Raw genomic sequence first — 115,343 nt, forward strand, 5'->3', positions numbered from 1 at the left:
TATCCAGTAACGTCTCCCGGGTCAATGCCTGATATCTTATCAAACTCATACAAAAACTTTTTAGGTTCCAATGATAGTAAATAACTGATTGTATTTTTTTGAAAATGTAATATTTCGTTGTCCAAAATTTTTATATTATTCATCCTAACTGGTTGTATCATTTCCCGCTCCCTCTAATTCATGTATAAAATATTTAATTGGTAAATAAAAGCGCCCCCAAATTTTTAGTTATCGCAGGGCAATTGTGACAACACTTTTATTGGGTACATTAATGACAAGGTCACCATTTAATAACTTGTACTCAGTTATTTTATCTTCATGAATTTGGTCTGGGTTATCAAAAGTATTATGAGCATCCATTGCATCGGCCATTAGGAGCTTTGCAGATAAAACGGTATTAAATTGATTTTCAAACGAAAATGTCAATTCTTCTGAATCTTCCAAATTGTAATTAACAATGGAAATTGTTAGCTTACCATCCTTCTTTGATGCCGTGTATGACACGTTTGCTGGCATCTTACCAAATCCTTCAACAAACTCAGCATCCATATGATTTTGATACATATCGAACACGTAGTAAGTGGGTGTCTTAATCATCTGATCACCATCAGTTAACAACATTGCTTGTAAGACATTTACTGTTTGTGCAATATTTGCCATATAAAGTCGCTTGGCATGTTTATGAAAAATATTTAAGTTAATCGCTGCCACCATAGCATCACGAATCGTATTTTGTTGGTACAAGAAACCAGGATTGGTACCTTTTTCAACGTCATACCAAGTTCCCCACTCATCTATGACCAAATTTTTTTCTTGTTCTGGATCATACTTATCCATGATTGCTGAATGTTTCGTAATAATTTCATCTATCTTCTTAGTACGGTCAATCGTCCGCCACCACAAATCTTCACTGAATCCAGTTGCAGATGTTTTACTAGATTGCCAATCTTCGCCAGCAGGTAACGTATAGTAATGCAAACTTAATCCGTCCAAAAATGGTCCGGCAATCTGCATCACCTTATCAGTCCATTCATAATCATCTTCACTTGGTCCGCAAGCAACCTTATACATGGGTTCATCCTCATACTGGGGAACAAAGCTTTGGTATCGTCGATATAGGTCCGAGTAAAACTCTGGCCGCATTTGGCCACCACCTCCCCAAGCTTCATTACCAATACCCAGAAAACGCAGTTTCCAAGGTTCTTGGCGGCCATTTTTTCTACGTAAATCAGCCATTGGTGATTGACCAGGCATCGTCACATACTCTACCCATTCAGCCATCTCACGAATACTACCGCTTCCCATATTGACGGCAATATAAGGCTCCGCTCCTATCTGGTCTAATAATTCAAAATACTCATGTGTACCAAAAGAATTATCTTCTGTGACATTTCCCCAATTAGTATTAACAATCTTTTTTCTTTGATCTTTTGGCCCGATACCATCGCGCCAGTTATACGTATCAGCAAATAATCCGCCGGGCCAACGTAAGACAGGCACATGAATGTCTTTTAGTGCATTAACAACATCGGTTCTCATCCCATTGACATTCGGTATATCCGAATTTTCACCAACATAGATACCTTCATAGATACCTCTCCCCAAGTGCTCAGAAAATTGGCCATACAAGTACTTACTAATTTTGGCTCCCTCTTTATTAACTAAAAGGTTAATCGTCATTTAAATCCCTCCCTTGTTTTTGTAACCGTTTACAACTGCTAGTATAACGCTACCCTTCTTTATAAAAAACAAGTAAGCTGCAACTAGACAGGAGTTAACTTGCCACCACATGCAACAATCCAGTTATTATATTATAATAGTCGTTAAATAATTAAACTTGATTGAACAGACACCACCACGAAATATTATCCCGAGGACATCATGACACAAGCAAAATACCGTAACATCGCCAATAAAATCCTGACCCGTATCCAAGACGGGACCTATCCTTTACATAGTTTTATTCCAAAAGAGATGGATTTAGTCGAACAATTCCAAGTCAGTCGGCCAACCATCCGCCAAGCTATTCAAGTATTAGTCAACGAGGGTTATTTAGCACGTCGCAAAAAACTTGGTACTTGGGTTAAAGCAACTAAAATTGAACAAGGTTTCACCCACGTGATTAAAAGTTATTCTGATGAAATGGGTGAGAAGGGCGTTATTCCTAAAACCAAGGTCATTAGTTTAACCAAAATGGCCGCCACGCCAGAAATTCAATCTGAATTACATCTCGCTGATAAGGACACTGTTTTTGCATTAACTCGCCTGCGTTATGCCGATGATAAACCCATTTTATTGACGACATCGTATATTCCCACGAAATATATTCCTGATTTTGATCAACACAATTTTGAAAAAGAATCGGTGTTACATATATTCGAAGCACATAATCTCTATATGACACATGCATCTCGGGAACTTGAATTACTACGAGCAGATGAAACAACGGCGGCATTATTAGGCATTTCGCTTAATGACCCTCTGTTTTACTTTCATACCATCACATATACTAACCAAGACGTACCAGTGGAATATGCCTTGTCTAAATATCGAGGTGATATTAGTTCCTTCAAAATAGAAATTAACCAATAAAAAGCCATGCTGAACTAAGTCTAAAAAATTAAAACATAGTTTTAGCAACCTCATTAAAAATTTAATAAAGCCCCGTAAATTTTAGAAATTACTCTAACTTACGGGGCTTTATTTATTTTTTAACTGGTGAACTTGATACCTATAATACCAATTAACAACAATAAAACGAAAAACCATGTTGCAATTGATAATTGATCCTTAAAAATTATCACGCCAATTATAATTGACCCCACTGCACCAATTCCTGTCCATACAGGATACGCAATACTTAAATTTAAATGTTTGGTTGCCTGCGATAAGAAGAAGAAGCTCAATACCATACCGAGAATGGTCAAAATAGAAAAACCAAGTTTACTAAAACCATTACTCATTTTCATAGTAGCAGCCCAAAAAACTTCAAAAAAGCCTGCAATAACCAAGTTAGTCCAACTCATTAAAAGAATTCCTTTCAAAAAAAAGAAGCAATTAACAACTCTCACATTGGCCTAAGAGAGTTGTTAATTGCTTGTTATGTCCGGCGACATTATTTAATTTACGTTCCTATTACTAGTATCTAATCATTTCCTACTACGAAATGCAAGATTTTACTTTTGAAAATAACGGTAACTTACGACATGCCATTCAGCGAACAAGGACTGAATATTTTTCTATTAAGCTTTAAATACTTCATCAATAGCGTTATATTCATCTTCCGTTATGTGAACATCAATTGACTTTGCTAAGTCAGTTGCTTGTTCACCATTACGTGCACCTGGAATAACTAGTCCGATATTTGGATTAGCCATGTACCATGCCAAAACTGTATGTGTCAAAGTTGCATCATGTGCATCAGCAACTTGCTTTAGAACATCAAGTCCTTTAATAATTTGATCAAACTTGGCATCATCTAAACGATCAAACTTATCACGATCATCAGCACCATAACGACCCGTTAGTAATCCTGATTCTAGTGGGAAGTAAGGGATAAAGCCAATACCGTTTTCACGCAAGTAATCAAAACGTTCTTGCTCCTGATCACGATGAGCTAAACTATAGTAATCCTCATCAAAGTCGACCTTACCAGTAGCATTGGCTTCCTTTAATTGATCAAAACTAAAGTTTGATACCCCAATAGCACGAATCTTACCCTCTTGCTTCAACTTATCAAGGGCTTCGACCGCTGCTAATTTGTCAGATGTGTCATCTGGGAAGTGAATATAGAAGATATCAATATAGTCTGTCTTCAAACGCTTCAAAGATTCCTCAACTGTTTTAACCAAAAACTCTGGGCTGTTATCTGGTTCATAATCCTTATCTGGATTTTGAGCACCCTTCGTTGCAATGATAATCTTGCTACGATCATAATCTTGGATAACATCCCCAATAATTTCTTCGGAACGTCCCAAACCATAAACAAAAGCTGTATCCAACACATTAATGCCTGCATCTAGTGCAGCACGTACTAAGTCATAACCATCTTGTTCATCTAGATTATCGAATAAGTTGTGACCACCGACTTTATTAGTCCCCAAGCCTAACTTGTGTGCAAATTCTAATGTCATTATTTGTACTCCCTCTATTATTTTTATTGTGTGATGAAGCAAGCGCTTCATTTCACTTATATGTTAACATACTTTTCTTAAGTTAGTAAAAGCAGAGTGTGACAAGAAATGCTTTGAGCCCGATTGTCATTTCTAACTAAAACGTTGCCTGCTCTAAATTCAACAAAGCTTTCTTGCGCGCAAGCCCCCCTGCATAACCGGTCAATGAACCATTACTACCAACAACACGATGGCAAGGAATAAAAATCATAAAGGGATTGGCACCAACAGCGTGACCAACCGCACGTGACAAATTTTTTGCCCGCTGTTCATCATCCGTTAGTAAATGACAAATCTGCTTGTAAGTGACCGTCTGACCATACGGTAATTGCTGTAACGCTTGTAACACCTGTTGCTGAAATGGACTGACCTTGAGCTTAAGGGGAATGGTCGCAACGTCTGGTGCTTTCCCAGCAAAATAATCAGTTAACCATTGTTGCGCTTTTTGTAACACCAACGTATTCGTCTCTTCCGCTTCAGTTAAATCATATTTACCACCGAAATGTTTTTGGTTTTCAAACCAACACCCTAACAATGCCTGACCATCACTTAACAAGGTCAACTTGCCTAAAGGCGTTTGCATGACTTGAAAATACTCCATTACTGTTACCTCCCTACCCTCTACTTATTTTCTTCAATCCGTTTCATTAAATAGGCGATAACACCCCGAATCATCTTTTTAGTTATCACATCCAATGAACATCTTAATAAACTTTCCAATTTAAGAATAACGATCCATTCTATCAAACGTAATCGATCAACATGTTGCGTCACTTGCTTTGGCCATCTCACACATGATAATAGCATTTTATCAAACCGGTCACCATGACCAAAAGTATATTGAGTCATCCATAAACTGACTACCTTGGTTGCTACCAACTGCTTAATGAACTTATCCTTGTGTTTGCCAATTTGGACCACTGATCCATCACGCAGTAGCACACTTGTCCGCATGCCTCGTGTCTGCACATCAACAATGTGGCGCGCATTAATCCAAGTTGTCGGGCCACTTTTATAACTTGTAACTGGTATGAAAGCATGATTTTGCATCACCCAACTACGCATCTGACCACGTAATTCTGTTGGCAATAAACAATAATAGGCTTCTACCTGATCACGCCGTTGGTACCCCGTCGCATTTTCCAATTGTTCCATTAATCGATTAGTAGACTGTAATGTATCCACAATCGTACCATCTGCATAATATACCCGTGACACCGACCGTTGATAACGATCATGGGCAGCGACAATTAGCATCGTTTCATGAGGACAAATATCACTTGTTTCTGTTAATTGCCCCAAAATTTCCTTTGAGTAACCCTTTTCTGAAATTATGATTGCATGTGTCATAATTATTCGTTCCTTTATTGGTATTTTATGCAATATGATTTTTATCAATCATTTGCTGTACTAATTTTAATTGTCGGTAATATGTCATTCGCTTAATTCCTAAGCGAATACACCTTTTTGTAACCAAATCGTCCGGATATTTCAACAAATCATATAATAGTTGCTGAACGATTGGCGTACGTGGTTGTTTATTTAAGAGACGTTCAATAGTTACTAGCAAGTCAACTTGTTCAAATGCATACTCAATCTGAATAACTTCAGGTGTTGTTAGCACAAAATCATGGCGCTCCTCATACTTTTGGTTACTGCGTTGAATATCACGTAGACGCCATAATAGCCAACGAAACAATTGAGAATTATTTGTCGGTGCTAACTGTTCTCCCGCCAACAAACGTTTCAAAATTAACAGGCGTAATTCTTGCCGATAATCATCAAAGTACATATTTCGCCAATCAATGTGCCCCGTCATTAATACACCACTAATGATTGGTTCGTATTGTTCCCAATGATGGATGAGTTCCTCAGACATATTAAACTCCCTTGGTTGTATTTTTTGTTACCATACCACCCCAACTATCGTAATATGACCAGAGGAATCCTTTAATTAGCCATAGTTCAGAATTATCCCTTGTATTAATAACCTTTATAACAGATCAGTCACCATACTTTTGGCCACTTTTTCTATCAAAAAGGGGTAGACAAATCAAAAGTTGCCAAATTTGATTAAAAAAATATGACGGATACACATTAAATGCCATCCGTCATATCATTTTTTATTTTTGCTTTAAACTAATTCTAAGACCGCTTCTATGCTGTAATTATCACTACCACTCAATAACTGCGACACACAACAACGGTTTTCAACCTCTGATACCAATACTCGTGTTTGCGATAGCGTCTGGCCTGGTACGGCAACTTGCGCATGAACTAAGAACTCATTCCGTCCCTTACCTTTAACATACGCAATCTTTGCATGCGCTTTTGGTTGCGCGTCAATCTTATGCTCTTTTAGAATAACTTCCATCGTACCAACTAAACAAGTACATAACGACATCCCCAACAATTGTTCCGGATTCGTACCGGGATTATCATTTAACGGACTACTAGTTTGTACCTCAATCCCCTCTTTGGCATAAGCATGGCCAGCCAAGCCTTCTTCATTATATGTATCAGTCGTATACAACGCCTTATCCCACCGCACATCATTTTTCATCTTATTCCCCCCTAACAATGTATATTACTATTGTAAGCGTTTTGTTCTCAGAAAACATCTTTCATCATATAAAAAGACAACCCCAAAACGGCGTTGCCTACTACTCATTTTATTTTATAGCTGAATTACTTCTTAGTTACATCACCATCGGCATTCTTAGTTACTTGCATATCATTCACTGGTATATAACCCAGTTTCTTAACCGTACTTTTCATGTCCTTTGATTTAACAAATTTGATGAATTTAGTCGTATTTTTATCAGGTTTCTTAGTTGTATACATGTGCTCGTATGCCCAAATTGACCACTTATTATTCTTAACATTCTTTTCAGTTGGCCTAACTTTGTCAATTGCAATTGGCTTTAGATCTTTTGCCTGATCGCCAGCTGTATATGAAAAGGCTAAGTATGAAATAGCCCCAGGTGTCTTAGAGACAATCTTTTGTACCGCGCCATTATCATCTTGTTCTTGTGATGTTTTTGTTTCCTGACCATCCATCACTTCTTTTTCAAAGGTGAAACGTGTTCCAGAACCTTGTGCACGGTTAATCAGCGAAATTTTTTTATTCTGGCCACCAACTTCTTGCCAATTAGTAATTTTACCAGCAAAAATATCACGTAGTTGATCCATGGTCAACGATGATACTTTAATATCAGCATTAACCACTGGTGTAATACCAACCACTGCAACTTTGTGATCCTTTAGTTTGTTAGATTCGATACCATCTTTTTGTTCAGCGAAAATATCTGAATTTCCAATAGTAACATTACCTTTACCGACCTGGCTTAGCCCGGCACCTGAGCCCCCTCCCTGTACGTTCACCGTTACACCGGGATGATTATTTCCAAATTCATCAGCGGCTTGTGCTGCCAAAGGTTGTAATGCAGTTGATCCAACAGCAGTTAACTGCTCTGATGAATCAGCATATATGTTACCGCCCGATAAGCCACCAGCAAAAGCCAGTCCTGCTACACTCATCAAAAATAGTCTTTTTTTCATCACAAACTCCTTCTACCGTGGTTGATGTCTGTCATAGTCGCAAAGAGCAGATTTTACTCACAATTGGCTGTTGGTCATAGCATTGGGATATTGCTCCTTACGACACCTATATTGTATAAAATGAATGTATCGATTTTACCGAGGCTTCGTAGTTATTCCATGTGTATTCCGTAAATAATAATGTTACAAACTCTTTTTTACGTAAAGATATTGTGGTTAAAAATCTCTAAATTTAATTTTTCAATCCCCATTTCTTAAGCACACATGGCATAATAGAATAGTTAATGAATAAATAAAATTTTGGGAGTATTAAATATGTTAAGTATGGACGAATTGATTCAACAATTAGAAGACATCCGCGATGCCGCCTCAGATGTTAAAAAAGTACCTGGTGCACGTACCATCTATTTGGGAGCCGGCTGGTTTTCAGATCGTCAAATAGAAACATTGCTTGCAGCATACAAAGCATTGAACAATAATCCAACCATTAGTTATGTCCACGTACCATTGTTAAACCAATTTGGTGGTCAAGCATTCGATGAAAATGGTGACTTCAATCCTGATTACACTTGGGCAGTAGCCACTTATAATGCTGATATCACCGCTATTCAAAATACAGATGTCACTTTAGGCGTTATTACTGCTGGTAACGAAGATAGTGGTACTGCATTTGAACTTGGCTACGCTGCTGCATTAGGTCGCCCATCAGTTGCTTTCTTTGACGGTGATTGGGAAGCTAAGCCAATCAATTTAATGCCTGCAATCGGACCAGCTTCATACGTTCGTTCAACTGATGAACTAGCAACCTTTAACTTTATGAGTATCGCAACTCGTATTTATGAAGGTAAGATTATTTAATTAAATACTAAATAAAATGGTTGGGACAAAACAATGTGCCAGCCATTTTTTATACTAAGATATCGTATCCAGACAAATTAAAACAGCCCCACGCAGATAGAATGACGTGGGGCTGTTTTTAGGAGAAGTATGTTTTATGTCTGTTTTACATTACTATGCGATCAATCACCTTCTTATTAGTGAACTATTGTTTACCATTGATAATTTGTTTGGTCTTGCCGACCTTTACCAGTTGCTTTATCCAGTAGTACTCGTTGTTCAAAATGAGCCACATTACGTTTCGTTGTTTTGACCATATCTGGGTTAACAGATACATAATCAATCCCTTGTTGAATTAAGAATTCAGTGAACTCTGGATATTGCGATGGTGCTTGGCCACAAATTGAAACAGTTTTACCATCTTTATGTGCGGCTGCAATCAAATGTGCAATGGCACGTTTAACGGTTAGATTGCGCTCGTCAAATAATGATGAAACCGTGTCATTGTTACGGTCTAATCCAAGTAACAACATTGTTAGATCATTTGATCCAATTGAATAACCATCAACAAATTGATTAAATTGATCCGCCAAAATAATATTAGCTGGAATTTCAGCCATCATATAGACCTTAAAGTCTGCTGAACGTACCAGACCAGCTGCGGCCATAATATCGGTTACTTTTTGCGCTTCCGTCACCGTTCTCACGAATGGCAACATCACGTTCAAGTTAGTTAAGCCAAATTCTTCACGGACCTTTTTCACTGCAGCTAATTCAAGTTTGAACGCTTCAATAAAATTAGGGTCATAATAACGTGATGCACCACGCCAACCTAATAGATCAGCTGGTTCGTGTGGCTCAAACTCTTCACCACCCTTTAGATTACGGTACTCACTAGACTTGAAATCTGATAAGCGGAGGACAACCGGGCGTGGGCTCATCGCACGCGCAACTTTGCTGATACCTTCAGCTAACATCTCAATAACCTTTTCAGACTTACCTTGCTTAATCAAATATAAAGGATGCTCATGAATGTAACTTGTCCAAATGAATTCTTCACGCATCAAACCAACCCCGTCAGCAGGCAAGTTGGCGTACTTTTCTGCCAATTCAGGATCACCTAAATTCATCATGACTTGGGTTGCTGTTGGTGCAAAGTATTCAGCTTGTTGAACCATCTCACCAGCAGCAGGAGCCTGTTTAGCTGGTGCTAAGATTGATTGCATCTCGCCATCATATACAACCCCATTTTTAGCATCAACCGTGATGACATCACCAGTTTTGAGTACGTCCAAAGCGGCAACGCCACGACTGATTGTACCTACCAAACAAGGAATTTGCATCTCACGTGACACAATTGCTGCGTGACAAGTCCGACCACCATTATTTGTAATAATAGCCTTGGCCTTCTTCATCACCGGAACCCAGTCAGGGGAGGTCATCGCCGTAACTAAGATTTCGCCAGCTTCGAATTGGTCGATATCTTCTGGATTTTCAATCACATGAACTTTACCAGCAGCAACACCAGGACTGGCTGGTAAACCTTTAACAAGCACTGTTTGATTTTCATTCGAAGTCATTGGCTGCTCCTCTTTCTCTGTTGATTGTTTTTTATTTTTTTGTGACCAAACTGTCTCTGGTCGTGCCTGCACTAACCACAACTTGTTTGTCTTTTCATCCAAGGCAAATTCCATATCCATGTAGCAACCGTAGTGTTTTTCAATGGCTTTCGCATACCCGGCCAATTCTTGTACTTGTTCGTCCGTCAATGAAGGTTTATTTGCTTGTTCTGCAGACAATTTTTGCTCTTCAACACCACCACCGGGTAATCGTTTCAAGGCAATGTTCTTAGTTGTTACATCTTTAGAAACAATTTTTAGGGTCTCTTTATCAACAATGAAGTCATCTGGTGTGACGGTTCCTTGGACAAGGTACTCACCTAGTCCCCAAACACTATCAACGATGATTTTCGTATCATCACCATTACCAACGTTAATTGAGAACATGACCCCTGCTGCCTTAGAAAAGACCATCATTTGAACTGTTGCTGATAACGCCACTTGATCATGTGGGAAGTTTTGCTTATGGCGGTAATAAGTTGCTCGTTCCGTAAATAGTGAGGCATAACATTCTTTAATTTTTTGGACAACATCATCGGCACCTCGAACATTAAGGTACGACTCTTGTTGACCAGCAAATGAGGCATCGGGCAGATCCTCAGCAGTTGCACTCGACCGAATTGCTACGAATGGCAACTTTTCACCAACTTTATCTGCCAAATTAGCATAAGAATACTTGATTTCAGCAACTAGGTCAGAAGGCATATCACTATCAGTAATAACCCGTCGAATTTTTACACAGGTCTCATGTAATTCTTTAGAATCTTCATAATCATCAATACTATCTAGGAGAGCTTCAATTTTGTCGTTTGCTCCAGTTCTAGTCATAAAATCTCGGTACGCATGGGTGGTCGTTGCAAAACCATAAGGTACCGGAATATCTGTTGCAGAAGTCAACTCACCTAGTGAAGAAGACTTGCCACCAACTAAATCAACATCAGAACGATGTAGCTGATCAAACCATAAAATATTAGCAGTTTTTCTGTTTTCCATGAAAATATCTCCTTAATAAATCGTGCTGAGTTGTTTGAGAAATTTACAAGCACCACCATGAATGATGGCTAAACGGCAGGTTTATTTTCTACATTAAATCTGCAAGCGCTTACTCGAAGTTGTAAATTAAAAGGCCGTTTTACCGACCGCATGTATGTACCTGATTGCAGTAGTTAATCAAGGCACCCGTTTAGGTACGTGACTGATAAGCGTTTTCAAAGTCGCTATCACTCATGAACAAATTTATTGTAGCTAAGCTTTGCACGAATGTAAACACCCATTTTGAACTTTTGTTCATTTGACTAAGAAAACCCGTCAAATTGTGATATAATTTACATAAATTCTACAGGGAGCGCCTAATCAATATGGTCAATATAGCAACTACCAACAAAACTCAGACAGCATTAGAAATTTGCCATTTGTACTATGAGGATGGCCTAAGCCAAAATGAAATTGCTGAAAAATTAAAAATTTCTCGTCCAACAATTTCCCGCCTATTAACCTTTGCAAAGGAAAATGGACTGGTCCAAATAAAGGTCATGGACCCCAAACAAGATTTGAGTTTGTTACAAATACAACTTAAAAAAAAATATCAGCTAAAAGACGTCTTGGTAGCCGAAAACTTCATCGATGACACCCAAATCATCAATGACAAGTTAGGAAAACTAACTGCCGAATATCTCAATCACATCGTAGAAGATAATCATATTATCGGTATCAGTTGGGGACGTACTTTAAACGCCGTTGCCGCCCATCTCATTCCAAACGAACATAACCACGTTAAAGTTGTGCAACTAAAAGGTGGGATGTCAGAGTCCGATTTGAGTGATTATGCCAATGATATTAACCGTAAATTTGCCCAAGCCTTTCATACAAACACGATCAACCTACCATTACCAACTTTCCTCGATAATGCCATTACCAAGGACATCGTCATTAAAGACAAGTTTATTCATGAAATTTATGAAACTGGGAAGCAAAGTAACATCGCCATTTATACAACGGGAACGATTCAAGACCACGAACAGCTATTTGGTCTTGGCTATCTAAACCCCGACGAAGTTGATGCCATTCATGAACGTGCCGTTGGTGATATTGTGTCACGTTTTATTGATGAAAATGGACACATCGTTAATCAAGATTTGGACAACCGCACTATCGGTATTGACCTGGACAACCTTCGTCAAAAGGATTATTCCATTTTAGTTGCTGGTGCCAAAAAGAAATTGATTTCGATTCATGGTGCTTTAACTGGTGGCTATGCGAATGTTCTGATTACGGACAAACAAACAGCGATTGATTTGTTGGAAAAATATTAAATACATTATGATAATTAACAAAAAGCGGTTGAGACATTGTTTCGTCTCAACCGTTTTTTATGAAAAAATATATTAAGTATCTAATCCAAATCCGCCACGTTATAGGTTACGTATCCTTCATAATAATATGACTGATCAATTCCCTTCAAGAAAACTTGACGGGCATTAATGTCATCTGTTAATGCATGACTAATTAAGTATTTTAGTTCTGTATCTTTAATTGGGCTTCGTGACATAGCGAGTAAATAATCTTCTTTTTCAATTTTTGACCAATCAATAACTTTTGCCAGCGTATGCCGTAATATCATGTCTAACCAGATTCGCATACTACGCCCATTACCTTCTCTAAATGGATGTGCGACATTCATTTCAACATACTTTTCAATAATTTCATGAAATGTACTTTGTGGTAATTGATCAATATATGCTAATGATGGCTGTAGATACATGACTGGTGCAAATGTAAAACTGCCTTTGGCCAAATTTACTTGACGAACTTCGCCAGCGAATTCATAAACATCTTGGAATAAGTATTTATGAATAGCCGCCAATCCTGCGAAAGTTCCAATCTCAATCTTATCTATGTCGCCGGTGTCATAAAGTTGCTTAGCTGCCTTTTTAGTCAACTTTTCCTCAACTCTGGCCAATTCAGCAGAAGTTGTAATACCTAACTTATTTTTCACTACCATAAAATTTTCCTGTCATTTTGGCATGCGCGCTACCTGTTCAATAAACCATTGATTAAACTTCTCGGCATCAATATCAACACCGACCTTCGCATTATGCGTACCCGGTTGATGCCATCTATTTTGGATATCAGCCACGGTCGCACCAATTGCTGGACCATCAGTTACCACATCAATATTCATTTCCTTGGTAACGACTAAAGCTGGCTCCAGTGCATACAGAATCGTATTCACATCATGCATGGGTTTACCGCCCGCATGAATATCCTCATATGCCGCAATAATTTTATACAGCATATCGCCTGACTTCCCCATGTCCTTGATTGTATTGAGGGTCGCAGGCGTGATCAAGGCTTTGAGCGTCACGTCCAAACCAATCATCGTCTTTTCAATTGGTGCTTCGAACACAATTTTCGCTGCATCCGGATCAGTAAAGACATTAAACTCAGCAACTGAACTACAATTGCCACCGGAAATACTACCACCCATTAAAATCAACTGTTCCACCTGATCTAAATCATTGGGATATTGTTGGATAAACTCAGCAATATTAGTGTACGAACCAGTTGCAATCAATGTTATTTTTTCGTCCGTTTGTGCAATCACTTGGTGAATAGCTTCAACTGCTGATAAATCAATAGGTTCCTTTTGGGGTTCAGGAAAATCATAACCCGGCATACCAGAACTACCATGGATGGCAGATGCATCCACAAATTCCTTTTTCAAGGGTGCCTTAGCGCCCATCGCTACCGGAATATTCTTATTAAAAAATGACAATAACTTCAACGTATTTTTAGTTGTCTTATCTACCGAAACATTGCCAGCAACCGTCGTAATTAACTTAACATCTAAATCCGGATGATTAACCGCCACCGCAATAGCGGCTGCATCATCAATACCAGGATCCATATCTAATATTACAGATGGCATGACATTCCTCCTTTAAATCGTTAACGACCCTAACTAATGTTTACCAAACGAACAGTCCAGCTGTTGCAGCTGAAAGCAATGAAACAAGGACACCAGATAATAGCATGTAACCGACACGTGAGCTGATATATTCATTTTTTTCCTTGTTGACCAAACCTTTAAAGGCACCAAGAATCATACCAATCGTTCCAAAGTTAGCAAAACTTGTTAGGAATACAGTCATGACAATTCGAGCGTGTTCACTAGAAAATAGTCCCTTGCTTGCCATAATTGACTTTGAGATATCTCCCATCACCACGAACTCATTGGTAACTAACTTGGTACCCATGTATTGGGCCATTTGAAAGGCATCCTGTACATTGAAACCCATCAACCAGGCAAATGGGAACATGATAACACCGAAGATGTTTTCAAGCGTCAACCAGTTGAAGCCAGTCAAACTGAATAGACGGTCAATTAATGCGGCCAAAGCAACGAAAGAAATAACCGTTGCGGTAATGATTAAGATCAATTTACCAGCACCAAGAATTGAATCACCTAAGAATGAGAAAAATGGTTCTTTCTTACCGTTTTGTGAATCAACCTTAACAATCACATCATCTTCAGGTTCAACCTTGGTTGGATTCAAAATTGCCGTAATGACGATCGCTCCCAAGATGTTCAGCGGTACGGCTGTCAAAACGTATTCTCCTGGCACCATTTGGGTATATGAACCGATAATAGCTGACGTCACACAACTCATCGACATCATTGCTAGGGTAAAATTACGTCTCGCTGACATCCGCTCTAACTGATTCTTAGAAACCGCCAATACCTCTGTGTTACCCAAGAACATCATTTCAATTGAAAAAAATGCCTCAAACTTAGGTTGTCCAGTAATGAAAGTCAATGCTTTCCCAATCCACTTAATAATCCATGGTAGAATACCAAAATAAGTTAAAATATCGAATAATGGCACAACTAGCAAAATTGGTAGCAAAGCCGAAGTTACGAAATTAGGTCCACCATTGTTGGCCGTTAACCAATCTGGTAAGGCAAATGCGATACCTTCTGATGCCACATCAACCAGCCAATTAAAGCCGTCAGCGGCTCCTTGCACAGCAATTTGACCGGCTTTGAACTGTGTAAAAAACCAAGCCAAAAATACCTCTAGTACCAGAACGATACCAACAGATTTCCATTGTACGTTCTTTTTATCATTCGAAAATAGATAAGCCACCCCGATAAATACCAGGATGCTTAATACATTAATAGCAATTAACATGTTGTCCCCTCTCACGAAATACCTTTTTTATACAAATACTGCTACTATTGTCGCACGGTTCGAATATTCACAACAAGCGCTTTTTCTTTTTTCTTACCTGTGCAAATTATAACATTTGCACCTTTGCAACTGGTTACATATGTCTCTTGAATTAAGAGACAATAAAAAGAGTTGGAACTGAAGAAATTGTTCCAACTCTTTGTCATTTATTTATTTTTCTAAAGGCGAACTCTTTGAAGTTTCAAGCATTCGGACATAAACTAACAAACTGACTAAAATCGCAAAGGAAACATAGAAGAAGAAAATATTTTCATGACCAATACTCTTAGTCCAAAGGGCGACATATTCAACCGTTCCACCAAAGAGTGCGACTGTTAAGCCGTATGGTAAGCCAACTCCTAAAGCTCTAATTTCAGTTGGAAACATTTCTGCCTTCACAATGGCATTAATAGATGTGTAACCACTGACAATCAATAATCCACCCAACATTAATAGAAAAGCCATCATGGGACTTGAGAAGTACTTCAAGCCGACAAATATTGGCACCGTTAGCAGCGTCCCCATAATACCAAACCAATACAACAACGGTTTACGTCCAATTCTATCGGAAACCGCACCAAACAATGGTTGGAAGACCATAAAAATAAATAGCGCCAAGAAATTAATCGCTGTGACAGTGCGATTAGGTAGCCCAAGCGTATTGATCATGTATTTTTGCATGTATGTCGTATACGTATAAAAGGCAATCGTTCCTCCAAAGGTCAAGCCAATCACTGTCAGTACTTGACCCGGATATTGCATCAGTGCCCGTAATGAGCCACGAGAAGATTTATCTTTTTGATTGGCAGTCGATTCAAACTGTTGCGTCTCATCCATTGATAAACGCAGATAAAGAACTAAAACAGCTCCCAACGCCCCGATGACAAATGGAATTCGCCATCCCCATGCGCGTAGTTCTGGTTCACTTAAGAAGAATTGCAAAATTCCCTGAATTGCTAAGGCAGCAAGTTGCCCACTAATCAACGTTACATATTGGAAGGATGCATAATAACCCCGACGATTAGGTGAAGCCATTTCTGATAGATAGGTCGCTGAGATACCATATTCACCACCTAGTGATAGTCCTTGAATCATTCGCACGAGAACTAAGATAGTTGGGGCAAAAATACCAATCGTTTGATAATTTGGTACCAACGCAATAATCATTGAACAAGTTGCCATAATCGTCACTGATAATGTCAAAGCAGCCCGTCGACCATGTATATCAGCAAATTTTCCCATAATCAGGCTACCCAAAGGTCGCATCAAAAAGCCAACCGCAAATACACCTGCCGCACTCAGTAGCTTCGTGGTCTGATCTGTGCTTGGAAAAAAAGAGGGTGCGAAATAAATCGTAAATGACGCATAAATGTACCAATCAAACCATTCAATCATATTTCCCAAAGAACCTTTGACAATGTTGGCAGTGATTTGCCGTTGACTAAAGCTTTGCATATCAGGACGCCCCCCCGTTTCTCATTGGATTATCTTATTTTTAATGATAGTCACATGAAACTGCTGCGTCAATTAATTTGTAAGCATTCATGACATTGCATTCTTTTAGTTGGGTACAAAAAACGCCATATAATATACGCTTTTTAAAGCCTATTATTATATGGCGTGTCGATTTATTCTATTTTAAGAACTCGCGTGCAATTTGTTGATACGTTTCAATCAATGACAAGTAACTACTAATCGTCGTGTATTCATTCAATTGGTGCGATGTGTTATCCCCATCTGCGCCTAGAATAACTGTTGGTAGTCCGGGATTATTCTTAACAAAGACGCTGGCATCTGTTGCACCATTCATTGTTGATAAGACAGCATCACGATCAGTAAATGTATCCTGAGCGGCCTGTTTAACGATTTGAATAAACTCATGGTCACTTGGTGTCTCAACTGGCTCAAAATTATGGATGATTTCTAATGTTAATTTAGCATCATATTGTTTGTTCAGCTGAGCCAAAGTCTCTTCAATCCGCGAAATGACATGTTGGTTATCAAATACTTCCGTTGGTCGAATATTCCCAAGTAATTCTGCTGTTGCTGGGATAGTATTGACCTGCTCACCACCGCGAATCACAGTCACACTATGTTGGACATTGCCTAAGTAAGGATCTTCAGGCGCATCAGCAAACAAATCCTTTTCCAAGTTAATGTAATTAACTAATCCTTGAATGGCGTTAATTCCTTGGGCTGGTCGTGAACTATGAGCGGCTTGTCCTTGACTGGTAATGCGGTAATTAAAGCTACCTGAGTGGGCATAAATAATTTTACCGTCAGTCGGCTCACCAATCACCAAGGCATCTGCATCATCAATAGCATGTTGCTCGTTTAACCGATAAGCACCTTGAGCACCTAATTCTTCGCCCGCCGTAGCAATCAAACGTAACGTCCCATTTAACGTCACCTCAGGATTTTCAGATAGCTCGATCAGGGCAATAATTTCAGCAGCTAACCCACTTTTCATATCTGCTGCGCCACGACCATAGAGCTTATCACCAACAATTTGCGCACCAAATGGTGGTTGTTGCCAAGCTGATTCATCATCAATTGACACCGTGTCTTGATGACCTGAGAAGACTAACACTTTGTGATCAGCATTGTCATTTCCAATAGTCGCTTGTAGATTAGCACGACCATCCCCAAACTCATCAATCGTCGCAGTAATGTTATGCTCGGCCAATACTTGTTGTATGTACGTTGCAATTGGCAACTCGTTACCATTAACGGTATTAATGGCAATTAAATCTTGTAAAATTTGAATTTTCTCTGCTTTTTCCATGATACTTCCCCCAATTGGTTTAACTATTTTAATGACTAAAACTTTGGCAAATAAAAAAGCCTTCGCCCCTTATCCAAGGACGAAAGCTTCGCGTTACCACCTTAATTTGTACCTTTTTTACAAAAAGTACCTCAATCACTTACTAATTTGTAAGCGAAACGTTAACGGGTCTAACCGTAATAAGTGCTTGCACAATTATTATTGCTCCGAGTTCATCTTCGTTTCTGTTCGCTTGTGGTCTTCTCAGCTTACGACCTTCTCTGGGCAAACTAATTAGAAATTACTCTTCTCTTCATCACATTTTCTCTAATAATTATCTAATAAAGAAGTTACACGCTTTGGCAAATGTTTGCAAGTGGTTTTTTAGAAATTTTTCCAAATTGATGCTCTACACAATCTCTAACGATAATCCGCCAAAATTTTCTGTAACTCAGCTTGGGCAGCTTGATCTTCTGACACCTTAAAACTATATGATGGGGTGTAATCACCGCGTTGTCCTTCATCTGTATATTCACCGAATCCAGAGGTTAAACTGGTATCACCTTTATCTAGTCTCAATTCATAAACTTTTCCATTATCACCAAGCATATATTTTGTAATGGGTTTATCCATATCGGCTTTATCCCCATATCCACCAGCAATGGACTCCACAACATCATCTTGTTGTCCGGTAGAACCATCTTTCATTGTTAAGAAGACACACCCACCGATTGCATGTACCAGAAATGCGGATGGTCCCGGGTTATTCTGGTCCTGAACTTGGACTTCACCATCAGCTGTATTTGCATACCAATCTCCACGACCAGCCGCACCATGATCAAAATACCAATCGGTTACTGCCATGTTACCAACCTCAGCTCGGTCTGATGCCCAACTCAGAAAAGCTTTATTAACGGCTTGTTTTTGTGCTGTTGTTAAATTAACTGGTTCATTGGGATTTGTTTCCTCAGAACTTGATGACGACGGTTCACTTACACTCGATGATGATTGTTGCGAACTCGACTTTTTCTCACTAGTCTCTTTCTGTTTATCTGAACTAGCTATTTTTTCGGATAATGAACTATTCTTAGCCTGTTCTTCTTTTAATTCTCTATCTTGCGATTGATGGTTAACGTATAGTACACCACCTGCCCCCAAACCAACGACTAATAACACAACAATGGTGCTGATCCATGCTCCCTTACTCATTTGAAATCCCCCCTTGATGTCAAAATTAGTATGTAAAAATTATAGCATTATTTATGCTAGCCTTTCGTTTGTACCACTTACAGTCGTTACTCTGTTTTCTTAGCAATGAAAAAGCTACCGAATTCATTGAAAAATTCAGTAGCTTCAGCTTTATTTTTTAATTCAACCGAAGCTATTCTGTCTCAGCTCGCTTACTATTTTGCACCTTTTACTTGTAAGGCTGTACTAGATTTACGATTTAAAATTAAATTCAAAACAATTGCAGTGATTGCCGCAACAGCAATCGGTGATCCAATCAAGTACTGTAGCATTTGTGGGGCAGCTTCTTTAAACTTATCAGGCAGCAAAGCCAAAGCCATTGTGACTGAAATTGGGATACCAATAATGTAGCTTTGATTACCAGCTGTTTTTAAATCACCAATAGTATTTAATCCGTTTAGCATAATAATAACTAGGACAACAGCTCCGATACCACCAATTACCGGAGACGGAATAGCAGCTAACAACGCAGCTAACTTACTAAACAATCCTAAAATCATGAACCAAAAGCCAGCAGCAACGAATACCTTACGACTAGCGACACCAGTAATTGAAACAATACCAGCATTGGTTGAGTAACCAGTCATAGGTACACTACCAATTAAGACGGAAACCAAACAACTAATCCCTTCACCAATCATACCGTGATTCCATTGTTTTCCCTTAATTTCCTTACCTGTGACCGCACTCATAGCGAACCAAGTACCCGTAGTTTCAGCCGTTAGAACCATATAAATGATAACAAATGTAATCGTAGCTGATAAATTAAAGTTAAACCCGTAGTGGAACATTGTAAACTTTGGAAAACTAAACCAAGCAGCTGAAGACAAGCTATTCCAGTCCATAAGTCCCATCATCATCGAAACAATAATACCAACTACCATAGTAATAATAATAGAGGATACTTTTAAGAAACGGTGTAATTTAGTAATATAAGTACCAATCGTGACAACAGCTAATAATGTTCCTACAGTGATACCAGCTAAAGCAATATTTTCAAAGTCATTTCCCGAAGCGTGGAAAATATTACTGTTCATCATATTGGGCAGATTTCCTAAACCAACGCAAGTTATAATCGTACCCCCAACAACAGGTGGCAACAAATGATTAATAATCTTTTCATACCAACCAGACAATCCCAATAGTATTAAGAATAGAGCACCAATTAAACATGAAGTTAGAACAACGGACATTCCCCCATTGCTACCACCATTGGCAAAGTAAATTCCAACGATGGCACTTGCCGGAACAAACGATGGTCCCTGTGAAAGTGGCATTTTCATGAAGATTGCTGTTTGAATAATTGTTCCAAAACCACAGGCTAGAAAAGCAGCTTGTAAAAATGACGAGGTTTGTGTTGCGCTTAACGCTAACATACTAGCAATTAATAACGGACCAACATAAGCATCCATCGCCAGCACGTGTTGAAGGCCTAAAACAGTCGCTTCGGAGGTTGGTAAAGTGTCATCGGGTCCTAAAATTAAATCATTTGACTTTTTGTTTTCAGCCATTACTTAAGTTCCCCTTTAGCCACAAGCCCTTGTGTTAAGACAACATCAATTTCATTAGGTGTTGTTTCATACATTAGTTTTTCAAAACGTGTATAAGGTGTTTGTTCAATAAATTCAGGATACTTTGAGTGAACGATTTGTAAATCGGCAAACGCACCCTCTTCAATAACCCCCGTATTAAGTTGCAAAGTTTTAGCACCACCAGCAGTTGCTAAGTAAAACGCAGTATCTGCTGTGATACGGGCATCACCAACACCACGCTTATCAGCCGCAATGCTGTTATCGACACCATCACTAAGCATTGCTGAAGCCATAGCTGCCTGACGTAATGTTTGATAAATACTTGGCTCATAACCACCACAAATATCAGTACCTAGGCCAACATTAATGTCCTTTTCAAGGGCTTTTTTAACAGGCAAAACGGCTGTTCCGTGGAAACCATTTGAAACTGGACAGTGTGCAATTGACGTACCACGTTCTTGGAAAAGATCTAAATCAAAATCGTTTAGCAGCGTACCATGTGCCATGATAGATTTATCTGTTAGCAAACCCGTTTCATCAAGCATTTCTGAATCGCGTTTGTTGTAATTATCCAAAGCGTAAGCATCTTCTGTATTATTTTCACTACAATGTGATTGAATCAATAGATCATATTTCTTAGCTAATTTTCCAAGGCCACGCATACCTTCTAATGTACATGATGTTAGATAACGTGGTGTTATAACGGCCTGCATTTTAATGAATTGACCTGCATTCATTTTATCAACGGTTTGGATAAATGATTCTGTATCAGTCAAGGCACTTTCAGTTGATTCATCATGATAATAATCAGGGCACTCAGCAGGATTATCCATAACAACCTTACCAATTAGACCACGTTGATGGAACTTTTGACATGACTTAACCAATTCAACATTCCCAGCATTATCAAGCGATCCGAAATACAAAACGGTTGTCGTACCATGATCAATTAACGTTTGAACAAGGTTATCGTATACCTTATGAGCAAATGCCGCATCTGAGAACTTAGCCTCTAATGGGAATGTGTAATTAAAGAACCAATCTTCTTCCAAACTATTCAAAGCTTGACTAATGTTTGGCCATTGTGGTGCATGTACGTGAGTATCAATAAAGCCTGGTAACAGGTACTGATTGTCTGCTAATGTCCATAAAACATTTTCTTTCTTAGCCTGATCTAAAACAAATTGATATGATGATTCTTCCTGTTGAACAATTTTTCCAATTTGGCCTTCATCATTTAAACACACTAAGCTGTTTTCATGGAAAGCAACTTTTTTTGAAGATACTGCCGAATAGTAATTACCTTGAATAACCTTTGTAAAATGCATGACTTATCACCTCATATTTATATTTCACCAATAACCTAACATTATAAAACATCTAAGTAAATAAAGTTCGATTTTTAACAATTGTACATTTTAATTATTTTTATTTTTTATTATATGAAGTATAAATAAATTAGTTCCTTTTTAAACATATAAAAAAGATTAAAATAAGCATTGTTGATAACTTTATCACATTTAATAAATGAATTATTTTTATGCATTATTATTTTAATGTTCGTTTTTAAAGAGAATCCAAATAAAAAAATAAACCATTAAAATTATTTAGATTAAATAAATTCTAATTAAAAACCTACATTTATAACTTTTCTTATTCGTTAAAAATTAAAAAATCTTACTTCTTATTTGGCGGATTACTCCAAAAAATTCTAATCTGTAGATTCCTAATACATCAAGATAAGCATATTAAAAAATCACTTCTTTTAATCAATATTTTTAGTTAGGCAATTCTCACTTATAAAATGCAATTAAAAGAACATCAAATATCAATAATCATATACATAGAAACAAGAGAATTTTTTACTATACCTCAAATTTTTCACTTTACCATATTGTATTAATCGGTGGTTATCGATCATTCAAGCTGATTTACTAAATGAGTTGCAGTCGTCATTTAGTAATTCTGATGATACTATTTTAATTATTTACAACGTTATTACCACGGAACATCCCATAAGCGAGGGCTAATTAAACACTAAAATTTTCAAAGATGATGTAGACGATATCATCAGATAGTAGATTTTTAACATTGATTCCTTAATTCATTTGACCAGAATTATTTTTTATAACCAATGATTTGACGTACCCACAGAGATGTACCTGCAATTGCAATTTATTATGCTCCATTTTTCAGCTCCTTTAACTCTTTTACTAAGCTCCGCCCTGTAGTTTAGCGCGTAAATAATATCATTTACATTACCTATATACAGCTAAAAGTTATATAATTCTACACAAAAAATACCGCAGAAGATTTTAACAAACTTTTGCGATATTTTTATAAATAATATTTTTTAATACAATTTTGATGTTAAAATTCGCAACAATCGTAATGATTCATTAACGCTGTTTTGTCTGGATAACTTTGTACATTTCTCGGTAACTTTAGCTTCAGACCATCATATTTTTTATAAACAGTGTTAACTAATCGTGGAGAAACCTCAACAATATAATCTTGATTGATTCTAATCATTTTTTTATCAAATAGTAAATGTAAATCACTGCTTAATAAAATCCCGTTATTTATAGTATTAGTTTCTTTCCCTTTGTATGGGAATATATGAGCAGCTTCCAATACTTCTTCGACATCATTTTCACTAATAGCACATTTATGATCGTATTCATCTAACACTTTTTTTCTAAAATCAGATTGCCCTTGTCGTATTACTATCGCACGTTCCTGTTTTTTTCTGGCATCAATAATATTATGAACATCAAATTTCCCATCATCATTAAAATTATTATTGTCAGCATCAGTTTTTTCAAACGATTTTTCTAATTGTTTTAAAGATTTTGTTGTATTAACTAATCCATCCTTATTCGCTATTTGGATTAAAAAGAACCCATCTTCCCAGCCTAACACCATACCAATAAAAAACTTATAAGTCTTTCGATTATTAATCTTCTTTTTTTGTTCAATTACAATTCCAATAGGTATTTCTAAATTCAAATTGGCTGTTAAGGCAATATGCTCCTATCCTAGTATTTGGTACATAAATTTCTGAACAGCCTGTCGTGTCACATTTAATCTATAGGCAACATCTTCTTGTGTTAGCCCAATTTTTTCTCTTTTTTCTTTTATTAATTTATGTAGTTCCATAACTTAATTATCGCAAAACGAAAAAGATTACAAAGCAACAATATGTTGCTTTGTAATCTTTTTATCATCGCGAATATTATTGAATAATTTTTTGAAATCAGTTCTTATTAATCCTATCTTCAAATGAAGACACTTTAATAGGCTGAAACTGTATATTCGATAATTTACCATTCTCAAGTAAATTAGGCCCAACATCTATAGCCTCACCTTTTTTTAACCCCTTAAGCAACGATTCTACTTCTGCACGTTGCTTATCATCAGACGTTAAACTTCTAGCTAAATTATGAACTTGAACTTCTGGTGGTAAAAAGTGAATTGATTCTGCAGTATTATATATAGCTTTTTGGCCATCACCTTTAATTGAATCAATTTGTTGGGTAGCAAAAATACCTGACCAACCAAATTTACGACCCTCTTGTAGTATTTTAACTGTTGGAGAATTTGAACCAAAATTCAAATTTTGGACCTCATCCAAAACAATAGGAATTGGCTTGTTTTTAGCATTATCGCCTCTACCTTGTGAATATCCCCATAAATCCCATAACATAAATTCAATAAGAATTTTTTGTATATTAGGTTGAAATCCCTTTAACTGGAAAATATGGACAGTACCTGTATTTGATAGCATGCTGTCCCAACTAAACTGACTGTCATACGAAAAAGGATCTCGGTTCAACAAAGATGATATTCGACCAATAAGTTTATCATGTGAAGTATCATCATCTGTTAATCTATTTTTTAATTTGGTAAAAGTAAATTGATCACCAAATGTTTGATATCCTTCCTTAATAGCTACAGACAATTCATTCTTTTGCTGTGGACCTAAGTTAAACACAAAGTCAATCACTTGAGTTATTCTATCAACCATATCTTGAATGTCCTCTGGGAATGTTAATCCATCTCCAAAATCAATTTCCCTCAATTTAAATGGATTTATTGGTAATTTTTCTTTGAATATAATTTTTTGATCAATTTTTCCCTCAAGTGATTTCAACAATAATTCTTCCAACTGATTAGGCAAAAATCCATCAGTATAATCTACAACTATAGAATCAATGTTACTTACTGATAGACTATGCAGTAAAGTTTGAATAAAATATGTCTTTCCTTGTCCGGATTTTCCAGTTATTAACAGATGTCTATTGGCCAACTCCTTATGGCCATATTCCCAATAAAAATGTTTATTAGTTGTAGTTCCTTGGCCTAGTAACAAACGGACATTTTCAAGATTTTCTTTGTCTTCAACTTTATTTTGTTGCACAACCTGATCATTATCAGACTGATATTCCGTCGACTTAGGTGTATTATCAACTGAATCCGGTAGAGGTACTGTATCTACGACATCTTGTTCTGTTTCGACAATATCATCTATTATCTTTGAACTTCTACCCAGCATATTTGATAATAACTTAGACTTTGGAAAATCAAATTGATCATTCTGTATCGTATCAGTTAACTGCGTAATGTCTTTATCTACAGAACTATAAGCATCTTGTTCAGGAACCTTTATCAAAGTGACATCTCTACTGTCATCAACATTAATGCTTCTATTTGTTATATGGCTCGTAAATTCAAATATAAGTCCTTTATGGTAGACATTTTGTATATCAAAGGACACGGTATAATGGTCCATAGACAACTCATCTAATATTATATCCATAGATTCTTTAAAATCTGTTGGTATATCAATCAGTTCACTACCAATTAGCTTTTGCATGTTAGTTACTAAGATAGATTTAAAGAAGTTTCTATAAAACATTCGTGAAAGATAATCAGAATTTTCGTCTGATAAAAAGCCTTCAAGAATTTTAGCAGTGTGTTTTAACTGATTAATAGCTTTATCTGTAACTCTATTATCATTATTACCAACTTTAACTTCCACCGGTACAAAGTGTAACTTTAAATCATCATTGAACTTATCAATTCCGATAAATAATAAATCATCACTTGTAACTCCACTTTGAGATAGATTTTTCGAACTAAACATTCCTTCAGATTTTTTAAGCCCAACCATCGTCGAAACACGTAGTATTTCTTCTAATGAAATTGGAACCCAAAGAATGTTTGGTTCATTCAATATTCCCATTGTTTCCTTAAAGGCAGAGATTAAACTTAACTTTTCCCGTATCACTGTTGTATTATGAGATTTCCACCCTTCAGACGCCAACCTCAGTAGCCATTCACCGTTCAAAATATTGAATGATTTAATAATATTTTCTGTATCAACATTATTTATATTTGATACCTTTTTAATCAATTTATTCTCTAGCACTGTTTTGTATTGTTCAATATTAGTAGTTATAGTAACAGCCTCATATTGAGAATTTGTGTTTTGATCCATGTAATGAATAACAAAAAAATCATTAGCGTTATTAGGCGAGAAGAAATAATTCAAATCCACATCTGGGTTTAACACTGTAACCCAATCACTATTATCCAAAAATTGTGGGATTGTATCATGATCTATTCTTCGGACATTGTTCGTCAGCATTTTATTTTCAAGATAATCATTTACATCATCATTTGCTGCCAAGATAAAACTATTCCATCGGGTCGCAAAATCAACTAATTCACTATTATCAACATTTCCACTACTTCCAATACCAAACCCACTTGTAAAGAAATCATCACTATCAGCAGTAAATTGTAATGAACTAATCAAACCATCAAGTGCATAATTCTTAGGAAGATTGGTAATTGTCTTTTGCGCTGAATTATTTGACTGGGTAAATTGGTAAAACGTTACATGATAATATACATCTTTATCAATATCAGTATATATATTTATTTCTTCATGTAACATACTTAATATTTCGTAATCCTCAAATTCAATATTGGATTTTTTTCGATATGCATTCACCAATAGTTCATTAAGTTCAGTTAAAGTGCTTACTTCATAAAACTGTTTAAATAATGAATTAATGGTATTCCCCATACCCTTGAAATATATATTCACTCCTGTCATCTCAGCAAGGTTAGCTTTAGGGCTAATCTTATTTAACATGAAGTGAATAATAGCATCAAAGAAATTTCGTTCATCTACTATATTAATCACCGCAACATTTATTGATAACTTGTCGTTTATACCAAATAGAAAATTATATTGTTGTTCATAATTTAATAGTCTCTGTTGAATAACTTTTGAAGTCATATCCGTTAGCATGCGCTTCTTTTGCTCTTGGTAACTTAGCCATCCTGGTTTTTCTAACGAATAATGCGCTTGTAACAAATGACCATCACGTTGAATATATGGCACTAAGTTTTCTGCATTTAAATGTTTCAACATAAACTTTGGGGGAACTTGTGATTTATTAAGAGCCTCCGAAAATTGCACTTGATACTGTAGTAATAAAGGGTTCAGAGGTGAAACATTTATTTCACCGTTTTCACCTTCAATAATTCCAATATTTCTCATGTTTTTCAACTCAATATCAGAAATTTTTTGTTCATTTGCTAAATCAACAAGCTCGTCTTTAATCGTCTTCAAAACTTCTTTAACAATTAAAATGTATTCATCACTTAAAATGGCTAAACTTGGTAAAGTCTCTTGGTTTTTATAATATTCAAATAATTTTTCATAAGCAGATTTGACTGCTGTAGGGATATTTAGTTCAATCCCTTGATATCTGTCAACATCTAAGCTACCATATAGTGATTTTTTTAAAATCATATCTTGTTCAATATTAAGCCATGTTTGGTAAGTGCTCATGACATTCCTAATAGAGCTACCAAACAAAATTTTCCCGTCGATATATTTCAATTCTTCTTCGGAACTTAGTCGCTCATATTCAATATCAATTGGTTTAGCCGGTACTGGCTTATCAATTCCCTGTAAAATTATCGGCAGTTTATCACTACCTATTTTAATTGGAATAACTGGATCAATATCATCTTCCAAAACTAAATTATCTAACTTTAACAAACAGTTTTCCAGATTTTTATTTTCTAATTCATTCAAGCTGGTTATATCGATAACTTCATTATTATAATATCCAAATTGTTTTTCTGGGTTATTAGTAGCTATTCCTAGACCATATTGGTTTTTTCTACCACCATGCTTTTTAAAAACCTCTACCTCATAGTTTGGTTTAAGTTTCTTAATCTTTTCTAACTCAAAAGGTACAATCATAAATTTTATTTTAAACGTTAATGTTGGTACCTTTTTATGACGATATGTGACTAACCCACCATATGTCTTACTGTTGTCATAATGCTTCAAAATAATATTTATTTTTTTACTAGAAACATCAACTATAAAATCATCAGTAGACAACTTATCTCCATCTAAATCACTAAATATGTACGTATTAGATTTGATAATTCCAGATTTTTGCACATTATTATCAAAATAAAGATTAAAAGAAAATGTATTGCTATCTATTTGACTTTGAGGTCGATTCACTGAAGAAAAAAGTATGTGAACTTTTCGTCGTTTACTTGATGATTCGCCATTTTTTTTAACCCATTTATCTGCAATATCATTTGCAAGGTTGCTATAATCTAGCTCCAATTGTATTTTTTTATTTTTTTCAAACTCATTTGATGCTCTGAGAACGTCCTTAAAAGGAACATCTCTCCATTCATCAGATGTCGATAATTTCTTTATTAAACTATTATCTGCATTTAAGAAGTTTTCTAAACGTTCTGATGTATTAATTGCCTCTTGGGATTTAGAAACTTTACTAAATAATTCTTTATTCTGAGTAATACGTTCTTTTATTATGTCAGAATCAGTTGTATTGTAACTGAAAGAATCTAATTGCGAGTCTGCAAACAAATGCATCGCCGAATATTGATCAGTCTTTATCTCCCCCTCCTCTATTACGGAAAAAATGGTGTCAAAGTCTTTTAGTATTGTTGTATTAACCCCCTGATCCATATCCTTCAAAAAATCATTAATTATCTGCTGTTCAAAAGGCTTTAAATTTGAAGTGCGTACCTCTTTATTAAGATCCTCTTTAATAGCATTTATATCAAATGGACCATTCTTTTGACCTACGTCAAAAGCTCCTCCTAAAATAGAATCCAAAGGATCTGTAACTATAAAAAATATTGCTGTATCTTTAAATTCGTCCGCCTGTGCACTAACACGATTTCTTAAAGTAACTAGGAAATCATTCGTTACTTTAGCTGATGCGCTGATAATTAGTAATTTCACATCATTTACCTGTAATCCATGAGTTGTGAAATTTAATATTGGCGATTTAAATTCAAATCTATCACTTAATTCGTCAGAACCAAATGCATTATATAAATTGTCTACTTCTTTTTGGTCGTCCAAAAGCGCAAAAAAACGATTACCTGATTGTATATTGTTGTTAGATTTTATCCACTTATTAAGCCTTGTTGTTAAAAATTTATAATATTGATTTGACATACTGTGCATCCCCACTGTCACTCATTTTTTCTAATAAATTGACTTCTTCATAAAATTTAATAATCTCGTTTTTACTTGTTTTATCAAAAAACAAGCCATGCTTCTCTAGTCCTTCGAAAACACGTCTTAACAATAAATGCTTATTATTACCTACTACAATGGCTGTAAATAATAAGATGATTTCTTGAGAGGCATTTAATACATTACCTAAGCTTCCCCTAGACTTTAAATAATTTAATTGTTTCATTTCATCATATGATTTACGATATCTTTTTTGAGTTTCTAATGATTCATCTTGCTTTAACCATCCCTTTAATTCATTAACTTCTTTAATCAGGTAATCCTTAATATTTTCATCATAAAAAACAACATTTTTTTTGATATACTCATGGTTTATTGTTTCTGCGTATACCTCTTTGAATTCTCGCAAATTTTCTAATAAAGTGAGTATCGTGTTCCTATCAGAAGATAGTAATTCTGCAATTGTTTTTTCATTCGAATATGTCTCAGGACTACTAATAACTAAATTACCAGATAAAACATTTAAATAGTGTGTAATATCTACATCTACCAAAATATTTGCTGATAATTCTTTTACCTCACGATAACCATCAGTCACTGCTTTCCTTGATCGTGAAATTCGCTCTTTTTCATAAGCAAAATAATAATGTCTATTACTAGTAGTATCATCTAAAATAGAACTTCCAGTATATATAATGTACATTAAATAATAAAAACTAAACAAAAGATGAATATTTAGTGATATAAAATCCACATTTCCGCTTTCCATCAATATATGAAAATCTTCGCTAAATAACGATGTATAATAATTTTTATTTACTAAGGCAAATTCTTCTCTTTTTATACTTTGGTTCTCTAAATCTGGCAACGCCCCTTTTAGAACTTGTGAATATAGATTATTTGCATTTTGACTAGATATATAATTTAGCCATTCCTGATTATTATCAAGGTCTAATAAGGTCACCAATAGTTCAGCAATTTGAATTTTACCCGTCTTATCTTTAGAGTCAGTAACCGGTACATAAGGCAATAATTGCGACCTCTTAGTATTCTTAAATGAAATTTGGAAAATTTCTAATAGTTGATTATCTGTTATATTGTTTGGAACTTCTATTTGTTCACGCAATTTTTCAACAAACTTTTGATTTAAATCAGATAATTCTGGTTTATTTCCTTTTGAAATTCTTGCCATAATACCAGTAATTTCGATAAATTCTTCATCGAATTTATATCTTTCGGGTTCTCTTGTAAAAAATGGTAATAACTTATAACCAATTTTATGTCCGTATTTTATAGATTGTTCCTTTGGATTTATCTTTAAAAATTCAATTAAATCTTTAACCGCATCGCTCATAATAAAACCTATTCTCCTAATTGACGTAGGGTAACTTTATCGTACGTCTTTTTTAGCTCAAACTCCTCATCTAAATTGGGGTTATACAATATATTAGTACGTTCGCCCTTAGTCGTCCTGGTAATTGAATTAACAAATTCGTCAAATTTCACTACCGTTTGAATATCTTCCCTTTTTAAAATATATCCCGCAACAACTTTCTTAAGTAATACATATGTTTTATAGTCAACTTCTACTTCCTGAATTTCTTTTGAAGCTACTGCGTTCTGATTTTCAACCTTTACAACCACACCAAAATTTTTGACTTCCCATGATATCGGCTCTAGCTCTAATTCAACTGCAATAGCAGTTGAATTTTTGGCACGCATTGTTACAACATATTCCCCTTTAGAAGTTGTCCCATTCCATAATCTTAAACTTCTATCAACCAATTTGAATAAGCTGATACTTTTTTTATTAGTAATAACATCCTGTAAGATTTCCACAAATTCTTGAAATTCTGAATTGTTTAATACGGAATTTCGTGCGTCAAGCAGGAATTTAACACGAAACATTGTGTTGACTAACATTCTAAAGTATTTTAAATCATCTTCCTTATTACGAAATTTATCAAACATGGGCTTAAATCTTTCATAATCATCTTGGAAGTATTCTTTAACAAAGTTAAAAACATCATTAGAATGAAAAAGTCTGACACTCAATTCATCAACTTCTCTATTTTGGTTATTAGTTGGATCCATAAAACTAATTGTTTTTAACAATTTTGAGGTTTCTGCATTATCAAATATCAAAAACGGTAAATATGAATCATAATTAATTTTTTCTTTATTTGATATCACAATGTCATACATAAAATTCATTAATGTTCTTGCGGAAATTATTTCTTTATATTCAACTTGTGCTCTAATTAAAAGATAAATCACACTATTCTTAATATCGGAATCTAATAACAACCTATAATTAGCGTGAAATGCTTGTGTATGATGCTCATTAATATCTTGTAAATAAGCTTCATAAAAAGGATTTCCTTTTTCCCTAGAAAACACCTTATTGAACATAGATAAGAAAAAATCAGATTCTATTTTAGAATTACTTACTTCAAACATTGTTTGGTTAACAAAAGAAACATTACTAAAAATTTCATGTTTGTGTTGGTTTATTTCCCCGTTAACTATTCCTGATTTTTCTAGATAATCAACTAATTCGTTAAAAATTTTACTTTGTTTAAGCCTAATCAATAAATTAGTAATAACACCCAAATTTATCGCAATAATTAATTTATCATTTCCATTTTGAATACTTTCATCATTAAACCCGTCCAATTTTTTAACAAGGGTCTCTATAGCTGTATGAGTGGGGCTATCGCTTTCAGTTGCATCATTAATAATTTCTACTTGTTGATCATTAAATTCTTTACCATACTTATCCTTCATATAGGCCAGTAAATGTGATTTCCCATCACCAACATTCCCCACTAAGAAAATGATACCTTTTCTTTTTTGTATTAGGTGCTGTATCTTTTGTTCTAAATTATCTTGAATTGGTCTTTTAACGTGCATGTATTTTTTTAAGTCGCTAAAAGAATCAGAGTCCACAACTGCTTCTTTTGAACGCATGGATAATTTCTCCAGTAGTGGGCCTAAGGCTGTTTGCTCCACATTCCCTGCTGCATTTCCATTTTCAATATCTACAATTAGAGAAGCTAGTTTCCTTCTTTGTTCGTCCAATTCCGCTTCAGATAATCTTAAATCGTTATTTTCCAAAACAGATGTAACATTTACAATTTCATCAAAAATAAAATCCGTAATTTTTTTATTTTTTCTCTGTTTCCAAGCTGCATCCCACAAATTATCTGCCGAAAAGGGAACTATTTTTGCTTTCTTTTCCCCAACAATTGCCTCATATAATCTTGATGCTTGTTTTTCGTACTCTGAATAATTACTCATAATATCTCCTTAGCAACCAACTCATCATTACTATTATTATATCAATTATACTAATTTTTATATTTCATAGCTTGTTTTTCAAATTTAACTTCAATTAAAAACTTCTTAATTGTTAAGGTTGCACTGCTCATCCAAGTATCTAACCCCATCAACCCTACTCTGCCGAGCCACAAACTCCGCAGCACACGATGCATCAACAAGCATAAAGTTAGCCGCCTCCCCAACAACAGGCCATTGACGATTACCTTTAGCATCCAAGGTAACCTTACCATCAGTAACTAAGCCTAATAGTTGAGTTAATCCGACTTGATCATTTACCGAGAACATTTCACCCAGCCGAGCGAGTTTATCTTGAACTGACCCATTCCCATAAGGTGACCAGCTATCATTAACGTTATCGTTACCAACATGCACCTGAACACCTGCATGAATCAGCTCCATAATGGGTGGAATAGTCCCTGCATCCAATGGCACACTCGTCACGATATGAATTTTCAATGCAGCTAGTTGATCAAAAACAGATTGTCGCTCTTCACCCACAAAATCATTCAAACCAAAGGCATGACTAATAAACACTTTATCCTGTAAATGATAATATTCAGTCAGTCGAATAATTTCCTTGATGGTTTTTGTACCGGCCTCGTTACGGTCATGCACGTGAATATCAACCCCTGCATGATATTTATCAGCCAATTCAAAAGTCTGTCCCAATGATTTTTTATAATCCTGATCTAACCCATATGGATCAACCCCACCAATAAAATCAGCGCCAGATTGTAGAGCCTCTGCGACTAAATCGTACGACTGACTACGCAACAGCCCATGTTGTGGAAACGCAACGATTTCTATTTTTATGTCACTGTTTTCTGCCACTTTCTTAATCACTTTGAAGTGTCGTAAATCAGTCATTGGTTCAATATCAACATGTGATCTAATTGTGGTAACACCATGTTGCTTTTCCAAGGCAATCATCTTTTCAGCACGTTCTTGCATACTAGAAGATAGGCGATTGATATCTGGAATTTCTTGTTCAAAACGTTCCACAATATTTTTCGCAGGCCTAATTGGCGTCCATGGTTCACCAATCTTTAGTTTATCTAGATGAACATGTTTGTCTGTTAAGCTTGGCAACATTAACAAACCATCCCCCGAGTACGTTGCTTGCATATGTTCTTTAACAAATTCATCCTGTGGGATAATTGCCGCAATTTTACCTGTAACAACATGAACCGCGACTAAATCAGTTTTTGATCCATTAACCCAATCATTATCATAAGTATAGCCATTTTCTATCCTGACATTATCAATCCAATAATCCATCATATATTTCTCCCCAAAATTCTATTGCATTATCTTCTTATGATTCATGGTAACATTTTTATCAATTTGCCCATATAGTGCTAAAAATTTAGATATAAAAAAACTCTCAAGTTGGATAAACCAACTTGAGAGTCATTTTTGTATTCGGATCTTTGACAATCCCACAAAGTGTAATAGTAAATATTAACGCTTTGAGAATTGTGAAGCCTTACGAGCTTTCTTAAGACCTGGCTTCTTACGTTCCTTCTTACGAGGGTCACGAGTAAGTAGACCGGCCTTCTTCAATGAAGCGCGGAAGTCAGGATCAACAGTCAATAGGGCACGGGCGATACCGTGACGAATTGCACCAGCTTGACCTGAGAAACCACCACCATCAACGTTTACCAAAACATCGTAGTTTCCTAGAGTTTCTGTAACGTTGAAGGGTTGCACCATAACCTCACGCAAGTTAGCGAAAGGAATGTATTGTTCTGATGAAAGACCATTGATCGTGATTGCACCGTTACCAGGTACCAAACGTACGCGGGCAACAGAGTTCTTACGACGGCCAGTTCCAGAGTATTGTACTTGAGCCATGATTAAACTATTCTCCTTTCGTTAAATTAAATAAGGTTGGTGATATCCAACACTTCAGGGTTTTGAGCTGCGTGTGTGTGCTCTGAACCAGCAAACACGTGTAGCTTCAAAGCTTGTTGGTGACCAAGAGTACCCTTTGGCAACATACCTTGAACTGAAAGTTCGATCAAACGTTGTGGGTTCTTCTCGCGCAAGTCACCTGCTTGACGCATCTTCAAACCACCTGGGTGATTTGAGTGGTGGTAATAAATCTTGTTAGAAGCCTTCTTACCAGTCAAAGCGACTTTACCAGCATTGATAACGATAACGTTATCACCAGTATCAATGTTTGGTGTGTAAGTTGGCTTGTTTTTACCACGTAAGATTGATGCTACGACAGTTGACAAACGTCCCAATGCAATATCAGTTGCATCAACGACGTACCACTTGCGATCGATCTCACCTGGCTTTGCCATATAAGTTGTACGCATGGAAAATTTCCTCCAGTTTTCTGTTTGTTTACTTTACCAATAATTAAAAAGTCGTACCAGGACATTCCCATTTGTGGTTGGTAAACAATACCGAGTTCTATATTATCCTGTTTTACGGGAATAGTCAATGAAATGTCCTTGGTAACTGCCTAATTTTTTAATATTTAACATCCATTAAATATAATCCTTGTGCCGGTGCCGTAAATTGGGCTTGTTGGCGATCTTTAACCTCAAACAAACGCTTGATATCATCGACTGGTCGCACACCATTACCGATTTCTAATAAGACCCCAACCATGATGCGAATTTGGTTATACAAAAAGCCATTACCAGAGAATTCAAACCAAATCTCTTCTTCTTCTGGCTTATACCACATTTTCGCAGAATAGACCGTCCGCACGGTTGTTTTTTGTTGGTAACCAGAAGCCACAAAACTCAACCAGTCATGTTCACCAACATAATCACCGATTGCTTGTTGCATTAATTCTGGATTTAAGCGACGGTGCCAATGCCCCGTATAATTACGCTTAAAGGGATCAATATATTCACTTGTTGAAAAGCGATAAAAATAGGTTTTATCGTGGGCATTAAATTGGGCATGAAAGTCATCACTGACCTTCTCTACCTTCTTAATCCCAATATCATAGGGCAACATCGTTGATAAGCCCTTACGAACCGCATCGGCTGGAATATCAAATGGCAAATCAAAATGGGCAACTTGACCCTTAGCGTGAACACGGGCATCGGTACGGCCAGAGCCTTGTACACGAATATGCTCCGCTGGGTTCTTCGCCATCTTGTTGACCACTAACTCCATTTCGGCTTGCACCGTTCGTTTATTCGGTTGTACTTGCCAGCCAAAAAAATCAGTCCCATCATAAGCAATGGTTGCTTTATAACGTGGCATGTTTTAAGTCCTTTCTACATCATCCAACGCGTTGCAATTAATGCAACCGTAAAGATAACAAATCCAATAATTGCGATAGTGTCTCGTGTATGCCAAGTCAAGACACGATATTTTGTGCGTTGATCACCACCACGGTAACCACGTGCTTCCATCGCATCCCCCAACTCAATGGCTCGTTTAATGGCGTTCACAAATAATGGAATCAATAATGGCACGAATGACTTGATACGGGCCATTAAACTACCTTCATTAAAACGCACACCACGTGCTCGTTGGGCATTCATAATACCTTGAGCTTCATCCATTAATGTTGGCACAAAGCGCAAAGCAATCGACAACATCAAGGCCAGTTCAGAAACGGGCAAACCGACTTTCTTAAATGGCTTTAGTAAACTTTCCATTCCATCAGCAACGGCTAAGGGTTGCGTGGTCAACGTTAAAATTGTTGAAAACATGATGATTAACATAAAGCGAACAAACACGATCACACTGTTAATAACCCCATCCGTGGTAATTTTGATAAATGCCCAATGAACTAAGACATCCCCAGTTTGCACAAAGAACAGCTGCAATAGCGTTGTGATCAACATCAATAAAACCAGTGGACGTAAGCCACGCAGAAATACACCGACACCGAGGCCAGTCATCATAATTGCTAACAACGTAAAAGCACCCGCTAATGCGTAACCAATCACGTTATTCGCAAAGAAAACCACAAAGATGAAGGCAATACTTAGGACTAGTTTTGTGCGGGCATCTAAACGATGAATCCACGAATCACCAGGCATATACCGCCCAATAATCATATTACTAAACATGGTCCACCTCCCCATTTAAACGGGCAGCTAATTGATCAGCCAATTGATCAATATCTAACACATTATGTAGTTGGACACCCTTTTCAGCTAAAGCGTCTGCAAACTGTTTAGCTGCTGGCACGTCTAATTGCTTCTCATGCAGCCATTCCTCATCCGCAAAAATTGTCGTTGGTGAACCTGACTTAACCACTGTCCCATGTTCAAATACCACAACATGATCTGCATATTGGGCAACGTACTCCATTTGGTGCGTAATCAATACCACCGTAATTTGGCGTTCTTTCTGCAAATCAGTAAACAAGGTCATTAATTCGCGTTGACCTTGTGGATCAAGACCAGCTGTTGGTTCATCCAAAATCAACAAATCTGGTTCCATGGCAATGACACCCGCAATGGCAACACGTCGCATCTGTCCACCAGACAATTCAAATGGCGACCGTTCATATAAGTCAGGTGAAATAGCTACCTTTTTCAAAGCCGTTTCAGCCGCCGCTTGCGCATCCTCTTCTGAAGCACCAAAGTTTTTAGGACCAAACATGACATCTTTTAGAACGGTTTGTTCAAAGAGTTGCGCCTCAGGGAACTGAAAAACTAGTCCAATGTGCGCACGCATCTCGTTAAGTTCTTTTAACTTCGTTTCAGCGGTCACCACTTGATCACCCATCGTCACTTTACCAGTCGTTGGCAAAACCAAACCATCAAGATGTTGGACCATCGTTGATTTACCAGAACCTGTATGCCCAATCACAGCAGTGAATTTCCCTTCAGGAATTTCAAATGACACATCATGTAAACCTGGTGTGGCAAACGGCGTATTGGGTTGATACGTAAACCCTACTTGGTCGAAATTGATTGCCATAACCATGTCACCAGCCCTTCTGTTGTCAAATATTCATTAGGGACATCAATTCCCCGTAGTCGTAATTGTTCCTTCAATTGCTCAGCAAATGGCACTGCTAATCCAAAGCGACGTAATTGATCCGCATTCGCAAAAATTTCCGCTGGTAACCCAGTTTCAACCAGTTCACCATCGTTGATCACCATGACGCGATCAGCACTGGCAGCTTCATCAATATCATGGGTAATCGAGATAACGGTTAAGTCATCCCCCATGCGAGCTTTCAATTCATGCACTAAGGCAATCATTTCGCGACGACCAGTTGGATCTAACATAGCGGTTGCTTCGTCTAGAATCAGAATCTTAGGTTGCAAGGCCAATACCGATGCAATAGCCACGCGTTGCTTTTGACCACCTGATAGACGCGCTGGCTCACGATCAGCAAACGGCATCATTTGTACTTCTTCTAACGCTGCATCCACACGCGTAATCATCTCATCGCGTGGGACACCACGATTTTCCATGCCAAAAGCCACATCATCAGCGACAGTAGCGCCGACAAATTGGTTATCAGGATTTTGGAAAACCATCCCAACCATGTCACGAATTGTCCACATATTTTCTGCAGTGGCAACGACATCATTGACGGTGATTTCACCCTCATCAGGTGCTAATAAATAGTTTAATAATTTTGCAAAAGTTGATTTACCGGACCCATTATGACCGATAATTGCGACCCATTCACCTTTGTTGATTGTTAATGATAAATCACGCAAGGCAGGGGCGTCACTATTTGGATATGCGTAAGTCACATGCGACAACGATATAATTGGCGTCATGTCCGCGCCTCCTTCTTATTTTCTCAATACCTTTAATCATACCAAATTAATAGTCAATATGCTTTGAATTGTTCAATTTGATCATATTTTATCAGTCACCACCTCGTTTGACACGTCGCACGCCCCCGGCTAGAATTAAATTATTATTTTATCGTTTAATGAGAGCGAGACAAAAGTTGTTTTGAAGCCGGTGTGTAACGTTATTTGCGCTATTTTTGGCCGTAGCGAAGCGCAGGACAGGAATGGTGTAAATGATGTTACATTGAGGCTTCAGACTTTTGGAACGCGTTTATGCTATTCAAATTACAAACTTACAATTAATATATTTTTAGCACAAAAAGATTGGTCCATTTTCTTTTGTCCCAACTTCTAATAAGGAGACTACTATGTCAGATATTGATTTAACGCGTTCGGCTGATTACCGAAACGTTACCGACTTTTATAAAGGGAAAACTGATGATGAAATTCGCGCATCATTAGATATGCATCGTGGTGAAATGATTTCCATCATGCAAAACCTCAGCCATGATTTTAATAAAGCATCGGCTGTCCGTAATAGTAATGCCTTTGGGATGCGCAAGCTAATTTTTTTGAATCCCGAAAACCCTGCCATTCCTGATGCAACTGAAGGCATCAAAAAATGGGACCGTCGTGGTTCATTAGGTACGCAAAACTATGAACACATTGAGCATCATCGTATTACTGATTATTCAACGATTTTTGCTCAACTACATGAAGCGGGTTACACGATCTATGCTGTAGATAACACCCCTGGTTATGATCCTCAGTCATTATATGACATGCAATTCCCAGCCAAATCGGCTTTCCTATTTGGTGAAGAAAAACTCGGCTTGGCCGATGATTTAATCGCTGCTGCCGATGCCATGGTATATATTCCACAATACGGTAGTGTCCGTTCAATTAATGTTGGTGTTGCACACGGTGTCATCGCTGCCTTCTACGCATCACAACATCAACCAAAGTAGAGCGTGACATAAATCGCTTTGAAGCTGGTGTGTAACGTGAGTTGCATCATTTTCGACCGTAGCAAAGCACAGGACGGGAATGGCGTAAATGGCGTTACGTTGAAGCTTCAGACTTTTGGAACGCGTTTATATATTAAACACAAAAAAGGTTGGGAAATTTATTTTTCCCAACCTTTTATGTTTAACATGTATTAATTATTTACGTAAATCATTGTAACGTGAGTTAGCCTTACCATACCATGATGCCCCTAGTGAGCGCTCTAGGAATGGGGTTACCCAGTAGTCCAAACCAATTGTACGTCCAGCACCGTTCATTAATGCCAATGAAGCAAATGGAATCAACAAGGCAGCTACGGTCACACCAGTACCGGCGAAGACCATTACCAAACCAAAGATAAAGCCGACGAAGGCAGCAATTGATGTTAGTAGTCCAAAGACAAGTAGCCAACCAACAATTGTTGCGATCATACCAGCACCACCACCAAGGGTTGCCCCTAGTGAAATCCAAGTGATTCCCATAACGATACGCAAAGGAACTGACCACAAAACATTACCAACACGTGATGTCCAACCGAAGAATGGGTTACGACCATTTGGTGTCCGGAAGAATTCATCCAATGTGTATTGGAACATGTGGTAACCACTAGTAATTTGCATAAAGAAGTAGAAGTTAATAATGTGCTTAAACATATTTGCAGTAAAGCCAGTGATTGACCAACCGTTCTTACCTAACTTCATGTTACCAATTTGTTGCACAACACCAACTGTGTAGTGTGAACCAATTGACACAGCATAACCTTGGTAGTGTCCCTTGAATTCACGACGTTCACCAGTTTGACCAGTGACATCATAAACAATGTTAGGCACAACCGTGTTGGCAGCTGATTCTCCACCTTCAACAGTTTGTGGTGTCCAACCAGCACGTGGGTTATCAGGATCTGCAAGTGCAGGTTCTTGATAAGCAGCCACATCACCAGCAACATAGATATCTTTTTCGCCTTGGGCACGTGAGTACTCATCAGCTAAGAAACGGCCACCAGGTCCTTGTTGCAAGCCCCACTGAGCACCTTGTGGCTTAGCCTTAACACCGGCTGTCCAAACCAAAGTTTCAGTTGGTACTTCTGTACCATCCTTCAATAGGGCAGCATGTTCCTTAACCTCAACCACACCAGCTGACTTACGTAGCTTGATGCCGTGGTTGATCATGTATTGCTCACCCTTGTCAGCTAGCTTACGATCTGACAACATGTTCAAAATCGTTGGCACAGCTTCGATAACTTCTAGGTGGATTTCTGATTCATCCAAGTTGTTGGCACGAGCCAATTCGCGACGTTGTTCGATCAATTCACCAGCTAATTCAACACCTGTAAATCCTGATCCAACAACAGCAATCGTCAATTTAGCTTGACGTAGTGCTGGATCTGATTCCATTGCACCTTCGCGGATAACTTCTTCGATGTGTGCTCGTAACTTAACAGCTTCCTCAAATGACCATAACGTGTAACCATATTCCTCAACACCTGGTGTACCGAACGTGTTGGTTGTTCCACCAGTTGCAAGAACCAACTTTTCGAACGTGAATTCACCTTCTGAAGTCTTGATTACTTTAGCTTCTTTATCGATATCCTCGACATTAGCTGTAACGATTTTCACATTTGATTGGTGCTTAAATAGCGTTCCCAAATCAAATTGCACGTGCTTTGGTTCAACACGCTTCGTTGCAACTTCATGTAGCTCCGTCATGTAAGTCATAAATGAGTGACGATCAATCAACACGATTTGATAGTCAGTGTTTTTTAGCTTTTTTGCTAATTTACGTGCAGTGAATACGCCGGAAAAGCCTGCCCCTACTACAACGATGTTTTTGCTAGCCATATTAAATCTCCTCAATAAAAAAATCCTACAAAACTAATAAAATTATAAGTCCAAAGATACATTGTATCCTTGAATATTATCTTTGTAAACCTAGTTACCTAGTTTGTTAACTACATTGAACTAAATAACTAAGATCCTCACAATTTCATTATACCAACTTTTAAGGAAAACAATCACAAATAAGTCACAAATATCGTACACTTATTTATTTCAGCAAAAAACACATTAATTAGATTAAAAACCTAAGTAATGTGTTACGAGATTATATATTTATTTTGCTAACATACCATCATGAATTTTGTCGATATTCCACTTAACCATGTCATAGTAAGTATCGCCTTGCGTACCCTTTTTAGCCAATGAATCCGTATAGATTTTTGCATAAATCGGTAGTTTTGTTTCCTTCGATACTTGTTTCATTGACTTAGGCGAAACAGAACTTTCAACAAATAATGACTTCACTTCTGATTGATCAATCTTAGCCAATACTTGTTTCATCTGTTCTGGTGTACCTTGCGCTTCAGTATTAATTTCCCAGATAAAGGCTGGCTTAATATCATATGCTTTTGAGAAGTACTTAAAGGCTCCTTCTGAGGTTACTAGCAAACGTTGCTTTTCTGGAATATCAGCAAACTTACTTTGCGCTTCCTTATGCAACTTTTCTAGCTTTTCTACGTAAGCATCCGTGCGCTTTTGATAGGCTTTCGCATGCTTAGGATCCTTATCTTGCAGGACACTACTAATCATCTTGACGTATTTCACACCATTGCTCAAATCAAGCCAGGCATGAGGATCAGTTTCGTTTTCTTTACCAGACTCTGTCAGATACATTGCTTTAACATGCTTTGAAGCGGCAAAAACTTCTTTTCCATCACGCTTATTAGCCGTCTTCGTCAACTTATTAAACCAACCGCTACCACCAGTTTCCAAGTTCAATCCATTATGGAAAAGGACATCAGCTTCGGTTGCCGCCGCAATATCATTTGTGGTGGGATCATATTCATGCGGATCTGTTCCACGTTTAACAATACTGTACACACGAACATCTTTACCACCAACTTGTTCAACCATATCTTCCAAAATAGAGTTTGTTGTCACAACACGCAACTTCTGGCTTCCGGTTGCTTTTTGCTCACCACGACCATTAACGAACCAGAAGATACCACCACCAACGACCAACAATGCAATAATAAGAATACTAAGCTTTTTTAACATTTTTAACTCCTAATTTAGCAAGGATGCCTTGCTTTGGGGCAATAACAAATGAAATCAAGAATATAATGGCTGCAACCAGTACGATTGCTGGACCAGATGCCCAATTCATCGTATATGAGAGGTACAAACCAACGATTGAGGCAACTGCACCAACACCTGATGACACAAACAACATGTATACCAAGCGGTTCGTCCATAAGAATGCTGTGGCTGCTGGCGTAATCAACATGGCAACGATCAGAATAATACCAACCGTTTGCAAAGCTGATACTGTTACCAACGTCAAAATAATCATCAAACCATAATGAATGATACTTGTGTTTAAACCGTATGACTTAGCAAATACTTCGTCAAAGGAAGTGATTTGAAGTTCTTTAAAGAGTGCAAAAACAAAAACGATTACAATAGCCAACACGACGAATGTTGAAAGCAGGTCAGAATCAGAAACAGCTAAAACATTTCCAAACAAGATATGATGCAAATTCGTTGATGATTCGGCCATTGAAATTAAAATAAATCCTAATGCAAAAAATGCTGAAAAGACAATACCAATTGCCGTATCATTTTTCAACTTACTGTTAGAAGCGACAAAACCAATCAATAACGCAGCAATAACCCCAAAGGTCGTTGCACCAATCATTAGATTAACACCCAACATATAGGCGACAGCAACTCCAGGTAAAACAGAATGTGAAATGGCGTCACCCATTAGTGACATCCCACGTAAAATAATAAAACTACCAATAATTCCTGACATAATCCCCACCATAATGGCGGCCATCAGTGCACTTTGTAAGAAATTATAATGTCCTAAAGCGTGCAAAAATTCTACAATACTTGTCATATTAAGCACCTGCTCCCTTATTGAACAGCACGGCACTTAAGTCAGCTGAAAAGGCGCGCGCCATGTTTTCCTGCGTATATACCGTTGCAACAGGACCATGATCAATGACGCCATGGTTCATGATTAGTAACTCATCAAAATAGGCAGCGACTTTATTTAAGTCGTGGTGCACAACAATAATTGTCTTCCCTGCATCACGCCAGCCACGTAGAACATTCATAATTTCTTCTTCAGATTTCATGTCAATTCCCACAAATGGCTCATCCAAAATAACGACATCCGCTTGTTGAACGATTGCGCGTGCAACAAAGACACGTTGCAATTGCCCACCAGATAGTTCGCCAATCTGACGATTCTTAAACTCAGATAAGTTCACTTGCTTTAAGGCATCAGTTGCAAGTTCCTTTTCTTTTCGACCAGGGCTTTTGAATAATCCTAACTTGCCATACGTACCCGTTAAAACCACCTCAAAAACACTGATGGGAAATGTTAAATCAAGGGCCGCACGCTGTTCGACATACGCAATTTTTTGACGAACACGATTAATGGCTGTCCCATTTAAAGTCGCATTACCCGATCGGCGCACCAATCCAAGTGTCCCCTTGATTAACGTTGACTTACCAGCACCATTGGGCCCGATGATCCCTGTAATCTTTCCCGGGGAAAAGTTGACAGACAAGTCCGTGAAAACTGGTACATTGCTGTAAGCGACAGTTAAGTCGTTGATTTGCAGCATAAATATATCTCCTGTATCATAAAATGTTTTTGTTGTTTTAAAAATATATTTTTTCTTAAAACAACTTATTCATCATAATAAATTTCATAAAACTAATCAATATATTTTCTTAAATGAAAAATAACTGTAATGACATCTCAATTGTGTAAAGGTTTAAAAAAAGAGCGCGACAAAAGTCGTTTTGAAGCTGGTGTGTAACACGTTTACGTCGAACGAGACAAAAAACGGTTGGAACCTTTGTCGTCCCAACCGTTTTTTACCAAATATATTTTTTATTTCGATAACTCGCGATATGCTTGTTTTGATAGTTTTTCAATTAACTTAATGCCGTCTTCTTCTGTCTCGTCACCATTAGTCAAAACAGCTATCACATAGTCTGCTTGTTTATTTTTAACATGGCCGATACTATTGACGACCCAGCCATCATCAAGTGGTAACCAACCATTCTTGACTGATGTTTCAGCATCAGATGGGACGCCGCCGGTAATTCCCCAGCTTTGATTAGATTCAACGTGACTCATTAATTCCTTAGCATATTGCCGTGAGTCATCATTCAACGTATCACTACTATAAAAAAGATTGCGTAACAAAGTGACTTGATCCGGTGCTGTTGTGGTTGAATTACCCCAGGCTGCTGCATCCATTTTTGAATCATTCATTGATAGTGTTTCAAACAACTCATTTGGCGCGGTATAACCACCCATTTGATATAACAGATTTGTTGTTGCATCATTATCACTTTGTTCGATCATCGCTGTCGCCAATGTTTTTTGATTATCTGTCAGTGGCTCATTCGTAGACTCATGTTTACTTAATAAGGTAGCCAGAACAGACACCTTCACAATACTAGCGGTAGAAAAAGTGTCTTGATTGCTTTGTCTTAAGGTGATTATCTTGTCATGTTTTTTATCATAAACGGCAACATCCACATTCGCATTTTCTTCTTTTAGTGTTTTTTGCCATGATTGGGACAGATTCTTTTTATAATTGCCCTGTGTTTTTTTAGGAGTAATCGTTCGCATTATCTCCTCGTGGTGTGGCCATACGATGGCGATAACACCAATGGTCACAATTAACGCGATGGCAATTGATAACCACTTCATCTTTTTCTTTTTTGGGTTTTCTTCACGTGAACGTAACCCGCGCATGTTTTTATTATTCATAATTAATAGTATACGACAAGTTTCTATAAACAGTATTAACTAATTTTCTTAATTTTTTTGCAATTATGACATAAATATTGCTAGATGTCATGTTGTTAGTTATATCAGCTCAAAATAAGTTTATTGTATACAAAAAAGCTACTTGCATATACAAGTAGCTTTCTTTTTATGGTCATCTCTGACCACTTAAACGAATTTAATTACTTAACAGTAACTGAAGCACCAGTTTCTTCAAGCTTTGCCTTCAATTCGTTAGCGTCGTCTTCTGAAAGACCTTCCTTGATAACTGAAGGTGCATCGTCAACAAGACCCTTAGCGTCCTTCAAGCCCAAGCCAGTTGCTTCACGAACTGCCTTGATAACCTTAACCTTAGCAGTACCTGCTGAAGTCAACTCAACGTCGAATTCAGTCTTAGCAGCGGCGTCACCACCAGCTGCACCAGCAGCTGCAACAGGGGCAGCAGCTGAAACACCAAATTCTTCTTCGATAGCTGAAACCAAGTCAGCCAAGTCCATGATCGTAGCTTCCTTTAATGAAGCAATGATTGAATCCTTATCAAATGCCATGATAAATAATCTCCTCTTTATATTTGCGTTTTTTGCAATTTTAATTTTGGGCAATGCCCGGGAATTTAAGACGCGAAACTAAGCGAATGCTTAGGCTTCAGCCTCTTCCTTTGCGTCTGATACAGCTTTAACTGCATAGGCAACGTTGCGGACAGGTGCTTGCAATGTTGACAACAACATTGATAGCAAACCGTCACGGTCTGGTAATGCAGCATACTTATTGATTTCTTCAATAGATGCCATGTTACCATCGATGAATCCACCCTTGATTTCCAAGGCATCGATATCATCAGCGTACTTCTTCAAAACACGGGCAGGTGCGATTGCATCGTCGTTTGAAAAGGCAACGGCTGAAGGACCAGCAAATAGGTCGTTCATATCTGACCAATCAGCAGCTTCAGCAGCGCGAACCAAGACTTTGTTCTTGATAACACGTAGTTCAACGCCTTCTCCACGTAATTCAGCACGCAACTTAGTTGACTCGTCAACAGTCAAGCCACGGACGTCAGCAACAACGGCAGACGTTGCGTTCTTGAACTTGTCGGCAACTTCGGCAACTTGTTGTGCTTTAACAGCAATGGTTGCTTCACTCATGGTATAATGTTCCTCCTGTTTAGATTTTGATTCTTACCAAAAGACCCTCAGTACAAACTGCACCGGGGGTCAAAAGTCGCTTTCGCGTTTTTTCACTTCCTCGGCGGGATATTGAGTCTTTCGACACCTGCGTCTTAGGTAGAATCGATATATTACTCTGACTACTTTAACAGGTAGTCGAGGAAGTGTCAACAAATACTTCTACTATATTTAGAAGGATCTAATTATAGTGAAGAAATGTCGATGTTCACAGCAGGACCAAATGTTGAAGCAATTGATACGTGTTGCACGTATGTTCCCTTAACAGCTGATGGGCGTGAACGCAAGATAACAGAAGCCAATGACTTGATGTTTCCTGCAAGCTTGTCAGCATCGAATGACACCTTACCAACTGGTACAGCAACGTTTCCGTCACGGTCAGTACGGTAAGTAACCTTTCCTGACTTAGCTTCTGAAACGGCCTTAGCTACGTCAAACGTAACAGTACCAGTCTTAGGGTTAGGCATCAAGCCCTTAGGTCCCAAGACACGACCAACACGTCCAACTTGTGCCATCATATCTGGTGTTGCAATAGCAACATCAAAGTCTAACCAGCCACCTTGGATACGTTGTACCAAGTCAGCGGCACCGACAACATCAGCACCAGCTTCTTCAGCTTCTTTAGCCTTATCACCTTGTGCAAAGACCACAACAGTTTGGTCCTTACCAGTACCGTTAGGCAAAACAACGGCACCACGCAATTGTTGATCAGCTTGACGCGTATCAACGTTTAGGTTAAATGCAATTTCAACAGTTGCATCAAACTTGGCAAAGTCAATATCCTTTACCAATGCAGCAGCTTCATCGACAGTGTAAACTTTGTTACTGTCAACCTTTTCAGCAGCTGCCAAATAATTCTTACCATACTTAGCCATGGTAGCTATTCCTCCTTGCAAACGCGGTCAAACGGTCATTGACCTCCCGCTTGATCTTGCTTAGTTTCCTATGCGATCCGTACGTTACTTGTTTAATTAACCTTCAACAGTGAAGCCCATTGAACGAGCAGTACCTTCGATCATGCGAACAGCTGCATCTACATCAGCTGCGTTTAGATCTTGCATCTTAGTTTCTGCAATTTCACGAACTTGTGCTGCAGTAACTGTAGCGACCTTCTTCGTGTTTGGCTCACCAGAACCCTTTTCAGTACCAGCGGCCTTCTTCAAAAGAACAGCTGCTGGAGGAGTCTTAGTGATGAACTCGAATGAACGATCTTCATACACAGTAATAACTACAGGGATCAACAAACCACCTTGATCGGCAGTACGAGCATTAAACTCCTTTGCGAATCCCATGATGTTAACACCAGCTTGACCCAAAGCAGGTCCAACTGGAGGTGCAGGTGTAGCCTTACCGGCTGGAATCTGCAACTTAACAATACTTGAAACTTTCTTAGCCACGATTGTTTCCTCCTTCGTGTTTGTGGTGTAAATGGCGCGTTTCGATTTACGCCTCCCACATATGTGCATAATAACAACACATACTAGATTATAATAACAAAACATCTAGCTTATAGCAAGCTAAGTGTTCAAATTTGTTATATTTATTTAACTGGCTTGATATCGTTAAATGAAATTTGCGTTGGTGTGTCACGACCAAAGATGTTGATCAAGATAGTAACTTCTTGACGTTCATCATCAATCGCTGTAATTTCACCGCCTTGGCCAGCAAAACTACCTGAAACAACATCAACTGAATCACCAACAACGACATCCAAATGTTCGACCTTGCGTTCAACTAAGTTCATGCGAGCAAGCATATCATCAACTTCTTCTGGTAGCAAAGGCACTGGCTTTGAACCACCACCGTGTGAACCTAAGAATCCAGTAACACCTGGTGTATTACGAACAACATACCAAGCTTCGTCAGTCATGATCATTTCAACCAAGGCATAACCTGGAAAATCATTTTCTTTAACAATCTTGGTCTCGCCATCTTTTTCAACTTCGACTTCTTGCTCTGGCACTAATACACGGAAAATATAATCCGTCATACCCATTGTTTCAATACGTGATTCCAAATTTGATTTCACGCGATTTTCATATCCTGCATATGTGTGCAAAACATACCATTGCTTATCGAATGACTCAGTTGCCATGATTGCCTCCTCAGACTGTTTGACGTAAATTTTTGTAAATTAAAAACCCTCTAAAATGAGGGTTTTATCTGCTAATTCATAGCTATAGTATAGCGCATTTTGTTTACTTAGACAACCAAGTAATTCCTTGTTCAAATACCCAGTCAGCGCCACCAAAAATAAGCGCAAAGGCTAATCCGGTAAACACAACGATGGTTGTATTATGGATATTTTCATTAAATGTTGGCCAAGTAACTGTATGCATTTCTTTCATAACACTTGATATAAACTTCATCTGTAAACCTCTGTTCGATGCTCTTACATTGTTTCCCGATGCAATGTGTGATTACCGCAATACTTACAATACTTTTTTACTTGTAAACGTTCAACACGGGTTGGCTTTTTAGCAACCATATAATTTCGTGAACCACAAACACTACATGCTAAAGCGACTTTTTTCTCTGCCATTTGGCGCCACCGCTATTCCTAACTTCTTTTTTAGTATAGTAAATTTTAACACTTTTACTCCCAAACGGCTAGTTGTTTTTCATTTCCAAGCGATAGATCTGACGCCATTTACGTCGAATACCATAGCACCACGAACGTGAACGGTGGATCAGTTGGGCAGCTTCCGCCATACCATAACCTTGCACGAGCAAAAACACCAGTTCGCGCTCTTTACCAGGTAATGTTGCGTACCATTCCATAATAAAAGCCACCAAATTTTGCTGATGAACGGCATACCGTTCGCAAGCGGTTTGAGTTTCATAAGGTGCAATATCATCTTGTAAAGCAGGTACTTGAAAATCTAGTACCTTGTATTCACTGCGCCAAAGCTGGACAACATGGGTTTGCAAGGACTGTTTATAATACAATGTCAATGCTGCCCAAGTTTGATTATGCAATAAGCGTAACGTTTTATGGAGCACGACCCGACATTCATGTTGCCAATCAATCGGCTGCGTGCGCACACGTTGTTGTTGGTAAGTCTTCCAAATCAAACCTTCAAATTCATGTAAGATGGCTTGAAAAGCTACCTCATCCCCCGCTTGGGCTGACAAAATTAAATCTGCTCGTTTATCACGCACCTGATTCACCCTTTCCTTACTAATGTAAGAAAAGCATACGTAAAGGCGAGCAATGTGTCACACTTATGTTAGTCACAGCAAATGCTGACCACCCAAATATGTTGCAAAAACATGGTTTCTTATGCCAATGGGTGACGACTATTATAACCTTGATAAATAAGCAAGCTTGCTGCTACCGAGGCGTTCAAACTTTGCACATGACCAATCATTGGAATGGCTAATGTTTCGTCAACAGACTTTTTCAATAGCGGCGAGATACCTTTACCTTCATTACCAATAATCAAGGCAGTTGCCCCATTAGCATCCCAGCGTCGATAATCCTTACCATTCATATCAGTACCAAATACCCAAACACCGCGTTCTTTCAATTGTTCAACGGTTTGTACCAGGTTGGTAACACGGGCAACGGGAACATGTTCAATTGCACCAGTTGACGTCTTGGCGACAACAGAGGTCAATTGTACCGCCCGGCGCTTAGGAATAATAATCCCGTGAACACCTGCTGCATCAGCAGTTCGCATGATTGACCCCAAGTTATGTGGATCTTCAATTGAATCTAATACCAAGAAAAAAGGCGCTTCATCTTTTTCAGCTGCTTTAGCAAATAACTCGTCAATCGTTGCATATGCATAAGCTGCAATTGATAACACGACTCCTTGATGGTTTTCACCATTAGTTAATTCATCAAGCTTTGCTTTTGGTGCATCTTGCATAACCAAGCCACGTTTTTTCGCTAAGTTCGTTAGTTCATGACGTGCTTTATCTGCCAATCCAGTCTGTAACCAAACTTTGTTGATTTCAGTCTTACCTTTCAACGCCTCGACAGCTGCATGATGTCCATAGACAAATTCAACTTGGTTATCTGCTGTCACCTCAGGTTTTTGTTGCTTGCTACCAACATGTTTTTTATTATTTCGTTGTCCCATGATTAACCGTTCGCCCACTTTCCACTTGTTTATAAATCCATGAAATTAATTCTTCTAAGCGTTCTGTCTGATCACTAGCACCTAAATAACCAAACACTGCTTCAAATCCGGTTGAAATGCGGTAGGTCACAACATCCGTATTTTTAGCCTTGGTATGTGAGTTAGCATTACGTCCACGTTTAAAGTATTTTTGTTCCGTTTCAGTATAAATTCCTTCTGCTTCGATTAACGCATATAATGCTGCATGTGCCTTGGCTGAGACATACTTCTTTGATTCACGTTGTAATTTTGCTGGCTTGGTAATGCCTTTCGCTAATAGGTGACGTCGAATATACACCTCATACACGGCATCGCCATAATAAGCTAAATCCAGCCCATTTAATTGTTCATAATTTATCTTCTCGTTCATGTTTCCTATCATACCATTTTATGCGTAAAAATTGGACATAAACTCATTGACAATTATGCCAGTGTTTGGTGCCAGTCAGCAATCATCGCTAACTCATCATGGGTAATTTCACCAGTTTCTTTTGCAACCTGAATTAAGCTAGAAAAATTAGTTAGCGATGAAAAAGTTGTCACCGCCTGTGAAAAGTTATCCGTGGCTGCTGGTAATTCATAAGAGAAAATAGCAGTGACCCCTAACACTTCACCACCAGCTGCCCGCGTTGCTTTAACAGCGCCCAAGACAGAACCACCGGTCGAAATCAAATCATCAATCAAAACAACCTTTTGACCACTTTGCAATGAACCTTCAATTTGTTTACCAGTCCCATGATCCTTGGGTTGTGCTCGTACATAAATTAATGGTAAGCCCAGTTTTTCAGCAACCCAGGCCGCATGCGGAATCCCCGCGGTCGCAACGCCCCCAATCACCTCAACATCTGGATATTGTTCTTTAATGAGAGTAACCAGACCGTCAATAATCGTTTTACGAGCTGTTGGAAATGAAATAACTTTACGGTTATCCGTATAAATTGGGCTTTTAATCCCTGATGCCCACGTGAATGGGTCATTTGGTTGTAATTTGACGGCATCAATATCTAATAATGCCTGTGCTACCGCTTGTTGATAATTTGTCATTTTTTACCCCTTATGAAATGCTGTCACAACTTGTTCGTATGTTGCTACTGGATCGACTGCTTGTGTAATGGAACGGCCGACAACAATCCCGTTCGCTCCCCTTTGTTGCGCCAGTGTCGGTGTCATCACACGACTCTGATCACCTTGCGCATCTCCTAATAAACGAATTCCTGGCGTAATCGACAAAAATTCGTCACTCGTTGCTTCATGAATAGCCTGCGATTCATAGGCTGAGGAAATAACGCCAGCTAAACCGGCCTGTTGCGCTAATTGTGCCAGATGGATCACAGAATCATTCAAAGAAACCGCAATCTGTTGCGTCGCTTGTAATTCGGCTTCCGTAAATGACGTGAGCTGCGTAATTGCCAAAAGCTTTGGTCCATGGGCAGCAGCCAGGGTCGCTTCTTTAGCTGCGGTCATCATGCGCACACCACCAGCAGCATGCAAGGTTAAATAATCAACGCCTAAACGAGCGATATTTTTTGTCGCCTGCCCGACAGTATGAGGAATGTCATACAATTTTAAGTCGAGAAAGACAATGTAGCCACGCTCTTTCAAGGCCGCTACAAAGGCTGGTCCTTCACGATAGAAAAGTTCCATCCCCACCTTAACCGCCAATTGCTGATCTGCTGGAAATTGATCTAGAAAACGCCAAGCAACTGTCGCTTCAGGAAAATCTAAGGCAATAAAAACTGGGTTCTGCACACTCATGCTTGCTCCTTCTTAATCGCTGTCCATTCATCTTCATTTTCAGGCAAGTCCCGTAAGGCACCAGTGACATCACTCACCTTATCAAAATGATACTTATCTAGTGCCGCTGGTAAAGCATCAATCAACTTAGGTAATCTCAGCTTATCGACGCTATTCATGACGCCGACTTGCACGGCAGAAGCACCGGCCAACATTAGTTCTAAGGCATCATCAATCGATGACACGCCACCAACACCGATGATTGGAATATGGACCACTGAGGCCGCTTCCCAAATCAACTCGACGGCAATTGGATGAATCGCTTCGCCCGACAAACCACCTTTACCACGATACAAACTTGCTGAACGACTTTGCAAATCTAAACTCATTCCCACTAAGGTGTTGACCATCGTCAAACCATCGGCACCTGCATTTTCAGCAGTCACTGCTAGTGGTTTAATGTCAGTCACGTTGGGGGACAACTTGGCATAAATCGGCTTTGACGTAGCTGCGCGCACAGCGCTCACCACTGCATGGATGCCAGTCTCCGTCACGCCAAAGGCCCGCCCGCCTTCATCCACATTGGGGCATGACAGATTCAACTCGATCGCATTAACAGTTGCTATATCGTCAATAATTTTCGCTAGTTGTACGAATTCATCAACGGTTGCCCCTGAAATTGACAACATCTTAGGTAAATCCGGTAATTTGTCGGCTAATTCCGGCAGAAAATCAGCGGTCACAGCATCAATTCCTGGATTAGCTAAACCAACCGAATTTAAGATACCGGCTTTGGTATTTACGATCCAAGGTTGTGGATTCCCTGTCCGTGGGGTCAACGTTGTCGTCTTTAACACCAAAGCCCCTAACTGATTAAGGTCAAAATCGTCCATATGATCGAGCCCGTAATAGAAGGCACCTGACGATGGCATAAATGGATTTTTAAGTGTTAAACCTGGTAAAGAAACGGCGTAGCGTTCATCATTCATGTGCGAATTCTCCTTTATTATTGCCAGTCTTATTGTTGTTATGCCGGGGTAACCGTAAAGGCTTGTGATTCAAGGACACTCAACAAGGCCTTCACGGTATCAAAGGCTGTAAAGAGTGGTACCGCATTCTCAATCGCGGCATTACGAATCAAGCGACTGTCGTTGACTGTGGCCACATCTTGGTGCGTTGAATTAATGACTAACTGTAAATCACCTTGGCTCAATGCCGTTACGGCATTATGCTTCGTTTCACTGATTTTATCTAGCACTTGGACGTTTAAACCATTGTGCATGAAATAATCACCCGTTCCAGCTGTTGCAAACAATTGGAACCCTAGTTCATTAAAACGCTTTGCTAATGCCAAAGCCTCAACCTTATCTTCATCAGCAATGGTAAACAACACATTTCCTTCATGTGGAATCTTAATATTTGAAGCGACAAAGGCTTTGTAAAGAGCCTTTTCGAAGGTCTTATCTGAACCCATGACTTCACCCGTTGATTTCATCTCAGGTCCTAATAGTGAATCTACCGCTGGTAACTTGGTGAATGAGAAGATTGGTGACTTGACGTGAACCATCTTTGACTCAGGAACCAAGCCAGTTTCAAAGCCCATGTCAGCCAACTTTTCCCCTAGCATGACGCGTGTGGCTAATTGTGCCAATTTCAAGTGCGTTACTTTTGAAATAAACGGTACTGTTCTTGATGCACGTGGGTTAACTTCGATCACATAAGCTGTGTCTTCATGAATCACAAATTGCACATTCATCAAGCCAATCGTATCCAAACTCTTAGCTAATGCGATTGATGCAGTGGTGATTTCTTGCTTCACTTTGTCAGACAATGTTTGCGTTGGATAAACCGACATTGAATCACCTGAATGGACCCCAGCACGCTCAATGTGTTCCGTAATTCCTGGAATAACCACCGTTTCACCATCAGAAAGTACATCGACTTCGGCTTCAGAGCCGACCAAATATGAGTCGATTAGTACGGGATGATCATGCGAAACTTGGACCGCCCGTCCCATATAATCTTGTAGTTCAACCTCATTATTCACGATTTCCATGGCACGACCACCTAAGACGTACGATGGACGGACCAACACTGGATAACCAACTTCTTCAGCAGCGTGCAAAGCTTCGCCAATCGTTGTTGCAGTTTTACCCATTGGTTGTGCTAGGGCTAATTGCTTGATCACTTGATCGAACTCTTCACGATCCTCGGCACGATTCAAGTTAGCCACACTAGTTCCTAAGATATTCACACCTGCATTAGCCAACGGTTCTGCTAAGTTAATGGCAGTTTGACCACCGAATTGCACAACGACCCCGATTGGTTGCTCCAAATTAATCACATTGCGCACATCTTCCAAAGTTAATGGCTCGAAATACAACTTATCTGAAACCGAGAAGTCCGTTGAAACCGTTTCAGGATTAGAATTCATAATAATTGCTTCATAACCAGCGGCTTGAATAGCCTTGACCGCATGGACAGTGGCATAGTCAAACTCGACACCTTGACCGATACGGATAGGTCCTGAACCAAGCACCAACACGCTTTGTTTATCAGTGACAACTGATTCACTCTGCTCTTCATAAGTTGCATAGTAGTAAGGTGTTTGTGACGCAAATTCGGCTGCCACCGTATCAACCATTTTATAAACGGGTTGAATGGCTGCATCTTCCCGTAACGATGTAACATCAGCAGCTGACCATTGCCAGATATCTGCGATGGTCTGATCGGCAAAACCATTTTGCTTGGCTTGTTGTAATGCTTGTTCCTCGCCAACATGTTGTGCCAGATTTTCTTCAATTTCAATGAGATGGAGCACCTTATCCAAGAAGAAGTAATCAATCTTCGTCCGGTTATGGATTTCATCTATTGAAACACCCCGACGTAGTAATTCACCAATCATGAACAAACGATCATCACGTGCGGGCATCAAGTCATTTAACAACTTTTCAGTTGAAATCTCGGCAAAGTTAAGATCACGCAGACCAATGGCGCCAATTTCTAATGAACGGACCGCCTTATTCATGGCTTCTTCAATATTGCGACCAATAGCCATGACTTCACCAGTGGCCTTCATTTGTGTACCTAAATGACGGTCAGCGGTTGCGAATTTGTCAAATGGCCAACGTGGAATTTTGACGACCACATAGTCCAAGGCTGGTTCAAAAGCCGCCTTCGTCGTCCCGGTAACCGGATTGATAATTTCGTCCAATGTCAAACCAACTGCTATTTTTGCCGCCATCTTGGCAATTGGGTAACCCGTTGCTTTTGAGGCCAAAGCAGATGAACGTGACACACGTGGATTAACTTCGATAATATCGTAGTTAAACGAATTTGGATCCAAGGCCATTTGAATGTTGACCCCACCTTCGATTTTCAAAGCTCGAATAATCTTCAAGGCTGCGTCACGCATCATTTGCAATTCACGGTCAGACAAAGTTTGGACTGGGGCCACCACAATTGAATCACCCGTGTGAACACCGACTGGGTCAAAGTTTTCCATTGAAGCCACAATCAAAGCATTGTCAGCTGCATCACGCATAACTTCAAATTCAATTTCCTTGTATCCGGCGATTGATTGCTCAATCAACACCTGGGTAACCGGTGACAGCTCTAAGCCATTTGCCGCGATTGCTTTTAATTCTTCTTCGTCATTGGCAATTCCGCCACCAGTACCACCTAAGGTATAAGCTGGTCGCACAATAACCGGGTAGCCACTTGTCTCAGCAAACGACAAAGCTTGTTCAACCGTAACTGCAATCATTGATTCAGGAACTGGTTCGTTTAGGCGAGTCATTAGGTTTTTAAAGGCTTCGCGATCCTCAGCCTCTTCAATCGCTGATAATTTTGTTCCTAATAAGATAATGCCTAATTCGTCCAAAATACCTGTTTCAGCCAGTTGCTTGGCCATGTTCAAACCAGTTTGACCACCCAAGGTTGGCAAGATGGCATCAGGACGTTCCTTGCGCAGAATTCGTGATAAAAACTCTAATGATAATGGCTCAATATAAACCTCATCGGCGATTTCACTATCTGTCATAATCGTGGCGGGATTTGAGTTCACCAAAACGACCTCGTAGCCCTCTTCTTTTAGTGACATCGCAGCTTGGGTACCTGAATAATCAAATTCAGCTGCTTGGCCGATAATAATCGGACCTGAACCAATTACTAAAATTTTATGAATATCTGTACGTTTAGGCATGTTGCATTTGTCCTTTCTTAGTGGCGACGATCATTTCTAGGAAGTCATCAAATAAATATTCAGCGTCATGGGGACCAGGTGCTGCATCCGGATGGAATTGCACTGAAAAAGCAGGTCGATTTTTTAATTGCAATCCTTCAACAGTGTGATCATTAATTTCCTCATGGGTAATTTCTAAATCGGTTCCAACGATTGATTCAGCCGCAACCGCATAACCATGATTTTGTGAGGTAAAATCAATTTGATCCTTCACTAAATTACGAACTGCATGATTGAAACCACGATGACCAAACTTTAATTTGTAGGTTTCAGCCCCGTTAGCCAGCGCGAATAATTGATGTCCCAAACAAATACCCATTAGAGGCAAAGTTTCTTGTAGTTCACGAATAACTGGTAAAATATGCGCCACTGCCTCTGGATTTCCTGGCCCATTTGACAGCATGACCCCATCTGGTGCCATGTCCAAAATCGTTTGTGCCTCAACATCAGCCGGGAAAACCATCACGTTAACACCACGTTTTGCTAATGAACGTAAAATCGAATTTTTCAAACCGAAGTCGATCAAAGCAATTGATAAACCTTCAGTAGGATTGACATAGGTTGTTTTCGTCGTCATTGCAGCCACTTCGTTGATATCTGCTTGAATATCTTGGAGCTTCGCAACCGTATCCGCCTGAATTTCGTCAACAAGGGCCGCCTTCATGACACCATGTTCACGAATTTCCTTAGTCAACGCACGCGTATCAACATTGGTAATCCCTGGTAAATCCATTTTTTCAGCCCATTCGGCAATCGACATTTGTTGGCGCCAATTTGATGGGCGCCGCGCAATTTCATGAGCCACAATTGCCGTTGCAGTTGGCTTTAGTGATTCATAATCATCACGATTAATTCCATAGTTACCAATTAGTGGATAAGTAAAGGTCAATATTTGACCAAAATAAGAAATGTCCGTCAATGATTCTTGATAACCGGTCATCCCTGTATTAAAAACAATCTCTCCTTCCACAACTTTCTCTGAACCAAAACCTTCACCGGTATAAATTGAACCATTTTCTAAAACAAGATAGCGTTGCATATTTACCCCCTTATGCTTCGTAAGCAACCTGACCGTTGACTAATGTTAATACTGTTTGTCCATAAACCGTCGCACCGATAAACGGTGTATTGACCCCCTTTGAAAGGAATTCATCTGCTGTAATCGTATGGGCATGAGCGATATCAAATAATGCTAAATCTGCTGGTGCCCCAACCGTTAACTCGCTTTGTCCGGGTAAGTTAAATGCCACTCGTGGTTGAACAACCATCCATTGTAGTAATTGTTCTAGTGTGGCAATACCTGATTTCACGAAATGCGTGTACATCAATTGGAAACTCGTCTCAATCCCCGTAATACCAAAGGCAGCACCAATGAATGAGCGTTGTTTTTCTGCCAAACTATGTGGCGCATGATCTGTTGCGACCATATCGATCGTGCCATCTAGCAAGCCTGCAATAACAGCTTGACGGTCGGTTGGCGTGCGCAATGGCGGATTCATCTTAAAGTAGGCATTATCACCAGTAATATCCGTTTCATCAAGTAACAAATGGTGTGGTGACACTTCAGCCGTTACCTGTACACCTTGAGACTTAGCAAATCGAACTAAGTCCACTGATTCCTTCGTTGAGATATGCGCCACATGATAGTGGACCCCAGTTGCTTTGGCAATTACCAAATCTCGTGCCAACTGCGATGACTCGGATAGTGGATCAATCCCTGGTAAGCCCAATTCTTTTGAGCGCTTGCCCAGATTCATCACACCACCATTCACAAGTGATTCATCTTCAACATGGGCAACTAATGGTCGCTTAACCTTAGCGGCTGCTTGCATGGCAGTTAACATCGTAGCGGCCGTTTGAACACCTTTACCATCATTCGTAAAGGCAATGGCGCCATCTGCAGCTAAGGTCTCCATGTCACTGACATCAGCTGATGTCAGTCCTTCTGAAATCGCTGCATACTGATAAATATGCACCCGGCCATTTGCTTCATTATTGGCTTTAATTTGTGTAAACGCAGCTGGCGTTGCTGGTACCGGATCAAGATTTGGCATTGCTAGCACCGTCGTAAACCCACCACGAGCTGCTGCCTGGGAACCAGTCGCCACCGTTTCTTTATAGGCAAACCCAGGCTCACGGAAATGCACATGGACATCCACCAACCCCGGTGTCAACAAAGCACCTTGCGCCTCAATTGTGCGTGTGGCTGGTGTTGTGATTTCGTCGGCAATTTCAACGATTTTTCCTTCACTGATTAAGACATCTTGCAGTTTCAATTCATTATCATGTACTAATAAATGCGCCTGTTTAATTAGTAATCGTGTCATAGCTTTTCTCCTCAATCATTGCACTTAAGATTGCCATTCTGGCGTACACCCCATTAGCCATTTGCGTGAATATCCGCGCTTTATCAGCTTCAACTAAGTCATCGGCGATTTCAACACCACGGTTCACTGGTGCGGGGTGCATAATAATCGCATCATCTTTTAACTGGTTATACCGTTCATGAGTCAAGCCAAACTGTTCGTGATATTCATCGATTGAAAATTTTTGATTTTCGTCGGCTGCCAAGCGTTCATGTTGTACGCGTAGTAACATCAGCACATCAATGTCGTTTAAATCTTCATCGATAGCTTGATAATTACCATATTGATCAAAATCTGTTGGATACCAGTCTGCCGGTCCGGCAAAACTAACCGTCGCTCCTAACCGGTTTAAAATTTCGGCATTTGAGCGTGCGACTCGTGAATGTGATAAATCACCGACGATTCGGATATGCAAGCCTTCAAAGTAACCAAACTGTTCATAAATCGTCATCAAATCCAAGAGACTCTGTGACGGATGCTGCCCATTACCATCCCCCGCATTGACTAGCTTTGGCATCAGTGGTGACTGTTCCTCAATAAGCGGCCGATACCAATCATTGATACTGTGGCGTAACACCACGACATCCACACCAATGGCGCCAAGCGTCTTTAACGTATCGCTTAAGCTTTCCCCCTTTTGTGTGGAACTCGTTGCTGGATTGATGTTAATTGTCGACCAGCCTAATTTACTTTCAGCCATTTGAAAGCTGCTAGCAGTACGTGTTGAATTTTCAAAAAATAGATTAGCGACATGTTGCGTCATTTGTGGTAAACCTTTCTCACCATTTTTATAGGCTAAACTAGCCACGATGAGTGAAGTAATTGCTTGTGTAGATAACTGATTCAAATTCACAAAGTTCCGCATGATAATCTCCTTATTGATTACACAAAAAAAGCCTTAGGAATCCAGTGGGTTCCTAAGGCTTGTCATTCAATTAATCATACAGTTATCCCTGTTAAGGTACTGTTTACCAATCAACGTCACCCTTGATAGTCTCACTGGACTACACTTAAAAGGTATTAATGATTGGTAATAATATAGCACGGTTACATACTTTAGTAAACAGTTTAACTATTTCCATTGTTTTATTAAAACGTTTAATGTATTGGCGTTAACGTATAAAATAATTTTAATTTATTTATTCATCAAGAACATCATGAATCGTAATAATCCCAACAACCTCACCTGCCTCTTCAACAACTAAGTTGGAGATATTATGTGACGCCATTTTCTTCCAAGCAGAACTATTACGCTTATTGGCATCGATGCTAACGAACCCTTCGGTCATATAATCTGCTGCCGTTGATTTTTTAACCATTGGTACCTGTAGCATTTTCTTACGGATATCGCCATCAGTCACGATACCAACCACATTGTCATCATCATCTTTGACCAACGTCATCCCAACACTAAAATCACTGATCCGATAAATCACATCATTGATTGGGGTATGGATGCGGACATACGGAATTTTTGTATGCATCACATTCTTAACGCGCTGCAACAACAACTTTCCAATCGAACCTCCCGGATGATACAAAGCAAAGTCATCACGTGTAAATTCTTTTTCTTTTTGAACAGCAATCAATAATGCATCACCAACCACTAAGGTTGCCGTCGTTGAACTAGTTGGGGCTAATTTCGTTGTGTCTGCTTCAACAGCCACATCAACAATTAGCGGATAACTGGAATTTTGGGCCAAAGTTGATTCAGGAGCTCCCGTTAGCGCCACCGTTTTTAATTCATCATCGAAAATCTGTCGCAGGGCAAAGAACGTCTGCAGCACCTCTTGGGTTTCACCACTATTAGAGACAAAGAAAACCAAATCATCTGCTGATACGCGTCCCAAATCACCGTGAAAGGCATTTCCCGCATCAATAAAGAAACTGGCAACCCCAATTGATGAAAACGAAGCTGCAATCTTTTCAGCAATAATCCCTGATTTTCCAATAGCAATAAAAATTAAACGACCAGTAGTCTCTAATACGGCGTCCACTACTTGGTCGAAACTTTCGTCCAGTTCATCACGTACCTTCTCTAAAGCCGTAATTTCAGTATTGAACGTCTCTTTTGCATCATTATAGTAAGTCTTCATCTGCATACACCGCCTTATTCTCAAGATGTTGATGGAATAATCGATTAGCTTCTTCTAAAATAGGTCGTGCCTTTGATAGATATAATTGACTATCCTGATCTGAGATAGCCTTGGGTGGATTTGGATGCACTTCGGCAAAGATACCATCAATCCCAATTGATAACGCTGCGCGCAATAATGGGAAAACATAGTCACGATTACCACCTGAATGATTACCATAACCACTTGGAATCTGTACTGAATGCGTTGCATCAAAGATAACTGGATAATCGGTTTGACGCATTTGAATCAAGCTCGTCATGTCAACAACTAGTTGATGATAACCGAACATCGTACCTCGTTCAGTCACCAGGATATGTTCATTCTGAGAAGCGACCTTGTTGACGGCACTTTGAATATCTTCGGGAGCCATAAACTGGGCCTTCTTAATATTAACGACCCGTCCCGTCTTAGCAGCCGCCAATAGCAAATCAGTTTGACGACTTAAAAATGCTGGAATCTGCAAAACATCTGCTACCTCAGCAACCGGTGCACATTGATATGATTCATGCACATCAGTCACGATGGGTACATGATAATTTTCCTTAATTTGACGTAAGACCTCAAGTCCTGCTTCCATACCAGATCCACGATCTGATGAAATCGAACTACGATTAGCCTTATCAAATGATGACTTAAAAACATAATTAATGCCTAATTCGTCAGTTATTTCTTTTAATCCCTCAACGACCTCGGCACAAGTTTCATAAGATTCTATGGCACATGGTCCTGCTAGTAAAGTTAAACGATCGTCCTTAAAGCCGTACTCATGAAATACATCACTAATTTTTGGCATATTCTTCTCCCCCGTTCTTAACTAGTGCATCTAAAATTAAAGAATTTTAATTTTTATGTATTATAGCCTGTCTTCATATTTTTTGCACCTCTTAACACTCAGCGGGAGCTTGTTACTAAAATCAAAAAACTGGTCAACCCTTATTAAATAAAGGGTTGACCAGTTTATAAATTTAATGACCACATCGTGGCATTTTTCACTTAGGCTTCGACGACATGACGTACATATGGATCATCTGAGAAACCTTGTTCAAGAATAATTTTTGACCATTCTTTAGCTGAATGTAGACTGTGATCCTTGTAGTTACCACATTCTTTAGCAACCGTTGCTGGGACATCATCCCAAGTGATGTCATCACGAATCTTACGCAAGACACGTGTAAAGGTTTCAGCAACCTGCGTTGGCGTGTAATCTACCCAGCTAATAATGTGGAATCCAGTACGACAACCAAATGGTGAAATATCAATAATACCATCTAGTTCATCACGTACCAGGCTGGCAAATAAGTGCTCTAATGTGTGAACCCCAGCCGTTTCCATAGCGGTCTCGTTTGGCTGTGTCAAACGCAAATCATAATTTACAATTTGTCCCCCATTTGGACCTTGTTGTGTCTCAATCTTACGCACGTAAGGTGCCTTTACCTTTGTATGATCCAATGTAAAGCTTTCAACTTCTGCCATGTTTAAATCCCTCCTATATGTTTCTTTTCCCTATATCTGCATTATAACAACTAACAAAAACGTCCCGCAATCATTTCTGATTACGGGACGTCACCACGTGTTACCACCCGAGTTCGATAAGCCGCCGCTTATCCTCTAAACGTTATAACGAGCGTCCCCGAATGACACTAGCGATTTTGTTCATGTCATTATGACTCCGAGACCATCTTCTAGCAACGTCATTACTAGTTTTCACCAACCACTAGCTCTCTCAAAACGACTAATCACTATACTCATCTCTTCTATGTCGATACGCTTATCCTAAATCTTCCAGTAAATTGTGTCAACAGTAAAATTAAAACTCTCTCATTTTAAATCGCTTCAGAATGCCTTACTGACGATGCCACCGTGTACCTTGTGGTGTATCTTCCAAAATAATACCTTGTTCAGCTAACAAATCACGAATCTCATCTGAACGCGCAAAATTCTTATTGGCACGTGCATCATCACGTTCTTTAATCAGCGTTTCAATATCATCATCCAATAATTCATCTTCTGATAAACTATCAACACCAAAAACACCCATTAATGTCGCAATTTTATCCAAGATAAAGTTAACGGTATCCTGATAAACGACTTCAGCAGACGTATACTGGTTGGCTAAATCAACTAAGCCATAGATAGCAGTTAATGCATTCGGCGCATTAAAATCATCATCCATTGCCGCATTGAATTGGTCAACTAATTCAGTGGCGGCTGCATCAACGGTCGTTTCATCCCCAGCAATCGCATCAGCCAGACGGAACTCTAGATTACGATAACCGGTACGAATCCGATCCAAATTATTGGCTGCCTGCGTCATATTATTATCTGAGTATGCAATAGACCGACGATATTGCGTGGTTGCCATAAAGAAACGCAAGACCGCTGGATCATCGATTTGTTGCAATAAATCATGGACAGTTACGAAATTACCCAAAGACTTCGACATCTTTTCGTTTTCATCACCAACCGTCACAAAACCATTGTGCAACCACTTATTAACAAATTGTTCACCCGTATGGACTTCACTTTGGGCAATTTCATTTGTATGGTGTGGAAACGCTAAATCAATCCCACCACCATGGATATCAAAGTGGTTACCTAAGTATTTCGTTGACATCACTGAGCATTCAATGTGCCAGCCGGGCCGACCTTTACCCCATGGTGAATCCCAAGCAATGGCCCCATCACCATGCTCACCTTTCCAGACTGCAAAGTCCATCGGATCCTCTTTGCGTGTTAGTTCTTCATCATCCAATCGGCCAGCTGCATTAGATGTCATTTCGTCTAGGTCCTGATGAGCTAGAGCACCATAATTTTTAAACTTTTTCGCACGATAATAAACATCCCCAGCTGATTCATACGCATAACCTTTTGCAATCAAATCGACGACAAAATCAATAATCTCTGGAATATGCTCCGTTGCCCGTGGGCGCACGGTTGCCGGCTTAATGTTTAATGCTGCCGTATCTTCATTGAAAGCAGCAATATATTTATCAGCTAACTCAGGAACCGTAATACCTTGTTCAGCCGCTGCCTTAATCATTTTGTCATCAACATCCGTAAAGTTGGAAACATAGTTCACTTGATAACCACGATACTCAAAATAACGGCGGATAGTATCAAACGCAATAGCAGAACGCGCATTACCAATATGAATATAGTTATAGACGGTGGGTCCACAGACGTACATATTGATTGTGTCATCATGTATTGGGTGGAATGGTTCTTTTTCCAACGTCATCGTATTGAACATTTTAATCATATTCGCGTCCCTCTCTCTTAAAAAAATATCATTTTCATATGGTCTACATAAATACTTCAACTACTATGCGAGCTCACACCCATATTTTACCATAAATTCATTACCTGCTTGAATACGGATTCAATAAGCCACGACAGCTATTTTTATGTCCCTAATTTGGATAAATAACCGATAACAGTTACAATTAGCTTTGAAAACTATTTCACGCACTACTAATAGGGGGAAGATGCAATATGTATCAAGCAAATGAACAGCGATATGACAACATGGTTTACAACCGTGTTGGTAAGAGTGGTTTGAAATTATCAGCATTTGGATTAGGCTTGTGGCACAACTTTGGTAGTGTCGATCCAATTGAAAGCCAACAAGCAATTATTCATCAAGCATTTGACTTGGGAATTACCTATTTTGACTTAGCAAATAATTACGGTCCCGTACCAGGTAGTGCTGAAAAAAATTTCGGTGAGATCATGGCCCACGATATGCATGCCTATCGTGATGAGCTCGTGATTGCTAGTAAAGCTGGTTACGAAATGTGGGATGGCCCATATGGTAACTGGGGATCAAAGAAGAGTATCATTGCCAGCGCTGACCAAAGTTTGCGTCGTCTTCAGCTAGACTATGTTGATATTTTTTATTCACATCGCCCAGATCCTGAGACACCAGTTGAAGAAACTGCTTTGGCCCTTGACCAGCTGGTTCGTTCAGGAAAAACATTATACATTGGTATTTCTAACTACTCAGGCGCACAAACTAAGGCAATCATTGACGTCTTCAAGGAACTAAAGACACCATTTATTGTGCATCAACCTCGTTACAATATGTTTAATCGCCAAATTGAGAGTGACTTACTCCCAGTACTACGTGAAGAAGGCAAAGCCGCCGCTGTGTTTAGTCCGCTTTCACAAGGATTATTAACGGATAAGTACCTAAATGGTGTCCCTAAAAATTCTCGTGCGGCCAAGTCTACGAGTCCTTTCTTACACCCACACCAAGTAGAAGCAACAATTAAAACAGTGCAACAATTAAACGAAGTTGCCCAGCAACGTGGACAAACTTTGGCTGAGATGGCCCTCGCTTGGAACTTACGCGAGCCAGAAATCGCTAGTGTGATTATTGGTGCCAGCCGACCACAACAATTGGTCGATAACGTCAAAGCACTAGACAATTTATCATTTAGTACTGAAGAATTAACGAAAATCGATGACATTTTGAATCAACAACCAGCTATTGATTGGAAAAAAGATTAGCGTGTGACAAAAGTTGTTTTGAAGCTAGTGTGTAACAATGGTTGTGTTATTTTGACTCGTAGCGAAGCGAAGAGGCGGAATTTCACAACTGTTGTTACATTGAAGCTTCAGACTTTTGGAGCACGTTTGGGAAGAGTGTGAACAAAAACGTTTTGAAGCTGGTGTGTCACGCAATATACACAAAAGGAGGATGGCACATTTCTTGTGCCATCCTCCTTTTTTAATTGATTTGAAGTCTTTCGTTAACGCCACCAACGATCAAACACCGTCACTGGTTGACGACGCTTGTGTTCTGTTGTTGTATATAGTCGTTCAATTTGATTAGCATCTGCTTCAGAAACTGTTTTACCTTCTAAGTAATCATCAATTGCATCATAAGTCACCCCTAGAGCAATTTCATCTGGTTGACCTGGGCGATCTTCTTCCAAATCGGCCGTTGGTACTTTTTCATAGAAACCAGCTGGTGCTCCCAAGTATTCCAAAAGCTGACGACCTTGACGTTTATTCAAACGGTACAATGGTGTGATATCAGCAGCCCCGTCACCAAACTTTGTATAAAAGCCAGCCAAGGCTTCAGCTGCATGATCGGTCCCCACAACAACTCCTTTATAGGCAGCTGCAACACCATATTGGGCAATCATTCGTTCACGGGCCTTGATATTACCCTTATTAAAATCGGTCACCGATACTCCGGCAGCTTCCAACTGATGCACAACACCGAGAACAGATTCTTCAATGTTAACCGTTACTGTTTTATCAGCCGCTTGCCATTTAATGGCTGCCAAAGCGTCTGTCTCATCAGCTTGTTCATTATATGGTAACCGCATAGCGATAAATTGATACTCGCCATCCCCGGTTTCCTCACGTAGTTCTTCAACTGCAAATTGAGCAAGCTTACCAGCTAATGTTGAATCTTGTCCACCAGAAATACCTAAAACAAGTGACTTCAATCCCGTCCGCTTCAGGTAATCTTTCAGTAAAGTGACTGAGCGTTTGATTTCGGATGCTGGATCAATGGTTGGCTGTACACCGAGCTTTTCAATAATTTCTGTTTGTAATGGTCGCATAACAGAGTCCTCCCTATTACTTATTCCTGTGTCTGATCAATCTGGTCCACATATTCACGAGTTGCCTTAATCAAGTTCATCTTATGATCCCAAGCCGCTTGCGATAGATCCACTGGATACTCTTGTGGATTCATGTCACGCCGGTATTCTGAATACAAAGAATTAACATGGTGCTTAGTAAATTCACGGACATCATCTAACGATGGCAATTCATAAACTAATTCACCATCCACAAAGATATCCTTCAAAATTGGTCGTGCCGTATAATCAACTACCGTCTTACTTAAGTAACTGTGGTTTGGATGGAACATATACAATCCGTTTGGTAAGTTTTGCGGATTTTCATCCCACAAAGCGACGTAATCCCCTTGTGACTTGCCGTCTGAATTACGAGTGATTCGCCAAACCTGCTTCTGACCGGGCGTTGAGATTTTCTCAGCCGTACCAGAAATTTTAATCGTATCGGTCATTTGACCATTTTCATCCTCAACCGAAACCACCTTATAAACACCACCTAAAGCAGCTTGATCATAGGCAGTAATTAACTTGGTTCCGATACCCCAAGTATCGATTTTGGCATCTTGGAATTTCAAACTTTTAATTGTTGTTTCATCGAGGTCATTTGATGCCACAATAGAAGCATCCTTAAAGCCTGCCTCATCAAGCATCTTACGAACACCCTTTGAAACATAGGCCAAATCACCTGAATCAATCCGCACGCCAACAAAATTGATTTTGTCACCCATCTCTTTTGCCACGCGGATGGCTGCAGGGACACCTGAACGCAAAGTATCGTAGGTATCTACCAAGAAGACAACATCACGATGCGTTTCAGCATACGCTTTGAATGCATCATAATCGTTACGATATACTTGTACTAGACTATGAGCATGAGTACCAGAAATCGGAATACCAAACAGCTTACCCGCACGAACATTAGATGTGGCATCAAAACCACCAATGTACGCTGCACGAGTTCCCCAAATAGCAGCATCCATTTCCTGAGCACGACGTGAACCAAACTCCATCAAACTTTGATCCCCAACCACTGAACGAATCCGTGATGCCTTCGTTGCAATCAAAGTTTGATAATTAACGATATTTAATAATGGCGTTTCAATCAATTGCGCATCAAATACTGTCGCTTCAACCTGCACGATTGGTTCATTATTAAAAACAATATCCCCTTCATGTGGTGTACGAACAGTTCCTTTAAAACGCCAATTTTTCAAATAGTTTAAAAATTCTTCATTAAATTGGCCTGTTGAACGTAAATACTCAAGGTCACTTTCAGAAAAATGTAAATCTTTTAAAACACCAACCAATCTCTCCAAGCCAGCAAAAACGGCGTAACCATTTTTGAAAGGCATTTTACGAAAATACATCTCATAAACTGCTTTACGCTCATGGATGCCCTTCATAAAGTAAGTTTGCATCATAGATAATTGGTATGCATCAGTGTGTAGTGCCAAGCTATCATCTGGATATGCTAAAGCCATAATAAATAACTCCTTGTTTTATTTAACTAATATTTTAACACAAAACCCAGGGTGTAAAGTCAGTCTTGTTTATCCCACTAGTGGTATACTAATTAGATATTTTCATCAAAATTACGGAAGGAACTCCTTTATGATTAACAATCAGCACTATTCCATCAAAGAATCACGACGAGCGGGGATGTTGCTTGCAGCAACTGCTGGATTTATTGATTCATATACTTTTTCAGTACATGATATGCGTTTTGCTAGTTTTCAAAGCGGTAATTTGCTCCAAGTTGGTTTGAATATTGCTGGGGGTAAGTGGCTCCATGCTGCCATCTATTTTTGGCCAGTCTTTGCTTTCCTACTTGGTTCAGCTTTTAACCAAATTTTAAAAGTGTATACTAACAAGTCACATCGATCACATACATTAGCCGCATTAATAGTTGAATGTTTGGGTCTCTTGTTAGTTGCTATCTTAGAATTGCAAAGCGTTTCAGCCAATATCATTCTGCCCTTATTAGCCTTTTTTATGGCAATTCAGGCTGATACATTTAATAAAATTCATGGCATGGCTTATATGACCATCTTAAGTACTGGAAACTTACGTACATTTAGTAGTGGTATGACAAATTGGCTGATATTCCATGATGAGATGGCTTTACGACGTGCTGTCCGAGTCGGACCAGTCATTCTTGCCTTTTTATTCTCAGCTATTATTGCTTACTTTGCGATGCAATTTTTACAACAAGCAGCCTTATTCATTGCCCCCCTATTTTTAATAGGTGTGATTATTTTAATTAACCGAGAAGGAAAATTTGCCAAAAGTGTTGACACAACGACTAACTTACACTAAAATACGTTTTAGTATTTCAGAAAGATAAACAAGTTGATCAGGGAAGTAAATTAACGGTGATTCGCTTAGAGAGACAACGTTTGGTGAAAGTTGTTCGAAAACACATTAATTGAAAATGGCCTGTGATTGGCATTAATGAGTAGCAAGTCTATAAATTAATGACGGAATGGTCTACGTTAACAGACACACGAATCGGCATAGCATCATATCGCTCACTGCCTGCTCGTTGCTAAGGTCTTAATTAGTAATGATTAAGGTGAAGTAGAATGGTAACACGAGACTCGTTTCTATCAGATTATGCAAATAATCAAGATAGGGACGAGTCTTTTTTTATCCCTATCAATCTGAAATAATATCAAACTATGTATCAATAATTAATAAGGAGAATTAGGATTATGCATAAAGGGTTAAGGATTGGTGCCGTATTAGCAGTCAGTGCATTTGCGGCTGGAACAATTGCTCCAGTTACTGCAAACGCAGCTTCAAAGAAAACAGTGACTGTTGGTATTGTTGGTACAAGCGATAAGAAACTATGGGATCAAATTAACAAAACAACACAAAAGAAGTACAACTTAAAGGTTAAAACAAAGGTCTTCACCGATTATAACCAACCAAATAAGGCTGTTGCTGATGGTTCACTTGATTTGAACTCTTTCCAACACCGTTATTTCTTAAACAATTGGAATAAGTCAAATGGTCACAAGGTTAAGGCCATTGGTAAGACATTTATTACCCCTATCCGTCTTTATTCTGAAAAGCACAAAGACGTCAAGGATTTCAAAAAAGGTGATACAATTGCCGTCCCTAACGATGGTACTAATGAAGGTCGTGCTTTGACTTTGCTACAAACAGCTGGTTTGATTAAGCTTAAGAAGGGTGTTGATTTGCCAACCCTTAAAGATATCAAGAAGAACAAGTTAGACTTGAACTTCAAGGAAGTTGCTGCTGACCAAGGTCCATCAGCATTGAAGTCTACTGATGGTGCAGTTATTAATACAAATTATGCGCAAGAGGCCAACCTTAAGTTGAGCTCAGCCATTTACGTTGAACCAATCAACAAGAACTCAAAGCAATGGATCAACGTCATCGCCGCACGTAAGAGTGATGCAAATAAGAAGGCTTACAAGCAAGTTGTTAAGACTTACCAAAGCAAGCAAACTAAGAAGTATTTGAGCGATACTTGGGGCAAGGCGGAAGTGCCAGCATGGGATATCAAGTTAAAGTAATTTGACCTAATGTGCACAACCATCCAGAGAGCGAGACAAAGGTCTGAAGTTACGTTACATTAAGGCTTTAGACTTTTGAAACGCGTTTATGCTATAAATTTATAATTAATGTATTTTTAGCACAAAAAGGCTGGAACATTTTCTGATGTTCCAGCCTCCTGATACATATCAAGAGTAGGAGAAGAATATGGCTGTCATTTCATTAAAAAATATCAATGTTACTTTTAAGCAAAAAAAGCGTGAAATTGTCGCTGTCCAAGACGAAACAATTGATGTTGAAAAAGGAGACATCTACGGAATTGTTGGATACTCAGGTGCTGGTAAATCAACCTTAGTTCGAACAATCAATTTACTACAACGCCCAACCAACGGTTCAGTACTTGTTAATGGTACCGATATGTTGCAATTATCACCTAAGGCATTACGTGATCAACGTAAGAAAATTGGTATGATTTTCCAACATTTCAATTTAATGAGCGAGTTAACTATTTTTGGTAATGTTGCCCAACCACTAAAGCATTCCAACTTATCAAAGTCTGATAAAAAAGCTAAAGTCAACAAACTGCTTAGCTTAGTTGGTCTAGCTGATCGTGCTGAAAACTTTCCAAGCCAATTATCTGGTGGTCAAAAGCAACGTGTTGCTATTGCTAGAGCCCTAGCTAACGATCCTGAAATTCTAATTTCTGATGAGGCAACGTCTGCCCTTGATCCACGGACAACAAATCAAATTCTAGCTTTGTTAAAAAAGTTAAACCAAGAATTAGGTCTTACAATCGTTTTGATTACCCACGAGATGCAAGCTATTAAAGAAATTGCCAATAAGGTTGCAGTGATGGAAGATGGTAAAATCATCGAACGTGGCTCATTGTTAGAGATTTTTACAAATCCACAACAACAATTAACAAAAGACTTTATCAACACTGCTACTAACTTGGATGAAGCCATTGTTAGAGTAAACGAATTGCTAGAAACACAACCACTAGCGGCCGATGAAGAGTTAGTTAAGATTAGTTACGTTGGGGCCGATACAGCCCAACCACTACTTTCAACAATTTTTGCAGACTTTGGTGTGACAACTAATATTCTCTATTCAAATATGGAAATTTTGACACAAACACCTGTTGGTATTGCCGTTGCTATATTCAAGGGAACTGATTCACAACGTGCTACTGCTAAAGCAAGCTTCACCGATCATGGCGTTGCAATCACTGAATTACAAGGAGGTGCCAAATAATGATGGGATGGATTGAAGAAAATATGCCAAATGCCTACGCGCTTGGCTGGTCAGGAGATTATGGCTGGGGTGTTGCCATTTGGCAAACCGTATACATGACAGCCGGTGCTGCAATTATTGGTGGTCTCATTGGGTTGCTATTTGGAATCGGTCTTGTATTAACGGCTGATGACGGAATTGCCCCTAATCGGACAACTTTCCAAATCTTGGATAAAGTTGTTTCAGTTGGACGGGCAATCCCCTTCATTATCATGGTGGTTGCTTTCTCACCATTAACACAATTAATTGTGGGAACGACTATTGGAACGACAGCTGCCCTAGTTCCTCTATCACTAGGAGTTTTCCCATTCTTTGCACGTCAAGTACAAGTTGCTTTGCTTGGTGTTGATAGTGGAAAAGTTGAAGCAGCCCGTTCTTTCGGTGCAACAAACTGGGACATCATTTCAGATGTTTATCTACGTGAAGGTCTTGCTGAACTCATTCGTGTTTCGACAGTTACGTTGATTAGTTTGGTAGGATTGACTGCCATGGCCGGTGCCATTGGTGCTGGTGGTCTTGGTACAACAGCCATCGTTACTGGTTACCAACGTTTCCAGAATGATGTGATGTGGTTAGCCACAATTATTATCTTGCTATTTATTGTTCTTATCCAATTCGTTGGTGATTTGCTAGCAAGACATGCTCGTCATAATTAAATCAAAAATAAAAGGCTGGAATTATATTCCAGCCTTTTTTGTGTTTAAAAATATGATTTTAAAGTTAAACAGTATAATATTTTTTCCCAGGCTGGCGTACTTTATCGACAATGAGGAAGTTCCCAACTTGTTGTCGAATACGTACTGTATCACCTAAGCTCAAATCAATTCCCCGATACTGAAAATGCTGGCCATTGATTAAAATACGATCTAACGTAAAATTACTTGGCGTTAAATGAACGGTCATGCCAGTTGTGTTTACATTGCGTTTTTCTTGCATTTTTTGTCCCCCCTCGGACTGGTCTTTCCTTAAGTATATACTAGCAATGCTAACACGACAATCAATTTATGCTCACTTTGTGCAATTTTACACAAATAATAATTTCTTAAAATAATCGTTGTTTTAAATCATCTCAAAACCAATAAGCCCTGTCTCATCAATATACTAATATCAGATGCAACAGGGCTTATTGTTTATTTTATAGTCATTTTCTACCGTTCTTAAACGACATTAAGCTGAATGAACTAGGTTTTATATATAAAAAACTGCACAAAAAAACCTCACACGTTATAGGCGCGACATAAATGCCTTTCAACCTAGACTTGGCTTTCGCCATCATCTTAACAGTTTATACCTTATAACATGAGAGATCTCATTGTTTTTATTAATTAACCAATGAAATTAGTCAACCAATTCCAAGATAACCATTGGAGCAGCGTCACCACGACGTTGAGTAGTCTTCAAAATGCGAGTGTAACCACCGGCACGACCCTCAAAACGAGGTGCAACATCGTTAAATAAGTGTTGCAAAGCTGTTTCAACTTGAACTTTGTTATCATCAGTTGTGTTTACGTCTGCAATAACGTTACGCAAGAAAGCAGCTGCCTTACGGCGTGATGATAAATCACCATGCTTACCCAACGTAATCATTTTATCAGCAGTACGACGAACTTCCTTAGCACGAGCTTCAGTAGTCGTGATACGACCGTTGATCAATAGATCAGTAGTCAAATCACTTAACAAAGCCTTACGTTGTGCACTGTTACGTCCCAACTTACGGTATCCCATGAGTGTGTCCTCCTTTTCTTGGTATTCTATCGTTTAATCTAATCTTCCTTGCGGAACCCTAAACCGAGCAATTTAAGCTTGTCCTGGATTTCGTCAAGTGATTTCCGACCGAGATTACGGACAGACATCATTTGAGTCTCCGTACGCTCAGTTAACTCTTGTACAGAGTTAATCCCGGCCCTTTTGAGACAATTATAAGAACGAACAGACAAATCCAATTCTTCAATTGGTGTATCTGCATGTTTCGTTGTTGGCTCTTCTTCCTTGTCTGCCATCACTTGTGCAGTAATTGCCCGTTCAGACATATCAATAAAAGCGTTCAAATGATCAGACATAATACGAGCAGCTAATGAAACAGCTTCAGTAGCTGACAATGAACCATCAGTCCAAACATCTAAAGTCAACTTATCAAAGTCGTCACGTTGACCAACACGAGTGTTTTCAACTTGATAGTTTACGCGTTCGATTGGGGTAAAGATTGAATCAATTGCTAGAACGCCAATAGGCATTTCGTCATGCAATTCCTTATTCTGGTCCCCTGAAATATAACCACGACCGCGAACAGCCGTCAAAGTCATATGCAAGGTAGCCCCAGCCGCAACAGTAGCGATGTGAAGATCATTATTCAAGATCTCAACATCACTATCACCAGCTATGTCACCGGCCGTCACATCAGCGGGACCGGTTACGTTAACTTCGAGTGTTTTTTCATCATCACTATCGATGCTCATTGAGACCTTTTTAAGGTTCAAAATGATTTGCGTAACATCTTCAACGACACCTTCGACCGTTGAAAATTCATGCAAAACGCCATCAATCTGTACTGAATTGATTGCCGCACCGGGCAATGAAGACAACAATACACGGCGTAGTGAGTTACCCAAAGTAGTTCCGTAACCACGTTCAAGCGGCTCAACCACAAACTTACCGTAATTGCTATCCTCTTCAACCAACATAATCTTAGGATTTTCGAATTCAAGCATACTGTTTGTTACCCCTTTCAAAGCATGTTGTGCACTATTTGCAACCGGCAATTAGACACGACGACGCTTTGGTGGACGTGAACCGTTGTGAGGCACTGGAGTAACATCCTTAATTGATGAAACATCCAAACCAGCAGCGGCTAACGCACGGATAGCAGACTCACGACCTGAACCAGGTCCCTTAACAGTTACCTCAACAGTCTTCATGCCATCTTCCATTGCACTCTTTGCAGCAGCTTCAGCAGCCATTTGCGCAGCAAATGGTGTAGACTTACGGCTACCCTTGAAACCAAGTGCCCCAGCTGATGACCAAGAAACGGCGTTTCCTTGAACGTCGGTGATCATTACGATCGTGTTGTTAAATGTTGCGTGGATGTGTGCTACACCAGATTCAACACTTTTACGTACACGACGCTTACGATTAGTACGACCTGCCATAATCAAGTTATCTCCTTTCCAATTAGTTTAAAATTACTTCTTCTTACCAGCAATTGAAACAGCTGGGCCCTTACGCGTACGAGCATTGTTCTTCGTGTGTTGTCCACGAACTGGCAACCCCTTACGGTGACGGATACCACGGTATGAATTGATTTCTTGCAATCCCTTGATGCTCATTGTAACTTCACGACGCAAGTCACCTTCTACCTTAATACCATCAACGACGGCACGGATAGCGTCTTCTTGGTCTGGAGTTAAGTCACGAACACGGACATCTTCAGAAACCTTTGCTTCTGCCAAAACTTTTTGTGCAGTAGAATTACCGATTCCATATACATATGTTAATGCGATCACGATACGCTTATCGCGAGGCAAATCAACACCAGCAATACGAGCCATTACGATTACCTCCTTCTTCTATATAATAATAAATAAATTTAAAACGTCAGTAAGAATTACTTACCTTGACGTTGCTTGTGCTTTGGGTTTGCAGAGCAAATCACCATTACACGACCATTACGCTTGACAACCTTGCAGCTGTCGCACATACGCTTAACTGATGGACGAACCTTCATGATATTTACCTCCTTGAATTTTTTGTATGACTTGCTTACTTAAACCGGTATGTAATACGGCCCTTCGTCAAATCATATGGCGACATCTCAACTGTTACACGATCTCCAGGCAAAATACGAATAAAATTCTTTCGAATCTTACCAGAAACGTGTGCTAAGATGTCTGCGCCGTTTTCCAGTTCAACGGTAAACATGGCATTAGGTAAAGTTTCCTTTACCACACCAGAAATTTCAATAACATCACTGGCCACGTTGCTGCCTCCTTAGTTGTGACATTGGAGAACGTAACAAGTTATTATAACACAATAGTTTTACCTTGAACAGCAAAATATGCACTATAATTAGTTGTTCTCCAAACTATCAAGTAACTTCTTTACATCTGCGAACACGGCGTCCAACTCATGAGCACCATCAATCTTATGCAGAATGCCTTTTTCAGCATAGAAATCTGCGATTGGCTCAGTAAGTTTTCCATTCACGTCCAAGCGATTCTTAATCACTTCAGGCGTGTCGTCCGCACGTCCACGCGCCATCATACGGTCAACTAACACTTGCGTATCAGCAGTAAAGTAAAGGACGGCGTCCAATGAACGACCTTCTTTACTTAACATATCTTCCAATGCATGTGCTTGCTCTAAGTTACGAGGGAATCCATCTAGGATGAATCCTGGCTTCGTATCTTCTTCATCTAAGCGCTCTGCAACGATACCGTTAGTAACTTCGTCAGGGACTAGGTCACCAGCATCCATGAAAGACTTTGCCTTCATACCAAGCTCAGTTTCGTTGGCCATTGCTGCACGGAACATATCCCCCGTACTGATGTGTGGCAAGTTGTACTTCTCTACGATCTTTGCAGCCTGGGTTCCTTTACCAACTCCTGGCAAACCCAACAACATGATGTTCAAACTCATTTTGCTTCGACTCCTTCTCGAATAAATCCAACATACTGCCGCTTCATCATCAATCCTTCAAGTTGGCGAATCAAGTCAATTGCCACTCCGATGACAATCAAGATTGACGTTCCTGACATAGCAAGGTTACTATCCAACCCAAAGACATGCGTCGCTAGGATTGGTGCTAAAGCGACAAATCCTAGGAACAAAGCGCCGACCACTGACAAACGCATCAGTAGACCTGACATCCACTTTTCAGTTGATGGCCCAGGCCAGACGCCCACAATATAACTACCTTGCTTTTGCAAATTCTCTTGCACCTTTTCAGGGTTGACCTGAACAAACGCATAGAAGAATGTAAACAAGACAATTAGTAATGTGTAAACAATACCACCTTGCATCGTTTCGATTGAAAGGTATTGCATAACTGTATTATACCAACTTGCATCCGCAAACTTACTTGCAAAAGCTTGCAAAATTGTTTGTGGCGTCACCAATAGAGATGACGCAAAGATAACTGGGATCACACCTGCAATATTAATACGCAATGGTAGGTAAGAAGAACTTCCTGATCCTACTGAACGACGTGTATATTGCATAGGAACTTTTCGAATAGCTTGGTTAAACCAAGTAACGAAAGCAATGACTACCACAAAGATAATCATCAAACCTACCAAGAATGCCCATCCACGCGCCGGATCGTCACCTTGTAGAATGTGTTCCTTAAATAATTGGTAAATACCCGCTGGCAAACGCGCAATTATACCAGCAAAAATCAACATTGAAACACCTTGACCAAGACCACGTTCAGTAATCATCTCACCCAACCAAACTGATAACATTGTACCAGCAGTTAAGATGAATCCAATCAATAAGTAAGTCTCTGTATTTGGTGTTTTTACCAGATTAACCTGGCTAAGTTGATTAAATCCAGCCGTTATTCCAATAGATTGGACAAAAGCTAGACCAATGGTCAACCACCTGGTGACTTGGTTCAACTTACGCCGTCCAACTTCACCTTGTTTCGACCATTCAACAAATCGTGGCACAATATCCATTTGTAGGAGCTGTACCACGATTTGTGCAGTAACGTATGGTGAAACCCCCATTGCAAACAATGAGTAATTTGTTAGTCCACCACCGCTAAACATATTCAAAATGCTGCCGAGCCCAGAATTTGCTACCTCAGTCAGTGCTGCCGTGTTAATACCCGGCACAGTAATGTAGGCACCTAATCGGTAAACAATTAAAATCCATAAAGTGAAAAATAATTTCTTACGAATGTCTTTTTCTTTTAATGAATTGAGCACGGTTTTCAGCATTAGATCACCTCAGCTTTACCACCAGCAGCTTCGATTGCTGCGGTTGCTGATGCTGAGAACTTGTTAGCCTTAACAGTCAATGACTTTTCTAATTGACCATTAGCCAAGATCTTAACGCCGTTCAACTCACTCTTAACGATACCAGCTTCAACCAACATTGCTGGTGAAACTTCAGTACCATTATCAAAGCGGTTTAACACATCAAGATTAACAACAGCATACTCTTTACGGTTAATGTTCGTGAATCCACGCTTTGGCATACGACGGAACAAAGGCATTTGTCCACCTTCGAATCCTAGACGTGTCTTACCACGAGCTTTTTGACCTTTTTGACCACGTCCCGCAGTCTTACCATTACCTGATGATTCACCACGTCCAACACGGTTGCGAACGTTACGTGAGCCTTCAGGAGTTTGAAGTTCATTTAGCTTCATTAGGGTTTTACCTCCTTCAATGCAATCTAATTATTGCGCTCTTACTTAACTACTTCAACCGTAACCAAGTGAGCAATCTTGAACACTGCACCACGCGTTGCTGCGTTGTCAGGCAATACAACTGATGAACGCACCTTGTTCAATCCAAGGGCTTCCACAATTGCACGTTGCTTTGGCAAACGGTGGGCAGCACTCTTTACAAGAGTAATTTTAACTTGTTCAGCCATGTTCTGCCTCCTTAATCTGCCAAGTGCTCTAATGAGACCTGACGCAAATCAGCAACTTCTTCAGCGTTCTTCAATGAGTTGATTGCATCGAAAGTTGCGCGTACAACGTTGATTGGCGTAGCTGAACCTAATGACTTTGCAGTCACATCAGCAACTCCGGCCAATTCCAAAACGGCACGAGCAGCACCACCTGCTGCTACCCCAGATCCTTCAACGGCGGGCTTCAATAAGATACGGCCACCCGAGTGGACACCCAAAATAGAGTGAGGAAGGGTTGTACCAACAGTAGGTACACTAATAATGTTGCGCTTTGCATCTTCAGCAGCCTTACGGATTGCTTCAGGAACTTCTTGCGCCTTACCAGTACCAAAACCAACATGTCCGTCACGGTCACCAACTACTACCAAAGCAGCGAAACGCAAACGGCGTCCACCTTTAACAACCTTGGTAACACGGTTGATGGCTACAACGTTTTCTTCAAGCTCACCGAGCTTATTTGCATCGATAAATGCCATGTTTTCTTTCCTCCTTCCCTTAGAACTTCAAGCCAGCTTCGCGAGCAGCCTCTGCCAAAGCTTGTACACGACCGTGGTACAAGTAACCACCACGATCAAATACAACAACTTCAACGTTAGCAGCCTTTGCGCGCTCTGCGATTAAAGCACCAACTTTAGCTGCCTGTTCTGTCTTTGGAGCAGCTTCGATTGACTTGTCCAATGTTGAGGCACTAGCAAGCGTCACACCCGCTACGTCATCAATTAATTGCGCGTAGATGTTCTTGTTAGAACGGTAAACGTTCAAGCGTGGGCGCTCAGCAGTACCAGAAATCTTGCCACGAACGCGAGTGTGTCGGTGTTGACGCACTTTGTTCTTGTCTGACTTCGTAATCATGTTCGTAACCTCTTTTTTATTATTTGAAAGATATACTCATAAGTAAATCGTAACGTTGTATACGACTTTAAGCACAGGGCTTAAGCTTACTTACCAGTCTTACCTTCCTTACGTACAACGTATTCATCTTCGTAACGAATACCCTTACCCTTGTATGGTTCAGGTGAACGTACGGCACGGATTTCAGCTGCGAAATCACCAACAAATTGCTTGCTGATTCCTTCAACTGTAACCGTAGTTGCGTCAGGAACTTCAACTGTTAAACCTTCACGAGCTTCAAATTCTACTGGGTGTGAGTAACCTACGTTCAAAACAAGCTTGTCGCCTTGCTTTGAAGCACGGTATCCAACACCGACTAGCTTCAATGTCTTCTTGAAACCATTTGAAACACCCTCGACCATGTTGTTAACAATGGCACGAGTAGTACCGTGAAGTGCCTTCATACGAACATCATCTGATGGACGAGTGAATGAAACCTTAGTTCCATCAACAGTCAAATTGATCTCATGGGCAAGTGAACGTGCTAATTCACCTTTAGGACCCTTGACAGTAACAACATCACCATCGCTTGTTACTTCAACATTTGCGGGTAATGTGATGGCCTTATAACCAATACGACTCATTGGTTGACACCTCCTTGTTTAAATTTTATTTTTACCAGACGTAAGCCAATACCTCGCCACCAATTTTCTTGGCGCGAGCTTCTTTATCGGTGATAACACCTTCAGAAGTTGAGATGATTGCAACACCCAAACCGTTTAATACCTTTGGTACATCATCTGACTTAACGTACGTACGCAAACCTGGCTTTGAAATACGCTTCAAGCCTGAGATTACGCGAGTTTTGTCAGCAGAATACTTAAGGAAAACGCGGATGACACCTTGCTTGTCATCTTCAATGTATTCAACGTCACGAACAAAGCCTTCACTCTTTAAGATCTCGGCGATGTCCTTCTTGATCTTTGATGCAGGTACTTCAACTGAGTCGTGGCGAACCATGTTCGCATTACGAATGCGAGTCAAGAAATCTGCAATTGGGTCAGTCATTGACATTGATATTTGCCTCCTATTATTAATTACTGTAAATCAGTGTTGATTACTTTGAGAAAGGCATACCCATTTGAGTAAGCAATTCACGAGCTTCTTCGTCGGTGTTTGAAGTCGTTACAAGAACGATATCCAAACCACGAACACGATTAACCTTATCATAATCGATTTCTGGGAAAATAAGTTGCTCACGTACTCCCAATGTGTAGTTTCCACGGCCATCAAAAGCCTTTGGTGAAACTCCACGGAAGTCACGAACACGTGGCAATGAAACGTTGATCAACTTATCTAAGAAGTCGTACATACGCTCACCACGCAAAGTAACCTTTGTACCGATTGCCATACCCTCACGCAAACGGAAGCCAGCGATTGACTTCTTTGCACGAGTGATAACTGGCTTTTGACCAGCAATCAATTCCAATTCAGCAACAGCTTCATCCAAGTTCTTTGAGTTTGAAACAGCGTCACCAACACCCATGTTAAGCACGATCTTTTCAATCTTAGGTGCTTGCATGATTGATGAATACTCAAACTTCTCAACCAATGAAGGCGTAACTTCATTGACGTACTTTTCTTTCAAGCGATTTGCCATGATAATGATTTCCTCCTTTCACCTAGAAAATTATGCCAAAGTCTTTCCAGACTTCTTAGCGAAACGTACCTTCTTACCATCTTCAACTTTGTAACCAACTTTGGTTGGTTCGTTAGTAGAAGGGTCAAGCAATTGTACGTTTGAAACGTGGATTGGAGCTTCAAGCTCAACAATACCACCTTGTGGGTATTGGTTATTAGGCTTTTGGTGCTTCTTAACCTTATTGACACCTTCAACAACGACACGGTCTTGTGATGAAATAGTCTTTACAACTACGCCTTCCTTACCCTTGTCCTTGCCGGCGATAACCTTAACCTTGTCACCAGTCTTCACAAACATGCGAGGCTTCCTCCTTGATTTAATGATGGTAATTACAATACTTCAGGTGCCAATGACACAATACGCATGTAATCATTGCCACGCAATTCACGCGCAACAGGTCCGAAGATACGAGTACCTACAGGGCTCTTGTCATCTTTAACGATAACAGCGGCGTTTTCATCGAAACTGATGTATGAACCATCAGTACGGTGAGTACTAGCAGCAGTACGAACGATAACGGCTTTAACAACGTCACCCTTCTTAACATTTCCACCAGGAATAGCTTGCTTAACAGTTGCAACAACCATGTCACCGATTCCAGCGAACTTACGTCCAGATCCACCTAATACCTTGATAGTCAAGATTTCGCGTGCACCTGAGTTATCAGCAACCTTTAAACGACTTTCTTGTTGAATCACGATTTTGTCCTCCTTCCGTTATTGGTAATATTCGAGATTAAACGATTAGATAATAACGGCCTTCTCGACGATTTCTACCAAACGGAAGCGCTTTGTAGCTGACGTTGGGCGCGTCTCCATGATACGTACCAAATCACCTGTCTTAGCTTCGTTGTTCTCATCGTGAGCCTTAAACTTTTTCGTGTACTTAACACGCTTACCGTAAACTGGGTGGTTCTTGTAAGTGTTGATTGCAACAGTCACTGTCTTATCCATCTTATCTGAAACCACGCGGCCTTGGTAAGTCTTACGTGTGTTACGAGCTTCAGTCATAACGAACGGTCTCCTCTCTTAGTCTACTTGTTCAATTCTTGTTGACGAATGACCGTCTTGATACGGGCAATTTGCTTACGTACTTCTGACAATCGCGCCGTGTTCTCAAGTTGACCTGTAGCTAATTGGAAACGCAAATTAAATAACTCTTCCTTGTAGCTCTTTTCTTGGGCAACCAGCTCAGCTTGGCTGAGACCCTTGATTTCATTCTTTTGATCCTTGATCTTCATTATTCACCCTCCACTTGACGAGCCAAGACCTTAGTCTTAACTGGCAACTTGTTAGATGCAAGACGCAAGGCTTCACGGGCAACCTCTTCAGGAACACCACCGACTTCAAACATAACCTTGCCGCGTTTTACAGGTGCTACCCAGCCTTCTGGGGTACCTTTTCCGTTACCCATACGAACACCAACACCCTTTGAAGTGTATGACAAGTGTGGAAAAATCTTAATCCATACTTTACCACCACGCTTCATGTAACGCGTCATAGTAATACGAGCAGCCTCGATTTGACGGTTTGTAATCCAGTGTGACTCAGTAGCTTGTAAACCGAAATCTCCGAAAGCTACTGTCTTACCACCTTTAGCCTCACCACGCATCTTACCGCGGTGTGGTCGACGGTACTTTACACGCTTTGGAACTAGCATGTTACTCGCCTCCTTGCTTCTTTTCTGACTTTATCTCTGGCAAAATATCACCACGGTAAATCCAAGTCTTAACTCCGATTTGACCGTAAGTAGTCTCTGCCTCATTCCATGAGTAGTCAATGTCTGCACGCAATGTGTGCAAAGGCACTGTACCCTCTGTATATTGCTCAACACGAGACATATCTGCACCATTCAAACGTCCAGAAACTTGTGTCTTGATACCTTTGGCACCAGCACGAGTTGCACGTTGGATAGCACTACGCATTGCACGACGGAAAGCCACACGGCGAACCAAGTCTGCTGCAATTTGTGAGCCTACCAATTGGGCGTCCAAATCAGGCTTCTTAACCTCAATGATGTTGATGTGAACACGTTCACCCTTGGCAACAAGCTTTGCAAGCTCATTACGCAATGCATCAACTTCAGATCCACCTTTACCAATAACCATACCTGGCTTAGCAGTGTGGATTGAGATATTTACACGGTTAGCAGTACGCTCAATTTCAACACGTGAAACTGATGCTTCGGCCAACTTAGCTTCGATGTACTCACGCAACTTTAAATCTTCGTGCAAAGTTGTTGCGAAGTCCTTCTTATTTGCGTACCATTTGGCATCCCAGTCGCGGATGATACCGACACGCATACCAGCTGGGTTAATTTTGTGACCCATGACTCAACCCTCCTTACTTTTCTTTTACCACAATAGTAATGTGGCTTGTACGCTTGTTGATTGGTGAAGCTGATCCCTTAGCACGTGGACGGAAACGCTTTAGCGTTGGTCCTTCGTTTGCAAAGGCTTCAGCCACTACCAAATCTTCGCGATCTAATGAGAAGTTGTTCTCAGCGTTTGCTACTGCTGAGTTCAACACTTTGTATACATTTTCTGAGCTGTGGTTTGGCAAGAATTGCAAAATTGCAAATGCCTCAGCCACAGACTTACCACGAACTTGGTCAAGCACTTGGCGGACCTTACGTGGAGCGACACGAACGAGTTTGGCCGTGGCGCGTGCTGACGTGATTTGTTCAGCCATTGTATTGTCCTCCTAATTACTTACGAATAGTTGCTTTATCGTCTGCTGCGTGTCCGCGGAACGTACGCGTAGGAACGAACTCTCCAAGTTTGTGACCAACCATGTCTTCTTGTACCAAAACTGGCATGTGCTTACGACCATCGTAAACTGCAAAAGTTAATCCGATGAAACTTGGAAAAATCGTTGAGCGACGTGACCATGTCTTGATGACAGTATGCTTATCTGAAGCATTAGCCTCTTCGACCTTCTTTAACAAAGAAGCATCAGCAAATGGCCCCTTCTTTAGGCTACGACCCATTTTGAGGTCCTCCTCTCGTTTTTTAAAAACTTATAATAGCTGGAATCTATTTTTACTTGTTCTTACGGCTACGAACGATAAACTTTGATGAACGAGCCTTTTCGTTACGTGTCTTCTTACCAGCTGTCTTCTTACCCCATGGTGACAATGGTGATGGCATTCCAACAGGAGCCTTTCCTTCACCACCTCCATGAGGGTGATCGTTAGGATTCATTACAGATCCACGAACGTGTGGACGTTGACCCTTCCAACGACGGCGCCCAGCCTTACCCCAACTGATCAATGAGTGTTGTTCGTTTCCAACAACTCCAACTGTGGCACGATTTACTGCCAAGATCATACGAACTTCACCTGATTGTAGGCGAACTAGTACGTACTTTCCTTCTTTACCTAGCACTTGAGCTGATGCTCCAGCTGAACGGACGAGTTGTCCACCATGACCAGGCTTTAATTCGATATTGTGAATTTGAGTTCCATCAGGAATCTTTGATAATGGTAATGAGTTACCTAACTTAATATCAGCATCTTCTCCAGATTGAACTGTCATACCAACTTCCAAGCCCTTAGGTGCCAAGATATATGACTTAGTACCATCAGTGTATTGTAGCAAAGCGATGTTTGCAGTACGGTTTGGATCATATTCGATCGCAACAACCTTAGCTGGTACATCATCCTTAGTACGCTTGAAGTCGATAATACGGTATTGGCGCTTGTGTCCGCCACCACGATGGCGTACAGTCATGTGACCGTATGAGTTACGAGCACCAGTGTTTGACTTTGATTCCAACAAGCTCTTTTCAGGCGTCGTCTTAGTGATTTCAGAAAAATCTGAAGACGTCATATTACGACGACCGTTAGAGGTTGGCTTGTACTTCTTGATAGCCACGCTAATTTCCTCCTAATTAGTTTTCGTTGAACAATTGAATGTCCTTTGAAGCTTCAGACAACGTAACAGTTGCCTTCTTACGCTTCTTAGTGTAACCAGCAAAGCGTCCTTGACGCTTCAACTTACCACGTACGTTAGCGGTGTTGATCTTTTCAACTTTAACGTCGAAAACTTCTTCAACAGCACGCTTAACTTGTGGCTTAGTGGCGCGAACATCAACTTCAAACGTGTAACGCTTTTCATCCAAAACGCTCATCGTTTGTTCAGTGATGACCGGGCGCAAAATGATATCGCGTGCGTCCATTATGCCAAAACCTCCTCAACTTGTGCCAAAGCTGATTGAACTACAACCAACTTATCGTTGTTGATTACGTCAAGCACGTTAACACCCTTAGCAGTCATAACAGTCACGTTTTCTAAGTTACGTGCTGCTAGTGCTGCATTAGCATTATCATCGTCCAAGACAACCAACGTCTTTTCATTTACGTTTAAGTTGTTCAAAACTGCCTTAAATTCCTTAGTCTTTGGTGCGTCGAATGACAATGCATCAACAACAACCAATGAAGAATCCAAAACCTTTTGTGACAACACTGACTTCAATGCCAAACGGTAAGCCTTCTTAGGCATCTTGTAGGCATATGAACGTGGTGTAGGTCCGAAGACAATTCCACCGCCACGCCATTGTGGTGAACGGATTGAACCTTGACGGGCACGACCTGTACCCTTTTGACGCCAAGGCTTCTTTCCACCACCAGAAACCGCAGAACGGTTCTTTACAGCATGTGTACCTTGACGCATTGAAGCGCGTTGCATCAATACGGCATCCGTAATGACATTGTTGTTTGGCTCTACACCAAATACTGAATCGTTTAATTCAATATCACCGGCATTTGAACCATCTTGCTTAAACAAAGCAACCTTAGTCATGATTATTTCCTCCCTTCGTCCTTATTACTTAGCTTTTTTTGAGTACTTAACAGTAACAAGTGACTTGTTGGCACCAGGAACATTACCCTTAACCAAGATCACGTTGTTTTCTACATCAACGCGAACAACTTGCAAGTTTTGTACAGTACGCTTACGGTTACCCATGCGTCCAGGCAACTTCTTACCCTTGAAGACGCGGTTAATAATGGCACCCAATGAACCAGGACGACGGTGATAACGAGAACCGTGAGCCATAGGTCCACGAGCTTGGCCATCCTTCTTGATGTTACCTTGGTAACCATGACCCTTCGTAATTCCAGTTACGTCAACAGCTTCACCAGCGGCGAAGATATCAACCTTAACTTCATCCCCAACATTGAATTCTCCCTCAGCATCGCGGATTTCACGAATGTAGCGCTTAGGGGTCGTGTTTGCTTTGGCAACGTGACCTTGCTCAGGTTTGTTGCTCAAAACTTGGCGCTTATCTTGGTAACCCAATTGAAGTGCGTTGTAACCATCATTTTCCAAAGTCTTAACTTGAAGAACAACGTTTGGCGTAGCTTCAACAACTGTTACAGGGATAAGTTCACCAGTCTCAGTAAATACCTGAGTCATGCCGACTTTGCGGCCTAAGATACCCTTAGTAGTCATGACTATCTCCTTTTCAAATAGTAAATCTAATATTTTTGGTTAGTTAAATGCATAACCAGGCAAATTGATTATCTATAATCTAAGCTATAAGAATTACAACTTAATTTCGATATCAACACCACTTGGCAATTCCAACTTTGACAATGCGTCGACTGTCTTAGCAGTTGGGCTCATGATGTCGATCAAACGCTTGTGAGTACGCAATTCGAATTGCTCACGTGCATCTTTGTGCTTGTGAGGTGAACTCAAAACTGTGTAGACCGTGCGTTCCGTTGGCAATGGAATAGGACCTGAAATTTCAGCACCTGTACGCTTTGCCGTTTCAACGATCTTTTCAGCTGATGAATCCAAGATCTTGTGCTCGTAAGCCTTTAAACGGATACGAATTTTCTTATTTGCCATGATATAAATTCTCCCTTCGTCCATATTGGAATATGAAACTAACTCCGTGGAAACTACCGACACGCCCCACAAGGCTCCATGGCAATGGGCCTCGTGGCAATGCTGCCGGGTGTGTCGCAACCTCCCACATCATTGCTCGTCAATGGCACACTAATATGCGAGACACCTCTTCGTGTGTCCCACATTTCGCGTACTTGATCATGATACAGCAGTCATGCTTGATACGCAAGCATTTTGTTTATTTTTTTCAAACAATTTTTTATCTGCTTTTCGTATCACAACGATGTTTATCATACACAATTTAAAAACCAAATACCAATATAAACTCTCAAGATTGTTAATTATTTTTTATAGGGCGAATTTACACTTGAAGTGGAACACAAAGATAAATAAAAACTGATTCATTGCGAACCAGCGTAGAATGTAGTTTGTCTAGAACATACAGAATACGAGGTTTCGCAATGAATCATTACACACAGCTTACCGCATTTGATCGCGGACGTATAGAAGAAATGCTGCAAGAACATCTGTCAATGCGCCAGATTGCCTTGAAGTTAGACCGTTCTATCTCAACGATATCTAGAGAAATTCATCGATGCACAGTTATCAATTATCAAGCCGAGAAGGCTCATGCAGCCTATATTCGTAATCGGAAAAATTCACGCCGTAAGCGAAAGCTAGATGACGAGTCGCTGCGTCTGGAAATAATTAATGATATTCAAGAAAAGCACTGGTCACCAGAACAAATTGCTGGGAGGTTGTCTGTGGATGCAGGATACAAAGTTATCAGTTATAACACAATCTATAGAGGTATCTATCGAGACAATTTAATGATCAAGAAAAATCACGGTACTCGCGGAATAGCACGTCAATTGCGGCATCGTGGGAAAACCAGAAAACACAGTGGATTTCTTGACCGTCGCGGTCAATTGCCTATCCCGCACACTATTCATGAACGCCCAGTCGAGGCAGATGAACGTCTGCGTATCGGCGACTGGGAACTAGACACAATCGTTGGAAAGACTGGCGGGCAAGTGCTAGTTACTCTGACGGATCGTAAAACTAGAATTTTAAAAGCACATAAAGCTGCATCAAAACGGACGCAAGATGTCATGGATGTTATCGAACATATTTTTTTGCAGACTTCAAGTAAGGAAATTAAAACGGTTACCCCTGATCGTGGAAAAGAATTCGGCGCAAACAAACGGATTTCAGATGAATTTGACGTTGCATTTTATTTTCCTGATCCGCATGCGCCATGGCAACGAGGAACAAATGAAAATACGAATGGCTTAGTTAGGGAATATATTCCAAAAGGAATAGCGATGGAAAATTATTCAGATGACTACATTGAATTAATGGTAAAGCAAATAAATAGCCGACCACGTAAGCTCTTCGGCTGGCGGTCGGCTAATGAGTATTATTTATCACAGGTGTTCCACTTGGATTGACAATTTAAGAGATTAAAATTCGTCTGTCGATTCGCTTTTTTTCATATATAATAGATGATAGTTTAAAAGACGTTATGTCAATTGATGTTACACAATATAGTAGATTTAAGGAATTCCAAATTAATGAAACAATCACTTACGCAAATCCACGAAATGTGGGAAAGATTTCCATCAGTTCAAAAAGAACTCCAAGATGTGTTATTTATTATCCAGGACTCATTAAAGGCAAATGATAAAGAAGTTGAGAAAGCATTATTGGATATGTTCCGTGCTGGCGGCAAAATGTTGCGTCCAGCGTTCGTAATTATTATTGGGCAATTCTACCCCGGTAATGCTTCAAAACTAAAACATATTGCTGCCTCAATTGAAATGCTCCACACGGCAACGCTTGTCCACGATGATATTATCGATGATTCACCAGAGCGACGCCATGCGCCGAGCATACAATCAAAATTCGGCAAAGATATCGCAGCATACGCTGGTGACTACCTGTTTGCTGCGACCTTCAAAACACTAGCCTTTCATACTGACGACATGACAGTTGTTCGTCAGTCAACGAAATTACTAGAAAACATTTTAACTGGCGAGCTTACCCAGCGTACTAATCATTATGATCGTCATATGACATTAGCCGACTATAAAGAACAAATCGCTGGTAAGACAGCCGCTTTGTTTGTACTTTCTGCGCAATTAGGTGCGACAAATGGTGACGCTCCTGAAGAGTTCGTCAACTTAGTGACCGACTTTGCCTACAATGTTGGCATGGCTTTTCAAATTTTAGATGATATTTTAGATTACCAATCAACCACAAAAGACTTAGGCAAACCAACTCTACAAGATGTTCGCGAAGGAGTCTATTCTGCCCCATTGATCATTGCCATGCAAAATAAACCTGAGATTCAAAAGCTTTTGGCAAAAAAAGAAAGCATCACCAATGAAGAGGCTATCCAATTACGTGATATGGTTATTGCTTCTGGTGCGGTTGATGAAGCAACCGACCTAGCCAGCGAATACACTGAAAAAGCATTGGATTACTTATCGCAATTGCCAGAGGGTGAATCAAAGGATACGTTAGTGGCCATTAGCGAAGCACTATTAGAACGCGCAAATTAAAGACTATTATATAGTAGAAAAGTAATTATTTACACAAAACGACGCTCAGTCAATTGGCTGAACGTCGTTTTTTATTATTTAGTCATCTTCATATTCAAACTCAAGCGCAGGATTGGCATTTAACGTCCAATCGCCACGTTTACCATGACGGTAAGCAATATCAACAGCTGCACCAATCATCGCTGCATTATCACCAGCTAGTTTAATAGGTACCGGAATAAATGCAATGTTTGATCGTTGTGCCATCATTTCGGTCAACGCATCTCGCAAACCACGGTTAGCTGCGACCCCCCCAGCAACAATGAATGACTTTACCTGATAGTGGTCTAACGCCTGCGAGGTTTTACTTACTAGCACATCAACCACTGCTTCCTGGAAAGAAACTGCTAAATCATCATGATTAACAGTTTCACCACGTTGGTCAGCGTTATGCATCAAATTAATGACCGCACTTTTTAGCCCTGAGAAAGAAAAGTCATAAGCACCGTCATCAATCAGGGCACGTGGCAACTTATAGTTAGGCTTACCTCGATGAGCCATGTTATCCAAAGTCTTACCAGCTGGGTATTTTAGCCCCATTGTCCGGCCAACCTTGTCATAACTTTCACCAGCAGCATCATCACGTGTATCGCCAATAACAACGTAATCGTACTCTTCGCGCATCAAAACCAACTCTGTATGACCACCAGATACCATCAACGCAAGTGCAGGATATTGAATAGGTGCCACGAAATTAGCTGCACTAATATGACCAGCCAGGTGTAATACTGGCACTAGCGGCAATTGATGTGCCCAGGCAATTGTTTTTGCGGCTGTGACCCCAATCAACAAAGCACCTACTAATCCAGGCCCCTGTGTTACACCAATAGCGGTTAAATCACTGTATGTTAACTGAGCATCTTCCAGTGCTGCATCAGCTAAAATAGTTACCTGTTCGATATGATGACGACTCGCAACTTCAGGAACAATCCCCCCAAACCTTTGATGACTCTTGATTTGTGTCGCTGTCTCTAAACTAACGATTTCATCACCATTTTTTATTATTGCCACACTCGTTTCATCAGCACTTGACTCAAATGCCATGATATAACGTGTTTCTGTCATGCTCTACTCCTTTACCTGTATCGGTAGCTCTAACATCATCAGATCAGCATCCTCCACAGGGTGATTATAATATGCTTTTCGTTGACGGTAAGTCTTAAAACCTAAACGCTGATACAACTGCTGCGCTGCTTGATTACTTGCCCGAACCTCTAACAGTACCTTCGTACCATCAAAAAATTCATTAAACCAAGCACGCAATAAAATTTCTCCCAGATGTTTGCCTTGCTGCTCTTTTAAGATAGCAACATTGCTAATATCCAAAACATCATCTAAATAAATGCCACCGGCAAAGCCAATCAATTGATCATGAGCAACCATCCCCACATAATGTGAATACTCGTTCTCTAAATCTTGTTGAAAAGTTTTTAATTGCCATGGTGAACCAGCTGGATATGCTGCTTCAGCGAGCTGATATATCTGCTCGGCGGTCATGTCATGTTTATATAAGAAGTTCATTATCTATTTGATTTCCTAGTATTTGCGCCATATCAAATGCATCTCCACCATCTTCGCCATAGTAACGCGTTTTTCGCCGGACAATTTGGAATCCCAACCGTTCATACAGTTGCTGTGCCCGTTTGTTAGATACACGCACTTCTAAGGAAATACGGTGAAAATTAATTTGTTGTGCAATCGTCATCATGTACATTACTAGAAAGGTACCTACACCCCGACTTTGCCAATGTGGTGTAACCATAATATTGGTAATGTGGACCTCATGGATACCCGGACGAAAAGCCGCTCCAATCAGTGCCACCATTGAACCCGTTTCAGGCTGACGTACAATCACATATAACCGATCACGCGTTCGCCGTAATTCTTCAGAAAATGCTGACATCGGCCATAAAATTGTATCATTATAGGCAGCTTTCTCAAGCGCCATAATATCTTCTAAATCTGAATGCTTAGCTGGCATTAGATCAAATTCAAAATCTTTAATAACAATTTTTTGTCGAAATTCTCGCATCTCCTCTGATACAGGTTTATCCCACCAATGAACTAATTGATTAAACTTTTTCCACATAGGCGTGCCCACCTTGATCCTCTGGATGTGCCTTCGCCCAATCGGCCTCTGCCTGTGATAGGCGATGATAATTTGGCACAAATTGATGAATATCATCCATATCGGTCAACTTCGTACTGTCCTGCACTAAGCTCATCATATTAGCTGCATGTGGCAAGTTATCTTGCGCAAACGTTGCTACTGGGAATAGTTCACGTAATTGGTCTTCAAAACGTTGCCACTCACCAACAAAAATAATTGGTTGTTGCATCGTTTCTAATGCGGCATGCAGTTTATCAATATTCATATGTTTATCGGGCTGACGTACAACTAGACGTTCTGACTCCCATTGATACTGCGCAGCATAGATGTTTTGATTGCGAGCATCCATAATAGGTACAATGATGGCATTCCTATCTGTCACATTAGCTGCTAACAATGCCAAGCTTGAAATACCTGTTAATGAGATATTTAGTGTGAAGGCAAGTGTCTTAGCTGTTGTCACTGCAATACGTAACCCAGTATATGAACCTGGTCCTTGACTAACAATGACATTGTCTAAATCTTGTGGTGTCCAATTGGCTTGCTTTACCAACTCATCAATAAAAGGTAATAGTTGGGTTGAGTGGTTACGGTGTACATTAGTTTCACGTTGATCAATCAGATTATCATCTTCAAATAATGCAACGCTCAAAGGTTGATTGCTTGTATCAAAAGCAATGGTTTTCATATCAACTAGCTCCTCTACTTGTGAAATACTAATACCTATTTTACCGCAATTTTAACAGAACAACACTGCTAATCAAGCAAGAGTGTGAACAAAAACGGGTTGAATTCGGGTGTAAGGCTGTTTAGGATAATTTTGTTCGTAGCAAAGCGAAGAACAGGATTATTCTAAATTGACTTACAATGAGAATTCAGCTTTTGTGAGCACGTTTAAGCAAGAGTGTGACAAAAGGTGTTTTGAAGCCGGTATGTAACGACGGTGGCACTGTTTTTGATCGTAGCGCAGCGTAGATCAGGAATAGTGACATCTCGTTACATTGAGGCTTCAGCCTTTTGGAGCACGTTTATAGAGTGTGAACAAAAGCGGTTTGAATTAGGTTGCAAACCAATTCATATCACTTTTGTCGCCATTGCCGTACAAATAACCAAATCCCTAAGATAATAGCCACACAAACTAGAATAATATCCAAGAACTGTTTTACCCAAATCAAACTAATAAATTGAATTATAATAATAACTGGCAATAAATAAATAACATAGTTTGGTACTTGCCATGCAGATGAATCTGTCACATAATCCAATAATTTTTCACGATATAAAGGTTCAGATGAATGTGCCTGCTTATACGTCTTATATCGCCGATACATTTCTCGGCCAATTAATGCAAGATCCATGATAATCATCAATGGCAAAAAACAAATCAGAATCAAGAAAAAACCAATATGCATCTTTTCTTCCGACTGACCAAGCACAAGTAAATACATTAAACTAACACAAACCGTATATGCATACATCAGACCCGTCCGTCGTGTCGTCAAATACTCCAGCATTCCGCTACCTTTCTTAAATAAAAAAGACCAATGTCTCTGTACTTGAACGATGATTCAAGATACTTCATACATTGATCTACTGTTTACTACTTACCGATCACCATAACCATTTGGATGGGTTTGATGCCAGTTCCAAGCAGTACTAATAATTTCTTTCACATCATCATAATTAGGATCCCAACCAAGGACTTCCCGTGCCTTGTCTGATGAAGCAACCAATGAATCGGGATCACCAGCACGACGAGGAGCAACTTCAGCAGGAATTGGTTGACCAGTTGCTTCACGCGCAGCCTCAACCATTTGCTTAACTGAGAAGCCATTAGCAGATCCCAAGTTAAACTGATTTGACTCATTACCTTTAGCCAGGTAGTCCAAAGCCAACACATGCGCATCAGCCAAGTCCATCACATGTACATAGTCACGGACGTTAAATCCATCCGGCGTATTGTAATCATCACCAAACATCATAATCTTCTCACGTTGTCCCAAAGCTGTTTGCAAAATGATTGGTACCAAATGTGTCTCAGTTGGGTGATCTTCACCAATTGAACCATCAGCCTTGGCTCCCGCAACGTTAAAGTAACGCAAGGCAACCCACTTTAATCCATAAGCTTGATCAGCCCACTTCATAATGTGCTCCATTTGTAACTTTGATTCACCGTAAGGATTGATTGGATTTTGTGGTGTTGTTTCCTTAATAGGATTTTCCTTGGCCACACCATATGTTGCAGCTGTTGATGAGAAGACAATTTGCTTCACGTCAAAGTCCAACATCACTTCAAGTAAGTTAATCATACCGTACACATTGTTATCAAAGTACTTTAATGGCTTTTCAACAGACTCTGGTACGATTGAAGAAGCTGCAAAGTGAACAACTTGCTCAATATTTTCTTTTTCAAACACTTCAGTCAATGCTGCCTTATCACGAATATCAACTTCGTAAAATGGCACCCCCTCAGGTACTGAAGCACGATGCCCCGTTAACAAATTGTCAACAACGACAACATCACGATGGTCAGCTAGTAACGTAGCTACCATATGAGAACCAATGTAGCCAGCTCCCCCTAATACTAATACAGACATATCAACTCTCCTTATTGTCTTAATTACTTTTAGTTTAGCTTAATTATTGGCTGCCGTCCACTCGATTGTGGCTTCAGCTGAAAGCACATCCCCAAACCAAATCCGGTGCTTTGTGACATTATCAACAAGTTGCACTTCTGATTTAATTTTATTACCAGGTAAAACTTCGTGCTCATACTTAATGTTCATAGATGTTGGCTCATGACTTGTCAAAAATTCGACCGGTAACACATCGCTCATCCATTCAGCATATTTAGAATTATTCACATGATGATTAGAATCAATATCTAAGTACCGGACCACATATTCTTGCACATAATCAGCATCACGCGTTTCATCAAATGGTGTTACTTCAGGATCACGTGGAATTTTACGAACATGTTCTGGCTGATAAGCTTCTGCCATATCCTTTGGAATACGGGCTAACTTTCGCTTATTCATATCAATCATTGAAAATAAACCGTTCATAATCACAAGGTCATTACCGTCAGCATCAATTAATCGGTACTCACGTTTAGCAAAGAAAGGATTAAATTGCTTGGCTTTGGTAAATAAAGTGATGGTTTCACCATCTTTTGGTCGCCGTTTAATTGTGACGAGTTGTTGTAATACGACCCATCCCAATCCCTTGGCATGAGTATATTCCGGACCAATATCTAAATCAATCGCTTGTTGCGTTGAACTTAGAATTGCCAAATTATAAATCATTGGCAAACTCAATTTACCGGTGACATCTGCTTCATAGTAAACCACATCATGTGGCATACGGAATTCTACAGCCATTATTTATTCTCTCCTTGATATTTTAAATAAAGTGTTTGGCGATCAAGTGACCGTTGTTTGGCAATCTTTTTAATTGCAGCCGTTGGTTTCAAACCACTCGCTACCAATTCTTTAACCGCATCAACCGCTGACAGTTCAGCTAATGGATCTTCGTCTGATGCTTCAAGTACGTCATCATTCCCAGCAACAAGGACCACGAATTCACCACGCACCTCATTGTTGGTTGTCCAAGCAACCAATTCTGCGACCGTTCCGCGCAAAAACTCTTCATAACGTTTGGTAAGTTCGCGAGCTAATACAACTTGTCGCTCAGCACCAAATGCTTTTTCAATAGACTGCAAGGTCTTACCTAGACGGTGAGGAGCCTCATAAAAAATCATTGTTTCCCGATGTGCTTTGAGCGTTTCAAGCTCACGCAATTGTTCTTTTGGTTTCCGTGGTAAAAATCCATAGAACATAAACGGCTGTGGTGCCAAGCCAGATGCAATCAATGCTGTTATACCTGCACTGGCACCAGGAATAGGCACGACTGGTACATCAGCTAAAATAGCGGCTTTCACCAATTCATGACCAGGATCTGATATTGACGGCATCCCCGCATCTGACACCTGCGCGATACTCTCCCCTGCTTGAAGACGCGCAACTAATTCCGGGATACGTGTTTCTTTATTGTGTTCGTGAAAAGAGATTTGCTTCGTTGTAATTTCAAACTGATTCAGCAATTGTTGTGTATGCCGCGTATCTTCAGCAGCAATCACATCCGCCGCTTGCATGACTTGAATTGAACGGTTGGTCATATCTCCAAGATTCCCAATGGGTGTTGGTACTAGATATAAAGTACCAATCGTCTGTTTGCCAAAACTCTTCTGTTGTTTCATGATAAACCTGCTAACTTAAATTGACTTTCCAGTATCGTTGCTTCTAATGTTGTTTGAAAATTAATGTTCTTTTCTAAGCGCTGTGGAGCTGCTAATACGATGCTAATGACAGCCAATAACGTTTCTGTTTTAAAGTGCTGGGCAGCATTTGCCCACTCATCTGTAAAACGGCTATCCTGCACCCCTGTTTTTAACAATAGTATATCGCGCCAAGCTTGTCCCAACATCATCAATAAGGTCTTATTGTGTGCCGCATCCAATGCCAACGGGACATAAACCGTTTGCACTAAAGTAAAAGCTTGGTCGGAATTTTTTAATATCATTGATACTAAATCAATCGTTGCCTGAGTGGCATGTTCAAACCAATCGTCAGTCAACCATTCTTCAGCAACAACTGTACTATCCGTTAATGATTGTACCAAGGGGATCTGTTTTGCCGTATAACCCATCGCCAACAATTCTTCTTTAAACTGTTCATCGCTCACCGCTGAAAAATTAATCACTTGTGTTCGTGAAATAATTGTCGGTAAGATTTGCGACCGATTTTCAGCAATCAAAATAGCTGTTTGCCCTTGGGCTGGCTCTTCAATAAACTTCAATAAACCATTGGCAGCACTAGTCGTCATCGTATCAGCGCCTGCAACAATGAAAATTTTTTGTTGACCTTCTACAGCCGTTTTTGTAAATTCATCCTTCAAAAAACGCACTTGATCGACCTTAATACTTTTACCATCGGGCTGTACCTCAATGACATCGGGATGTTCATGTTGCATAATTCGCTGACATTGATCACATGTACCATCAGGTTGTCCATCAGGCGTAACATGTTGACACATCAAGCGCATGGCTAGCCAATCCGCAACCAGTTCTTGCCCCCGACCAGCTGGTCCAGTAAATAAAAAAGCGTGAGCAAGCTGTTGACTTGCTAACGCCTTTTGTAGTTGCGCAATCAATTGGGGCTGTAACGCCATAACGCGTGTAATTAATTCTTTGGCGTTCATGAGCACCTCTTAGAAGCGGTGGAATTGTTCAACATCTTGAACAAACACCGTCGCACCACCAACTTGAACTTCCATTGGTGTGGCAGCTGTTGATTCCATTGACACATCAAGACTAACTGCTGGTGTCATAAATTGCTTACGTGTATGTGATGTATCATGGATCAAATCCAATACCTCTTGTACGCGGTCATCTTCAATACCAATCATAAAAGTTGTGTTTCCAGAGCGAAGGAAACCACCGGATGTTGCTAGTCGTGTTGCGCGAACATTTGCCTTCACAAACTTGCCACCTAATTTATTAGCATCCTTGTCTTGTACAATTGCGATAATCATCTTCATAATGTGGAAACCTCCTAGTCATGCATACCAAGTATTGGCATCAATGCTGTCCATGTATCTGTTATAACATCAGCCAAGTCTTGCTCGGCATTAATAATTAGAAACCGTTCTGGATATTGCGCTGCCAACTGATGATAAGCATCCGTTACCCGTTGATGAAATGATAGTGCTTCAACATCTAAACGATTGATCTCATCTTGACGGTTTTCCTGAATTCTTTGTAGCCCAACTTCAGGACGAATATCTAAGTAAACAGTTGCTGTGGGCATTACGCCTTTGGTGGCAAACTGATTAATCGTTGTCACTGACTTAATCCCCAAATCACGACCACCACCTTGATAGGCAATGGAACTGTCGACGTAACGATCACTGACAACAACCTTGTCAGCTGCTAATGCTGGCAAGACCGTGTCAACTAAATGTTGCCGACGTGACGCTGCATAGAGTAAGGCTTCCGTCCAAGCGTCCATGCTGGGCAAATTAGGATCTAAAACCAAGTCACGAATCGCTTCAGCAACTTGGCTATCTTTGCCGCCTGGTTCTCTTGTTAAAACTAACCTATCACCTAGTAACGGCGTCAACCTTTGCACGATTGCTCGTAGCACCGATGTTTTCCCCGCGCCATCAGGACCCTCAAATGTGATAAATGTCCCTGACATGTATTCACCGCTTTCTAATTATTCTATATTTTTTATTATACCAAAAAGAAGCCGATACAAAATAGTTTCGACCCCTTATTTAGTAAATTACCCAAAAAAATAGTAATTTTATATACCCTTTGTTATCTTTTTACATTACTCAGGATGAACAAATGCAGTTGACCAATGACCCTTCATACCTCTTTGGCGGGCAGCACGTAGTAAAAAGAAATACTTTTGCTTTGCTTTGGCCGTCTCTGCTTTAATCATCCGTGGGGCAATATCGCTTTCAAACATAGCTGTCTCAGAATTACGCGCTTTTTCATACTCGTATTTCGCATGCTCGATAGCGTCTGACAACCGTTTATCATAGGCTTGTTGGTCAAATTTTGGACGCTTACTATGTAACTTAAATATCACAGCTGTGTCCTCCCTTCAACCGCCTTAATTAATGTAATTTGATCAGCATAATCAATATCACTACCAACTGATAGTCCCGTCGCTAATCTCGATACTTTGATTCCTGCCGGTTTTAGTAACCGCGACAGATACATGGCTGTTGCCTCTCCCTCAGCGTTAGCATTGGTTGCAACAATCACTTCTTGAATCGTTTCGTCTTTTTGCAAGCGGTTAACCAGCGTCTCAATATTGATATCATCTGGTCCCTTACCCTCAAGCGGTGATAAGACGCCATGTAAGACATGGTACAAGCCACGATATTCGCCCGTATTTTCAATCGCCATTAAATCTTTCACTTCGGCAACCACTAGTACTTGGCTCTGATCACGACTGTCATCTGAACAAATCACACACGGATCCGTTTCGGTTAAGTTACCACATACCGAACAGAATTGTAGATCGCGCTTTGCAGAAATCAACGATTGCGCAAAACTAGTAACATCTTCCTCTGGCATGTCGATTGTATAAAACGCTAATCGTGTTGCAGTCTTTATGCCAATACCTGGTAATTTTGTATAACTATCAATTAATTTTGCAATCGGCTCTGGATACTGCATACGTCCGCCTTCTTTCTACAGCCTTTTAGAACATACCCTTTGGTGCAAATTGTCCCAAACGCTTTTGTGAATCTTGATCAATTTGCTTCAACGCATCATTTACGGCAACAATGACCATGTCTGATAGGCTATCCACATCTTCTGGATCAACAACTTCTTCCTTGATTTGTAGATCCTTTAGTTCACGATCACCGTTAAATGTCGCTAAAACTAAATCTGATGGTGCATGACCGACATATTCAGTCTTAGCAATGTCAGCTTGCTCATCTTCCATTTGCTTTTGCATCTTCTTAGCTTGCTTCATCATTTGTTGCATATTTTGTCCACCGAACATTTATCATTTCCTCATTTCTTATATTTAATCATCAATTTCTTCGACAATTCCTGCATCAAAAATTGTTTTTGCTTCTGTTACTAGGTTATCTTCTGTCGTATCCGCTTCTTCAACATCTGGATTAACTGCTGGCGTTTGTTGCTTATGCTTTGGCAATTGCGCAACAAACTTTGAACGTAATACCGGCCAACTTTCCGTTGTAATAAAGACTAACTGACGCTCATGCTGTGCTTGTGTTAATTCACGAATTTGTGTGACCATTGTCTGCAATAAATCAGCCTTACGCATCGCATTGACCCGAATGACATCAAAATCAAAGGCAACAACTAGACCATTACTTGATGCTGCAATAGGGCGTGAAACATTTAGCATCGCCTGCTCAGGCACTGGCAACATATTAATCATGTCACCCCAAATCGCTGTTACCCGATCTAAATCGCCGCGAGTAGCTTCAGACAAAACGCTAAACACTGCCGCTTGGTCTTCACTAACATGTGGTGCAACTCGTGTCTTTTGGCTAGTCATTAGTGCTGATTCTGGCGCTGGCTGAGAACCTTCCTGATCAAGAGCCACTGATTGTGCTGGTTCAGCTGCTGAACTAGGTGTTGGTTGTTGCTTCGATGACTGACGGTCTGGTTCCACAGCCGCAGCAGTGTGATCGACTGTTGGCGAAGCTGACGGAACAGCTTGGCCTTGACCTTGACCAACCGGTTGACTCAATTTAACAGTCAACACTTCAAGATAAATAGCAGGCCGGTTCGTAAATCGTAATTGTTGCTGTGTATTATTCAGCGTATCAATCATGTTGTACCAGATATTTGCCGATTGCGTTTTTGCTAACTGCGTAAACGTCTCATCTGGTACCAGCGTCACCAACTCAGGCGCTTCAGTATACAGCAATAAATCACGCGCATAACTAATCAAATCTTCCACAAAACGATTGGCGTCTTTACCTTCATCCAAAACTTCAGACAACTTTGCTAACCCTTGCTTGGTATTTTGGTTAACGACGGCTTCAACGTACTTACCAAGTAACGTCTGGGTAACTGATCCGGTGACTAACAAGGCATTTTCCAATGTCACATGGCCGTCACCAAACGATAAGGCCTGATCTAAAATAGTTAATGCATCACGCATCCCCCCGTCAGCCGCATTGGCAATCACTTTCAACGCCGCTTCATCATACGTATTGCCACGTTGATCCAGGATATAAATCATCCGTTCATACGCTGATTGCGCGTTGATTCGCTTAAAATCAAAACGTTGCGTACGTGAAATGATAGTTGCCGGGATTTTCTGTGGCTCAGTCGTTGCCAAAATAAAAATAACGTTAGCAGGTGGCTCTTCCAGTGTTTTTAACAAGGCATTAAAGGCACCGGTCGACAGCATGTGCACCTCATCGATAATATATACTTTATATTTTGCCTGTGTTGGTGCATAAGTCACATCTTCACGAATTTCACGAATCTCATCGACACCATTATTTGATGCCGCATCCAGTTCAATAATGTCGCCAAGTGTACCATTATCAGCCGCCTGACAAATTTCACAAGTACCATCTGGTTCACCATCCACGGGGTGTAAACAATTAATCGCCTTCGCAAAAATCTTGGCCGCTGAGGTTTTACCCGTTCCCCTAGGGCCATTGAACAAATAAGCATGAGTTATTTGTCCAGTAATAATGGCATTTTTTAAAGTCTTGGTCACGATTTCCTGACCAATCATATCGCTAAATTTTTGTGGACGCCATGTCCGATATAACGCCTGATATGCCATGACTTGTGACCCCTTTCTCATCAGCTATTTTTCACTGACCTATTTGTAACTATCATTAATAATAATATCAGAAAACGCCTTGTGATAACAGTTGACTTTTAGACTTTTGACACGTGTTTATGCTAAAAATTTTTGGAACATAAACAACAAAATTTTAAACAAAAAGAGACCAGAACATTTTTAGTTCCAGTCTCTACTAAATTTCTTAAGAAGTGAAGCACAATACACGGTCTCCTTAGTGCTGCTGCCTTCCGACCCTGACACAATTCGAAGTGCGCATTTGCCCCACGAACTATATTATAGCAAGGAATTTCATTTTTGACCAGTATTTTCTGCAGCCAAATGTCGTGCCCGCTTCTCAGCCTTTTTTCGCTTTCTAACTGCCTTAAAAAATTGTTTTAGTAAGGCACTCGCTTCATCAGCGCGTACGCCTGCATGAACATTTACTTGATGATTTAGGCGTGTATCACTCAACAATTCATACATTGACGTGACACCACCAGCTTTAGGATCAGCTGCACCATAATAAACATCTGTAATTCTGGTTTGCTGAATCAAACCTGCGCACATAATACAAGGTTCTAATGTCACAAACAATTGTGTCTCCGGTAATCGCCATGAATGTAACTGCCGGTTAGCTTCTATAATTGCTTGGTATTCAGCATGTTGACTACCATCCTGCATATGCTCACGTAAATTAAATGCATGACTAACGACCTGACCATCTTGGACAACGATCGCCCCAATCGGAACTTCGCCGATAACAGCGGCCTTACGCGCCTCAGCTAATGCAAGACCCATAAAATAGTTAACTTGATCAGTTGTTAACGGTGCCGACATAGCTACTCTCCAAAATGTAATATCCTTTATCTTTGGCAATTGTTTTCACATTCCCAAACAATTCAGCCATTAGCTTTTTGGCAGATGGTGCGCCCTGTTTCTTTTGTAAGACAACCGTCAATGTCCCACCGGTAACCAGGTGGTCCACTGCACCACTAATCATGTCCGTCACAATTTCCTTACCAGCTCGAACTGGTGGGTTAGTCAAAATTGCGGCAAACTTTCCTGATACATGCTCATACCGATCAGACTGTATTGCGGTAATTTGTTGCCCAACCTGATTCTGTTCAGCATTACGGGCAACTAACTCCACGGCACGCTCATTAATTTCAGCAGCAACAAATTCACGATTTGGCATGACCTTCGCCAAACTAACTGCCACTGGTCCATAGCCGGCACCAAGATCCAAAATTTTTCCTGCTGGAATATTTTGATTAAATGCCGTCAACATTGTACGCGTCCCGTAGTCAACCGTTCCTTTTGAAAAAACACCTGCATCGGTCGTAAATGTTACTGGATCGTCAAACAACGAAAACGTCCAAGTATGTTCATCATGTGCTGTTGTTGGATTTGCTGTGTAATAGTGTTCAGCCATAATATTCCTTTCTTATTTAATTTTTCTCTATTTAAAGTACATATTCAAAAACTTCTGCACAGTTGCCTCATACTTTACTGGATCGGTGCGATATGATTCCACGTGCGCAGCGCCTGGTACCAAATATTTTTCTTTTGGCCCATTACTTGCTTCATAGACAGGCTTCAGAAACTTCGTTGGTACAAATTTATCATTATCACCATGAATAAAAAGCATTGGTCGCTTGTTTTGTGCCAATAACTTTTCTGCATCAGCTTCACCATAACTATAACCAGCTAATACTTTTGAATATCCTGAAACAACCGGGATAAGGATATTTGCTAACCAATCTGGCAGCCCATACATATTGCCGGCTTCATAATGTAACTCATCGGCCACAGATGTATACCCAGAGTCCTCAACATAAGCCTGAACCTGTTTTGGTGGGTTCATACCAGACAACATCATGGTGGTTGCGCCACCCATCGATGCACCCATCACAGTAATTTGACTTTGTTTACCATTTTTGGCAATTACTTCGTTGATCCACCCTTTGTAATCTTTCGCATCGAGATACCCATAACCAATATACTTACCTTCAGACTTACCGGCCGCACGGTTATCAGGCATCAACACATTATAACCCATGCGATGGAACATCTCACCATATGGTGCCATGGCTTTATGATCAACACCAAATCCATGAATCACAATCACTGTTTTATTAGTTGCTTGTGTCGCCGGTAAGTATGAGCCGACTAATTTTGTGCCATCTTTAGCTTTTAAATGCCATGTTTTTGTATCAGCAGCTAGCCATTTCTGTTGTTGCGGATACAACGGATTCTTCTTGCTAACCAAACCACTACCAACAAAATCCTTTTCTGCTCTTACTTCCGCCACGTGAAAGAAATAACCACCAGCGCCCAGGACAGCTGCACCAACAATCACTACTAATGTTGTTGCGACTGTCCATATTTTTCTTTTGCGAGACCATTTTTTATGTTGTTTTACCATTTTTAAATCCTTATCTTATACCTACGAAACTCACTCAACGTATTATATCATAAGGATTTAGCTGCTTTCTGCATCACTACAAAATTTACAATTTATATTTATTTCCCATGGAGTTTTATCACTTGTGTCGCGATATTATTTATAAAAGTTTTGTCATGCTCAATAATCAGCATCGTGGGTTTCACTAGTTTAATCACCTGCTCTAATTGCTCGTGATTAAAAACATCCAAATAGTTCAATGGTTCATCCCAAATAAACAATTCGGCTGGAGTTGCTAGTGATTTAGCCAACTCGACTCGCTTACGTTGTCCCATACTCATATCTTCAATTCGATTTTCAAACACCTGGCGCTCTAATCCTAATTTATGTAGGTTGTTTAGCAATTCTTCATAAACCAAATGATGCTCTTGGGCAAATTCAGGTAATGTCCCATGATTATCCTCATAATTTTGTCGAACATAACTAATCGGTATATTTTGAGCTAAATCAACGCTGCCTCTTGCCTGGCCACTAAACGTTCCCAATAAATAATGAATAATTGAGGATTTTCCCGAACCATTTGGTCCTTGCAGTGCAATTCGCTGCCCTGTCTCTAATTGAAAAGAAACCGGTTGAAATAATGCTTGATTGTCATAACCTAGCTGTAAATTTTCAACTACTAGTAGCCGCCTATGATAGCTCGATTTAACATTCATTATCAGCGAATCAGTCGTTTCGATTTCTTTAAGTAACTTTTCTTTTGATTCAATCCGTTGTTCCATATGGTTAACCAACGTTTTTGAACGTTTCATTGTCCGTGCAGCTCGTGCACCGATAGCCCCAGTGTCAAAAATCGCGCCACTCCCTTTTACATTCGGCTTGCCATATTTATCTCTTTCTCGTCCGCGTGACCATTCTGCTTTTTCAGCAGCTGTTTGCTTTAACCGGCTAATCTCTGATTTTAACTTTTTATTCTGTTCTATTTCATAATTATCTCGAATAGCTTTCTGTTTTTCATAAACAGAAAAATTTCCTTGATATAGCATCAGTTGCTGCTTTTCAATGGCAACCACATGGTCAACGACCTCATCAACAAATGATCGATCATGACTCACTAATATAAAGCCCTGATTTTTTGCCTTCAAATACTTTGCTACCTGTTGTCTTGACCGTTGATCCAAATGATTTGTTGGTTCGTCAATCAATGGAAAGGGTTGATCATCACTGAAAAGCAGCGCTAGTAATGCCTTTGTTTGTTCACCACCCGAAAGACTATCAAATGGTCGCCACAAAATATTTGGATCTGCTTGTAATAAATTTAATTCTTTCTCTATCCGCCAGCTCTCAATATCATTCTGTTCAGTCAGAACAAAATAAGTCAGTTGCGTGCCATCTTTGATTGGTTGTGGAAAATAATTGAAAGCTGTTTGATGGACGATACTCCCCTGATAAGGGTATGCACCCATGATCAACTTTAGCAACGTTGTTTTACCACGACCATTACGACCAATCAAAGCTAATTTCCAATTTGTGTCAATGATTAAATTGGTTTGATCAAACAACAACTGAGTTTGATTACCAAAACCAAAAGTTAACTTTTTTAATTCAATTGTGCTCATATTGTTACCCCATTTAAATAAATCAGGTAGTAAAAATAACATAGAGCGCACAAAAAAAGCCGCCCATGAAGTCACCATACCACCTGAAAATGCCGACACTACCCCATTAAATATGGGATTAGTCGTTTTGCAATTTCAACCTGGTATTAATTCTTCAATGGACAGCCCTCACTTTTCGTATTTATGAGCTATAGATTAGCATATGTATCATGTAGAGTCAAAATATAAACCCGTGCCAACACAATCAACAGCTCTTTAACCTCCATATACTCATCCCCCTATTTATGCTAAAATAATTAAAATAATATGAGATTAACGGAGAGATAAAATGACATATTCATTAAACTGGGATTTAGATCCTATCTACCCTGGTGGTATCGAATCACCTGAATTTGCAGATAAATTATTACTACTAGCACATCAAATCACTGATTTAAAAAATAATGTTGCTACTTATGATGTCAAAGAAGACGATGATTTTTCAGGCTTTGCTAAGCTCGTTGATGACAACCAAGTTATCTTTTCCGGCCTACGCACAGCTGCTTTGTTCGTCAATGCCTTATCAGCAGCTGACTATACAAACCCCGCTTATCGTCCTTATCAAACAAAAGTTTCTGAGTTGGATGTTGCCTACCAGGCTGCCTTAAATGCATTTGCCAAGTTACTAACAACATTCTCAGACGCAGAATTTAAACAAGCTGTCGCTGAAAAAAGTGTCGCACCCGTTGCTTTTTATCTGAATGAATTACGCTCACAAGCTGACCGTTTATTAGATGATCAGACCGAAGAATTATTGAATACCTTGAAACTTGATAGTCTTAAGGCTTGGTCAGAGCACTACGATACCATCAGTGCTGGCTTGACCATGACTTATACCGATGAAAATGGTGAACAACAAGAATTGTCTGCTGGTCAAGCTTTGAACAGAATCGATGATTATCCTGACGATGAGACACGCGCCGAAATCATGCACCAATATGAGCAAATGTGGGGAAGCGCTGAGAACTTGGCTGCAGATACCCTCAACCATTTGGCAGGTTCTCGTTTAACAGAACAAAAAGCACATGGCTACAAGGATTTTCTTGAGGAACCGCTTGAATTAAATCGGATGTCTCGTGAAACCTTGGAGACGATGTGGCAAGTTGTCGATGATAACAAAGATATGTTTAAAGCTTACTTTGAACGTAAAGCAGAATTATTAGGATTAGACAAAATCGGTTGGCAAGACCAATCAGCACCCATTACAAAATTAGGTGACTATGAACCAACAACCATGACCTATGACGAAGCCGCTGACTTTATCATTAAGAATTTTGGTAAGTACTCTCCTAAAATGGCCGCTTTTGCGCAACATGCGTTTGAAAACCAATGGATTGAAGCTGAAAACCGTCAAGGTAAAACCCCTGGTGCTTGGATGGAAAGTGTTCCTGACATTCGTGAGTCTCGTATCATTACTACCTTTACCGGTTCTGTCAATGATTCGGCAACAATTGCTCACGAAATCGGTCATGGCTTCCACACCTCTGTATTAACTGATTTGCCTGTTTGGCGCGATTCTTATGCGATGAATGTTGCTGAAACCGCATCAACCTTTGCCGAAATGTTGATTGCTGATGCCAATGTACAAAATGCCAAGTCAGATGCCGAAAAAGTTGTTTTGCTTAATGCAAAGATGGATAATCCCATTGCGATGTTCTTAAACATCCGCACGCGTTTCTTATTCGAAAAGAGTTTCTACGAAGAACGTGGAGGTGGTTTTGTGCCGGCTTCACGATTAAACGAATTAATGGATGATGCACAAAAGCAAGCCTTTGGTGGTATTTTGGATGAACGTCACCCACACTTCTGGGCATCTAAGTTACACTTCTATATTGATGATGTCCCATTCTACAACTTCCCATATACCTTTGGTTACCTATTCAGCCAGGGAATTTATGCCTGGGCACAAACACAAGATAATTTTGAGGAAGCCTATATCTCACTATTACGTGATACAGCAAATATGACGACCGAAGAATTAGCTAAGAAGCACCTCGGTGTTGACCTAACAAAACCAGACTTTTGGCAGGCTGGCGCTGATTTAGTGAAAAAAGATATCGACGAGTTCCTGCGCCTGTCAGAACAATTTGTTTAATCAGAGTGTGAATCAAAGTGGTTTGAATTCGGTGTGTAACGTTGTTTGGGCTGTTTCTGGCCGAAGCAACGCGTAGGACGGGAAGAGTCCATACGGCGTTACATTGAGAATTCAGTTTTGTGAACACGTTTAATCAGAGTGTGACAAAAGATGCTTTGAAGCCGGTGTGTAACGACGGTGGCACGGTTTTTGATCGTAGCGCAGCGTAGATCAGGAACAGTGACATCTCGTTACATTGAGGCTTCAGTCTTTTGGAACACGTTTATGCAGAGTGTGAATCAAAGCGGTTTGAAGCCGAGTGTAACGTTGTTCCAATCACAAATTTAGAAAGCTTTTAACTAGTCGAAGAGACCCGGGTATTTTTACCCAAATCTCTTCGACTTTTTTCATTTATACTTTCATATCCGCACCACACATTTTTAATTTTCATTTAAGTTTCGTGTTATTACACTAATAAGTAGAAATTGTTAACTTCTGACAAGTATTGTCATACTTTCATCACTTGTTTAATACTTCATAACAATGGTTTATGTAATTATTTATTGAATGAATTTTTGAAAGGAAGTGTATTAATTTTGCATAAAGAGAAATCTGGTCCGAAAAAGAATAATCCGTTTTTGAGTTATACCTCATATGTGATTGCTTTGGGTGGTTTTCTATTTGGTTACGATACTGGGGTGATTAATGGGGCATTAACCTTCATTAATCGGCCTGATCAATTGGGGGCGTCACCAACTCTGCAAGGCTTAATTTCTAGTGCCCTCGTACTTGGCTGTATGTTTGGTGCATTAGCAAACACAACCCTTGCCGATAAGCTCGGACGTAAACGATTATTACAGTGGGTGGCCGCTATCTTTACGGTAGCAACCCTCGCTTGTGCTTTGTCCGTTAATGCATGGATGCTGATTATCTCGCGATTCATTCTTGGCTTATCTGTTGGTTGCGCATCCAGTTTATCGCCATTGTATCTAAATGAAGTTTCTCCAGAAACGTTAGAAGCTCAGAATGTTAACAAAAATGCCATTGGTATTGTTCTTGGGCAATTAGCCGCCTTTACTGTCAATGCCATTCTGGGAACTATTTGGCCTGATTGGCATCCAATCTGGCGAATTATGATGTTGGCGGCTGCCATCCCCGCAATTTTACTCTGGATAGCATCATCAAAAATACCAAACAGTCCATTTTGGTATTTGTTACAACAGAAGCGTGACCATGCGCGTCATATCTTCAAAGAACTTGGATTCTCCAAAAACGATATTCATGAAAATGTCATCGAAGCAAAGGAATCAGTAAAACAGGGTGACAAAGCCGATTGGCATCAGATTTTTTCATCAAAATCTGCTCTTTACTTACTAGGTGCTGGTATTACGGTTGGTTTTATTCAACAAGCATCTGGTATTAATACGGTCATGTACTACGGTTCTGTCATTCTTGAAAAAGTTGGTCTGGGATCTGGTGGCTCATTGTATGGAAACGTGCTAATTGGTGTCGTTTCTTCATTAGCCATTTTTGTTGGTAAACCAGTTGTAGAGCGTTTATCACCCTACCGTTTATTAACTATTGGCCTAATTGCCAACGTATTTAGTTTAGGACTATTGAGCTGGGTAATGAAAACATCACCACTAGCAGCATCAATGAATAATATATTAGTATTAATTATATTGTCATTCTTTTTGGCTACTCAACAAGGTTTAGTCAGTCCAACAACTTGGTTACTACTATCTGAAATGTTCCCACAGCAATTAAAAACAACTTTTAACGCCATTGGTACAGCCATGACTTGGTTGACAAACTTCGTCATTAGCTTGATTTTCCCAATGCTGATTGCGGCACAAGGAACAGCTGGCGTCTTTATCATATTCACATTTGCAAATCTAGGCTGCATTTTCTTAGCAACGTTATTTGCAAATTCACGACTGGTTAAACGTGCTGCTGCAAAATTTTAAAATAAACATTACTTAATCTACTAAAGCCCCATAGGTAAGAGTCAAATCACCCTATTTCTGTCATATTACGTTATACTTAGGGAAAGGCTTCACAAGGAGGGAATACAAATGAATCTATATCGTTCAAAAAATCATCGTATTTTTGCTGGTGTTATTGGCGGAATAGCTGAGCGTTTCGGTTGGAGCGTTGCTTTACTTCGTTTGATTTGGGTTCTATTGACCCTGACACCGGTGCCTGGTCTAATTATTTATCTTGTTCTTTGGATGGTTCTACCCGAAAGAGAAGACTAGTTAGTTAATTAAATTTATAATACTTAAAAAGTGGTTGCGACGGAACAAACGTCGCAACCACTTTTTTGTTAACAATCTATACTATTTTAAAATCCATTTTGATGAAGCACTAGCCAGAGCAACTGACAGCCCCATTGGCAACAGTGCTGAATAATCTAAATGACAAACCTCAAATAACATAAATAATGCCATTAGTGGCGCTTGCTGGGAAGCTGCTAAGAAGCCTGCGGCGCCAATGACACCTGCTTGGACAAGTGATGCGCTGGGTACAAACAATACATAGACAAAGCCAATCAACACACCAAGTGAACTACCAATAGCAATCGATGGTGTTAATGTCCCACCTGATGCCCCACCTTTTATTGTCATGATCGTCACAACTGCTTTTAATAATGCACCCACCAATAAGAAAAGTGCTAAATGATAATCTGTATTCACAAATGCAAACTCAGCTAATCCGCGACCATTTCCCATAATTTCGGGCATAAACATCGCAATTAAACCTGTTATTAAAGCTGCTAATGGTAATTGCCATAAAATTTGTGAGCTCAGTGCACTATGCTTACCTGCCCATTGGAATCCTCGCCGGAAATAGGCGCCTAATACACCCATTAATAAACCAACGACCAACACAAAAGGTAACATATTTAGTGTAAAGTCTTTTTTGGCGATTAAATAATAAGGAACAAAACCCTTTGAAATTGAACCAATCAACATTGCAATAACTGACATACTCAAACTAACGGCGACACTTTTCATATCTACCTTTTTTAATAATATCTCAACTGCAAATAACATCCCCGTGATTGGGGCAATATAAATTCCTGCGAAACCCGCACCAGCAGCGGCAGCAATCAATAAACGCTGATCATCTGTTGATAACTTTGCTAGGCCAACTCGTTTCATAATCATTTGCCATTGCTGAGCTAGCATGGCTCCTGCTTCTCGTGGCGCTAATTCACGGCCAATTGAACCACCTGTTCCAACATAAAAGATTTGCGTCATCACATGAACCGCGGTGGCTGCAAAGGGCATTTTTTCGCCCTGCAACGCCTGCTTAATGCTGACCGTTGATTGCGCATATCGCTTTAAAGTGTACCAAATAATTGCCACAATTAGACCACCCAGTGTGACAGACACAAGCCGATTAACGGCTGTTGTTTCTGTAGGCACTGGAACTGCGGCATTTTCCTCAAAATGTAAAAATAATCGCTCAACGACATCTAATAATTGACCAAGAAATAATGAACTAAGACCAACAACTAAGCCCAATACGATGGTCGAAATAACTAATGTCACCGTCTGCTGTTTTGTTTCCCTTGCTAACATACATATCCCTTTATTTATTCTACTTCAAAAACACGTTCATCAATCAAATCAAACGACTGATGATGGGTATTTAACAGTGGTTTTAATTTAGCCTCTGACCAGAAAGCCTTAGAATTCGTTGCCCCATTCTTTTCACCAATTACAATAAACTTCTTATCCGAATATTGCTCGCGGATAAGTTGCAATACCCGCAAATCATCTGCTGACGTATCAGGTGCCCAACTCATCAGAATAACAGCCACCCCATCACCATGCTTCTTTAACGCTGATAATGCTGACATCTTGTATACCGTTGTCACTGGTTGACGCAGATTCACATCTGGTTGATCATGCCATGCTTGGTTATCCGTAGCAATTATTGTTTGTTCCGGTTGACAAGCTCGTAGACCTGCCGATAAATAACCATGACCTGCCATTAATTCAAGGACTGGCTCACCAGCAATATAATCAGATAAATCTTTAACAAACGGCGTGGAAACAAAACCATACATACTGAAATATTCAATTAAAGCATCTCTTAAATGACGCACTAAAAAATCGACATTTTCTAATGCCTCTGCCAATTTTGCCCACAAAATATTTCCTTTATTTGATTGCTTAGGATATTTATTTAGAACAAAACGTTGCACATCTGCAATCATGGCATCCGTTACTTTTAATACTGGTAATTGTTCAGGCAGTAATCCAGCATTGATTGCCAAAACTGCTTGCTGAACTTGCTGTATTAAATTAGTCACTGAATGAATTTCTTCAAATAATGATTGATACGACAACAGCTCACTAAGATAATCAATCTCAGTGAGCTGTCGGCCTGTACCAAAATGAATAAGCTCTTCTTGGTTCATATTGGTTCCTTTTAAAATAGATTTTCTTGATGATTACTGCGCTCATCATTCTCAGCAGTATAAGATACTGGGTTTAGATATGAATTGACATATTGGAATATATCAAAACGCTGTTGATCCGTTAATGGCTTACCATTAAAATCAATTTCCTTACCAGACAAAAATAGCAGTGACAAGTCAGTCTTTTCAGACATCGCCCGACCTACTAAGAAATCCATTGATACATTAAAAAAGTCGGCTAATTTACGGACTTCAATGTAAGATGGTGAACGGTCGCCACGCTCCCAGTTTCCAATTTGAGCAGCCGTATTTGGCTTTTGGCCTGGCTCAAGATGTTTATTCATTTCTTCAGCAAGGTTCTCTAATGTGATATTACGACCTTTTCGTAATTCACGTAAGCGATCTGGAAACATACGCGCAAGACTCCGTTCATTAAATATCGTTGATGGGCTCTCACCCTAGTATATTCATTTTACCGAACTTTCACACATTTTTCCACAATTATTTGTGGAAAAGGTATTATTTTATCCACATTATGCACAATTAGTTCTGAACTGTCATAATAACAACATTCACAGTCACTTTGGATAGTGGTGTTTTTTCAGCCATCGCTTGTGTTTCTGGTCGAGCTCCCCAGTGCAATGGTGTCATATGTAACAAATCAACATATAGCTCGGTGGGAATTGTCCAATCATAAGAAATTTCCCGTTGTGTGGCTGTTGGATAATTTTCCATAAAACGCTGAACAACTTTATCATTTTGATACGTATGCTTAGGAGAATCAGCCGGGTATAGCATTTCACGTAATTGATGTAAATAACCCGACGCTGGTACAACCTTAACTAAAGTCCCACCAGGTTTTAAAACACGTTTAAATTCTTCATAGGCGCTCGGTGAAAAGAATTCAACAATACTATCAAAACTACTATCTGCAAAAGGTAAATTGGCTAAGTCAGCTACAGCAAAGAAAGCCTCCGTATCCAATTGCGTTGCTAAATTCACACCCGCCTTTGAAATATCAAAACCAATCGCCGTATCATTCTGTTGACGTAAATCTAATAAGCGCTTTAAGGGGGTTCCTTCCCCTGTACCGACATCTAAAATATGTTGGTTTCCAGTTGGCAACTCTGCATTCACCGCTTGCACAATACCATCAAACAGACCGGCTGTTAACACCTTACGCCTGGCAGCTAACATACTATCATCATATTCTGTATTGGCTGTTTTATTTAAAAAATTTATGGCACCTTTTTTATTTAAATCTAACTGATGACCTTGTGGACATACTAAACTATGCCCATCCACATGATCATATGGCTCATTGTCCACCAAACAACGAAACATTGAGACATTTTGCTTAATAAATGCAATACCTTTGTCGATTTTTTTCATTTTTAAATATAATCTTCCCTTTTATTTCCAATTGATAGCATATCACATCTAGCAAAAAATCGCAGTACGAGAGAGCGTGACTGAAAACGGTTTGAAGTCGGTGTGTAACAATAATGACGCTATTTTGGCTCGCAGCAGAGCGAAGAGACGGAATTGCGACATTGTTGCTACATTGAGACTTCAGTTTTTAGGAGCGCGTTTATTGATAGCGTGACTGAAAACGGTTTGAAACCATTTATAACAATAATGCTGATATTTTGACTTATAGCGTAGCAAGATAAAAAAGACTAGGATATTTTTTATCCTAGTCTTTTCTCAACCATCGGTAATTATTTTATTCAAAGCCATCCGTGGTTAATGAAGCTTGATATAAGTCAACAACATCATCAACCGTCAAATTAACATAACCACCTGCTTGGTCCAAACCACCAATGCGAACGGCTTCTTGCGCCATTTCAACAAAATTTTCATCTGTATTAATATCAACGTCACCAAGTGTCATTGGAATATCAAGTGACTTTATCCAATCGTAAGTTGCCTGAATAGCTTTTTCAGCAATCTCACGGTCAGTTTCTCCTGTTAAATGCCAAACTTCACGGCCAAACCGAGCAAACTTGGCTTCAGTCTCATCCGATAACACCCGTTTCATCCAACGCGGCGTCAAAATTCCTAACCCAACCCCGTGGGTAATATCATAATAAGCTGATAATTCATGTTCGATTGGATGGACAGTCCACCCATTAGCATTACCCGAACGCGCAATACCATTTAAGGCCATTGTTGCACCCCACATTAGGTTGGCACGGGCATCATAATTATCCGGTTCTTTCAGTGCAATTGGTGCCCATTTAATAACCGATCGCATCATACCTTCGATGATACCGGCTTTCACATCATTGGCCGTCGAACGATCAAAATATTGCTCAGTCAGATGTGAGAAAATATCAAACGAGCCAGCTGCTGTTTGCCACTTTGATACTGAATAAGTTAACTGAGGATCTAAGAATGACACTGCTGGCGTATTTGGGCCATTTGTCCCAAGTTTAATATTCAAATCCGGATTTGAAATAACAGATCCTGAATTCATTTCTGAACCCGTTGCTGACAGCGTTAAAATATCGACAACAGGTAATTGATTGATATTCGCACGCGACTTAGCACCACGATCAGCCACTAAGTCCCAAGCATCGCCATCATAATATTTAGCTGATGCAATCACTTTTGAAGCATCAAGAACTGAACCACCACCAACTGATAAAATAACGTCAATATCATGATCCTTCGTCAACTGTTGTCCATCACGAACAGATGCAATCTTAGGATTGGGTGCAATGCCAGATAATTCAACAACATGCAATCCAGCTAATGCTTTCATTACACGATCATACAGACCTGACTTTTTAATTGACCCACCACCATAAGTTAGTAAGACATTTTGACCAAATTGAGCAACGGCCTCATGCAATTCCTCATCAATATGATGCTTACCAAATCGAATATCTGTACTATTTTGAAAACGAAAATCTTCCATTTGAACCTCCTGTCATTTACGACGGTTGTTACTTTCTTCATTATTTTATAATTGGCTATACCGTTATATTAACAAAAAAATCTCATAGACAACAACCGAATGTCATCTATGAGATTTTAGTTAACTACAGGATAACTACCATAACGGTACTCATCTTCTGTTAGATTTTATTTTGTTAAATGCATGGCATTTTCAATATCAGCAATTGAAGTTGGGGTATCATCCTCTTCAGTTATTGGCTCAGCAACAACTTTGTCTTCAATTTCTTGATATTGCTTCATTCCAGTACCAGCTGGAATCAACTTACCAATAATAACATTTTCCTTCAAACCAACAAGTGGATCATTCTTACCGCGAATAGCAGCGTCAGTCAAGACACGTGTTGTCTCTTGGAATGATGCGGCAGACAAGAATGAGTTCGTCTCTAATGATGCCTTGGTAATACCAAGCAATACTGGACGACCCGTTGCAGGCAAACCACCCTTAAGCAATGTACCTTCGTTGGCATCACGGAATTGCGCAATATCCATCAAAGTACCTGGCAAAAGATCAGTCTCACCTGGATCCATGACACGAATCTTACGTAGCATTTGACGTGCCATAACCTCAATGTGCTTGTCAGAAATCTCAACACCTTGCATACGATAAACCTTTTGCACTTCACGCACAATATAGTTTTCAGTTGCAAGTGTATCACGTACTTGGATAATCTCCTTAGGATCAGCTGAACCTTCATTCAACGTTTCTCCACGGTGGATATGATCACCCTCACCAACACGCATACGTGAAGCCATTGGTAATGTGTAAGAACGAGTATCTGCCTCACCTTGGATAGTAACTTCCTTGGTACGATCAGCAGGATTTTCCTCGATTGAAGTAACTTCACCAGTTACTTCAGTAATCATCGCACGACCCTTAGGGTTACGTGCTTCGAAAATTTCTTGCACACGAGGAAGTCCTTGCGTGATATCGTTTCCAGCAACACCACCCGTGTGGAACGTACGCATAGTCAATTGCGTACCTGGCTCACCGACTGATTGTGCGGCAACAGTACCAACAGCTTCACCAACTTCAACAACATCACCAGTGGCCATGTTACGACCATAGCAACGAACACAAACTCCGTG

At 39.8% G+C, this 115,343-nt stretch carries 126 protein-coding genes, 1 other RNA gene and 4 other annotated features (2 of these 131 running past the window's edge); of the genes, 14 read left to right on the forward strand and 113 right to left on the reverse strand.

All coding sequences use genetic code 11. The features are described 5' to 3' along the window. Window positions 1–161, reverse strand: the 5' portion of a protein-coding gene (locus FOL01_RS08570) for a beta-L-arabinofuranosidase domain-containing protein (protein ID WP_075270233.1). Its footprint begins 2,248 nt before the window's first position; the window shows 161 of its 2,409 coding nt (coding positions 1–161); its start codon is at window positions 159–161; its stop codon lies beyond the left edge, outside the window. A gap of 67 nt (window positions 162–228) precedes the next feature. After that, entirely contained in the window at window positions 229–1,680 is a 1,452-nt protein-coding gene (locus FOL01_RS08575; protein ID WP_075270234.1) for an alpha-N-arabinofuranosidase, read from the reverse strand. 201 nt (window positions 1,681–1,881) lie between these two features. On the opposite strand from FOL01_RS08575, the gene FOL01_RS08580 reads away from it, so the two are divergent. Beyond that, complete coding sequence (locus tag FOL01_RS08580; protein WP_075270235.1) at window positions 1,882–2,592, forward strand: GntR family transcriptional regulator; 711 nt, start codon at window positions 1,882–1,884, stop codon at window positions 2,590–2,592. A 119-nt stretch (window positions 2,593–2,711) separates the two neighbouring features. Here the strand turns inward: FOL01_RS08580 and FOL01_RS08585 are convergent, their stop codons facing one another. The 7 genes from FOL01_RS08585 to FOL01_RS08615 form a co-directional block, all read right to left on the reverse strand. Next, a complete protein-coding gene (locus FOL01_RS08585; protein ID WP_075270236.1) occupies window positions 2,712–3,026 on the reverse strand; it encodes a DMT family transporter in 315 nt (104 codons plus the stop codon). 216 nt (window positions 3,027–3,242) lie between these two features. Continuing rightward, window positions 3,243–4,133, reverse strand: coding sequence for an aldo/keto reductase (locus tag FOL01_RS08590; RefSeq protein WP_075270237.1), 891 nt, complete (start codon window positions 4,131–4,133; stop codon window positions 3,243–3,245). A gap of 136 nt (window positions 4,134–4,269) precedes the next feature. Beyond that, a complete protein-coding gene (locus FOL01_RS08595) occupies window positions 4,270–4,773 on the reverse strand; it encodes a methylated-DNA--[protein]-cysteine S-methyltransferase (protein ID WP_075270238.1) in 504 nt (167 codons plus the stop codon). A 20-nt stretch (window positions 4,774–4,793) separates the two neighbouring features. Then, a complete protein-coding gene (locus FOL01_RS08600) occupies window positions 4,794–5,522 on the reverse strand; it encodes a competence protein ComK (RefSeq protein ID WP_075270239.1) in 729 nt (242 codons plus the stop codon). 25 nt (window positions 5,523–5,547) lie between these two features. Then, on the reverse strand, window positions 5,548–6,051 hold the full coding sequence (locus tag FOL01_RS08605) for a hypothetical protein (RefSeq protein WP_075270240.1): 504 nt from the start codon (window positions 6,049–6,051) through the stop codon (window positions 5,548–5,550). Window positions 6,052–6,306: 255 nt separating this feature from the next. After that, a complete protein-coding gene (locus tag FOL01_RS08610; protein ID WP_075270241.1) occupies window positions 6,307–6,735 on the reverse strand; it encodes an OsmC family protein in 429 nt (142 codons plus the stop codon). 125 nt (window positions 6,736–6,860) lie between these two features. Further along, window positions 6,861–7,733 carry a phosphate ABC transporter substrate-binding protein PstS family protein gene (locus FOL01_RS08615; RefSeq protein WP_075270242.1) on the reverse strand — a complete coding sequence of 291 codons (873 nt, stop codon included), beginning with the start codon at window positions 7,731–7,733 and terminating at the stop codon, window positions 6,861–6,863. A gap of 315 nt (window positions 7,734–8,048) precedes the next feature. Between FOL01_RS08615 and FOL01_RS08620 the strand changes: the two genes are divergently transcribed. Beyond that, window positions 8,049–8,591, forward strand: a complete 543-nt coding sequence (locus FOL01_RS08620) for a nucleoside 2-deoxyribosyltransferase (protein ID WP_075270243.1) — start codon at window positions 8,049–8,051, stop codon at window positions 8,589–8,591. A gap of 191 nt (window positions 8,592–8,782) precedes the next feature. Here FOL01_RS08620 and ppsA read toward each other — a convergent pair whose 3' ends face one another. Further along, a complete protein-coding gene (ppsA, locus tag FOL01_RS08625) occupies window positions 8,783–11,182 on the reverse strand; it encodes a phosphoenolpyruvate synthase (RefSeq protein ID WP_075270244.1) in 2,400 nt (799 codons plus the stop codon). 365 nt (window positions 11,183–11,547) lie between these two features. Between ppsA and FOL01_RS08630 the strand changes: the two genes are divergently transcribed. Next, complete coding sequence (locus tag FOL01_RS08630; RefSeq protein WP_075270245.1) at window positions 11,548–12,501, forward strand: sugar-binding transcriptional regulator; 954 nt, start codon at window positions 11,548–11,550, stop codon at window positions 12,499–12,501. 80 nt (window positions 12,502–12,581) lie between these two features. Here FOL01_RS08630 and fic read toward each other — a convergent pair whose 3' ends face one another. The 20 genes from fic to FOL01_RS08730 all read right to left on the reverse strand — a co-directional run bounded on the left by fic (window position 12,582) and on the right by FOL01_RS08730 (window position 38,589). Beyond that, window positions 12,582–13,190: a protein adenylyltransferase Fic gene (gene fic, locus FOL01_RS08635; protein WP_075270246.1), complete on the reverse strand. Its 609-nt coding sequence runs from the start codon at window positions 13,188–13,190 to the stop codon at window positions 12,582–12,584. A gap of 12 nt (window positions 13,191–13,202) precedes the next feature. Next, complete coding sequence (rihC, locus tag FOL01_RS08640; protein WP_075270247.1) at window positions 13,203–14,117, reverse strand: ribonucleoside hydrolase RihC; 915 nt, start codon at window positions 14,115–14,117, stop codon at window positions 13,203–13,205. A gap of 40 nt (window positions 14,118–14,157) precedes the next feature. Then, window positions 14,158–15,381, reverse strand: coding sequence for a NupC/NupG family nucleoside CNT transporter (locus FOL01_RS08645; RefSeq protein ID WP_075270248.1), 1,224 nt, complete (start codon window positions 15,379–15,381; stop codon window positions 14,158–14,160). 210 nt (window positions 15,382–15,591) lie between these two features. After that, on the reverse strand, window positions 15,592–16,875 hold the full coding sequence (locus FOL01_RS08650) for an MFS transporter (protein WP_075270249.1): 1,284 nt from the start codon (window positions 16,873–16,875) through the stop codon (window positions 15,592–15,594). Between the two features lie 178 nt (window positions 16,876–17,053). Further along, window positions 17,054–18,205 (reverse strand): ArgE/DapE family deacylase, encoded by a 1,152-nt coding sequence (locus FOL01_RS08655; protein ID WP_075270250.1) that lies wholly within the window; start codon window positions 18,203–18,205, stop codon window positions 17,054–17,056. A gap of 72 nt (window positions 18,206–18,277) precedes the next feature. Then, window positions 18,278–18,510 (reverse strand) — a binding site (T-box leader). Window positions 18,511–18,604: 94 nt separating this feature from the next. Then, window positions 18,605–19,393 carry a hypothetical protein gene (locus tag FOL01_RS08660; RefSeq protein WP_075270251.1) on the reverse strand — a complete coding sequence of 263 codons (789 nt, stop codon included), beginning with the start codon at window positions 19,391–19,393 and terminating at the stop codon, window positions 18,605–18,607. A gap of 194 nt (window positions 19,394–19,587) precedes the next feature. Then, window positions 19,588–20,943, reverse strand: a complete 1,356-nt coding sequence (locus tag FOL01_RS08665) for a uracil-xanthine permease family protein (RefSeq protein WP_075270252.1) — start codon at window positions 20,941–20,943, stop codon at window positions 19,588–19,590. Further along, window positions 20,943–22,292 (reverse strand): amidohydrolase family protein, encoded by a 1,350-nt coding sequence (locus FOL01_RS08670; protein ID WP_075270253.1) that lies wholly within the window; start codon window positions 22,290–22,292, stop codon window positions 20,943–20,945. Before FOL01_RS08670 ends, FOL01_RS08665 begins: the two co-directional genes overlap by 1 nt. A gap of 1,042 nt (window positions 22,293–23,334) precedes the next feature. Then, the gene (locus tag FOL01_RS08675) at window positions 23,335–23,973 is read right to left on the reverse strand and encodes an HNH endonuclease (RefSeq protein WP_075270254.1); all 639 of its coding nucleotides are present in this window, start codon (window positions 23,971–23,973) and stop codon (window positions 23,335–23,337) included. Window positions 23,974–23,997: 24 nt separating this feature from the next. Continuing rightward, the gene (locus tag FOL01_RS11560; protein WP_083603475.1) at window positions 23,998–24,123 is read right to left on the reverse strand and encodes a helix-turn-helix domain-containing protein; all 126 of its coding nucleotides are present in this window, start codon (window positions 24,121–24,123) and stop codon (window positions 23,998–24,000) included. Between the two features lie 97 nt (window positions 24,124–24,220). Further along, window positions 24,221–29,500, reverse strand: a complete 5,280-nt coding sequence (locus FOL01_RS08685; RefSeq protein WP_075270255.1) for a helicase HerA domain-containing protein — start codon at window positions 29,498–29,500, stop codon at window positions 24,221–24,223. Beyond that, complete coding sequence (dptG, locus tag FOL01_RS08690) at window positions 29,481–30,875, reverse strand: DNA phosphorothioation-dependent restriction protein DptG (protein ID WP_075270256.1); 1,395 nt, start codon at window positions 30,873–30,875, stop codon at window positions 29,481–29,483. The genes FOL01_RS08685 and dptG overlap by 20 nt, the downstream gene beginning before the upstream one ends. 8 nt (window positions 30,876–30,883) lie before the next feature. Further along, entirely contained in the window at window positions 30,884–32,821 is a 1,938-nt protein-coding gene (dptF, locus tag FOL01_RS08695) for a DNA phosphorothioation-dependent restriction protein DptF (RefSeq protein WP_075270257.1), read from the reverse strand. Between the two features lie 105 nt (window positions 32,822–32,926). Next, a complete protein-coding gene (locus FOL01_RS08700; protein ID WP_075270258.1) occupies window positions 32,927–34,141 on the reverse strand; it encodes an amidohydrolase family protein in 1,215 nt (404 codons plus the stop codon). Between the two features lie 183 nt (window positions 34,142–34,324). Next, on the reverse strand, window positions 34,325–34,717 hold the full coding sequence (rpsI, locus tag FOL01_RS08705) for a 30S ribosomal protein S9 (RefSeq protein ID WP_075270259.1): 393 nt from the start codon (window positions 34,715–34,717) through the stop codon (window positions 34,325–34,327). Between the two features lie 26 nt (window positions 34,718–34,743). Then, window positions 34,744–35,187, reverse strand: a complete 444-nt coding sequence (gene rplM / locus FOL01_RS08710) for a 50S ribosomal protein L13 (RefSeq protein ID WP_075270260.1) — start codon at window positions 35,185–35,187, stop codon at window positions 34,744–34,746. Window positions 35,188–35,344: 157 nt separating this feature from the next. Further along, on the reverse strand, window positions 35,345–36,094 hold the full coding sequence (truA, locus tag FOL01_RS08715; RefSeq protein ID WP_075270261.1) for a tRNA pseudouridine(38-40) synthase TruA: 750 nt from the start codon (window positions 36,092–36,094) through the stop codon (window positions 35,345–35,347). Window positions 36,095–36,108: 14 nt separating this feature from the next. Continuing rightward, window positions 36,109–36,912, reverse strand: coding sequence for an energy-coupling factor transporter transmembrane component T family protein (locus tag FOL01_RS08720; protein ID WP_075270262.1), 804 nt, complete (start codon window positions 36,910–36,912; stop codon window positions 36,109–36,111). Continuing rightward, the gene (locus FOL01_RS08725; protein WP_075270638.1) at window positions 36,905–37,771 is read right to left on the reverse strand and encodes an energy-coupling factor transporter ATPase; all 867 of its coding nucleotides are present in this window, start codon (window positions 37,769–37,771) and stop codon (window positions 36,905–36,907) included. Before FOL01_RS08725 ends, FOL01_RS08720 begins: the two co-directional genes overlap by 8 nt. Further along, entirely contained in the window at window positions 37,747–38,589 is an 843-nt protein-coding gene (locus tag FOL01_RS08730; RefSeq protein ID WP_075270263.1) for an energy-coupling factor ABC transporter ATP-binding protein, read from the reverse strand. Before FOL01_RS08730 ends, FOL01_RS08725 begins: the two co-directional genes overlap by 25 nt. 386 nt (window positions 38,590–38,975) lie before the next feature. Here FOL01_RS08730 and FOL01_RS08735 point away from each other — a divergent pair, with 386 nt between their 5' ends. Beyond that, a complete protein-coding gene (locus FOL01_RS08735; RefSeq protein ID WP_075270264.1) occupies window positions 38,976–39,575 on the forward strand; it encodes a TrmH family RNA methyltransferase in 600 nt (199 codons plus the stop codon). 195 nt (window positions 39,576–39,770) lie between these two features. On the opposite strand, the gene FOL01_RS08740 is transcribed toward FOL01_RS08735, so the two are convergent. The 26 genes from FOL01_RS08740 to cysS all read right to left on the reverse strand — a co-directional run bounded on the left by FOL01_RS08740 (window position 39,771) and on the right by cysS (window position 64,474). After that, complete coding sequence (locus tag FOL01_RS08740; protein WP_075270265.1) at window positions 39,771–41,450, reverse strand: NAD(P)/FAD-dependent oxidoreductase; 1,680 nt, start codon at window positions 41,448–41,450, stop codon at window positions 39,771–39,773. A 270-nt stretch (window positions 41,451–41,720) separates the two neighbouring features. Continuing rightward, window positions 41,721–42,665, reverse strand: a complete 945-nt coding sequence (locus FOL01_RS08745) for a metal ABC transporter solute-binding protein, Zn/Mn family (RefSeq protein WP_075270266.1) — start codon at window positions 42,663–42,665, stop codon at window positions 41,721–41,723. Next, entirely contained in the window at window positions 42,649–43,509 is an 861-nt protein-coding gene (locus FOL01_RS08750) for a metal ABC transporter permease (protein WP_075270267.1), read from the reverse strand. The genes FOL01_RS08745 and FOL01_RS08750 overlap by 17 nt, the downstream gene beginning before the upstream one ends. 1 nt (window position 43,510) lies before the next feature. Next, window positions 43,511–44,245, reverse strand: coding sequence for a metal ABC transporter ATP-binding protein (locus FOL01_RS08755; RefSeq protein WP_075270268.1), 735 nt, complete (start codon window positions 44,243–44,245; stop codon window positions 43,511–43,513). A gap of 272 nt (window positions 44,246–44,517) precedes the next feature. Further along, the gene (locus FOL01_RS08760; RefSeq protein WP_083603477.1) at window positions 44,518–45,408 is read right to left on the reverse strand and encodes a serine hydrolase; all 891 of its coding nucleotides are present in this window, start codon (window positions 45,406–45,408) and stop codon (window positions 44,518–44,520) included. Between the two features lie 200 nt (window positions 45,409–45,608). Beyond that, window positions 45,609–45,974, reverse strand: a complete 366-nt coding sequence (gene rplL, locus FOL01_RS08765; protein WP_075270270.1) for a 50S ribosomal protein L7/L12 — start codon at window positions 45,972–45,974, stop codon at window positions 45,609–45,611. Between the two features lie 90 nt (window positions 45,975–46,064). Continuing rightward, on the reverse strand, window positions 46,065–46,568 hold the full coding sequence (gene rplJ / locus FOL01_RS08770) for a 50S ribosomal protein L10 (RefSeq protein WP_075270271.1): 504 nt from the start codon (window positions 46,566–46,568) through the stop codon (window positions 46,065–46,067). Between the two features lie 29 nt (window positions 46,569–46,597). Beyond that, window positions 46,598–46,725: a sequence feature (ribosomal protein L10 leader region), on the reverse strand. Between the two features lie 67 nt (window positions 46,726–46,792). Beyond that, on the reverse strand, window positions 46,793–47,482 hold the full coding sequence (rplA, locus tag FOL01_RS08775) for a 50S ribosomal protein L1 (protein WP_075270272.1): 690 nt from the start codon (window positions 47,480–47,482) through the stop codon (window positions 46,793–46,795). A gap of 96 nt (window positions 47,483–47,578) precedes the next feature. Continuing rightward, on the reverse strand, window positions 47,579–48,004 hold the full coding sequence (gene rplK, locus FOL01_RS08780) for a 50S ribosomal protein L11 (RefSeq protein WP_075270273.1): 426 nt from the start codon (window positions 48,002–48,004) through the stop codon (window positions 47,579–47,581). A gap of 143 nt (window positions 48,005–48,147) precedes the next feature. Beyond that, window positions 48,148–48,702 carry a transcription termination/antitermination protein NusG gene (gene nusG / locus FOL01_RS08785; protein ID WP_075270274.1) on the reverse strand — a complete coding sequence of 185 codons (555 nt, stop codon included), beginning with the start codon at window positions 48,700–48,702 and terminating at the stop codon, window positions 48,148–48,150. A gap of 103 nt (window positions 48,703–48,805) precedes the next feature. Further along, on the reverse strand, window positions 48,806–48,976 hold the full coding sequence (gene secE, locus FOL01_RS08790) for a preprotein translocase subunit SecE (RefSeq protein WP_075270275.1): 171 nt from the start codon (window positions 48,974–48,976) through the stop codon (window positions 48,806–48,808). Window positions 48,977–48,999: 23 nt separating this feature from the next. After that, window positions 49,000–49,149 carry a 50S ribosomal protein L33 gene (rpmG, locus tag FOL01_RS08795; RefSeq protein ID WP_075270276.1) on the reverse strand — a complete coding sequence of 50 codons (150 nt, stop codon included), beginning with the start codon at window positions 49,147–49,149 and terminating at the stop codon, window positions 49,000–49,002. A 68-nt stretch (window positions 49,150–49,217) separates the two neighbouring features. After that, window positions 49,218–49,769, reverse strand: a complete 552-nt coding sequence (locus FOL01_RS08800) for a hypothetical protein (protein WP_075270277.1) — start codon at window positions 49,767–49,769, stop codon at window positions 49,218–49,220. Window positions 49,770–49,888: 119 nt separating this feature from the next. Beyond that, window positions 49,889–50,695 carry a 23S rRNA (guanosine(2251)-2'-O)-methyltransferase RlmB gene (gene rlmB / locus FOL01_RS08805; protein WP_083603478.1) on the reverse strand — a complete coding sequence of 269 codons (807 nt, stop codon included), beginning with the start codon at window positions 50,693–50,695 and terminating at the stop codon, window positions 49,889–49,891. After that, on the reverse strand, window positions 50,679–51,104 hold the full coding sequence (locus FOL01_RS08810; protein WP_075270278.1) for a Mini-ribonuclease 3: 426 nt from the start codon (window positions 51,102–51,104) through the stop codon (window positions 50,679–50,681). Before FOL01_RS08810 ends, rlmB begins: the two co-directional genes overlap by 17 nt. Before the next feature lie 53 nt (window positions 51,105–51,157). Next, on the reverse strand, window positions 51,158–51,778 hold the full coding sequence (pyrE, locus tag FOL01_RS08815) for an orotate phosphoribosyltransferase (protein WP_075270279.1): 621 nt from the start codon (window positions 51,776–51,778) through the stop codon (window positions 51,158–51,160). 3 nt (window positions 51,779–51,781) lie between these two features. Further along, window positions 51,782–52,489 carry an orotidine-5'-phosphate decarboxylase gene (pyrF, locus tag FOL01_RS08820; protein ID WP_075270280.1) on the reverse strand — a complete coding sequence of 236 codons (708 nt, stop codon included), beginning with the start codon at window positions 52,487–52,489 and terminating at the stop codon, window positions 51,782–51,784. Then, complete coding sequence (locus tag FOL01_RS08825; RefSeq protein WP_075270281.1) at window positions 52,486–53,457, reverse strand: dihydroorotate dehydrogenase; 972 nt, start codon at window positions 53,455–53,457, stop codon at window positions 52,486–52,488. The genes pyrF and FOL01_RS08825 overlap by 4 nt, the downstream gene beginning before the upstream one ends. A 38-nt stretch (window positions 53,458–53,495) precedes the next feature. Further along, window positions 53,496–56,672 (reverse strand): carbamoyl-phosphate synthase large subunit, encoded by a 3,177-nt coding sequence (carB, locus tag FOL01_RS08830; RefSeq protein ID WP_075270282.1) that lies wholly within the window; start codon window positions 56,670–56,672, stop codon window positions 53,496–53,498. Continuing rightward, entirely contained in the window at window positions 56,665–57,750 is a 1,086-nt protein-coding gene (locus FOL01_RS08835) for a carbamoyl phosphate synthase small subunit (protein ID WP_075270283.1), read from the reverse strand. Before FOL01_RS08835 ends, carB begins: the two co-directional genes overlap by 8 nt. Before the next feature lie 10 nt (window positions 57,751–57,760). Next, window positions 57,761–59,038: a dihydroorotase gene (locus FOL01_RS08840; protein WP_075270284.1), complete on the reverse strand. Its 1,278-nt coding sequence runs from the start codon at window positions 59,036–59,038 to the stop codon at window positions 57,761–57,763. Further along, window positions 59,019–59,942, reverse strand: a complete 924-nt coding sequence (locus tag FOL01_RS08845) for an aspartate carbamoyltransferase catalytic subunit (protein ID WP_075270285.1) — start codon at window positions 59,940–59,942, stop codon at window positions 59,019–59,021. The genes FOL01_RS08840 and FOL01_RS08845 overlap by 20 nt, the downstream gene beginning before the upstream one ends. 274 nt (window positions 59,943–60,216) lie before the next feature. Further along, a complete protein-coding gene (locus FOL01_RS08850) occupies window positions 60,217–61,173 on the reverse strand; it encodes a KpsF/GutQ family sugar-phosphate isomerase (protein WP_075270286.1) in 957 nt (318 codons plus the stop codon). After that, complete coding sequence (kdsA, locus tag FOL01_RS08855; protein ID WP_075270287.1) at window positions 61,157–62,008, reverse strand: 3-deoxy-8-phosphooctulonate synthase; 852 nt, start codon at window positions 62,006–62,008, stop codon at window positions 61,157–61,159. Before kdsA ends, FOL01_RS08850 begins: the two co-directional genes overlap by 17 nt. A gap of 200 nt (window positions 62,009–62,208) precedes the next feature. Continuing rightward, window positions 62,209–62,688: an S-ribosylhomocysteine lyase gene (locus FOL01_RS08860; protein WP_075270288.1), complete on the reverse strand. Its 480-nt coding sequence runs from the start codon at window positions 62,686–62,688 to the stop codon at window positions 62,209–62,211. 80 nt (window positions 62,689–62,768) lie between these two features. Next, window positions 62,769–62,981: a binding site (T-box leader), on the reverse strand. Window positions 62,982–63,058: 77 nt separating this feature from the next. Beyond that, the gene (cysS, locus tag FOL01_RS08865; RefSeq protein ID WP_075270289.1) at window positions 63,059–64,474 is read right to left on the reverse strand and encodes a cysteine--tRNA ligase; all 1,416 of its coding nucleotides are present in this window, start codon (window positions 64,472–64,474) and stop codon (window positions 63,059–63,061) included. 233 nt (window positions 64,475–64,707) lie between these two features. Here cysS and FOL01_RS08870 point away from each other — a divergent pair, with 233 nt between their 5' ends. Then, complete coding sequence (locus FOL01_RS08870; RefSeq protein ID WP_075270290.1) at window positions 64,708–65,724, forward strand: aldo/keto reductase; 1,017 nt, start codon at window positions 64,708–64,710, stop codon at window positions 65,722–65,724. Window positions 65,725–65,966: 242 nt separating this feature from the next. On the opposite strand, the gene nadE is transcribed toward FOL01_RS08870, so the two are convergent. Continuing rightward, window positions 65,967–66,791, reverse strand: a complete 825-nt coding sequence (gene nadE / locus FOL01_RS08875) for an NAD(+) synthase (protein ID WP_075270291.1) — start codon at window positions 66,789–66,791, stop codon at window positions 65,967–65,969. Window positions 66,792–66,811: 20 nt separating this feature from the next. Further along, window positions 66,812–68,290 (reverse strand): nicotinate phosphoribosyltransferase, encoded by a 1,479-nt coding sequence (locus tag FOL01_RS08880; RefSeq protein ID WP_075270292.1) that lies wholly within the window; start codon window positions 68,288–68,290, stop codon window positions 66,812–66,814. A gap of 130 nt (window positions 68,291–68,420) precedes the next feature. On the opposite strand from FOL01_RS08880, the gene FOL01_RS08885 reads away from it, so the two are divergent. From FOL01_RS08885 to FOL01_RS08900, 4 genes are all read left to right on the forward strand, one after another. Next, complete coding sequence (locus FOL01_RS08885; protein ID WP_075270293.1) at window positions 68,421–69,125, forward strand: YoaK family protein; 705 nt, start codon at window positions 68,421–68,423, stop codon at window positions 69,123–69,125. A 24-nt stretch (window positions 69,126–69,149) separates the two neighbouring features. After that, window positions 69,150–69,417: a binding site (T-box leader), on the forward strand. Between the two features lie 103 nt (window positions 69,418–69,520). After that, entirely contained in the window at window positions 69,521–70,351 is an 831-nt protein-coding gene (locus tag FOL01_RS08890) for a MetQ/NlpA family ABC transporter substrate-binding protein (RefSeq protein WP_075270294.1), read from the forward strand. 187 nt (window positions 70,352–70,538) lie between these two features. Continuing rightward, the gene (locus FOL01_RS08895; RefSeq protein ID WP_075270295.1) at window positions 70,539–71,585 is read left to right on the forward strand and encodes a methionine ABC transporter ATP-binding protein; all 1,047 of its coding nucleotides are present in this window, start codon (window positions 70,539–70,541) and stop codon (window positions 71,583–71,585) included. Beyond that, window positions 71,585–72,280: a methionine ABC transporter permease gene (locus FOL01_RS08900; protein ID WP_075270296.1), complete on the forward strand. Its 696-nt coding sequence runs from the start codon at window positions 71,585–71,587 to the stop codon at window positions 72,278–72,280. The genes FOL01_RS08895 and FOL01_RS08900 overlap by 1 nt, the downstream gene beginning before the upstream one ends. A gap of 64 nt (window positions 72,281–72,344) precedes the next feature. Here FOL01_RS08900 and FOL01_RS08905 read toward each other — a convergent pair whose 3' ends face one another. The 29 genes from FOL01_RS08905 to rpsJ form a co-directional block, all read right to left on the reverse strand. Continuing rightward, entirely contained in the window at window positions 72,345–72,560 is a 216-nt protein-coding gene (locus FOL01_RS08905; protein ID WP_075270297.1) for a hypothetical protein, read from the reverse strand. A gap of 402 nt (window positions 72,561–72,962) precedes the next feature. Next, on the reverse strand, window positions 72,963–73,349 hold the full coding sequence (gene rplQ / locus FOL01_RS08910; RefSeq protein WP_075270298.1) for a 50S ribosomal protein L17: 387 nt from the start codon (window positions 73,347–73,349) through the stop codon (window positions 72,963–72,965). Window positions 73,350–73,387: 38 nt separating this feature from the next. Further along, window positions 73,388–74,332, reverse strand: a complete 945-nt coding sequence (locus tag FOL01_RS08915) for a DNA-directed RNA polymerase subunit alpha (protein ID WP_075270299.1) — start codon at window positions 74,330–74,332, stop codon at window positions 73,388–73,390. 51 nt (window positions 74,333–74,383) lie between these two features. After that, on the reverse strand, window positions 74,384–74,770 hold the full coding sequence (gene rpsK, locus FOL01_RS08920; RefSeq protein ID WP_075270300.1) for a 30S ribosomal protein S11: 387 nt from the start codon (window positions 74,768–74,770) through the stop codon (window positions 74,384–74,386). A 33-nt stretch (window positions 74,771–74,803) separates the two neighbouring features. Next, window positions 74,804–75,169, reverse strand: coding sequence for a 30S ribosomal protein S13 (rpsM, locus tag FOL01_RS08925; RefSeq protein WP_075270301.1), 366 nt, complete (start codon window positions 75,167–75,169; stop codon window positions 74,804–74,806). A 56-nt stretch (window positions 75,170–75,225) separates the two neighbouring features. Then, complete coding sequence (gene rpmJ / locus FOL01_RS08930) at window positions 75,226–75,345, reverse strand: 50S ribosomal protein L36 (RefSeq protein WP_040760535.1); 120 nt, start codon at window positions 75,343–75,345, stop codon at window positions 75,226–75,228. 35 nt (window positions 75,346–75,380) lie between these two features. Continuing rightward, the gene (infA, locus tag FOL01_RS08935) at window positions 75,381–75,596 is read right to left on the reverse strand and encodes a translation initiation factor IF-1 (RefSeq protein ID WP_002827967.1); all 216 of its coding nucleotides are present in this window, start codon (window positions 75,594–75,596) and stop codon (window positions 75,381–75,383) included. A gap of 90 nt (window positions 75,597–75,686) precedes the next feature. Further along, window positions 75,687–76,256, reverse strand: a complete 570-nt coding sequence (locus FOL01_RS08940; RefSeq protein WP_075270302.1) for an adenylate kinase — start codon at window positions 76,254–76,256, stop codon at window positions 75,687–75,689. Next, the gene (gene secY, locus FOL01_RS08945) at window positions 76,253–77,560 is read right to left on the reverse strand and encodes a preprotein translocase subunit SecY (protein WP_075270303.1); all 1,308 of its coding nucleotides are present in this window, start codon (window positions 77,558–77,560) and stop codon (window positions 76,253–76,255) included. Before secY ends, FOL01_RS08940 begins: the two co-directional genes overlap by 4 nt. Further along, window positions 77,560–77,994 (reverse strand): 50S ribosomal protein L15, encoded by a 435-nt coding sequence (gene rplO / locus FOL01_RS08950; protein ID WP_075270304.1) that lies wholly within the window; start codon window positions 77,992–77,994, stop codon window positions 77,560–77,562. The genes secY and rplO overlap by 1 nt, the downstream gene beginning before the upstream one ends. A gap of 41 nt (window positions 77,995–78,035) precedes the next feature. Continuing rightward, the gene (rpmD, locus tag FOL01_RS08955) at window positions 78,036–78,221 is read right to left on the reverse strand and encodes a 50S ribosomal protein L30 (protein WP_075270305.1); all 186 of its coding nucleotides are present in this window, start codon (window positions 78,219–78,221) and stop codon (window positions 78,036–78,038) included. 11 nt (window positions 78,222–78,232) lie between these two features. Next, the gene (gene rpsE, locus FOL01_RS08960; RefSeq protein ID WP_075270306.1) at window positions 78,233–78,736 is read right to left on the reverse strand and encodes a 30S ribosomal protein S5; all 504 of its coding nucleotides are present in this window, start codon (window positions 78,734–78,736) and stop codon (window positions 78,233–78,235) included. Between the two features lie 19 nt (window positions 78,737–78,755). Beyond that, a complete protein-coding gene (rplR, locus tag FOL01_RS08965) occupies window positions 78,756–79,112 on the reverse strand; it encodes a 50S ribosomal protein L18 (RefSeq protein ID WP_075270307.1) in 357 nt (118 codons plus the stop codon). Window positions 79,113–79,198: 86 nt separating this feature from the next. After that, complete coding sequence (gene rplF / locus FOL01_RS08970; protein WP_075270308.1) at window positions 79,199–79,735, reverse strand: 50S ribosomal protein L6; 537 nt, start codon at window positions 79,733–79,735, stop codon at window positions 79,199–79,201. A gap of 31 nt (window positions 79,736–79,766) precedes the next feature. Then, a complete protein-coding gene (rpsH, locus tag FOL01_RS08975; protein ID WP_075270309.1) occupies window positions 79,767–80,165 on the reverse strand; it encodes a 30S ribosomal protein S8 in 399 nt (132 codons plus the stop codon). Between the two features lie 43 nt (window positions 80,166–80,208). Further along, window positions 80,209–80,751, reverse strand: coding sequence for a 50S ribosomal protein L5 (gene rplE, locus FOL01_RS08980; protein WP_075270310.1), 543 nt, complete (start codon window positions 80,749–80,751; stop codon window positions 80,209–80,211). A 30-nt stretch (window positions 80,752–80,781) separates the two neighbouring features. Continuing rightward, a complete protein-coding gene (rplX, locus tag FOL01_RS08985; RefSeq protein ID WP_075270311.1) occupies window positions 80,782–81,090 on the reverse strand; it encodes a 50S ribosomal protein L24 in 309 nt (102 codons plus the stop codon). A gap of 32 nt (window positions 81,091–81,122) precedes the next feature. Then, window positions 81,123–81,491 carry a 50S ribosomal protein L14 gene (rplN, locus tag FOL01_RS08990; RefSeq protein WP_075270312.1) on the reverse strand — a complete coding sequence of 123 codons (369 nt, stop codon included), beginning with the start codon at window positions 81,489–81,491 and terminating at the stop codon, window positions 81,123–81,125. A 45-nt stretch (window positions 81,492–81,536) separates the two neighbouring features. Further along, window positions 81,537–81,803, reverse strand: a complete 267-nt coding sequence (rpsQ, locus tag FOL01_RS08995; protein ID WP_075270313.1) for a 30S ribosomal protein S17 — start codon at window positions 81,801–81,803, stop codon at window positions 81,537–81,539. Window positions 81,804–81,826: 23 nt separating this feature from the next. After that, window positions 81,827–82,033: a 50S ribosomal protein L29 gene (rpmC, locus tag FOL01_RS09000; protein WP_075270314.1), complete on the reverse strand. Its 207-nt coding sequence runs from the start codon at window positions 82,031–82,033 to the stop codon at window positions 81,827–81,829. Next, window positions 82,033–82,452: a 50S ribosomal protein L16 gene (rplP, locus tag FOL01_RS09005; protein WP_075270315.1), complete on the reverse strand. Its 420-nt coding sequence runs from the start codon at window positions 82,450–82,452 to the stop codon at window positions 82,033–82,035. The genes rpmC and rplP overlap by 1 nt, the downstream gene beginning before the upstream one ends. Before the next feature lies 1 nt (window position 82,453). Next, window positions 82,454–83,122 (reverse strand): 30S ribosomal protein S3, encoded by a 669-nt coding sequence (gene rpsC / locus FOL01_RS09010; RefSeq protein WP_075270316.1) that lies wholly within the window; start codon window positions 83,120–83,122, stop codon window positions 82,454–82,456. A 13-nt stretch (window positions 83,123–83,135) separates the two neighbouring features. Further along, window positions 83,136–83,483, reverse strand: a complete 348-nt coding sequence (gene rplV, locus FOL01_RS09015) for a 50S ribosomal protein L22 (protein ID WP_075270317.1) — start codon at window positions 83,481–83,483, stop codon at window positions 83,136–83,138. Window positions 83,484–83,499: 16 nt separating this feature from the next. Beyond that, on the reverse strand, window positions 83,500–83,781 hold the full coding sequence (gene rpsS, locus FOL01_RS09020; protein ID WP_075270318.1) for a 30S ribosomal protein S19: 282 nt from the start codon (window positions 83,779–83,781) through the stop codon (window positions 83,500–83,502). Window positions 83,782–83,833: 52 nt separating this feature from the next. Further along, the gene (rplB, locus tag FOL01_RS09025; protein WP_075270319.1) at window positions 83,834–84,667 is read right to left on the reverse strand and encodes a 50S ribosomal protein L2; all 834 of its coding nucleotides are present in this window, start codon (window positions 84,665–84,667) and stop codon (window positions 83,834–83,836) included. A gap of 16 nt (window positions 84,668–84,683) precedes the next feature. Further along, the gene (gene rplW, locus FOL01_RS09030; protein ID WP_075270320.1) at window positions 84,684–84,971 is read right to left on the reverse strand and encodes a 50S ribosomal protein L23; all 288 of its coding nucleotides are present in this window, start codon (window positions 84,969–84,971) and stop codon (window positions 84,684–84,686) included. Continuing rightward, a complete protein-coding gene (gene rplD, locus FOL01_RS09035; RefSeq protein WP_075270321.1) occupies window positions 84,971–85,594 on the reverse strand; it encodes a 50S ribosomal protein L4 in 624 nt (207 codons plus the stop codon). Before rplD ends, rplW begins: the two co-directional genes overlap by 1 nt. A gap of 24 nt (window positions 85,595–85,618) precedes the next feature. Beyond that, the gene (gene rplC, locus FOL01_RS09040) at window positions 85,619–86,245 is read right to left on the reverse strand and encodes a 50S ribosomal protein L3 (protein WP_075270322.1); all 627 of its coding nucleotides are present in this window, start codon (window positions 86,243–86,245) and stop codon (window positions 85,619–85,621) included. 93 nt (window positions 86,246–86,338) lie between these two features. Next, window positions 86,339–86,647 carry a 30S ribosomal protein S10 gene (gene rpsJ, locus FOL01_RS09045; protein ID WP_075270323.1) on the reverse strand — a complete coding sequence of 103 codons (309 nt, stop codon included), beginning with the start codon at window positions 86,645–86,647 and terminating at the stop codon, window positions 86,339–86,341. Between the two features lie 461 nt (window positions 86,648–87,108). Between rpsJ and FOL01_RS09050 the strand changes: the two genes are divergently transcribed. Beyond that, window positions 87,109–88,098, forward strand: coding sequence for an IS30 family transposase (locus FOL01_RS09050; protein WP_075270324.1), 990 nt, complete (start codon window positions 87,109–87,111; stop codon window positions 88,096–88,098). Window positions 88,099–88,221: 123 nt separating this feature from the next. Next, on the forward strand, window positions 88,222–89,211 hold the full coding sequence (locus tag FOL01_RS09055; protein WP_075270325.1) for a polyprenyl synthetase family protein: 990 nt from the start codon (window positions 88,222–88,224) through the stop codon (window positions 89,209–89,211). A 78-nt stretch (window positions 89,212–89,289) separates the two neighbouring features. Here FOL01_RS09055 and tsaD read toward each other — a convergent pair whose 3' ends face one another. The 20 genes from tsaD to abc-f form a co-directional block, all read right to left on the reverse strand. Further along, a complete protein-coding gene (gene tsaD, locus FOL01_RS09060; RefSeq protein WP_075270326.1) occupies window positions 89,290–90,315 on the reverse strand; it encodes a tRNA (adenosine(37)-N6)-threonylcarbamoyltransferase complex transferase subunit TsaD in 1,026 nt (341 codons plus the stop codon). A 3-nt stretch (window positions 90,316–90,318) separates the two neighbouring features. Continuing rightward, on the reverse strand, window positions 90,319–90,771 hold the full coding sequence (rimI, locus tag FOL01_RS09065) for a ribosomal protein S18-alanine N-acetyltransferase (protein ID WP_075270327.1): 453 nt from the start codon (window positions 90,769–90,771) through the stop codon (window positions 90,319–90,321). Next, window positions 90,755–91,339 (reverse strand): ribosomal protein S18-alanine N-acetyltransferase, encoded by a 585-nt coding sequence (gene rimI / locus FOL01_RS09070; RefSeq protein ID WP_075270328.1) that lies wholly within the window; start codon window positions 91,337–91,339, stop codon window positions 90,755–90,757. The genes rimI (FOL01_RS09065) and rimI (FOL01_RS09070) overlap by 17 nt, the downstream gene beginning before the upstream one ends. Next, a complete protein-coding gene (gene tsaB / locus FOL01_RS09075) occupies window positions 91,323–92,048 on the reverse strand; it encodes a tRNA (adenosine(37)-N6)-threonylcarbamoyltransferase complex dimerization subunit type 1 TsaB (RefSeq protein ID WP_075270329.1) in 726 nt (241 codons plus the stop codon). The genes rimI (FOL01_RS09070) and tsaB overlap by 17 nt, the downstream gene beginning before the upstream one ends. A gap of 391 nt (window positions 92,049–92,439) precedes the next feature. After that, window positions 92,440–92,874: a hypothetical protein gene (locus FOL01_RS09080; protein WP_075270330.1), complete on the reverse strand. Its 435-nt coding sequence runs from the start codon at window positions 92,872–92,874 to the stop codon at window positions 92,440–92,442. Between the two features lie 90 nt (window positions 92,875–92,964). Next, entirely contained in the window at window positions 92,965–93,957 is a 993-nt protein-coding gene (gene galE / locus FOL01_RS09085) for a UDP-glucose 4-epimerase GalE (protein ID WP_075270331.1), read from the reverse strand. A gap of 39 nt (window positions 93,958–93,996) precedes the next feature. After that, complete coding sequence (locus FOL01_RS09090) at window positions 93,997–94,740, reverse strand: acyl-[acyl-carrier-protein] thioesterase (protein WP_075270332.1); 744 nt, start codon at window positions 94,738–94,740, stop codon at window positions 93,997–93,999. Then, the gene (gene rsmI, locus FOL01_RS09095; RefSeq protein WP_075270333.1) at window positions 94,740–95,618 is read right to left on the reverse strand and encodes a 16S rRNA (cytidine(1402)-2'-O)-methyltransferase; all 879 of its coding nucleotides are present in this window, start codon (window positions 95,616–95,618) and stop codon (window positions 94,740–94,742) included. Before rsmI ends, FOL01_RS09090 begins: the two co-directional genes overlap by 1 nt. Continuing rightward, window positions 95,615–96,619, reverse strand: coding sequence for a DNA polymerase III subunit delta' (gene holB / locus FOL01_RS09100; protein WP_075270334.1), 1,005 nt, complete (start codon window positions 96,617–96,619; stop codon window positions 95,615–95,617). The genes rsmI and holB overlap by 4 nt, the downstream gene beginning before the upstream one ends. A 9-nt stretch (window positions 96,620–96,628) precedes the next feature. Beyond that, the gene (locus FOL01_RS09105; RefSeq protein ID WP_002828002.1) at window positions 96,629–96,958 is read right to left on the reverse strand and encodes a cyclic di-AMP receptor DarA; all 330 of its coding nucleotides are present in this window, start codon (window positions 96,956–96,958) and stop codon (window positions 96,629–96,631) included. Between the two features lie 14 nt (window positions 96,959–96,972). Next, window positions 96,973–97,617 carry a dTMP kinase gene (tmk, locus tag FOL01_RS09110; RefSeq protein WP_075270335.1) on the reverse strand — a complete coding sequence of 215 codons (645 nt, stop codon included), beginning with the start codon at window positions 97,615–97,617 and terminating at the stop codon, window positions 96,973–96,975. 135 nt (window positions 97,618–97,752) lie between these two features. Further along, complete coding sequence (locus tag FOL01_RS09115) at window positions 97,753–98,016, reverse strand: YaaL family protein (RefSeq protein WP_115471016.1); 264 nt, start codon at window positions 98,014–98,016, stop codon at window positions 97,753–97,755. Continuing rightward, window positions 98,013–98,612 carry a recombination mediator RecR gene (gene recR / locus FOL01_RS09120; protein ID WP_075270336.1) on the reverse strand — a complete coding sequence of 200 codons (600 nt, stop codon included), beginning with the start codon at window positions 98,610–98,612 and terminating at the stop codon, window positions 98,013–98,015. The genes FOL01_RS09115 and recR overlap by 4 nt, the downstream gene beginning before the upstream one ends. 25 nt (window positions 98,613–98,637) lie before the next feature. Further along, entirely contained in the window at window positions 98,638–98,946 is a 309-nt protein-coding gene (locus tag FOL01_RS09125; RefSeq protein ID WP_075270337.1) for a YbaB/EbfC family nucleoid-associated protein, read from the reverse strand. Between the two features lie 24 nt (window positions 98,947–98,970). Further along, window positions 98,971–100,722, reverse strand: coding sequence for a DNA polymerase III subunit gamma/tau (gene dnaX, locus FOL01_RS09130; RefSeq protein ID WP_075270338.1), 1,752 nt, complete (start codon window positions 100,720–100,722; stop codon window positions 98,971–98,973). Between the two features lie 206 nt (window positions 100,723–100,928). Beyond that, window positions 100,929–101,014, reverse strand: an RNA gene (ffs, locus tag FOL01_RS09135) — signal recognition particle sRNA small type. A gap of 20 nt (window positions 101,015–101,034) precedes the next feature. Then, on the reverse strand, window positions 101,035–101,562 hold the full coding sequence (locus tag FOL01_RS09140; protein WP_075270339.1) for a nucleoside deaminase: 528 nt from the start codon (window positions 101,560–101,562) through the stop codon (window positions 101,035–101,037). Beyond that, the gene (locus tag FOL01_RS09145; RefSeq protein WP_075270340.1) at window positions 101,540–102,157 is read right to left on the reverse strand and encodes a class I SAM-dependent methyltransferase; all 618 of its coding nucleotides are present in this window, start codon (window positions 102,155–102,157) and stop codon (window positions 101,540–101,542) included. The genes FOL01_RS09140 and FOL01_RS09145 overlap by 23 nt, the downstream gene beginning before the upstream one ends. Before the next feature lie 27 nt (window positions 102,158–102,184). Then, window positions 102,185–103,150, reverse strand: a complete 966-nt coding sequence (locus FOL01_RS09150; protein WP_075270341.1) for an alpha/beta hydrolase — start codon at window positions 103,148–103,150, stop codon at window positions 102,185–102,187. 98 nt (window positions 103,151–103,248) lie between these two features. Further along, entirely contained in the window at window positions 103,249–104,748 is a 1,500-nt protein-coding gene (gene abc-f / locus FOL01_RS09155; RefSeq protein WP_075270641.1) for a ribosomal protection-like ABC-F family protein, read from the reverse strand. A gap of 328 nt (window positions 104,749–105,076) precedes the next feature. Between abc-f and FOL01_RS09160 the strand changes: the two genes are divergently transcribed. From FOL01_RS09160 to FOL01_RS09170, 3 genes are all read left to right on the forward strand, one after another. Next, window positions 105,077–106,882, forward strand: coding sequence for a M3 family oligoendopeptidase (locus tag FOL01_RS09160; protein ID WP_075270342.1), 1,806 nt, complete (start codon window positions 105,077–105,079; stop codon window positions 106,880–106,882). Window positions 106,883–107,457: 575 nt separating this feature from the next. After that, the gene (locus tag FOL01_RS09165; RefSeq protein ID WP_075270343.1) at window positions 107,458–108,828 is read left to right on the forward strand and encodes a sugar porter family MFS transporter; all 1,371 of its coding nucleotides are present in this window, start codon (window positions 107,458–107,460) and stop codon (window positions 108,826–108,828) included. A gap of 108 nt (window positions 108,829–108,936) precedes the next feature. Next, a complete protein-coding gene (locus FOL01_RS09170) occupies window positions 108,937–109,119 on the forward strand; it encodes a PspC domain-containing protein (protein ID WP_075270344.1) in 183 nt (60 codons plus the stop codon). A gap of 81 nt (window positions 109,120–109,200) precedes the next feature. Here FOL01_RS09170 and FOL01_RS09175 read toward each other — a convergent pair whose 3' ends face one another. From FOL01_RS09175 to rpoC, 6 genes are all read right to left on the reverse strand, one after another. Next, window positions 109,201–110,448, reverse strand: coding sequence for a chloride channel protein (locus FOL01_RS09175; RefSeq protein WP_075270345.1), 1,248 nt, complete (start codon window positions 110,446–110,448; stop codon window positions 109,201–109,203). Window positions 110,449–110,462: 14 nt separating this feature from the next. Beyond that, complete coding sequence (locus tag FOL01_RS09180; protein WP_083603480.1) at window positions 110,463–111,293, reverse strand: SAM-dependent methyltransferase; 831 nt, start codon at window positions 111,291–111,293, stop codon at window positions 110,463–110,465. Between the two features lie 11 nt (window positions 111,294–111,304). After that, on the reverse strand, window positions 111,305–111,706 hold the full coding sequence (locus tag FOL01_RS09185; protein ID WP_075270346.1) for a helix-turn-helix domain-containing protein: 402 nt from the start codon (window positions 111,704–111,706) through the stop codon (window positions 111,305–111,307). 130 nt (window positions 111,707–111,836) lie between these two features. Then, window positions 111,837–112,685 carry a methyltransferase domain-containing protein gene (locus tag FOL01_RS09190; protein ID WP_075270347.1) on the reverse strand — a complete coding sequence of 283 codons (849 nt, stop codon included), beginning with the start codon at window positions 112,683–112,685 and terminating at the stop codon, window positions 111,837–111,839. A gap of 334 nt (window positions 112,686–113,019) precedes the next feature. Then, window positions 113,020–114,216, reverse strand: a complete 1,197-nt coding sequence (locus FOL01_RS09195; protein WP_075270348.1) for an iron-containing alcohol dehydrogenase — start codon at window positions 114,214–114,216, stop codon at window positions 113,020–113,022. Window positions 114,217–114,383: 167 nt separating this feature from the next. Continuing rightward, window positions 114,384–115,343, reverse strand: the final stretch of a protein-coding gene (gene rpoC / locus FOL01_RS09200) for a DNA-directed RNA polymerase subunit beta' (RefSeq protein ID WP_075270349.1). Its footprint extends 2,685 nt past the window's final position; the window shows 960 of its 3,645 coding nt (coding positions 2,686–3,645); its start codon lies off the right edge, out of view; its stop codon occupies window positions 114,384–114,386.

It is taken from the genome of Weissella thailandensis (assembly GCF_001932615.1).
GTDB classification, from domain to species: Bacteria; Bacillota; Bacilli; order Lactobacillales; family Lactobacillaceae; genus Weissella; species Weissella thailandensis.

Bases quoted from the DNA above. Each gene is read 5' to 3' on its own strand.
- FOL01_RS08885 (WP_075270293.1), top strand. From the start codon at position 68,421: ATGATTAACAATCAGCACTATTCCATCAAAGAATCACGACGAGCGGGG.
- FOL01_RS08940 (WP_075270302.1), bottom strand. From the start codon at position 76,256: ATGAGTTTGAACATCATGTTGTTGGGTTTGCCAGGAGTTGGTAAAGGA.
- rsmI (WP_075270333.1), bottom strand. From the start codon at position 95,618: ATGAAACAACAGAAGAGTTTTGGCAAACAGACGATTGGTACTTTATAT.
- nadE (WP_075270291.1), bottom strand. From the start codon at position 66,791: ATGCGACCATTACAAACAGAAATTATTGAAAAGCTCGGTGTACAGCCA.
- FOL01_RS08810 (WP_075270278.1), bottom strand. From the start codon at position 51,104: ATGAACGAGAAGATAAATTATGAACAATTAAATGGGCTGGATTTAGCT.
- FOL01_RS08590 (WP_075270237.1), bottom strand. From the start codon at position 4,133: ATGACATTAGAATTTGCACACAAGTTAGGCTTGGGGACTAATAAAGTC.
- FOL01_RS09190 (WP_075270347.1), bottom strand. From the start codon at position 112,685: ATGAAAAAAATCGACAAAGGTATTGCATTTATTAAGCAAAATGTCTCA.
- FOL01_RS09145 (WP_075270340.1), bottom strand. From the start codon at position 102,157: ATGGCTGAACACTATTACACAGCAAATCCAACAACAGCACATGATGAA.
- FOL01_RS08630 (WP_075270245.1), top strand. From the start codon at position 11,548: ATGGTCAATATAGCAACTACCAACAAAACTCAGACAGCATTAGAAATT.
- FOL01_RS08585 (WP_075270236.1), bottom strand. From the start codon at position 3,026: ATGAGTTGGACTAACTTGGTTATTGCAGGCTTTTTTGAAGTTTTTTGG.
- rplV (WP_075270317.1), bottom strand. From the start codon at position 83,483: ATGGCTGAACAAATCACGTCAGCACGCGCCACGGCCAAACTCGTTCGT.
- FOL01_RS08880 (WP_075270292.1), bottom strand. From the start codon at position 68,290: ATGGCTTTAGCATATCCAGATGATAGCTTGGCACTACACACTGATGCA.
- dnaX (WP_075270338.1), bottom strand. From the start codon at position 100,722: ATGGCATATCAGGCGTTATATCGGACATGGCGTCCACAAAAATTTAGC.
- FOL01_RS08760 (WP_083603477.1), bottom strand. From the start codon at position 45,408: ATGAATAATAAAAACATGCGCGGGTTACGTTCACGTGAAGAAAACCCA.
- FOL01_RS08850 (WP_075270286.1), bottom strand. From the start codon at position 61,173: ATGAAGACTTACTATAATGATGCAAAAGAGACGTTCAATACTGAAATT.
- FOL01_RS09055 (WP_075270325.1), top strand. From the start codon at position 88,222: ATGAAACAATCACTTACGCAAATCCACGAAATGTGGGAAAGATTTCCA.
- pyrE (WP_075270279.1), bottom strand. From the start codon at position 51,778: ATGACAAATTATCAACAAGCGGTAGCACAGGCATTATTAGATATTGAT.
- kdsA (WP_075270287.1), bottom strand. From the start codon at position 62,008: ATGCCAAAAATTAGTGATGTATTTCATGAGTACGGCTTTAAGGACGAT.
- FOL01_RS08895 (WP_075270295.1), top strand. From the start codon at position 70,539: ATGGCTGTCATTTCATTAAAAAATATCAATGTTACTTTTAAGCAAAAA.
- secY (WP_075270303.1), bottom strand. From the start codon at position 77,560: ATGCTGAAAACCGTGCTCAATTCATTAAAAGAAAAAGACATTCGTAAG.
- dptF (WP_075270257.1), bottom strand. From the start codon at position 32,821: ATGAGTAATTATTCAGAGTACGAAAAACAAGCATCAAGATTATATGAG.
- FOL01_RS08655 (WP_075270250.1), bottom strand. From the start codon at position 18,205: ATGGAAAAAGCAGAGAAAATTCAAATTTTACAAGATTTAATTGCCATT.
- secE (WP_075270275.1), bottom strand. From the start codon at position 48,976: ATGAAGTTTATATCAAGTGTTATGAAAGAAATGCATACAGTTACTTGG.
- pyrF (WP_075270280.1), bottom strand. From the start codon at position 52,489: ATGAGTGTGCAGAACCCAGTTTTTATTGCCTTAGATTTTCCTGAAGCG.
- FOL01_RS08660 (WP_075270251.1), bottom strand. From the start codon at position 19,393: ATGAGTAAGGGAGCATGGATCAGCACCATTGTTGTGTTATTAGTCGTT.
- FOL01_RS08665 (WP_075270252.1), bottom strand. From the start codon at position 20,943: ATGGCTGAAAACAAAAAGTCAAATGATTTAATTTTAGGACCCGATGAC.
- rlmB (WP_083603478.1), bottom strand. From the start codon at position 50,695: ATGGGACAACGAAATAATAAAAAACATGTTGGTAGCAAGCAACAAAAA.
- galE (WP_075270331.1), bottom strand. From the start codon at position 93,957: ATGTCTGTATTAGTATTAGGGGGAGCTGGCTACATTGGTTCTCATATG.
- rimI (WP_075270328.1), bottom strand. From the start codon at position 91,339: ATGTGGAAAAAGTTTAATCAATTAGTTCATTGGTGGGATAAACCTGTA.
- FOL01_RS09195 (WP_075270348.1), bottom strand. From the start codon at position 114,216: ATGGAAGATTTTCGTTTTCAAAATAGTACAGATATTCGATTTGGTAAG.
- rplO (WP_075270304.1), bottom strand. From the start codon at position 77,994: ATGAAGCTAAATGAACTTCAAACTCCTGAAGGCTCACGTAACGTTCGC.
- rpmD (WP_075270305.1), bottom strand. From the start codon at position 78,221: ATGGCTGAACAAGTTAAAATTACTCTTGTAAAGAGTGCTGCCCACCGT.
- FOL01_RS09160 (WP_075270342.1), top strand. From the start codon at position 105,077: ATGACATATTCATTAAACTGGGATTTAGATCCTATCTACCCTGGTGGT.
- tsaD (WP_075270326.1), bottom strand. From the start codon at position 90,315: ATGACAGAAACACGTTATATCATGGCATTTGAGTCAAGTGCTGATGAA.
- FOL01_RS08740 (WP_075270265.1), bottom strand. From the start codon at position 41,450: ATGGCTAGCAAAAACATCGTTGTAGTAGGGGCAGGCTTTTCCGGCGTA.
- recR (WP_075270336.1), bottom strand. From the start codon at position 98,612: ATGCAGTATCCAGAGCCGATTGCAAAATTAATTGATAGTTATACAAAA.
- rpmC (WP_075270314.1), bottom strand. From the start codon at position 82,033: ATGAAGATCAAGGATCAAAAGAATGAAATCAAGGGTCTCAGCCAAGCT.
- FOL01_RS08870 (WP_075270290.1), top strand. From the start codon at position 64,708: ATGTATCAAGCAAATGAACAGCGATATGACAACATGGTTTACAACCGT.
- rplW (WP_075270320.1), bottom strand. From the start codon at position 84,971: ATGGACGCACGCGATATCATTTTGCGCCCGGTCATCACTGAACAAACG.
- FOL01_RS08575 (WP_075270234.1), bottom strand. From the start codon at position 1,680: ATGACGATTAACCTTTTAGTTAATAAAGAGGGAGCCAAAATTAGTAAG.
- FOL01_RS08835 (WP_075270283.1), bottom strand. From the start codon at position 57,750: ATGCAACGCTATCTTGTTTTAGAAAATGGTTCAATTTATACCGGTGAA.
- truA (WP_075270261.1), bottom strand. From the start codon at position 36,094: ATGCCACGTTATAAAGCAACCATTGCTTATGATGGGACTGATTTTTTT.
- rplR (WP_075270307.1), bottom strand. From the start codon at position 79,112: ATGATTACGAAGTCAGACAAGAACAAAGTGCGTCAACACCGACACACT.
- FOL01_RS09090 (WP_075270332.1), bottom strand. From the start codon at position 94,740: ATGGCTGTAGAATTCCGTATGCCACATGATGTGGTTTACTATGAAGCA.
- FOL01_RS08620 (WP_075270243.1), top strand. From the start codon at position 8,049: ATGTTAAGTATGGACGAATTGATTCAACAATTAGAAGACATCCGCGAT.
- FOL01_RS08825 (WP_075270281.1), bottom strand. From the start codon at position 53,457: ATGAATGATGAACGCTACGCCGTTTCTTTACCAGGTTTAACACTTAAA.
- rplM (WP_075270260.1), bottom strand. From the start codon at position 35,187: ATGCGTACAACTTATATGGCAAAGCCAGGTGAGATCGATCGCAAGTGG.
- rplF (WP_075270308.1), bottom strand. From the start codon at position 79,735: ATGAGTCGTATTGGTTATAAGGCCATCACATTACCCGCAAATGTTGAA.
- holB (WP_075270334.1), bottom strand. From the start codon at position 96,619: ATGAACGCCAAAGAATTAATTACACGCGTTATGGCGTTACAGCCCCAA.
- FOL01_RS09185 (WP_075270346.1), bottom strand. From the start codon at position 111,706: ATGTTTCCAGATCGCTTACGTGAATTACGAAAAGGTCGTAATATCACA.
- rplD (WP_075270321.1), bottom strand. From the start codon at position 85,594: ATGACTAAGGTTGCTTTGTTTAAGCAAGATGGTTCAAATGCCGGTGAT.
- FOL01_RS08600 (WP_075270239.1), bottom strand. From the start codon at position 5,522: ATGACACATGCAATCATAATTTCAGAAAAGGGTTACTCAAAGGAAATT.
- cysS (WP_075270289.1), bottom strand. From the start codon at position 64,474: ATGATTAAAATGTTCAATACGATGACGTTGGAAAAAGAACCATTCCAC.
- abc-f (WP_075270641.1), bottom strand. From the start codon at position 104,748: ATGAGCACAATTGAATTAAAAAAGTTAACTTTTGGTTTTGGTAATCAA.
- rpsH (WP_075270309.1), bottom strand. From the start codon at position 80,165: ATGTCAATGACTGACCCAATTGCAGATTTCTTGACTCGCATTCGTAAT.
- FOL01_RS09180 (WP_083603480.1), bottom strand. From the start codon at position 111,293: ATGAACCAAGAAGAGCTTATTCATTTTGGTACAGGCCGACAGCTCACT.
- rplE (WP_075270310.1), bottom strand. From the start codon at position 80,751: ATGGCAAATCGCTTGAAAGAAAAGTACGTCAATGAAGTTACGCCTTCA.
- rpsC (WP_075270316.1), bottom strand. From the start codon at position 83,122: ATGGGTCACAAAATTAACCCAGCTGGTATGCGTGTCGGTATCATCCGC.
- FOL01_RS08900 (WP_075270296.1), top strand. From the start codon at position 71,585: ATGATGGGATGGATTGAAGAAAATATGCCAAATGCCTACGCGCTTGGC.
- FOL01_RS08595 (WP_075270238.1), bottom strand. From the start codon at position 4,773: ATGGAGTATTTTCAAGTCATGCAAACGCCTTTAGGCAAGTTGACCTTG.
- FOL01_RS08720 (WP_075270262.1), bottom strand. From the start codon at position 36,912: ATGTTTAGTAATATGATTATTGGGCGGTATATGCCTGGTGATTCGTGG.
- tmk (WP_075270335.1), bottom strand. From the start codon at position 97,617: ATGTCAGGGACATTTATCACATTTGAGGGTCCTGATGGCGCGGGGAAA.
- rpmJ (WP_040760535.1), bottom strand. From the start codon at position 75,345: ATGAAGGTTCGTCCATCAGTTAAGCGTATGTGCGACAGCTGCAAGGTT.
- rpsJ (WP_075270323.1), bottom strand. From the start codon at position 86,647: ATGGCAAATAAGAAAATTCGTATCCGTTTAAAGGCTTACGAGCACAAG.
- rpsK (WP_075270300.1), bottom strand. From the start codon at position 74,770: ATGGCAGGTCGTACTAATCGTAAGCGTCGTGTACGTAAAAGTGTTGAA.
- FOL01_RS08840 (WP_075270284.1), bottom strand. From the start codon at position 59,038: ATGACACGATTACTAATTAAACAGGCGCATTTATTAGTACATGATAAT.
- FOL01_RS08890 (WP_075270294.1), top strand. From the start codon at position 69,521: ATGCATAAAGGGTTAAGGATTGGTGCCGTATTAGCAGTCAGTGCATTT.
- rpmG (WP_075270276.1), bottom strand. From the start codon at position 49,149: ATGGCAGAGAAAAAAGTCGCTTTAGCATGTAGTGTTTGTGGTTCACGA.
- FOL01_RS08650 (WP_075270249.1), bottom strand. From the start codon at position 16,875: ATGCAAAGCTTTAGTCAACGGCAAATCACTGCCAACATTGTCAAAGGT.
- FOL01_RS08745 (WP_075270266.1), bottom strand. From the start codon at position 42,665: ATGTTAAAAAAGCTTAGTATTCTTATTATTGCATTGTTGGTCGTTGGT.
- FOL01_RS08605 (WP_075270240.1), bottom strand. From the start codon at position 6,051: ATGTCTGAGGAACTCATCCATCATTGGGAACAATACGAACCAATCATT.
- rpsS (WP_075270318.1), bottom strand. From the start codon at position 83,781: ATGGGTCGTAGCCTAAAGAAGGGGCCATTTGCTGATGCTTCTTTGTTA.
- FOL01_RS08610 (WP_075270241.1), bottom strand. From the start codon at position 6,735: ATGAAAAATGATGTGCGGTGGGATAAGGCGTTGTATACGACTGATACA.
- carB (WP_075270282.1), bottom strand. From the start codon at position 56,672: ATGCCTAAACGTACAGATATTCATAAAATTTTAGTAATTGGTTCAGGT.
- ppsA (WP_075270244.1), bottom strand. From the start codon at position 11,182: ATGGAAAACAGAAAAACTGCTAATATTTTATGGTTTGATCAGCTACAT.
- FOL01_RS08725 (WP_075270638.1), bottom strand. From the start codon at position 37,771: ATGGCAATCAATTTCGACCAAGTAGGGTTTACGTATCAACCCAATACG.
- FOL01_RS09140 (WP_075270339.1), bottom strand. From the start codon at position 101,562: ATGTCGGCACCGTTAACAACTGATCAAGTTAACTATTTTATGGGTCTT.
- FOL01_RS08845 (WP_075270285.1), bottom strand. From the start codon at position 59,942: ATGCGGAACTTTGTGAATTTGAATCAGTTATCTACACAAGCAATTACT.
- FOL01_RS09105 (WP_002828002.1), bottom strand. From the start codon at position 96,958: ATGAAGATGATTATCGCAATTGTACAAGACAAGGATGCTAATAAATTA.
- rpsQ (WP_075270313.1), bottom strand. From the start codon at position 81,803: ATGACTGAAGCTCGTAACACACGTAAGACTTACCAAGGCCGCGTGGTT.
- rplX (WP_075270311.1), bottom strand. From the start codon at position 81,090: ATGTTTGTGAAGACTGGTGACAAGGTTAAGGTTATCGCCGGCAAGGAC.
- FOL01_RS09175 (WP_075270345.1), bottom strand. From the start codon at position 110,448: ATGTTAGCAAGGGAAACAAAACAGCAGACGGTGACATTAGTTATTTCG.
- FOL01_RS08750 (WP_075270267.1), bottom strand. From the start codon at position 43,509: ATGACAAGTATTGTAGAATTTTTGCACGCTTTAGGACATTATAATTTC.
- tsaB (WP_075270329.1), bottom strand. From the start codon at position 92,048: ATGAAAACCATTGCTTTTGATACAAGCAATCAACCTTTGAGCGTTGCA.
- rpsM (WP_075270301.1), bottom strand. From the start codon at position 75,169: ATGGCTCGTATTGCTGGTGTTGATTTGCCTCGCGATAAGCGTATCGTG.
- FOL01_RS08670 (WP_075270253.1), bottom strand. From the start codon at position 22,292: ATGCATTTTACAAAGGTTATTCAAGGTAATTACTATTCGGCAGTATCT.
- rihC (WP_075270247.1), bottom strand. From the start codon at position 14,117: ATGCCATCTGTAATATTAGATATGGATCCTGGTATTGATGATGCAGCC.
- rplQ (WP_075270298.1), bottom strand. From the start codon at position 73,349: ATGGGATACCGTAAGTTGGGACGTAACAGTGCACAACGTAAGGCTTTG.
- FOL01_RS11560 (WP_083603475.1), bottom strand. From the start codon at position 24,123: ATGGAACTACATAAATTAATAAAAGAAAAAAGAGAAAAAATTGGGCTA.
- FOL01_RS09170 (WP_075270344.1), top strand. From the start codon at position 108,937: ATGAATCTATATCGTTCAAAAAATCATCGTATTTTTGCTGGTGTTATT.
- rplP (WP_075270315.1), bottom strand. From the start codon at position 82,452: ATGCTAGTTCCAAAGCGTGTAAAGTACCGTCGACCACACCGCGGTAAG.
- FOL01_RS09050 (WP_075270324.1), top strand. From the start codon at position 87,109: ATGAATCATTACACACAGCTTACCGCATTTGATCGCGGACGTATAGAA.
- FOL01_RS09080 (WP_075270330.1), bottom strand. From the start codon at position 92,874: ATGCTGGAGTATTTGACGACACGACGGACGGGTCTGATGTATGCATAT.
- FOL01_RS08700 (WP_075270258.1), bottom strand. From the start codon at position 34,141: ATGGATTATTGGATTGATAATGTCAGGATAGAAAATGGCTATACTTAT.
- FOL01_RS08755 (WP_075270268.1), bottom strand. From the start codon at position 44,245: ATGCTGCAAATCAACGACTTAACTGTCGCTTACAGCAATGTACCAGTT.
- rpsE (WP_075270306.1), bottom strand. From the start codon at position 78,736: ATGGCATTTATCGATGCAAATAAGCTCGGTGAGCTTGAAGAAAACGTT.
- FOL01_RS09125 (WP_075270337.1), bottom strand. From the start codon at position 98,946: ATGTTCGGTGGACAAAATATGCAACAAATGATGAAGCAAGCTAAGAAG.
- FOL01_RS08730 (WP_075270263.1), bottom strand. From the start codon at position 38,589: ATGACGCCAATTATATCGTTGTCGCATGTGACTTACGCATATCCAAAT.
- rimI (WP_075270327.1), bottom strand. From the start codon at position 90,771: ATGAACTTCTTATATAAACATGACATGACCGCCGAGCAGATATATCAG.
- FOL01_RS09150 (WP_075270341.1), bottom strand. From the start codon at position 103,150: ATGGTAAAACAACATAAAAAATGGTCTCGCAAAAGAAAAATATGGACA.
- FOL01_RS08905 (WP_075270297.1), bottom strand. From the start codon at position 72,560: ATGCAAGAAAAACGCAATGTAAACACAACTGGCATGACCGTTCATTTA.
- FOL01_RS08615 (WP_075270242.1), bottom strand. From the start codon at position 7,733: ATGAAAAAAAGACTATTTTTGATGAGTGTAGCAGGACTGGCTTTTGCT.
- FOL01_RS08860 (WP_075270288.1), bottom strand. From the start codon at position 62,688: ATGGCAGAAGTTGAAAGCTTTACATTGGATCATACAAAGGTAAAGGCA.
- rplJ (WP_075270271.1), bottom strand. From the start codon at position 46,568: ATGAGTGAAGCAACCATTGCTGTTAAAGCACAACAAGTTGCCGAAGTT.
- FOL01_RS08580 (WP_075270235.1), top strand. From the start codon at position 1,882: ATGACACAAGCAAAATACCGTAACATCGCCAATAAAATCCTGACCCGT.
- FOL01_RS08735 (WP_075270264.1), top strand. From the start codon at position 38,976: ATGTCAGATATTGATTTAACGCGTTCGGCTGATTACCGAAACGTTACC.
- rplC (WP_075270322.1), bottom strand. From the start codon at position 86,245: ATGACTACTAAGGGTATCTTAGGCCGCAAAGTCGGCATGACTCAGGTA.
- fic (WP_075270246.1), bottom strand. From the start codon at position 13,190: ATGGTAGTGAAAAATAAGTTAGGTATTACAACTTCTGCTGAATTGGCC.
- rpsI (WP_075270259.1), bottom strand. From the start codon at position 34,717: ATGGCTCAAGTACAATACTCTGGAACTGGCCGTCGTAAGAACTCTGTT.
- rplA (WP_075270272.1), bottom strand. From the start codon at position 47,482: ATGGCTAAGTATGGTAAGAATTATTTGGCAGCTGCTGAAAAGGTTGAC.
- rplL (WP_075270270.1), bottom strand. From the start codon at position 45,974: ATGGCATTTGATAAGGATTCAATCATTGCTTCATTAAAGGAAGCTACG.
- FOL01_RS08915 (WP_075270299.1), bottom strand. From the start codon at position 74,332: ATGCTTGAATTCGAAAATCCTAAGATTATGTTGGTTGAAGAGGATAGC.
- FOL01_RS08685 (WP_075270255.1), bottom strand. From the start codon at position 29,500: ATGTCAAATCAATATTATAAATTTTTAACAACAAGGCTTAATAAGTGG.
- nusG (WP_075270274.1), bottom strand. From the start codon at position 48,702: ATGGCAACTGAGTCATTCGATAAGCAATGGTATGTTTTGCACACATAT.
- FOL01_RS08645 (WP_075270248.1), bottom strand. From the start codon at position 15,381: ATGTTAATTGCTATTAATGTATTAAGCATCCTGGTATTTATCGGGGTG.
- dptG (WP_075270256.1), bottom strand. From the start codon at position 30,875: ATGAGCGATGCGGTTAAAGATTTAATTGAATTTTTAAAGATAAATCCA.